The organism is Streptomyces sp. R-74717, from assembly GCF_047305335.1.
In the GTDB taxonomy this organism is placed as follows: Bacteria; Actinomycetota; Actinomycetes; order Streptomycetales; family Streptomycetaceae; genus Streptomyces; species Streptomyces atratus.
In genome coordinates this window covers 10,009,088-10,119,652 of sequence record NZ_CP102361.1, presented here as the reverse complement: position 1 = coordinate 10,119,652, position 110,565 = coordinate 10,009,088, and the positions used below count along the sequence as shown (strand labels likewise).

100 protein-coding genes and 16 pseudogenes (1 of these 116 running past the window's edge) are annotated in these 110,565 nt (G+C 67.5%); 61 read left to right on the top strand and 55 right to left on the bottom strand.

All coding sequences use genetic code 11. The features are described from left to right. Nucleotides 1-303, bottom strand: a 303-nt coding sequence (locus tag NRF20_RS46305; RefSeq protein ID WP_413754497.1) for an NAD(P)H-binding protein, incomplete at its 3' end; no start/stop codon positions are given. Then, nucleotides 300-926: a ScbR family autoregulator-binding transcription factor gene (locus NRF20_RS46300; RefSeq protein ID WP_413751794.1), complete on the bottom strand. Its 627-nt coding sequence runs from the start codon at nt 924-926 to the stop codon at nt 300-302. The genes NRF20_RS46300 and NRF20_RS46305, both read right to left, overlap by 4 nt. A gap of 107 nt (nt 927-1,033) precedes the next feature. Between NRF20_RS46300 and NRF20_RS46295 the strand changes: the two genes are divergently transcribed. Both NRF20_RS46295 and NRF20_RS46290 read left to right on the top strand, forming a co-directional pair. Beyond that, nucleotides 1,034-1,969, top strand: a complete 936-nt coding sequence (locus NRF20_RS46295; protein WP_413751795.1) for a ScbA/BarX family gamma-butyrolactone biosynthesis protein — start codon at nt 1,034-1,036, stop codon at nt 1,967-1,969. A gap of 1,479 nt (nt 1,970-3,448) precedes the next feature. After that, nucleotides 3,449-4,039: a hypothetical protein gene (locus NRF20_RS46290; RefSeq protein ID WP_398633584.1), complete on the top strand. Its 591-nt coding sequence runs from the start codon at nt 3,449-3,451 to the stop codon at nt 4,037-4,039. A gap of 240 nt (nt 4,040-4,279) precedes the next feature. On the opposite strand, the gene NRF20_RS46285 is transcribed toward NRF20_RS46290, so the two are convergent. The 3 genes from NRF20_RS46285 to NRF20_RS46275 are packed head-to-tail and all read right to left on the bottom strand — an operon-like array spanning nt 4,280 to nt 6,704. Further along, the gene (locus NRF20_RS46285) at nt 4,280-5,056 is read right to left on the bottom strand and encodes an ABC transporter permease (RefSeq protein WP_398633583.1); all 777 of its coding nucleotides are present in this window, start codon (nt 5,054-5,056) and stop codon (nt 4,280-4,282) included. Next, entirely contained in the window at nt 5,053-6,006 is a 954-nt protein-coding gene (locus tag NRF20_RS46280; protein WP_398633582.1) for an ATP-binding cassette domain-containing protein, read from the bottom strand. Before NRF20_RS46280 ends, NRF20_RS46285 begins: the two co-directional genes overlap by 4 nt. A 29-nt stretch (nt 6,007-6,035) precedes the next feature. Then, nucleotides 6,036-6,704 (bottom strand): DUF4097 family beta strand repeat-containing protein, encoded by a 669-nt coding sequence (locus tag NRF20_RS46275; protein ID WP_413754504.1) that lies wholly within the window; start codon nt 6,702-6,704, stop codon nt 6,036-6,038. Between the two features lie 263 nt (nt 6,705-6,967). Here NRF20_RS46275 and NRF20_RS46270 point away from each other — a divergent pair, with 263 nt between their 5' ends. Beyond that, the gene (locus NRF20_RS46270) at nt 6,968-7,702 is read left to right on the top strand and encodes a helix-turn-helix domain-containing protein (protein ID WP_413751796.1); all 735 of its coding nucleotides are present in this window, start codon (nt 6,968-6,970) and stop codon (nt 7,700-7,702) included. 162 nt (nt 7,703-7,864) lie between these two features. Here NRF20_RS46270 and NRF20_RS46265 read toward each other — a convergent pair whose 3' ends face one another. Further along, complete coding sequence (locus tag NRF20_RS46265; protein ID WP_398633579.1) at nt 7,865-8,500, bottom strand: Fic family protein; 636 nt, start codon at nt 8,498-8,500, stop codon at nt 7,865-7,867. Then, nucleotides 8,490-9,296, bottom strand: coding sequence for a hypothetical protein (locus tag NRF20_RS46260; protein ID WP_413751797.1), 807 nt, complete (start codon nt 9,294-9,296; stop codon nt 8,490-8,492). Before NRF20_RS46260 ends, NRF20_RS46265 begins: the two co-directional genes overlap by 11 nt. Before the next feature lie 52 nt (nt 9,297-9,348). On the opposite strand from NRF20_RS46260, the pseudogene NRF20_RS46255 reads away from it, so the two are divergent. The 3 genes and pseudogenes from NRF20_RS46255 to NRF20_RS46245 all read left to right on the top strand — a co-directional run. After that, nucleotides 9,349-9,561 (top strand): annotated as a pseudogene (locus NRF20_RS46255) (ABC transporter permease); the annotation flags it as partial. 4 nt (nt 9,562-9,565) lie between these two features. Then, a complete protein-coding gene (locus NRF20_RS46250; RefSeq protein WP_398633577.1) occupies nt 9,566-9,940 on the top strand; it encodes a hypothetical protein in 375 nt (124 codons plus the stop codon). Nucleotides 9,941-10,147: 207 nt separating this feature from the next. Continuing rightward, the gene (locus NRF20_RS46245; RefSeq protein ID WP_413754496.1) at nt 10,148-10,744 is read left to right on the top strand and encodes a ferredoxin; all 597 of its coding nucleotides are present in this window, start codon (nt 10,148-10,150) and stop codon (nt 10,742-10,744) included. On the opposite strand, the gene NRF20_RS46240 is transcribed toward NRF20_RS46245, so the two are convergent. Further along, nucleotides 10,677-11,894 carry an IS110 family transposase gene (locus tag NRF20_RS46240; protein ID WP_413754495.1) on the bottom strand — a complete coding sequence of 406 codons (1,218 nt, stop codon included), beginning with the start codon at nt 11,892-11,894 and terminating at the stop codon, nt 10,677-10,679. The genes NRF20_RS46245 and NRF20_RS46240 overlap by 68 nt on opposite strands. 477 nt (nt 11,895-12,371) lie before the next feature. Between NRF20_RS46240 and NRF20_RS46235 the strand changes: the two genes are divergently transcribed. Continuing rightward, on the top strand, nt 12,372-13,001 hold the full coding sequence (locus tag NRF20_RS46235) for a class I SAM-dependent methyltransferase (RefSeq protein ID WP_413754494.1): 630 nt from the start codon (nt 12,372-12,374) through the stop codon (nt 12,999-13,001). Between the two features lie 117 nt (nt 13,002-13,118). Here NRF20_RS46235 and NRF20_RS46230 read toward each other — a convergent pair whose 3' ends face one another. Beyond that, nucleotides 13,119-13,838 carry an IS6 family transposase gene (locus NRF20_RS46230; protein WP_413754493.1) on the bottom strand — a complete coding sequence of 240 codons (720 nt, stop codon included), beginning with the start codon at nt 13,836-13,838 and terminating at the stop codon, nt 13,119-13,121. A 292-nt stretch (nt 13,839-14,130) separates the two neighbouring features. On the opposite strand from NRF20_RS46230, the pseudogene NRF20_RS46225 reads away from it, so the two are divergent. Further along, a pseudogene (locus NRF20_RS46225) lies at nt 14,131-14,715 on the top strand (alpha/beta fold hydrolase); the annotation flags it as partial. Between the two features lie 58 nt (nt 14,716-14,773). Here NRF20_RS46225 and NRF20_RS46220 read toward each other — a convergent pair. From NRF20_RS46220 to NRF20_RS46205, 4 genes and pseudogenes are all read right to left on the bottom strand, one after another. Beyond that, complete coding sequence (locus tag NRF20_RS46220; RefSeq protein ID WP_413754492.1) at nt 14,774-16,438, bottom strand: ADP-ribosyltransferase domain-containing protein; 1,665 nt, start codon at nt 16,436-16,438, stop codon at nt 14,774-14,776. A 124-nt stretch (nt 16,439-16,562) separates the two neighbouring features. Beyond that, nucleotides 16,563-17,231: a macro domain-containing protein gene (locus tag NRF20_RS46215; protein WP_413754491.1), complete on the bottom strand. Its 669-nt coding sequence runs from the start codon at nt 17,229-17,231 to the stop codon at nt 16,563-16,565. A gap of 669 nt (nt 17,232-17,900) precedes the next feature. Next, nucleotides 17,901-18,455, bottom strand: a complete 555-nt coding sequence (locus tag NRF20_RS46210; protein ID WP_398633573.1) for a hypothetical protein — start codon at nt 18,453-18,455, stop codon at nt 17,901-17,903. A 49-nt stretch (nt 18,456-18,504) separates the two neighbouring features. Beyond that, nucleotides 18,505-19,754: pseudogene (locus NRF20_RS46205) on the bottom strand (IS256 family transposase). Nucleotides 19,755-20,340: 586 nt separating this feature from the next. Here NRF20_RS46205 and NRF20_RS46200 point away from each other — a divergent pair. The 4 genes from NRF20_RS46200 to NRF20_RS46185 all read left to right on the top strand — a co-directional run bounded on the left by NRF20_RS46200 (nt 20,341) and on the right by NRF20_RS46185 (nt 23,436). Continuing rightward, nucleotides 20,341-20,754 (top strand): hypothetical protein, encoded by a 414-nt coding sequence (locus tag NRF20_RS46200; RefSeq protein ID WP_398635323.1) that lies wholly within the window; start codon nt 20,341-20,343, stop codon nt 20,752-20,754. Nucleotides 20,755-20,802: 48 nt separating this feature from the next. Continuing rightward, complete coding sequence (locus NRF20_RS46195) at nt 20,803-22,542, top strand: DegT/DnrJ/EryC1/StrS family aminotransferase (protein ID WP_413754490.1); 1,740 nt, start codon at nt 20,803-20,805, stop codon at nt 22,540-22,542. 214 nt (nt 22,543-22,756) lie between these two features. Continuing rightward, nucleotides 22,757-23,107 carry a hypothetical protein gene (locus NRF20_RS46190; RefSeq protein WP_398635321.1) on the top strand — a complete coding sequence of 117 codons (351 nt, stop codon included), beginning with the start codon at nt 22,757-22,759 and terminating at the stop codon, nt 23,105-23,107. Nucleotides 23,108-23,109: 2 nt separating this feature from the next. After that, nucleotides 23,110-23,436: a DUF6233 domain-containing protein gene (locus NRF20_RS46185; RefSeq protein WP_413754489.1), complete on the top strand. Its 327-nt coding sequence runs from the start codon at nt 23,110-23,112 to the stop codon at nt 23,434-23,436. 459 nt (nt 23,437-23,895) lie between these two features. Here the strand turns inward: NRF20_RS46185 and NRF20_RS46180 are convergent, their stop codons facing one another. Both NRF20_RS46180 and NRF20_RS46175 read right to left on the bottom strand, forming a co-directional pair. After that, nucleotides 23,896-25,344 carry a hypothetical protein gene (locus NRF20_RS46180; RefSeq protein WP_413754488.1) on the bottom strand — a complete coding sequence of 483 codons (1,449 nt, stop codon included), beginning with the start codon at nt 25,342-25,344 and terminating at the stop codon, nt 23,896-23,898. A 33-nt stretch (nt 25,345-25,377) separates the two neighbouring features. Next, nucleotides 25,378-26,630 (bottom strand): IS3 family transposase gene (locus tag NRF20_RS46175; RefSeq protein ID WP_413754315.1). Its coding sequence is split into 2 segments (ribosomal slippage): nt 25,378-26,348 and nt 26,348-26,630, totalling 1,254 coding nucleotides; the frame shifts between segments, so codons are not numbered across the junction. Between the two features lie 85 nt (nt 26,631-26,715). On the opposite strand from NRF20_RS46175, the gene NRF20_RS46170 reads away from it, so the two are divergent. The 7 genes from NRF20_RS46170 to NRF20_RS46140 all read left to right on the top strand — a co-directional run bounded on the left by NRF20_RS46170 (nt 26,716) and on the right by NRF20_RS46140 (nt 33,471). Next, on the top strand, nt 26,716-26,931 hold the full coding sequence (locus tag NRF20_RS46170) for a transposase (protein WP_413754487.1): 216 nt from the start codon (nt 26,716-26,718) through the stop codon (nt 26,929-26,931). Nucleotides 26,932-27,351: 420 nt separating this feature from the next. Next, entirely contained in the window at nt 27,352-27,918 is a 567-nt protein-coding gene (locus NRF20_RS46165; RefSeq protein ID WP_398635395.1) for a dihydrofolate reductase family protein, read from the top strand. Nucleotides 27,919-28,288: 370 nt separating this feature from the next. Next, the gene (locus NRF20_RS46160) at nt 28,289-29,746 is read left to right on the top strand and encodes an IS701 family transposase (protein WP_413754486.1); all 1,458 of its coding nucleotides are present in this window, start codon (nt 28,289-28,291) and stop codon (nt 29,744-29,746) included. A gap of 111 nt (nt 29,747-29,857) precedes the next feature. Then, complete coding sequence (locus NRF20_RS46155) at nt 29,858-30,895, top strand: IS630 family transposase (protein ID WP_413754309.1); 1,038 nt, start codon at nt 29,858-29,860, stop codon at nt 30,893-30,895. Between the two features lie 461 nt (nt 30,896-31,356). Next, nucleotides 31,357-31,869: a hypothetical protein gene (locus NRF20_RS46150; protein WP_398635330.1), complete on the top strand. Its 513-nt coding sequence runs from the start codon at nt 31,357-31,359 to the stop codon at nt 31,867-31,869. Continuing rightward, nucleotides 31,866-32,264, top strand: coding sequence for a DUF6262 family protein (locus NRF20_RS46145; protein ID WP_398635329.1), 399 nt, complete (start codon nt 31,866-31,868; stop codon nt 32,262-32,264). Before NRF20_RS46150 ends, NRF20_RS46145 begins: the two co-directional genes overlap by 4 nt. Before the next feature lie 367 nt (nt 32,265-32,631). Further along, on the top strand, nt 32,632-33,471 hold the full coding sequence (locus NRF20_RS46140; RefSeq protein WP_398635331.1) for an endonuclease/exonuclease/phosphatase family protein: 840 nt from the start codon (nt 32,632-32,634) through the stop codon (nt 33,469-33,471). Between the two features lie 120 nt (nt 33,472-33,591). On the opposite strand, the gene NRF20_RS46135 is transcribed toward NRF20_RS46140, so the two are convergent. Beyond that, entirely contained in the window at nt 33,592-34,470 is an 879-nt protein-coding gene (locus NRF20_RS46135; RefSeq protein ID WP_413754485.1) for an NAD-dependent epimerase/dehydratase family protein, read from the bottom strand. Nucleotides 34,471-34,522: 52 nt separating this feature from the next. Here NRF20_RS46135 and NRF20_RS46130 point away from each other — a divergent pair, with 52 nt between their 5' ends. The 3 genes and pseudogenes from NRF20_RS46130 to NRF20_RS46120 all read left to right on the top strand — a co-directional run. Continuing rightward, complete coding sequence (locus tag NRF20_RS46130; protein WP_413754484.1) at nt 34,523-34,672, top strand: hypothetical protein; 150 nt, start codon at nt 34,523-34,525, stop codon at nt 34,670-34,672. Nucleotides 34,673-34,909: 237 nt separating this feature from the next. Continuing rightward, nucleotides 34,910-35,467 carry a competence protein CoiA family protein gene (locus NRF20_RS46125; RefSeq protein ID WP_398635404.1) on the top strand — a complete coding sequence of 186 codons (558 nt, stop codon included), beginning with the start codon at nt 34,910-34,912 and terminating at the stop codon, nt 35,465-35,467. A 231-nt stretch (nt 35,468-35,698) separates the two neighbouring features. Next, a pseudogene (locus tag NRF20_RS46120) lies at nt 35,699-35,839 on the top strand (IS5/IS1182 family transposase); the annotation flags it as partial. Between the two features lie 216 nt (nt 35,840-36,055). On the opposite strand, the gene NRF20_RS46115 reads toward NRF20_RS46120, so the two are convergent. After that, a complete protein-coding gene (locus NRF20_RS46115) occupies nt 36,056-37,297 on the bottom strand; it encodes an IS4 family transposase (RefSeq protein WP_413754530.1) in 1,242 nt (413 codons plus the stop codon). Nucleotides 37,298-37,486: 189 nt separating this feature from the next. Here NRF20_RS46115 and NRF20_RS46110 point away from each other — a divergent pair, with 189 nt between their 5' ends. The 4 genes from NRF20_RS46110 to NRF20_RS46095 are packed head-to-tail and all read left to right on the top strand — an operon-like array spanning nt 37,487 to nt 43,208. Next, nucleotides 37,487-38,977: a Dyp-type peroxidase gene (locus tag NRF20_RS46110; RefSeq protein ID WP_413754483.1), complete on the top strand. Its 1,491-nt coding sequence runs from the start codon at nt 37,487-37,489 to the stop codon at nt 38,975-38,977. A 16-nt stretch (nt 38,978-38,993) separates the two neighbouring features. Continuing rightward, nucleotides 38,994-41,105, top strand: a complete 2,112-nt coding sequence (locus tag NRF20_RS46105; protein WP_413754482.1) for a flavin monoamine oxidase family protein — start codon at nt 38,994-38,996, stop codon at nt 41,103-41,105. Beyond that, on the top strand, nt 41,102-42,946 hold the full coding sequence (locus tag NRF20_RS46100; RefSeq protein ID WP_398634402.1) for an alpha-keto acid decarboxylase family protein: 1,845 nt from the start codon (nt 41,102-41,104) through the stop codon (nt 42,944-42,946). The genes NRF20_RS46105 and NRF20_RS46100 overlap by 4 nt, the downstream gene beginning before the upstream one ends. Nucleotides 42,947-42,989: 43 nt before the next feature. After that, nucleotides 42,990-43,208, top strand: a complete 219-nt coding sequence (locus NRF20_RS46095; protein ID WP_266365938.1) for a hypothetical protein — start codon at nt 42,990-42,992, stop codon at nt 43,206-43,208. A 129-nt stretch (nt 43,209-43,337) separates the two neighbouring features. Here NRF20_RS46095 and NRF20_RS46090 read toward each other — a convergent pair whose 3' ends face one another. From NRF20_RS46090 to NRF20_RS46080, 3 genes are all read right to left on the bottom strand, one after another. Continuing rightward, on the bottom strand, nt 43,338-43,613 hold the full coding sequence (locus NRF20_RS46090; protein WP_398634403.1) for a hypothetical protein: 276 nt from the start codon (nt 43,611-43,613) through the stop codon (nt 43,338-43,340). Between the two features lie 129 nt (nt 43,614-43,742). Next, nucleotides 43,743-44,276: a kinase gene (locus tag NRF20_RS46085; protein WP_413754702.1), complete on the bottom strand. Its 534-nt coding sequence runs from the start codon at nt 44,274-44,276 to the stop codon at nt 43,743-43,745. Between the two features lie 115 nt (nt 44,277-44,391). Further along, nucleotides 44,392-44,679, bottom strand: coding sequence for a hypothetical protein (locus tag NRF20_RS46080; RefSeq protein ID WP_398634404.1), 288 nt, complete (start codon nt 44,677-44,679; stop codon nt 44,392-44,394). A 442-nt stretch (nt 44,680-45,121) separates the two neighbouring features. On the opposite strand from NRF20_RS46080, the pseudogene NRF20_RS46075 reads away from it, so the two are divergent. The 4 genes and pseudogenes from NRF20_RS46075 (at nt 45,122) to NRF20_RS46060 (ending at nt 48,028) form a co-directional block, all read left to right on the top strand. Continuing rightward, nucleotides 45,122-45,661: pseudogene (locus NRF20_RS46075) on the top strand (winged helix-turn-helix domain-containing protein). Between the two features lie 36 nt (nt 45,662-45,697). Next, nucleotides 45,698-46,189, top strand: a pseudogene (locus tag NRF20_RS46070) (ISAzo13 family transposase); the annotation flags it as partial. 790 nt (nt 46,190-46,979) lie between these two features. Beyond that, the gene (locus tag NRF20_RS46065; protein WP_398634405.1) at nt 46,980-47,762 is read left to right on the top strand and encodes a hypothetical protein; all 783 of its coding nucleotides are present in this window, start codon (nt 46,980-46,982) and stop codon (nt 47,760-47,762) included. A gap of 110 nt (nt 47,763-47,872) precedes the next feature. Continuing rightward, nucleotides 47,873-48,028, top strand: a complete 156-nt coding sequence (locus NRF20_RS46060; RefSeq protein ID WP_413754481.1) for a hypothetical protein — start codon at nt 47,873-47,875, stop codon at nt 48,026-48,028. A 35-nt stretch (nt 48,029-48,063) separates the two neighbouring features. On the opposite strand, the gene NRF20_RS46055 is transcribed toward NRF20_RS46060, so the two are convergent. Together NRF20_RS46055 and NRF20_RS46050 are read right to left on the bottom strand one after the other, a co-directional pair. After that, complete coding sequence (locus NRF20_RS46055) at nt 48,064-48,876, bottom strand: hypothetical protein (RefSeq protein ID WP_398634406.1); 813 nt, start codon at nt 48,874-48,876, stop codon at nt 48,064-48,066. A 407-nt stretch (nt 48,877-49,283) separates the two neighbouring features. Continuing rightward, nucleotides 49,284-49,844, bottom strand: a complete 561-nt coding sequence (locus NRF20_RS46050) for a recombinase family protein (RefSeq protein ID WP_398634407.1) — start codon at nt 49,842-49,844, stop codon at nt 49,284-49,286. A gap of 232 nt (nt 49,845-50,076) precedes the next feature. Here NRF20_RS46050 and NRF20_RS46045 point away from each other — a divergent pair, with 232 nt between their 5' ends. Together NRF20_RS46045 and NRF20_RS46040 are read left to right on the top strand one after the other, a co-directional pair. Beyond that, nucleotides 50,077-50,742 carry an ArsR/SmtB family transcription factor gene (locus NRF20_RS46045; protein ID WP_398634408.1) on the top strand — a complete coding sequence of 222 codons (666 nt, stop codon included), beginning with the start codon at nt 50,077-50,079 and terminating at the stop codon, nt 50,740-50,742. After that, on the top strand, nt 50,739-52,076 hold the full coding sequence (locus tag NRF20_RS46040) for an MFS transporter (protein WP_398634409.1): 1,338 nt from the start codon (nt 50,739-50,741) through the stop codon (nt 52,074-52,076). The genes NRF20_RS46045 and NRF20_RS46040 overlap by 4 nt, the downstream gene beginning before the upstream one ends. Before the next feature lie 72 nt (nt 52,077-52,148). On the opposite strand, the gene NRF20_RS46035 is transcribed toward NRF20_RS46040, so the two are convergent. Genes NRF20_RS46035 through NRF20_RS46020 form a run of 4 tightly spaced genes read right to left on the bottom strand, consistent with a single transcriptional unit; the run spans nt 52,149 to nt 55,176 of the window. Further along, nucleotides 52,149-53,270 carry a transposase gene (locus NRF20_RS46035; RefSeq protein WP_413754480.1) on the bottom strand — a complete coding sequence of 374 codons (1,122 nt, stop codon included), beginning with the start codon at nt 53,268-53,270 and terminating at the stop codon, nt 52,149-52,151. A gap of 48 nt (nt 53,271-53,318) precedes the next feature. Further along, on the bottom strand, nt 53,319-54,056 hold the full coding sequence (locus tag NRF20_RS46030; protein WP_398634411.1) for a hypothetical protein: 738 nt from the start codon (nt 54,054-54,056) through the stop codon (nt 53,319-53,321). After that, complete coding sequence (locus NRF20_RS46025) at nt 54,041-54,730, bottom strand: hypothetical protein (protein WP_413754479.1); 690 nt, start codon at nt 54,728-54,730, stop codon at nt 54,041-54,043. The genes NRF20_RS46030 and NRF20_RS46025 overlap by 16 nt, the downstream gene beginning before the upstream one ends. Beyond that, entirely contained in the window at nt 54,694-55,176 is a 483-nt protein-coding gene (locus tag NRF20_RS46020) for a DUF4158 domain-containing protein (protein ID WP_398634413.1), read from the bottom strand. The genes NRF20_RS46025 and NRF20_RS46020 overlap by 37 nt, the downstream gene beginning before the upstream one ends. 200 nt (nt 55,177-55,376) lie before the next feature. Here NRF20_RS46020 and NRF20_RS46015 point away from each other — a divergent pair, with 200 nt between their 5' ends. Further along, nucleotides 55,377-55,634 carry a transposase gene (locus NRF20_RS46015; protein ID WP_398634414.1) on the top strand — a complete coding sequence of 86 codons (258 nt, stop codon included), beginning with the start codon at nt 55,377-55,379 and terminating at the stop codon, nt 55,632-55,634. 180 nt (nt 55,635-55,814) lie between these two features. Here NRF20_RS46015 and NRF20_RS46010 read toward each other — a convergent pair whose 3' ends face one another. Then, nucleotides 55,815-56,708 (bottom strand): NADP-dependent oxidoreductase, encoded by an 894-nt coding sequence (locus tag NRF20_RS46010; protein WP_398634415.1) that lies wholly within the window; start codon nt 56,706-56,708, stop codon nt 55,815-55,817. Between the two features lie 69 nt (nt 56,709-56,777). On the opposite strand from NRF20_RS46010, the gene NRF20_RS46005 reads away from it, so the two are divergent. Beyond that, entirely contained in the window at nt 56,778-57,365 is a 588-nt protein-coding gene (locus tag NRF20_RS46005) for a TetR/AcrR family transcriptional regulator (protein ID WP_398634416.1), read from the top strand. 191 nt (nt 57,366-57,556) lie between these two features. On the opposite strand, the gene NRF20_RS46000 is transcribed toward NRF20_RS46005, so the two are convergent. The 4 genes and pseudogenes from NRF20_RS46000 to NRF20_RS45985 all read right to left on the bottom strand — a co-directional run. Continuing rightward, nucleotides 57,557-58,615 carry an IS630 family transposase gene (locus NRF20_RS46000; protein WP_413754502.1) on the bottom strand — a complete coding sequence of 353 codons (1,059 nt, stop codon included), beginning with the start codon at nt 58,613-58,615 and terminating at the stop codon, nt 57,557-57,559. Between the two features lie 407 nt (nt 58,616-59,022). Beyond that, nucleotides 59,023-59,600, bottom strand: a pseudogene (locus NRF20_RS45995) (Tn3 family transposase). A 109-nt stretch (nt 59,601-59,709) separates the two neighbouring features. After that, nucleotides 59,710-60,162: pseudogene (locus tag NRF20_RS45990) on the bottom strand (Tn3 family transposase); the annotation flags it as partial. A 1,033-nt stretch (nt 60,163-61,195) separates the two neighbouring features. Further along, a pseudogene (locus NRF20_RS45985) lies at nt 61,196-61,591 on the bottom strand (DUF4158 domain-containing protein); the annotation flags it as partial. Nucleotides 61,592-61,736: 145 nt separating this feature from the next. Here NRF20_RS45985 and NRF20_RS45980 point away from each other — a divergent pair. Next, nucleotides 61,737-62,051, top strand: a pseudogene (locus NRF20_RS45980) (transposase); the annotation flags it as partial. A gap of 334 nt (nt 62,052-62,385) precedes the next feature. On the opposite strand, the gene NRF20_RS45975 reads toward NRF20_RS45980, so the two are convergent. Continuing rightward, entirely contained in the window at nt 62,386-63,030 is a 645-nt protein-coding gene (locus tag NRF20_RS45975) for an SMI1/KNR4 family protein (protein WP_398634417.1), read from the bottom strand. A gap of 280 nt (nt 63,031-63,310) precedes the next feature. Beyond that, nucleotides 63,311-64,741, bottom strand: coding sequence for a group II intron reverse transcriptase/maturase (ltrA, locus tag NRF20_RS45970; RefSeq protein ID WP_413754478.1), 1,431 nt, complete (start codon nt 64,739-64,741; stop codon nt 63,311-63,313). A gap of 859 nt (nt 64,742-65,600) precedes the next feature. On the opposite strand from ltrA (NRF20_RS45970), the pseudogene NRF20_RS45965 reads away from it, so the two are divergent. Beyond that, nucleotides 65,601-66,172, top strand: a pseudogene (locus tag NRF20_RS45965) (exonuclease domain-containing protein). Between the two features lie 285 nt (nt 66,173-66,457). On the opposite strand, the gene ltrA (NRF20_RS45960) reads toward NRF20_RS45965, so the two are convergent. Continuing rightward, nucleotides 66,458-67,723 carry a group II intron reverse transcriptase/maturase gene (gene ltrA, locus NRF20_RS45960; RefSeq protein ID WP_413754477.1) on the bottom strand — a complete coding sequence of 422 codons (1,266 nt, stop codon included), beginning with the start codon at nt 67,721-67,723 and terminating at the stop codon, nt 66,458-66,460. 714 nt (nt 67,724-68,437) lie between these two features. Here ltrA (NRF20_RS45960) and NRF20_RS45955 point away from each other — a divergent pair. Both NRF20_RS45955 and NRF20_RS45950 read left to right on the top strand, forming a co-directional pair. Then, the gene (locus tag NRF20_RS45955) at nt 68,438-69,244 is read left to right on the top strand and encodes a transposase family protein (protein ID WP_398634419.1); all 807 of its coding nucleotides are present in this window, start codon (nt 68,438-68,440) and stop codon (nt 69,242-69,244) included. Nucleotides 69,245-69,369: 125 nt separating this feature from the next. Further along, nucleotides 69,370-69,813 carry a glycosyltransferase gene (locus NRF20_RS45950; protein ID WP_413754476.1) on the top strand — a complete coding sequence of 148 codons (444 nt, stop codon included), beginning with the start codon at nt 69,370-69,372 and terminating at the stop codon, nt 69,811-69,813. A 94-nt stretch (nt 69,814-69,907) separates the two neighbouring features. On the opposite strand, the gene NRF20_RS45945 is transcribed toward NRF20_RS45950, so the two are convergent. Then, on the bottom strand, nt 69,908-70,462 hold the full coding sequence (locus NRF20_RS45945) for a hypothetical protein (RefSeq protein ID WP_413754475.1): 555 nt from the start codon (nt 70,460-70,462) through the stop codon (nt 69,908-69,910). Nucleotides 70,463-71,369: 907 nt separating this feature from the next. Between NRF20_RS45945 and NRF20_RS45940 the strand changes: the two genes are divergently transcribed. After that, entirely contained in the window at nt 71,370-72,209 is an 840-nt protein-coding gene (locus tag NRF20_RS45940; protein ID WP_413754386.1) for an IS5 family transposase, read from the top strand. Nucleotides 72,210-73,073: 864 nt separating this feature from the next. On the opposite strand, the gene NRF20_RS45935 is transcribed toward NRF20_RS45940, so the two are convergent. Next, nucleotides 73,074-73,304: a hypothetical protein gene (locus NRF20_RS45935; protein ID WP_413754474.1), complete on the bottom strand. Its 231-nt coding sequence runs from the start codon at nt 73,302-73,304 to the stop codon at nt 73,074-73,076. 36 nt (nt 73,305-73,340) lie between these two features. Further along, nucleotides 73,341-74,264 (bottom strand): site-specific integrase, encoded by a 924-nt coding sequence (locus NRF20_RS45930; RefSeq protein WP_413754473.1) that lies wholly within the window; start codon nt 74,262-74,264, stop codon nt 73,341-73,343. Nucleotides 74,265-74,497: 233 nt separating this feature from the next. Here NRF20_RS45930 and NRF20_RS45925 point away from each other — a divergent pair, with 233 nt between their 5' ends. Together NRF20_RS45925 and NRF20_RS45920 are read left to right on the top strand one after the other, a co-directional pair. Next, nucleotides 74,498-74,623 (top strand): hypothetical protein, encoded by a 126-nt coding sequence (locus NRF20_RS45925; RefSeq protein WP_398635259.1) that lies wholly within the window; start codon nt 74,498-74,500, stop codon nt 74,621-74,623. A 116-nt stretch (nt 74,624-74,739) separates the two neighbouring features. Beyond that, a complete protein-coding gene (locus NRF20_RS45920) occupies nt 74,740-75,981 on the top strand; it encodes a hypothetical protein (protein ID WP_413754701.1) in 1,242 nt (413 codons plus the stop codon). A gap of 69 nt (nt 75,982-76,050) precedes the next feature. Here the strand turns inward: NRF20_RS45920 and NRF20_RS45915 are convergent, their stop codons facing one another. Both NRF20_RS45915 and NRF20_RS45910 read right to left on the bottom strand, forming a co-directional pair. Further along, the gene (locus NRF20_RS45915) at nt 76,051-76,323 is read right to left on the bottom strand and encodes a DUF6225 family protein (protein ID WP_398635260.1); all 273 of its coding nucleotides are present in this window, start codon (nt 76,321-76,323) and stop codon (nt 76,051-76,053) included. A 157-nt stretch (nt 76,324-76,480) separates the two neighbouring features. Continuing rightward, on the bottom strand, nt 76,481-76,912 hold the full coding sequence (locus tag NRF20_RS45910) for a DUF6083 domain-containing protein (protein ID WP_398635261.1): 432 nt from the start codon (nt 76,910-76,912) through the stop codon (nt 76,481-76,483). A gap of 258 nt (nt 76,913-77,170) precedes the next feature. On the opposite strand from NRF20_RS45910, the gene NRF20_RS45905 reads away from it, so the two are divergent. The 5 genes from NRF20_RS45905 (at nt 77,171) to NRF20_RS45885 (ending at nt 82,597) form a co-directional block, all read left to right on the top strand. Next, a complete protein-coding gene (locus NRF20_RS45905; protein ID WP_398635262.1) occupies nt 77,171-77,383 on the top strand; it encodes an effector-associated constant component EACC1 in 213 nt (70 codons plus the stop codon). A 2-nt stretch (nt 77,384-77,385) separates the two neighbouring features. Next, nucleotides 77,386-78,360: a caspase, EACC1-associated type gene (locus NRF20_RS45900; RefSeq protein ID WP_413754471.1), complete on the top strand. Its 975-nt coding sequence runs from the start codon at nt 77,386-77,388 to the stop codon at nt 78,358-78,360. Then, a complete protein-coding gene (locus NRF20_RS45895) occupies nt 78,284-80,101 on the top strand; it encodes a hypothetical protein (protein ID WP_413754470.1) in 1,818 nt (605 codons plus the stop codon). The genes NRF20_RS45900 and NRF20_RS45895 overlap by 77 nt, the downstream gene beginning before the upstream one ends. 139 nt (nt 80,102-80,240) lie before the next feature. Next, entirely contained in the window at nt 80,241-81,299 is a 1,059-nt protein-coding gene (locus tag NRF20_RS45890) for an IS630 family transposase (RefSeq protein ID WP_413754502.1), read from the top strand. A 56-nt stretch (nt 81,300-81,355) separates the two neighbouring features. After that, nucleotides 81,356-82,597 carry an IS4 family transposase gene (locus tag NRF20_RS45885; protein ID WP_413754530.1) on the top strand — a complete coding sequence of 414 codons (1,242 nt, stop codon included), beginning with the start codon at nt 81,356-81,358 and terminating at the stop codon, nt 82,595-82,597. Nucleotides 82,598-82,897: 300 nt separating this feature from the next. Here NRF20_RS45885 and ltrA (NRF20_RS45880) read toward each other — a convergent pair whose 3' ends face one another. Next, complete coding sequence (gene ltrA / locus NRF20_RS45880) at nt 82,898-84,262, bottom strand: group II intron reverse transcriptase/maturase (RefSeq protein ID WP_413751803.1); 1,365 nt, start codon at nt 84,260-84,262, stop codon at nt 82,898-82,900. A 700-nt stretch (nt 84,263-84,962) separates the two neighbouring features. Then, nucleotides 84,963-85,352 (bottom strand): hypothetical protein, encoded by a 390-nt coding sequence (locus NRF20_RS45875; protein WP_360948763.1) that lies wholly within the window; start codon nt 85,350-85,352, stop codon nt 84,963-84,965. Nucleotides 85,353-85,422: 70 nt separating this feature from the next. Here NRF20_RS45875 and NRF20_RS45870 point away from each other — a divergent pair, with 70 nt between their 5' ends. Together NRF20_RS45870 and NRF20_RS45865 are read left to right on the top strand one after the other, a co-directional pair. Continuing rightward, on the top strand, nt 85,423-86,337 hold the full coding sequence (locus NRF20_RS45870; RefSeq protein ID WP_398635387.1) for an IS982 family transposase: 915 nt from the start codon (nt 85,423-85,425) through the stop codon (nt 86,335-86,337). Between the two features lie 66 nt (nt 86,338-86,403). Beyond that, nucleotides 86,404-87,642 carry an IS4 family transposase gene (locus NRF20_RS45865; RefSeq protein ID WP_413754469.1) on the top strand — a complete coding sequence of 413 codons (1,239 nt, stop codon included), beginning with the start codon at nt 86,404-86,406 and terminating at the stop codon, nt 87,640-87,642. A gap of 397 nt (nt 87,643-88,039) precedes the next feature. On the opposite strand, the gene NRF20_RS45860 is transcribed toward NRF20_RS45865, so the two are convergent. Then, nucleotides 88,040-89,281, bottom strand: a complete 1,242-nt coding sequence (locus NRF20_RS45860; RefSeq protein ID WP_413754680.1) for an IS4 family transposase — start codon at nt 89,279-89,281, stop codon at nt 88,040-88,042. Between the two features lie 68 nt (nt 89,282-89,349). Next, nucleotides 89,350-89,502 (bottom strand): annotated as a pseudogene (locus NRF20_RS45855) (IS5/IS1182 family transposase); the annotation flags it as partial. A 50-nt stretch (nt 89,503-89,552) separates the two neighbouring features. Here NRF20_RS45855 and NRF20_RS45850 point away from each other — a divergent pair. Then, nucleotides 89,553-90,805, top strand: a protein-coding gene (locus tag NRF20_RS45850; protein WP_413754353.1) for an IS3 family transposase whose coding sequence is annotated in 2 segments (ribosomal slippage) — nt 89,553-89,835 and nt 89,835-90,805 — 1,254 coding nt in all. Because the reading frame shifts where the segments join, the coding sequence is not laid out codon by codon here. A 547-nt stretch (nt 90,806-91,352) separates the two neighbouring features. Here the strand turns inward: NRF20_RS45850 and NRF20_RS45845 are convergent. Further along, nucleotides 91,353-92,612 carry a vanadium-dependent haloperoxidase gene (locus tag NRF20_RS45845; RefSeq protein WP_398635231.1) on the bottom strand — a complete coding sequence of 420 codons (1,260 nt, stop codon included), beginning with the start codon at nt 92,610-92,612 and terminating at the stop codon, nt 91,353-91,355. A gap of 460 nt (nt 92,613-93,072) precedes the next feature. Further along, nucleotides 93,073-93,768, bottom strand: a complete 696-nt coding sequence (locus tag NRF20_RS45840) for a hypothetical protein (RefSeq protein WP_413754468.1) — start codon at nt 93,766-93,768, stop codon at nt 93,073-93,075. A gap of 97 nt (nt 93,769-93,865) precedes the next feature. Here NRF20_RS45840 and NRF20_RS45835 point away from each other — a divergent pair, with 97 nt between their 5' ends. Then, nucleotides 93,866-94,177 carry a hypothetical protein gene (locus NRF20_RS45835; RefSeq protein WP_413754467.1) on the top strand — a complete coding sequence of 104 codons (312 nt, stop codon included), beginning with the start codon at nt 93,866-93,868 and terminating at the stop codon, nt 94,175-94,177. Nucleotides 94,178-94,288: 111 nt separating this feature from the next. Here the strand turns inward: NRF20_RS45835 and NRF20_RS45830 are convergent. Then, nucleotides 94,289-94,510: pseudogene (locus NRF20_RS45830) on the bottom strand (transposase); the annotation flags it as partial. 63 nt (nt 94,511-94,573) lie between these two features. Between NRF20_RS45830 and NRF20_RS45825 the strand changes: the two are divergent. From NRF20_RS45825 to NRF20_RS45805, 5 genes are all read left to right on the top strand, one after another. Next, nucleotides 94,574-96,214: an IS4 family transposase gene (locus tag NRF20_RS45825; protein ID WP_413754466.1), complete on the top strand. Its 1,641-nt coding sequence runs from the start codon at nt 94,574-94,576 to the stop codon at nt 96,212-96,214. Between the two features lie 642 nt (nt 96,215-96,856). Further along, a complete protein-coding gene (locus NRF20_RS45820) occupies nt 96,857-97,366 on the top strand; it encodes a sigma-70 family RNA polymerase sigma factor (RefSeq protein ID WP_398634453.1) in 510 nt (169 codons plus the stop codon). Then, nucleotides 97,363-98,055 carry an anti-sigma factor family protein gene (locus tag NRF20_RS45815; protein WP_413754464.1) on the top strand — a complete coding sequence of 231 codons (693 nt, stop codon included), beginning with the start codon at nt 97,363-97,365 and terminating at the stop codon, nt 98,053-98,055. The genes NRF20_RS45820 and NRF20_RS45815 overlap by 4 nt, the downstream gene beginning before the upstream one ends. Before the next feature lie 210 nt (nt 98,056-98,265). Further along, complete coding sequence (locus NRF20_RS45810; protein WP_398634455.1) at nt 98,266-98,757, top strand: hypothetical protein; 492 nt, start codon at nt 98,266-98,268, stop codon at nt 98,755-98,757. Nucleotides 98,758-98,826: 69 nt separating this feature from the next. Continuing rightward, the gene (locus tag NRF20_RS45805) at nt 98,827-99,228 is read left to right on the top strand and encodes a hypothetical protein (protein ID WP_413754463.1); all 402 of its coding nucleotides are present in this window, start codon (nt 98,827-98,829) and stop codon (nt 99,226-99,228) included. A gap of 7 nt (nt 99,229-99,235) precedes the next feature. Here the strand turns inward: NRF20_RS45805 and NRF20_RS45800 are convergent, their stop codons facing one another. The 4 genes and pseudogenes from NRF20_RS45800 to NRF20_RS45785 form a co-directional block, all read right to left on the bottom strand. Continuing rightward, a complete protein-coding gene (locus NRF20_RS45800; protein WP_413754700.1) occupies nt 99,236-99,601 on the bottom strand; it encodes a S1 RNA-binding domain-containing protein in 366 nt (121 codons plus the stop codon). 175 nt (nt 99,602-99,776) lie between these two features. After that, a pseudogene (locus NRF20_RS45795) lies at nt 99,777-99,911 on the bottom strand (IS5/IS1182 family transposase); the annotation flags it as partial. Between the two features lie 38 nt (nt 99,912-99,949). Then, entirely contained in the window at nt 99,950-100,660 is a 711-nt protein-coding gene (locus NRF20_RS45790) for a class I SAM-dependent methyltransferase (protein WP_413754461.1), read from the bottom strand. A 242-nt stretch (nt 100,661-100,902) separates the two neighbouring features. Continuing rightward, nucleotides 100,903-102,165 (bottom strand): IS701 family transposase, encoded by a 1,263-nt coding sequence (locus NRF20_RS45785; RefSeq protein ID WP_413752125.1) that lies wholly within the window; start codon nt 102,163-102,165, stop codon nt 100,903-100,905. Nucleotides 102,166-102,239: 74 nt separating this feature from the next. Here NRF20_RS45785 and NRF20_RS45780 point away from each other — a divergent pair, with 74 nt between their 5' ends. Continuing rightward, on the top strand, nt 102,240-102,524 hold the full coding sequence (locus tag NRF20_RS45780; protein WP_413754460.1) for a hypothetical protein: 285 nt from the start codon (nt 102,240-102,242) through the stop codon (nt 102,522-102,524). 49 nt (nt 102,525-102,573) lie between these two features. Here the strand turns inward: NRF20_RS45780 and NRF20_RS45775 are convergent, their stop codons facing one another. Further along, complete coding sequence (locus NRF20_RS45775) at nt 102,574-103,404, bottom strand: transposase family protein (RefSeq protein ID WP_413751748.1); 831 nt, start codon at nt 103,402-103,404, stop codon at nt 102,574-102,576. 78 nt (nt 103,405-103,482) lie between these two features. Next, on the bottom strand, nt 103,483-103,977 hold the full coding sequence (locus tag NRF20_RS45770) for a hypothetical protein (RefSeq protein ID WP_413754293.1): 495 nt from the start codon (nt 103,975-103,977) through the stop codon (nt 103,483-103,485). Nucleotides 103,978-104,175: 198 nt separating this feature from the next. Between NRF20_RS45770 and NRF20_RS45765 the strand changes: the two genes are divergently transcribed. Then, nucleotides 104,176-105,138, top strand: a complete 963-nt coding sequence (locus NRF20_RS45765) for a sensor histidine kinase (protein WP_413754459.1) — start codon at nt 104,176-104,178, stop codon at nt 105,136-105,138. Continuing rightward, on the top strand, nt 105,135-105,791 hold the full coding sequence (locus NRF20_RS45760; protein WP_398634460.1) for a response regulator: 657 nt from the start codon (nt 105,135-105,137) through the stop codon (nt 105,789-105,791). The genes NRF20_RS45765 and NRF20_RS45760 overlap by 4 nt, the downstream gene beginning before the upstream one ends. 355 nt (nt 105,792-106,146) lie before the next feature. On the opposite strand, the gene NRF20_RS45755 is transcribed toward NRF20_RS45760, so the two are convergent. Both NRF20_RS45755 and NRF20_RS45750 read right to left on the bottom strand, forming a co-directional pair. Continuing rightward, a complete protein-coding gene (locus NRF20_RS45755) occupies nt 106,147-106,623 on the bottom strand; it encodes a flavin reductase family protein (protein ID WP_398634461.1) in 477 nt (158 codons plus the stop codon). Between the two features lie 143 nt (nt 106,624-106,766). Then, nucleotides 106,767-107,265, bottom strand: a pseudogene (locus NRF20_RS45750) (transcriptional regulator); the annotation flags it as partial. Between the two features lie 120 nt (nt 107,266-107,385). On the opposite strand from NRF20_RS45750, the gene NRF20_RS45745 reads away from it, so the two are divergent. From NRF20_RS45745 to NRF20_RS45735, 3 genes and pseudogenes are all read left to right on the top strand, one after another. After that, complete coding sequence (locus NRF20_RS45745; RefSeq protein ID WP_398634479.1) at nt 107,386-107,847, top strand: cupin domain-containing protein; 462 nt, start codon at nt 107,386-107,388, stop codon at nt 107,845-107,847. Between the two features lie 505 nt (nt 107,848-108,352). Further along, a pseudogene (locus NRF20_RS45740) lies at nt 108,353-109,048 on the top strand (IS110 family transposase); the annotation flags it as partial. Nucleotides 109,049-109,068: 20 nt separating this feature from the next. After that, on the top strand, nt 109,069-109,290 hold the full coding sequence (locus NRF20_RS45735) for a hypothetical protein (protein WP_398634462.1): 222 nt from the start codon (nt 109,069-109,071) through the stop codon (nt 109,288-109,290). Nucleotides 109,291-109,583: 293 nt separating this feature from the next. Here the strand turns inward: NRF20_RS45735 and NRF20_RS45730 are convergent, their stop codons facing one another. Continuing rightward, a protein-coding gene (locus NRF20_RS45730) for an IS110 family transposase (RefSeq protein ID WP_413754458.1) crosses the window boundary here: on the bottom strand, nt 109,584-110,565 show its 3' portion. 233 nt of this gene lie beyond the right edge of the window; 982 of the gene's 1,215 nt are visible here — the last part of the coding sequence; the start codon falls outside the window, past its right edge; the stop codon is at nt 109,584-109,586.

Below are 110,565 nucleotides of genomic sequence, written 5' to 3'. Positions count from 1 at the left end.
ACGGCGGCGGTGCCCCGCAGGTTCGACCGCCGCGCACCGTTCGGCGTCCTTGCCGACGTACGACACGGCATGGACCAGGGCGTCGGCTCCCTCGAAGACGCCGGTCAATGACGTCGGATCGGTGAGGTCGGCCCGGACCTGCCCGACCGCTCCCCCGCCCGGCAGCACGACGTCCGCGCGGCGCACCAGGGCGCGCACCCGCACCGGGCGGCCGTCGGCCGCCACGCACCCGGCCAGCTGCCGCAGCACGGCGGCGCCGATGAAACCGGTGGCCCCGGTCAGCGCGACGGTCCACGGTCTCATTCGGACACCTCCGGCGCCCGGCCCGTGAGGTCCAGGCTTTCGACGACCTCGGGCGCGGCGACGGCCGGCAGGAAGTACGACCACAACTCCACGATGCGCCCGGTCAGATCCTTGCGGCCCGTGCTGATCTGGGACAGCAGCTGCGTTCCGGTGTAGGCCCCGACCAGGACCCGGGCGAACTGCGCGGGGTCGACGCCCTCACGCAGTTCACCGAGCGCCTGGGCGACCATGAGCTCTTCCTCGAAGTTGGTGATCCATAGCTGGTACGCGGCATCGTCCTGCAGACCGAAGGCGCCCTGTTCGACGGCCAGCTGCACACCCGCGCGAAACAGGACGTTGCGCTGCAGCTCCCGCGCCAGGGCGAGCGTGAGGTCGATCACGTGCTGCAGTCCGCTCGTTCCTCCCAACTCCGGTAGATCTGCGTCTTGTTCGGCCATCACGGCCCGGGCCAGGTCGTCCTTGGAGTCAAAGTGAAAGTAAAGAGCTCCCATAGTCGAACCAGCCCGCTTGACGATCTTGGTGGTGCTGGTTCCGGAGAATCCGTGCAGGTCAAACTCTTCCGCGGCGGCCCTGACGAGGGCCGCCCTCGTCTTTACCGCACGCTCCTGCTGTGGGCGTGTCATGAATCCTCCCTCGACAAAGAAACAGAGCGCTCTCTAGGTTATGCCCTGCCGGCTGCGGTGCCCACAGCCGTCCGACGTCAGTACGAGATCCTCAGAGAGGCCGTTCCGTGACTGTCACCACCGTTGAACCCGTTCGTCCCAGCTCCGCTCTCAAAGCGATCCCGCGTCAGTACGTACACAAGACCGCCCAGGCCGAAGTCCTGCTCTGCGGCTGGCAGAACAACGGGGAGGACTCCTTTCTCGCCCCTGCCCAGTGGCCCCGGTCCCACAGCTTCTACGCCCCTGCCCACGGCCTGCACGACCCGATGCTCTTCGCCGAGAGCGTCCGCCAGGCGATGCCCCTGGTCAGCCACGCCGGTTACGGGGCACCCATGGACCACCGCCAGATATGGGACCGCTTCCGCTGCACCATCTCCGCCGAAGCGCTGCGGCACGAGCGGCTGCCCGCCGACCTGGAGATGCACCTGACGTGTGCCGACATCGTCAAGCGCGCCGGACGCCTCGGCGGGATGGCACTGCGGGCCACGGCGGTCCGGGGCGGGCGTCGCATGGGGGTCGCCGAGACCCGGTTCACCAACCAGGCACCCGCCATCTACAGGCGCTTGCGCGGCCCGCGCTGCGACGCCGCCCGCGCCATGGCCGACGCCGTCCCGCTGCCGGCACCGCTCGCGCCCGACCAGGTCGGCCGGATCGACCCGCAGGACGTCGTCCTCGCCCCCGGGAACGCGGACCGGCACTGGCAGTTTCGCGTCGACGTGACACACCCCGTCCTGTTCGACCACCCGGTCGACCACATCCCCGGCATGCTGCTCCTGGAAGCGGCCCGTCAGGCGGCCCACTCCACGCTGCACCCCCGGCAGACCGTCATGACCAGCATCGACGCCACATTCACGCGATTCGTCGAATTCGACGCCCTGTGCTGGATCGAGGCGGAGCCGAACGCCGCCTCCACGCCCGGTCACGAGACCGTACGCATCACCGCCCGCCAGGGCGACCATGCACCGTTCACCGCGACAGTGACCTCACTGATCCTCTCGCGCTGACGCGTCGCAGGCACCGCACCCGCACGAAGCAGAGAGGCGGCGCCCACGCGCCTCCTCTTCCGTTCCGGGGAACCGACAGGAGTACCTCATGACCGGCGCCGTGCCGGTCCCCTCGACGAGGGCCTCCGTGCCCACCTCACTGTCCGACCGGGGCAACGCCCGGCTGTTCGCCCGGCTCCACCACCACCCCCTCCGGCATGCCGGAGGGGGTGGCCGGCTCCCGGAAGGGAGACCGCCCGAAGGCGGTCATCGACCCGCTACCCGGGGCTGCTCGACGCCATCCTTGAAGGGGCCCGGCTCAACGCCGAGTCCGACAGAACCGCCTCGTTCGCGCAGTGGCGCCCGCGAGGCCGCCCGGCCCTATTCCCACGGTCGGACGCGCCCGTGCGGCAGACCGTCTCGACCCTTCATGAGCAGCTTGAGGCAAAGGTTGCGCGCGGCGCTGCTGGAGCGGATTGACGTGGGCACTCCGGTGTTTCTTCCTTGCTTCGTGAGCAAGGCACCACCACTGGAGCACACGCCAGGACACCAGGCTAAACGCTACGGGCCAACCACTTGGCACCGCAGGTGCGGACCAGTGCCGTCTGAACGGTGGTAGCCACCGGTCTGCGGGATACGTAGGTATCGTCCGTTGCCAGCCGAGGAGGAGCGATTGTTCAGCAGTTCGCGTTCTGCGCGCGACCCAGCTGCAAGGCCTGGAACGCGGGCGCGGGGCAGCAGGCAGATCCATGACGTCGATGCCGAAGCGAGCCGCCAGGACGTCGCAGTGGTCGAGGCCCCACGAGGCACCCCAGGTCACAGGCCCTCATACCCCCCTTCCACCCTTCACAGACGTCTCACTACGTCTACGGGAGTACAGGTCAGAGCCTCGCACTGACCACAACATCAATGAGAACTCACAGGGAAACGCGCAGGTGAGCAGCATGGGTGCGGGCGCTGCATGCAGCAGCCGTGCTGCCGCCCTGCGAGCTGTGCTCGCGGCAAGCAGCAGGGCACCCGTGCAGCGAGCAGCAGTTGCCCGCCGCTGCCCCGGCCGGGCCGGCCTGCTGCACGAGCAGCAGCCGTGTGCCGTCTGGTTCGTGCGAATGCTGCGCTGCACGCGAGACCCACCGTGCGGCAGGACCAGGAGGACGAGCAGCAGCGCCGGGCAGTCGCCGGGTGCAGCGAGCAGCAGCGGCTGCAGGTTCAGGGCGATCGTCTCGCAGTAGCCCAGGGCTGTTGCCGCCACCCCGGGTTTGCCGTTGGCTGCGGACCGACAGGCCACGGCCAACATCGCCAGCATGTTCTGCAGCGGACTGTCCTCGCCGCCGGCGGCGGCTTCCTCGACCCGGGCAAGCAGCACGCGGCCGGCCTGGTCCAGGACGTCGGACCAGGCACCGTTGAGCGCCTGGGGGCCATGGATCCAGATGCTGGGTCCCCGTGGCAGCCGGTAACTTCAACCGCTGCTGGTTGATCGATGGGGGACACATGAAATGGGCCATGAGCGACGACTACGCCGCTCTCATCACGACCGTGATTCTGGCCGTTCTGCTGATCGGGACGGTCCAGCTGTACACGCTGATCAAGTCCTACGCGGATGCCATGCCCCAGGCTGACGACTCACATGCTGCTCTGCTCGAAAGGGTGGCACAGGCACTTCACGGCAACCGAGATCCGAGAGCTGAGGACCTGGCTGCGCTCGACCAGTACTTCACGGACCTGTTCGCGCGCGTGGTCGGGAGGAACCGAAGGTGGGGCACCTACCTTGCGAGCGCGGCGTGGGTTGCCATCTGCTGCGTGCTGGTGATCACCCAGATCAAGGTGCTCAAGTGGTCTGCAACACACACTCCCGCCCAGGACCCCCACCTGGCGAAGACGGCCTTCTACATTGCTTCTGGGGCCGTCGTAATCCTCGTATGCGAAGGCGTAGTCCGAGTAATCACTCAGGTGATCGCCAATGCCCGGCGGCACCGCGCCCGTGTCCGACAGTTCTCCGCTGATGACTTCCGGCGACTCAACGAGGCCGGGGAGCGCTACCGTCAGGCCCGGCAAGCAAACGCATCGGGGACCTTTGATCCCGACACCGCCTGAATCGCAGCGGGTTCCCAAGGTGCTGCACTTCGCTTCTCTGTCCAGGACCTGACCACCTTCGCCACCCACGCGGTAGCCGCTGACAGTGGCCAACTCAAGTGAGCAGGTAGGCGTCAATGGCCAGGGGTGCATCCACGTCGTTCGTGGACGCGAAAGGGGCGGCGCACGACCGACGCGGTGTCGGTGTACGCCGCCCTGGAGCGGTTCGGGTGGCGGGGGTGGCCCGCACTGTCATGGCGGTTACTTGGGGTCGCGGTTGAACTGTGCCTTGGACCAGCGGTAGCCGAGGATGGTCAGGCCCAGGCACCAGGCGAGGGCGATCCACCAGTTGTTGCCGATCTCGGTCCCGAGGAGAAGTCCGCGCAGGGTCTCGATGGCGGGGGTGAAGGGCTGGTACTCGGCGATCGGCTGGAACCAGCCCGGCATGCTGTTCAGGGGGACGAAGGCACTGGAGATGAGGGGCAGCAGGATCAGCGGCATGGCGTTGTTGCTGGCCGCCTCCGCGTTGGGGCTGCCCAGGCCCATGCCGACCGCGATCCAGGTGAAGGCCAGGGCGAAGAAAGCGAGCAGGCCGAAGGCTGCCAGCCATTCCAGGACGCTGGCATCGGTGGAGCGGAAGCCCATGGCCACACCGATGGCGCCGACGAGGATCACGCTGATGACGGTCTGCAGGACGCTGCCGACGACGTGGCCGAAGAGGATGGAGCTGCGGTGGATGGCCATGGTGCGGAAGCGGGCGATGATGCCTTCGTTCATGTCGGTGGAGACCGACACGGCGGTGCCGATGGTGGTGGAGCCGATGGTCATCAGCAGGATGCCCGGGACGATGTAGGCGATGTAGGCGGAGCGGCCCGCGCCCCCGCTCATGGTGTCGCCGAAGATGTAGACGAACAGCAGGAGCAGCATGACCGGGGTCAGCAGCAGGTTCAGGGTGAGCGAGGGATAGCGGCGGGCGTGCAGGAGGTTGCGGCGCAGCATCGTGGACGAGTCGCGCACGGCGAGGGAGAGGGAGCTCATCGGACAGTCTCCTTGGGCTGGGTGGGCACGGTGGTGGCGGTGAGGGCGAAGAAGACGTCGTCGAGGTCGGGGGTGTGCACGGTCAGTTCGTCGGCCTCGATACCGGCCGAGTCCAGCCAGTCGAGGATGGAGCGCAGCTCGCGCTGGCTGCCGTCGCTGGGGATCTGCAGCGACAGCGCCTCGTCGTTGCGGGTCGCCTCGTCGAGGGTGCCGGCTGCGTTCTGGTAGGCGGCGGGGTCGGTGAAGCGCAGGCGGACGTGTCCGCCGGGGATGAGCCGCTTCAGCTCCTCGGCCGTGCCCTCCGCGGCAGTCTTCCCGTTGTTCAGCACAGCGATCCGGTCCGCGAGTTCGTCGGCCTCGTCCAGGTACTGGGTGGTGAGGAAGACGGTGACGCCATCGGTGACCAGTTCGCGGATGATGCCCCACATGGTGTGCCGCGAGCGCGGGTCGAGGCCGGTGGTCGGCTCGTCCAGGAAGATGATCCGGGGGTTGCCGACGAGGGTCATGGCGATGTCGAGGCGGCGTTTCATGCCGCCGGAGTAGGTGGAGGCCGGCTTCTTCGCCGCCTCGACCAGGTCGAAGCGCTCCAGCAACTCGGCGGCCACCCGGCGGCCCTCGCTGCGGGAGAGGTGGTGCAGGTCGGCCATGAGGAGCATGTTCTCCTCGCCGGTGATCAGGCCGTCGACGGCGGAGAACTGCCCCGTGACACCGATCGCGGCACGTACGGCCTGCGGTTCGGCGGCCAAGTCGTGACCGCCGACGTGCAGGTCGCCGGCGTCGGCGGAGACGAGGGTGGACAGGATCTTCACGGCGGTGGTCTTGCCGGCGCCGTTCGGGCCGAGCAGCGCGAAGACCGTGCCTTCCGGGACGGTCAGGTCGATCCCGTCGAGGACGGTCTTGTCACCGTAGGACTTGCGCAACCCGTGCGCCGCGATAGCCAAGTCGGTCATGAGGAGAGCTCCTTCAAAGACTGCGAGGTTCAGAGGCTGCGGGCGGCGATGTCACCCTGGGAGGTGGTCGCCTTGATGGTCAGACCGGGCGTGCCGTCGCTGTTCTTCAGCGCGTTGTCGATCCGGCCGTGGCCGGTGCCGGCGTCCAGGGAGGCGGAGACGCCGCGAGCCGCACCGACGGTGATGTCGCCCTGCTGGGTGTTCAGCGTGAGCTGCCCGCGCACGGCCTCGGTGATGTTCACGTTGCCCCGCTGTGTGCTGATCTCGCCGGGACCGTTCAGGCGGCCGACCGCGATGTGGGCGTCGAGTCCGGTGAGGCGGGCGCTGGTGGCCTCATCCAGCTTGACCGAGCCGTAGCCGCCATCGAAGGCGACATCGCCGAACCGTCCCACGCCGCGGAACTCGGCGGCGGCCGCCTTGGCCTCGACACGGGAGCCGGCGGGCAGTTGGACGGTGACCTCGACGGATCCGGAGTTGCCAAGGATCCGGTTCTTCGCTTGCGAAGTCTGGATCCGCAGGACGCCGTCGGCGTAGGTGACTTCGGTCTGTTCGGCGGCCTTGACGTCGCGGCTCTTGGCGGCGTTGGCGGGCAGGACCTCGACGGTGGTGTCGGTGCGGTCGGCGGCGATGAACTGGATGCGTCCCGCGGGGATGTCAAGGACGGCCTGGACGGCGGCGGGGGTGTCGAACTTCTGCATCATGCTCTCCTTCTCCGGTATCGCGCGCCCCTTCGGCCCGCTCTTTCCGATAGAGGAAAAGCTACGTTGCATTCACAGATCTGACAACAGATTCGTTGCGTCAAAATCCCATCAGTGCAGGTAGATATGGAAAAGTTGATGCAATGACCTCGCACATAACGCAACGCCTCCACGTGTAGCGTGTTGCAATGAATTGAGAGTGAACGCTATAGTCGGCACCCCAGCCACCACAGGGCCACACCCAGGCCACGAAGGAGACCGCGATGCCGGGAGGCAGGCTCACCCAGCAAGAACGCCAGCAGATCGCACTGGGACTGGCCGACGGCCTCGCCTACGCCGAGATCGCCCGACGTCTGGACCGCCCCACCTCGACGATCACGCGCGAGGTGATGCGCAACGGCGGCCCCACCGCCTACCGCGCCGAAGTGGCCCACCGCGCCACCGAACACCGCGCCCACCGCCGCAGGAAGGCCGCACCCCGCGAGGCGCAGTCACCCCCGCAGCCCTACGGACGCGACGCCGAAGCCGTGCGCGAGTACGAGGAAGTGTTCACCACCGTCATCATGGCTTCCGGCGCACCCCTGATGATGTCCCGGGTGATGGCCTGCCTCACCCTCACCGACACCGGCAGCCTCACCGCAGCCGAACTCGCCCAGCACCTCCAGGTCAGCCCGGCGTCCATCTCCAAAGCAATCACGTTCCTCGAGAGCCAGGGAATGGTCCGCAGAGAACGCGACGAACGCCGCCGCGAGCGCTACATCGTCGACGACGACGTCTGGTACGAGGCGATGATGGCCAGCGCCCGCTCCACCGCCCAACTCGTCGAAACCTCACGGCAGGGCATCAGCATCCTCGGCCCCGACACCCCAGCCGGCGCCCGCCTCGAGAACATCGCCCGCTTCCTCGACTTCGTCTCCGAAAGCATCGCCCGCGCCGCAGAACAGGCCCGCGACATCCTCCACACGAAACCCGAAACAACCCCCGACACCACCACCTGAACCACGCTCGATCGCCAGCAGACAGCCACGTACACACCCCGTCGCACCACCCCGCCACCGGCCTACATCTTCGGAGATGTAACGAGTGTCGGCGTACACAGGAAAGTGCTCAGCCGTGTACAGCTGAATGCGCTCACCCGTCCGCGGTGGCGACGGCTTCTCTCAGTGCGCGGCTGTGGTTGCCCGCCGGTGGGTGGCACGGATCAGCACAGAGACCAAAACCGCGAGGTCAAGGGCACCGGCTGGGTCGTCCGCGTAGCGGGTGGTCTGCAGCGGCCCCACTTCGTCCAGGCGTACGCCCTCCGCCTCCAGGATGTGAGCCAGGGTCAGCAGCGCCAGGCGGGCGTTGCCGTCCGGGTAAGGGTGAAAGAAGGCGATGTCGAGGTACGCCCTGGCCGCGCGGGCGGCGAGGGGGACCGTCGGGTCGGCGCTCTGATACAGGCAGGCGGCGAAGTCCCGCCAGGTGTGCGGCGTCAGCCCGTAACGTTCCCGGCCGCCCTTGGCAAACGCCTCGCCCTGACGCAAGCGCACGTCGGGTACGCCGAGGACCAGCTTCTGCCAGTTGTCGAGCAGGGTCGGGGTGAGCGGTTCTCCCTGTCCGGCCGCGGCGCGGGAGAAGGCCATCGCGGCGAGCAGCCGGCCGGCGCGGTCCGGGTCGCGGTATCGCACCGGGCCGTCGAACCAACGGGCTAGTCCGTCGACGACCGGCCGCACAGGCAACGGGGCCGCCGTCGCAGCCGAGGACCAGTCGACCTCCTCCCTGACCTGACACCACACAGCCAGCGCATCATCGCTCACGGTAGAACCCACGACCCGTGAGGCGGACCGCCAGGTCCTCTCCCACCGCGTCGACCACCGTCAAGGCGGGCTCGACCCAGCTCTTGAACCGGCCGCCGATCGCTGCTTCGACTGCCTTCTCCGCCTCCTCCGGTCCTAGGCCAGTGGAGGACAGGAACCAGGTCAGCGTCGTGTCGCAGAGCCCGTACCAGGCCGACTCGGCGTGCGTGCGGTCCACGACCGTGGAAACCAAACGGGTCACCGCACGCTCCAGATGCCAGCTGCGGTCCCCGGCATCCGCGTCGGGCAACGGGGCAAGCCGCTCGAATCGCTCGGCCATGTCCTCCAGCCAGTCACGCCACTCCAGAAGAGCAGCCACGATTCGCGCGGCGGTCTCCTCCGCCTCTCCGACCGAGTGCGCGTCGCAGCACCAGGCGGCAACAGGTCCACCGTTATGGGTCGACCAGTCCCAACCGCAGGCCCAGCGGCCGTAGCGCGACGCCAGTAACGCGGTCACCTCGCGTATGAAGCGGAAGTTCTCCATCCGGTCGACATCGGCAGGAGGTGTCATCGGGGCGACCAGCGCCGTGAGCCGGGCCCCCTCGTCGTCGTCGTCCCATTCGAAGGCGTTCCGGCGAGGGTCAGCGGCGGACCACGGCAGCGACCAGGCTCGAAGTTCTTGGTGGATGGACGTGGCGTACCCCCAAAGTCGGACGTGGCAGAGCAACTGACCGATGATGCCGACGGAATCGAGACATGTCACCCGAATTCGCGAACCACCGACCTGTGCCTCCCGCCGCCCAACCGTCTTCGCCATGCCGAGCACGTTCACGTGTACCCGGCTGAGCACTTTGCCGAGTACCCCGGCAATGAGCGCGGGCATCGGCGACGGCGGCACGGACCGCTCCGACTACATTGCCTACCTCGTCCCGGGCTTGCTGCTGATGACCAGCGGCACCACCGTGATCGGAGCCCCGGCGTCCTTCTCCATGGACATGACCGAGGGACTCATTGCCCGCTTCCGCACGATGGCGCCACCCAGAAGCCATTCGCACGGTCAGGAAATCGGTGAGACTCTTCAGAGAGTTGACAGAGCACAACCCGAGGGTCCATGAACCCAATCTCGCAAATACGCTGGTGCTGTTGGCTCGGGTTGGCGATACCGGGTTGCCCTTCGCCTACGGCCCACTCCTCGCCGTCGCAGAGGCCACACTGCTGTATTGCAATCTCACCGCGCAATCACCCGATGCGTTCCGCTCACGCCTGATCGAGGCTGTCCAGATCCAGGTAGCGCCGCGCAGGAGGGTCGGACTGCTCGACGAAGCCATGGAGGCGATTTCCCGCGCGCAGGCGGTGGCGGGGCCAGACGTCGCAGCCGCCATTCTTGGCCTCTCTCCCAAGCGTGGCAACTCCGAGCCAGAGGACAGCACAGACTTGACGCACGGCCGACCCGGCCAGTAACGGGCTCACGTGATCTGACCAAGCCGCCCCCGTGACTGCGCAACGACGTCCCTTGCAGGATCCCGAAGAGCCTGCACAGAAGAACTTGACAGACATCCCATGAGCTGGAGAGTCAAACGGCGAGTGCGTGAGCCCAGGGGGGCCAGGCAGTCCCCTTCCCATCGGCAGCCCGTCGGCCAGCTCGAACGGATGCCCTAGTCTCGGCGGATGACGCTCTACTTCGACCCGGTGGCCATCCTTGGCAACGACCGCGATGCCTTTCGGGGCCGTTGGGAAGACCGACTGTGGCTCAACGTCCCCGGGCCCTTCTACGGCGGGGAGACCGACACCTGCTGGACGGGACGGCTTTCGGCACCCGCCCACGTCCTCTATGGAGGCGAGTACCTCAGCGAGTACGTCTATCGCCAGCCCGGAACGCCTGCGGACACGGCCCTGCTGGTCGAGGCGGCGGACAACGACCCGTTCCTCGGGTACGGCTGTGATGGCGACTCGCGATGGACACCGGAATCGGTCCGGGAGTGGTGGCGTAACCGCAGCCAGGTCGTGCAATACCTGTCCGATCAGCGGAGCAAATGGGATGAGAACGATGCCTGGTCAGGCCAGGGCATAGCCGCTGCCGTCCGCGACTTCGAGCTCTACATCGCCGGTGCCTGGCAACTGACCTGCGGATTTACCTCTACTGGCTGGAAGAGCGGCGGTCCCCCACACCCGTTGACCGCTTGCCCGAGCTGTAGCGTCACGCGGCGAGTGCGTGGGATCGCTGAGACCAAGCTGTCGCCTCGTCGTACGGTGTGCCGGTCTTGAGGCAGCCGTGCAGGATGCCGACGAGCCGGTTGGCGAGTTGGCGTAGGGCGGCGTTGAATTCGATGCCGCGGGCGCGCTGCTTCTCGTAGTAGGCCCTGGCTCCGGCGGAGATCCGAAGTGCGGAGAATGCCTGGGCGATCAGGGCGTCGATGAGCCGGTCGTTGCGGACGTGCCGGGCGGTCACGACCTTCTTTCTGCCGGAGGCGCGGGTGATCGGGCTGGTGCCTGCATAGTTCTTGCGGGCCTTGGCGCTGGCATAGCGGTGGGGGTCGTCGCCGAATTCTGCGAGGACCCGGGCGCTGAGTATCGGGCCCAGTCCGGGCTGGGACCGGATGATCTCGGCATTCGGGTGCCGGCCGAAAAAGTCCTCGACCTGCTCGTGCAGGAAGTTGACCTGCTCGTTCAAGGTGACGAGCAGCGCGACTAGAGCGCGCACTGAGCCGGCGTAAGCCGCGGTCACAGCGGCGGGCTGGCCCAGGTGCTTGGCGCGCAATACGGCCTGGATCTTGGTGGCCTTGTCGGCGATGTTGCGCCGGCGGGCGCGCTTGAGGACCGCACTGATCTGCGTGATCGTCAGCTTCGCCGCGGCAGTCGGATCAGGCGCTTTGGCCAGCAGTTCCAAGACGTCGGGGGCGTCAAGATCCTCGAACGCCTCCAGGGCGGCGGGGAAGTAGTCGAGCAGGGCATGCCGGAGCCGCTGCATGGTGCGGGTCCGCTCCCAGATCAGGGTCTTATGGATGCGCGTTACCACCTTGACCGCTTCAGCGTCGGCGGTGTCCCCGGAAACCGGGCGCAGCTGGTGGGAGTCGGTACGCACCATGTCGGCGAGCATGTGCGCGTCGGCCGCGTCACTCTTGGCCCCCGACACCGCCAAGCGTTCCCGGTACCGGGAGGCCTGCAGTGGGTTGACCGCGTACACCGTGTAGCCAGCGGCGATCAGTGCCTGCACCCACGGGCCTCGATCGGTCTCGATTCCGATCACGACCTCGGCCTTGCTGTCGGCGCCGAGCTCGGCGCCGATCATCGCGTGCAATCGCTCGATGCCCGCCACGCCTTCCGGCAGCCGGGCCTTGGACAGCCGGCGACCTGTGGCGTCCATCAGCTCGACGTCGTGGTGGTCCTGGGCCCAGTCGTCCCCAACGAACAGCAATTCGTCCTCCGTCATCGAACTCGATCGGCAGCAGCCCGCAGGAGAACCATCAGCGACCTAATAAGGCTGTGCTCACGCCGCAACCGGGCGGGCACGACATCCCATCAGCGATTTCGCTCCTGGCCGACCAGCAGGGGCACGATCTGTCAACAGGACTCGGTGTCCAGGGAACAAAGAGTGCTCACCTGCTGGCGGCTACCAGGCACCGAGTCTGCCGGTTGGAGCCTCGGTAGGTCTTATTAGGGAACTGTGCTCCTGCGAGCACTGCACGCTCATCTCCGCCTCGCCTGCAATGTCGTGGGTCGGGTTCCGCAGGGAGGAGCTGACCTGGACCGGCCCCGGAGGCGAGCCGACCTTGCTTCTCCGAACTACTGGGGGCGTCCCGTGATCAGGTGACGGGACGATCAGTCCTTAGGGGAAGGGCCGGTATGGGGCCGGAGAACGGCTGCGAACGGCGCGGGTGTTAGTTTCTTTCCCGTGTTGGAACACCAGGGCGAGACCAGGGCGGCCTACGACGGGGTCGTCGAGCTGTATGCGTCGATGTTCGCTAATCGGTTGGAGACGCAGCCGTTCGCACGGAACATGATCGGCACCTTCGCCGAGCTCGTACGTGGGACGGGAAACCTGCGGGCAGCCGACGTCGGGTGCGGGCCCGGACATCTGACGGCCATGCTGCACGACTTGGGGCTGGACGCCTTCGGGCTCGACCTCTCCCCGGCCATGGTCGACCACGCCCGGCAGGCCCATCCGGCGCTGCGGTTCGACGAAGCACAAATGGAGGCCCTGCCGGTCGAGGACGGCGCGCTCGGCGGAGTGCTGGCCCACTACTCGATGATCCATACTCCGCCCGGGGAAATGCCCGCGCTGCTCGCCGAGCAGGTGCGTGTCCTGGCACCAGGGGGCCTGCTCCTGGTGTCGCTCTTCGGGACCGAGGGACCGGAGCCGGTCCGCTTCGATCACAAGGTGACGCCCGCCTATAGCTGGCCGGCGGAGCGGCTCGCCGAGTTGCTGACCGGGGCCGGACTCGTCACGGTTGCTCGGTTGCTCCACGACCCGGCCTCCGAACGGGGCTTCCTCGACGCCCACTTGCTGGGCCGCCGCCCCTAGAGCGTGCCCTGCGGCCTGGGACGCAGTGGTGTAAATCATCCGCGGGCACTGTCACGTTGCTGGGTGGGTGTCTGACGGTGTGACAGGGTGTGGTGCGGTCGGGTTCCGGCTGTGTGCTCAGGGTGTGGTGGGCAGGCCGGTGGCGCCGGTGATCTGCTCCCAGATGGTGAAGCGGACGGTCATTTCGGCGCGGTAGTCGGGTGCGGCCATGAGGTGGCGGCGGGGTCGGAAGTGGGGTGAGATGCCGCTGAACGCGGACAGGAAGCGTTGTGCTCCGCCGGCGGAGCGGAAGCCTTTCATCGCGTGTTCACGCTGTCTGGTGGGCTGGTGACTGTTCTCGGCCCGGTTGTTCAGGCCCTTGTGGGAGCGGTGCTCGACGGAGGGCATGACCTCGCGGTGAGCGGCACCGTAGGAGCGAAGCCTGTCCGTGACGACCACCCGCGGAACCGCACCGGTCTTCTTCGTCAGCCTGCGGAAGAAGCGCCTGGCCGCGGCCTTGTCCCGCTTCCCCTGGACGAGGATGTCGAGCACGTTGCCGTCCTGGTCGACGGCCCGCCACAGGTACTTCCGCTCGCCGTTGATCTCGATGAAGACCTCGTCCAGATGCCATTTGTCCCCGGGCCGGGGCCGCCGGCGGCGCAGTCCGTCGGCGTACGCCTGGCCGAACTTCACACACCACCGGCGGACCGTCTCGTACGAGACGGTGACACCACGTCGGGGCATCAGCTCCTCCACCTCACGGAAACTGAACGGAAAGCGGAAGTACAGCCACACGCAGTGCGAGATGACCTCGACCGGGTACCGGTGCCCCTTATACGACGGCAAAGCGCTCACCACGGACGATCCCCCTCCAGCATGATCAACTTCGAGGACCCTCCCACGCCGCCCGCCAACGTGACAGTGCCTGGCGCCGCGCCGCTCGCGCGCGACCCGCAGCCGGGGACCCATGGCCGCCAGCGTGTCGGCTATGCCATCGTTCGTCGGCGGCGCAGCGCTCTCTTCCGGCCGTGCCGCCTCCACCACCCTGTCCTGCAAGTTTGCCAGGTTGGCAAGACTGATCGCGTCGGGCAACCGCCGCGCCGCGTGATCGGTGGGTAACCGCGGCCGCCCGTGAACCCGAGGAGAAGCCATGCACCAGCCCGCGCCGTCCATTGACTTGCGCCACCGCACCATCGAGGCTCCCGCCGGACGCCTGCACCTGGTCGAGCAGGGCACCGGACCGCTGGTCCTGCTCGTCCACGGCTTCCCCGAGTCCTGGTACTCCTGGCGCCGCCAGCTCCCGGCCCTCGCGGCGGCGGGGTACCGGGCCGTCGCGCTCGACGTGCGCGGCTACGGCCGCTCCTCCAAGCCGGCCGCGACTGACGCCTACCGGATGCTCGAACTGGTAGAGGACAACGTCGCCCTGGTGCGCGCCCTGGGCGAGGAGAGGGCGGTGGTCGTCGGGCACGACTGGGGCTCCAATGTCGCAGCCACCTCCGCCCTGCTCCACCCCGAGGTCTTCCGCGCCGTCGGACTGCTGAGCGTCCCCTACGCGCCACCCGGCGGCCCCCGCCCCACCGACGTCTTCGCGCAGATGGGCGGCGACCAGGAGTTCTACGTCTCATACTTCCAGGAGCCCGGCCGCGCCGAGTCCGAGATGGAGCCCGACGTCCGGGGCTGGCTCGCGGGCTTCTACGCGGCCCTGTCCGCCGACACCATGCCCGCCCAGGGCGACTCTTCCACGGCACGGCTCAGGCCCGCCACGGGGCGCTCGTATGCCCGGCCCGGGGACGTCACGACACCAGGCCGGCCCCCTCCAGCTCGGTCAGCCGCACGGTGCACAGACCCCCACGCTCGGCCTTCACCTCCGTCACCTTCAGCTGCGTCCCCGGCGCGAGGATGTACTCCTCCTCACCCGTGAACGCGGAGAACCGCCGGATCCCCACCGCCCGCGCGGGCGTCACCTCGAACAGCGTCCGCCGGCCACGCCCGCCGAGGAACGCGCGGGCCACACCCAGCTCGGACGTGCACGACGACACGCCCCACCACGTCACCGTCCGCCCCAGCGGGTACTGGGACCGCAGATCCAGCGCCACACCACGCCACAGCGGCCGTGTCTGCGCCGGCAACGCCTCCATCGCCGAGAACAGCAACCGCAGGTACGGCAGGTACGGCACCACGCGCTCGCGGTCCGACGAGCGCAGCACGGCGTTGATCTCGCGGTAGAAGCCCGACTCGCACGTGTACAAGTAGAGGGCCGAGATCGCGTCGGCCGACAAGGCGCCCACGGCCTCCCCGGACAGCGCGCCCGCGGACGCCGCCTCCGCGGCCTTCATCTCCCCGAAACGGCTCGACAGATCGATATGCCGATCCAGGCGCGCGAGCACCCGCGAGACCGGCTCGACGGCCTTCCGGAAGTCCATCAGCGGCGTGTCGAGCACCCCCGTGACGGGCGGCAGGACGAGGCCCTCGTCCTTGACGCTGGTGAGCCGCTCCAGATACAGCTGGTGCAACTCCATCGTGGACGCGATGAACGCCCCCATCCGCTGCGCGACACCACCGTCCTCCGGCCCGCCGGCCCCGCCCGTCCCCTGGTCCCAGCCCTTCCGCGGCAGCCAGTCGACCGGCTCGGCCCCCACCGCCGCCAGGGCGTCGTTCACCTGGGCGAAGTGGTCGCCCTCGCAGAACAGATCCCCCTGCGCGGCCGGATTGGCGTGGTCCAGGTGACGGACCTGCACCCCCGGGTACTTCTTCTCCAGCCGCTGGACGACCCTCTTCAGACTCCGGGCGTGCGCGCCCCACCAGGCGAACACCACCCCCCGGTCGTCCTCCTCCACCGCGTCCTGCTTCGCCCGGAGGATCTCCTCGACGATCTGCTCGGCCACGGGGCGCCAGAACGACGTGTGCCGATCGGTCGCCATCGCCCCGTCCGCGCTCGCCGTGAGGGACGCGTTCAGCAGCAGCACACCCTGGGTGAGCATCGCCTGGAACCACTCGGGCGGCTGAACCGTGTCCTCCTTCTTCAGCAGGGCGCGGACGTCGGCGATCGGGGTCTTCTTGACGATGCCGTACTTCCACATCGCGGCCGCCTTGATGAGGCAGCGGATGCTGACGACCCGGCCGAACTGGCTGTCCTTCCAGTCGTTGAAGGTGTTGTCGAACATTGCGATGCCGGTCGCGCTCTCCGCCCGCGGATAGGGGTTCTGTCCGAAGACGACCACCTTCCACTTCTCCGGCGGATGCGGCTTCAACGCCTGGAACGTCAGCTCGCGCACCGGAACGACCTCCGGGCTGCGCTTCGGGCCGATGAAGTCGGCGGCTCCCGGCTGCGCCTCGATCACCGGTCCGAGCAGCGGCAGCCACGGCTCGCCGCCACCGGTGAACAGGCCGGCCAGTCCCAGCGGTTCCCCGGCCGGGGAACCGGCATCGCCTGCGGCCGTCACGTCGATATCACTCACGAGGGTGGAACTCCCGATACTCGAACCGGCCGCCTCCACGGGCGCCCCGGCATGCTGAACAGATGCGGCAGGGTCGTCGCCGGTGTCCGCGCCCTGGGCGGCACCGGCCTGCGAGGTCTTCGGGTCAGTGACGAAAGGAAGGCCGTTGCGGCACGTTGATCCGGACCCGCCGTGCGGACCCCGCTCCCTCGATGTCGTCGAGCTGCCCCAGTACGGCGGCCCGCAACTCGTCGTAGTCCGCGAAACCGTGGTCGTGGAAGAGGGTGTAGCCCGTCCACATCAGGTTGGCGCACACCTTCGCGGGCACCTGCCCGGTCTGCGCACCCATCCCGACAAGGGCCACCGACCGGATGCTGCCCGGCTTCGCCCGGTTCTGTAGATGCACCGCCTGGAAAGCGGCCGCGCAGGCCAGGGCCACATTCATCGTGTCGCTGACGTTCTGCGACGACTGGCGCATGGTGGGCGTCGAGATCAGGTACCGGGGTACGTCCGCCCCGGACGGGACGCACACCGCGCTGCCCACCGGCAGCCGTCCGCCGAACCGGTCGCGGATCGCCCGCTGCACCCGCACCTGGATGCCCGCACCGAGGTACCGCTTGACGACGGCGTCGACCCCACCGTCCATCCGGCCACGCTCATTGGTGGGGGAAACCCAGGCGTCGGCGTCCACATCAAGAAGGGAACCCCGCCTGATCTCGACCTCCGGCGTGTCCGCGAACGCGGACCGCCAGGCCGTCACCACCTCGTCGTTGACGTCGACCAGGACGACGCTCAACGTATGCCTGACACCCACAAATTCACCCCTCTCACCCCGTGATCTCGAACAATCCCGAAGCTACCGCGCGCCACTGACAGCGCCGTTCGACAGCAGGTCCTCGCGCCGGAGCCGGAATCTCGGCAAACCGTCGCCGCGTCGGCCGGGCCCTGCCGACGGCCCGCATGCGCTATAGTTGATCTTGACAGTTCGCCGCAACTCGCCGTGACTGGCGCTGCGTTGGTGGTCCAAGGAAAGACGCCCCGCTTCCCGTGGGGAAATGCAGGTGCAAGGCCTGCCCAGCGCTCACTCACGAAGCCCTTCCCTCCACGAGGGAAGGGCTTCGTCATGTTCCCTTGATGCGATGTTCGGCAAGCGTCACCTGGACCCTGCCGCCTTCTTCGCCGCCAGGGCCCGCTCGCGATGGGGGATTTTCGCCTCCGCGGTCGAACCGTCGCTGTAGCGGACGGTGCAGCGCCCCCCAGGCTGGGCCGTGCACTGGGTGCACGACAGCTCGATCCAGGCTGACGCCGGGTCGGCCCCGGGGGGAGAGGTGCCTGCGCGGTGACGCGTCGCAGCTGGCTGCCGTGGAGGCTTCCGCCGCTTTGACCGCTCAGGCGTGGCGGTGGATCACATGATCCGTGAACCGGCTTGCCCCTGGTGCCCCGTGCGCGGCTGGAACAACGAGCAATAGTCAATACCTGTGGATCACGGCTGTCCGTTGAGGCCCAGTTTCCTCTTGCCGTAGGGGGAGAAGATCGACGCCCAGCCGGTCCAACCGGCGTGGACCTGGGCGATCTGGGAGGGCAGAGGCATGACGGGAAGCAGGTTTCTGCCCTTGGCCCAGTTGGCGAGGAGGCCCTCGGTGGTGTCCACGGCGGAGACGACCATGGTGACCTTCGCGTTGCCGTCGACCCAGGTGTCCCACAACGCCCACCCTTCGGGGCGTGCTTCCACTCCCAGTCGAGCACAGGCATGCGGGTAGGTCTCGTCGGTGCCGATAGGCATGGCCTCGGGGCGGATGAGGGCCACGGCGGCGAGGGGAACCTGTGGGCGCTCTGCCTCCTCCTCCAGGCACCCGTCCAGGGGGAAGTGGTAGTGCCGCAGCGTCCTTCCCAGGGCGCTGACACTGCGTTGGAGCGGCCCCTCACCTTCGGCGTCGCCGGCGTACCAATGCTTGCCGGCAGCTGCGGAGGTGACTGCCTTGGCGAGCCGTTCGATCTCCCGCAGATAGTCGAGTTCGGAGAGCTCTGGCCTGGTCATAGGGGCAGTGTCGCATCGCTGCACCAGATCTGTGCAGCTGTTTTTCGCGTCACGCGGCCTGCTCCTGGCGCTCGACCAGGACGCCGTTCTCGAACCGGGCCCCGGTGCGGACAAGGGGCACCAGGTGGGCACCGGTGATCGCGCGCCAGCGGGCCTGGGCGGACTCGACGAGCTTGAACACCATCGCCAGCGCCGCTGCTGCGCTGCCGGCGCCGCGGGTGACCTTGGTGCGGAGTTTGACGGTGGAGAACGTGGACTCGATCGGGTTGGTGGTTCGCAGGTGGATCCAGTGCTCGGCCGGGAAGTCGTAGAACGCCAGTAGTTCCTCCCGGTCGTCGGTGATCTTCGCGACGGCCTTGGGCCACTTGGTGCCATAGGTCTCCGCGAATGCCTCGATCGCCTTCTCGGCGTGGGTGCGGTCCTCGGCGTTGTAGATCTCCTGCATCGCCTTCGTTGCGCCAGGCTGCGCGGACTTCCGCAGGGCGTTGGTGACATTGCGGGCCTTGTGAACCCAGCACCTTTGATGCCGGGCGGCAGGGAAGACCTCGGCGAGTGCCTTCCACAGGCCCATCGCGCCGTCGGCGACGACCAGCTCGGGGTCGCGCATGCCGAGGCGGCGGCAGTCGCGCAGCAGGTCGGCCCATGACTCGGTGGACTCACGCAGCCCCTCCGCGAGGGTGATCAGCTCCTTTGTGCCGTCCAGCCGGACCCCGAGCAGGACCAGCACGCACGAGTGCGCCTGCCCGAGCCGGACCTTCGGATGGACGCCGTCGGCCCACACGTAGACGAAGTCGCGGTCCGACAGGTCCCGGCCTTGGAAGGCGGCGTGATCGTCCTGCCACTGCCGGGTCAGCCGGGTCACCGTCGCGGCCGATAACCCGGCCGTGCCGCCGAGGAACTGTTCCAAGGCGGGCACGAAGTCGCCGGACGACAGGCCGTGCAGATAGAGCAGCGGCAGCACCTCGGAGATCTTCGGCGACTTGCGGCACCACGGCGGCAGGATCTTCGAGGAGAATCGCTGCCGCTCGCCCGTGGCCTCGTCCACGCGGCGGTCGTTCACGCGTGGCGCGGTGACCTCGACGGGCCCGGCCGCAGTCACCACGGTGCGGGGCCGATGGTGGCCGTTGCGGACACCAGGCGTCGGCCGCTCTCGTCAGTCTCAGCCGCCAACTCGGCTATGTACTGGTTGACTTCCGCCTCCAGTGCGGCGGCGAGCATCCGGCGGGCGCCTTCGCGGACGATCTCGTCGATCAGGGAACCGGAGGGGGTGGAGCCGTCGTCGGTGACTACGCTGAGCACGGGCGTGCCTTCCCGACCCGCGCTGCGAACGCGGGCCTACTCGGTGACCATCACAGGATCATTCGGGAAGGTACGCCCTCTGCGTGCCTTCCCGGGCCGATCCACAAGTCCTGAGCATTGCTCCTGAACAACGCAGGCCCGTTCATCGGGTCGCCGCACATGGCGCAGATGACAAGACCGCGCTTCCTCGACGGCCGTGGTGCCGACTTCGGGTCATGTCCCCTGGTGTGGTGTAGCGGCGGGCAGCTGTTCTCTGCCCTGGGTGGTCAGCAACCTGTCGCGGTGCCCGTCGCGTCAAGTGGTGATGGCATGGACCGTCGCGTGCGCCGGGCCAGGAAGCGGTTCGCGAAGAAGGTGCTCCACGGACTGTTTGCGGCCCGACCGCGATCGGCCGCTGTGGTTGCGGCACTTCGCTGCCGTACCGCCTCACGCCTCGTGAAGAGTGGCCGCCGACGACCGAGACTTGAACATGTTCAAACTCCGTGCCAGGGTACCGCGTGGGTTCTTGAGTCCACCGGTCGCGCACGCGGCCTGCGGAGCCCGCTAGGGGTGGATTGCGTTGCGTTACTGTCGTACTGCGCTGATCTTGCTCGCCATGGCCCTTGCTCTCACGGCCTGCGGCAGGTTCACCGTCATGCCGCCGCCCGCCGGCGAACCGGTCGTGCTGAAACCAGCCGAACTTGCGACCACGTGGACCGATGCCGACGGCGGCACCCTCACGCTGAAGCCGGACGGGACGTTCATCGCCGATAAAGTCTGCATCGCCGTCGGCTGGTACGACGGTTTGACCTGGTCCGGAACAGGCACCTGGGAGCAAGGCTCCAACAAGAAGCAAAGCTTCGTCGGTGTGTCCTTCGACGCCGCTCACCCCGAAACGGGTGAGCGGGAGCCCGAGCCCTACGCCGCCTTGAGGCAAGGCAAGGTCCTGAAGCTCTGGGTCGCCGTCGGCGATCCGGACAACGATTATCCGAACTGCGTCCTGACCAGCCCGGCGAGTTGACCCGGCTGCCGCGCGGCCGGGTGACCTGCACATGGTCCGGCATCGCAAATGAGCGGTTCCAGTCGATCGTGTCCCCCTGCCGTGATGTGGGGGATCAGCCCTCGGCAGTGCCGGGGAGGGCCTCGGTGTCGGCAGTGGCGTAGACAGTGGCCATGCTCTCTTCGGAGAGGTAGCGGCGGGGGAAGGACCGCGGGCTGCTTCAGCTTCTATCCGACGAAGAACATGCAGTCGATCGAGGGCGGCCTGATCACCACCGCCGACCCGTCCCTGGCCCGCACGCTGCGACTGCTGCGCAACCAGGGCATGGAGCAGCGCTACCACCACCAGATCGTCGGCACTAACGGGAGGATGAGCGATGTCAGCGCCGCCATCGCCCGCAGCCAGCTCCGCAGACTCGCGGCCCTGACCGACCGCCGCCGCGCGAACGCCGCCCACCTCAGCAGACGCCTCACCGACCTGCCGGGGCTGGCCCTGCCCACCACAGCGGAGGGAGCCGGTCACGTCTGGCACCAGCACACCGTCCGCATAGGCCCCGGCCTCGGCGACCGCGACACCTTCGCCCACAACCTGCAGCGGGCAGGGATCGGCACCAGCGTCCACTACCCCATCCCGCTCACCCGCCTACGCCACCGTCATCGACCTCCCGCACACCGACGCCGCCGCCGACCAGGCGCTATCCCTGCCGGTCCACCCCGGGCTGACCACCACACAGATCGACGCCGTCGCCCAGACCGTGACCACACTGGCCCATGCCTCGGAGCGTGCCGCATGAACACCCCCACGCTGAAGGTCGGACTGATCGGACTGGGGCGAATGGGCCGCCACCACGCCCGGGTCCTGCGAACCCTGAACGGCACCGAACTGGTCGGCGCGCTCGACCCGCACGGCGACCGCTACCGCGCCGCCGACGGCATACCCGTTGTCACGGACCTGGACGCGCTGCTAAAGCTCGGCCTCGACTACGCGGTACTGGCCTGCCCCACGCTGCTGCACGAACCGCTGGGCACCGCCCTCGCCGCAGCCGGCGTCCCCACCCTCATCGAGAAACCGCTCGCGGGTGACCCCGACTCAGCCCGGCGGCTCGCCCAGGCATTCCACACCGCCGCAGTCCCGGCCGCCGTCGGATACATCGAACGCTTCAACCCCGCACTGATCGCACTACGCCAGCGGCTGGAAGCCGGCCAGCTCGGAGACGTGTTCTCGGTCGCCACCCGCTGCACCGGCCCCTACCCGGTACGGATCACCGACGTCGGCGTGATCCACGACCTGGCCACCCACGACCTCGACCTGACCGCATGGATCACCAACACCCGCTACACCTCGATCGCCGCCCGCACCGCCCACCGCAGCGGCCGGCCCCACGAAGACCTCCTCGCAGCCCTCGGCCAGCCGACCAACGGCACCATCACCCACCACCAGGTCAACTGGGTCTCCCCGCCCAAGGAACGGACCACCGTCGTCACCGGCGACCACGGCATCCCCGTCGCCGACACCCTCACCGCCGACCTCTCCTACTGGGCCAACGGCTCCACCCGCACCCAATGGGAGGCCCTCGCCGCATTCCGCGGCGTCACCGAAGGCGACGTCACCCGCTACGCGATACCCAAACAAGAACCCCCCGTCGCCGAGCACGAAGCCTTCCGCGACATGGTCCTCAGCCACAGCCACCGCAACGCGACCCTCCACGACGGCCTGCACGCCGTCCTCGCCGCCCACGCCTCCCTGCAAGCCTCCCGCAGCGGCGCCACTACAGCCGTCCCATCCCTCATCGACCTCGGCGCGGCTTGAGGCTTGATCGCCTTGCCCGCCACGAAGGTGCGGGAGATGCGGCGTACGGCAGCAACCTCCGGATGATGGCCTCGCCGACGGGGGTGCGGCGAGGCCGGGTCCGGTATGGCGGGGGCGGGCGGTTCTGGGCAGGATTTCGGGGGTGGGTGACCTGTTATGGGGTGGTTCGGCGTGTCATTCGCATCCGGTATTCGAACAGACGTAGCATTAGTGCGTGCCCAAGACCACCTCCTTCGATTTCCCCCAGGAATTGTGCGACGCCCAGATCTCCCTCCACGAGACCCGCGCCGCCTACGAGCAGTACGCAAAGACATTGCCTTGGTCGGCCGAGCCGATGCCCGGCTGGGAGGGCGAGAAGCAACTCCACTCCGAGTACCGGTCCGGCAAGGCAGACAGTCCGGGGTACACGGAGGAGCAGGCCGCTAAACTCGCCGATTTCCAGGCGCGGCTACTGGAGCTCAGCATCACCGTGTCCACGCACCCGTTCTGGGATTCCGTTGACGTCGGCGACCGTGTCGAGGCCCGTATGGCGCTCAAGCACGCCCATGAGCCGGCCGAGGCGTAGCCATGCCTGGCGGCGACATATCCGACCTGGACAAGAACCGGGCCTTGGTCGACTGGTTGCGCTACCAGCTGCGGCAGGCCGAGAACCGGGTCCGTGAGCCTGAGGTCAAGGAACTGCAGGAGCAGCGTGCCCGGGAGCGGGCGCGGGCTGAGCAGTCGTGGAAGATCCAGCCGAAGCGGTCGGGTGAGACGGCGATGCTGCACCGCGCGGGCTGCGCCTTGTACAGCGCCCAGCTTGGGTTCATCAACCGGCAGGAGGCGATCATCGCCCTGGACGAACCGGACATTGAGGCATGCCAGATTTGCAACCCGCAGACGGGGCTGACCTAAGCACTTTTCGACTTTCGGGCGCCGGTCTTCTTCGCCGCGGTCTTGTTCGTTGACGACGTTTCCTTGGCTGCGGTCTTTTTTGGCCGGGGCCTTCTTCGCGGTCGCCTTCTTGCGGGGCTTCATCTCGTGGATGGTGGCGTGCTCGCCCTCACCGCGGGATTCCTTGGCCTTCTTCACTGAGGCGTTCAGAGCGGCCATCAGGTCGATGACACCGCCGGGCGCTCCCCGCGCGGTGACGCGAACGTCGTCGTCCTGGCCCTGGGCTGGGGCGCGTTCATCTACGCCGGGATGGTCGCCCTGTACTTCCTCACGTCCTCGGGCAGGCACTCCAGCCAGCGACCGAGGGCGCTGCTTCTGCCGATGGCAGCAGCGAGGGGCCGGACATCGGCGAGGCGTGAGCCGCGCCTCGCGGGTGCGCGCCCCGGGCCCGAGCGGGGCCGGGGCGCGCAAAGAGGCGGTTCAGCGCGTGCGAGGCGGGGTCATGCGGGCGTGGAGCAGGGCGGCGCGGGTGAGTTCGGCGCCCTTCTTGTGTTCCTCGTTGAACAGGGCGGTCAGGCCCTTTGGGGCGTTCCAGTGCTCGTGCAGGTCGACGGTGGCGCCGAGGTCGTCCAGGAGCTGATCGACGACGGCCGCGGCCTCGCTGGCCCGGTCACCCCAGCCGTCGCCCCACCACAGGTGCTCGGTCGGCGTGCACGGCGCGGGATGGACATGGCCGTCGCTGGTGATGACCCACAAGGTGTGATGCAGCACGACCGAGGCGAGCTCCGGGCCGCCGGCCGGGAGGGACAGCGGCGCATAGAACCGCCACACCTGCTTGCCGTCGTCGCCGGGGGTGCGCAGGACAGGCATGTCGGTGAGCGGGCCGATGAAGAACGCCTCCGCCTTGTCGTCCTGGGCGAGGACGGCGTGGGCGGCGGTCGGGTCGCACATCGTCAGCCGCTGTGTCCACCGGTCGCTGATGGTGCCCGGCCGGACGGGGATCTCTGTGACGGCCCCGAAGGGCAGCAGGTTCGGCTCGCGGCCGACGGCGACCTCGAGCGCGGCGACGGCGTCGGGGTGGGTGTGCAGGGCGAGCTTGTGCCAGCCGGCCTTGAGGGCCTCGCGGTCCCCGTCGCACGGCAGCGGGTGGTGGCTGGTGTCAGGCACGGCACCGGCGACGACCTGGTTCGGTGTCTCGCTGTACCCGTCCTTACAGAAGATCTCGATCTCGTGGCTCGTGTGGTCGACCTGGTTGTTGCGGATGCTGTTGGCCATGTCCGTCGCGGCCACCCGCGAGGTGACGTCGAAGACGTCGTTGGCCGCGGCCCGGCACAGGATCTTCTCGTTGTCGTTGGCCGGGACTTCGACCACGGCCGCCTGGGCGTCGGGCTTCCACTCGCGGATCACACTCGGCAGGCGCAGCAGGTCGGGCCACCAGGGCAGCACCTGGCCGACGAGAGCCGCGACATCGCCCCAGCTGGCCTCGTACTCGATGCCCGGGTGCGCGGTGTCGGCCGCCACCAGCGCCGGCCCGTGGAAGCCCATGTCCCCGTACAGGGCGCAGACGGTGACGACGCCGTCCTTGTTGCCGTTACTGGTGATGGCGGAGGCGACGTCGGTGGCGGCCTTGGAGTCGCCGCAGTGCACGAGGCGGATGACACCGAGGTCGGTGTGCCAGTCCAGTGCCGGCCCCCGCACGGTGTCCTTGTATCCGAGCCAGCGGCCCGGAGCCGGGTCCTCGGGCAGCGGACGCAGCAGGACGGCGCCGCGGTGGGCGAACTCTGCCGTCCCGGCCGCCCAGGAGTAGACCTGAGTGCCGTCGAACACTTCCTGGGGTTCCTGCCGGTTGAACGGGCTGTACGGCTTTTCCTCCGGCGTCGGGAACTTGTCGTACTTCCGCGCCAGCCGCCACATCCCGAACGTGTTCATGCCCAGTGAACCGCCCCGGGTTCGATAGAGATCTCAGATTGTGGTTGTGACCTGGGGTTTCGTGAGTTCCGTGTAGTAGTTGGTTTCGTACTCGACGGGTGGGATGTGCCCTATCTCTCCGTGGAGCCGGCGATGGTTGTACCAGTCGGCCCACTCGGCGGTGGCGAGCTCGACCTGGGAGAGTGTCTTCCAGGGCCGCTGGGGTTTGATCAACTCGGTTTTGTACAGGCCGATCGCGCTCTCCATCAGGGCATTGTCGTAGGCATCGCCGACCGAGCCGATGGAGGCGGCAATGTCGGCGGCGTCCAGATGCTCGGCGAGCCTGAAACTCGTGTACTGCGACCCGGCGTCCGAGTGATGGATCAACTCACCTGGCTGTATGGGGTGTTGGTCGCGGTCACGTTGCCAGATGGCCATCTCCAGGGCGTCCAGGACGAAGACGGTCTCCTTCACGGTGGCGGCCGACCAGCCGACGATCCGGCGGGAGAAGGTATCCAAGACGAACGCGACATAGACGACGCCGGACCAGGTCTTGATGTGGGTGAAGTCCGCCACCCAGCACCGGTTCGGGGCCTGGGCGACGAAGTCACGGTCGAGGCGGTCCGGGGCCCGGTCGACCTGCCCGCCGGGGAGCGTGGTGATCACGCGTTTGCCGCGGATCGCGCCCTGGATGCCGAGTTCGCGCATGAGACGCTCGACGGTGCAGCGGGCTGCGGTATGCCCCTGCCGGTTCAGCTCGCGCCAGATCTTCCGGGCCCCGTAGACACGGTGGTTGGCGGTGTGGATCTGGCTGATCAGCTCCTTGAGCTCCGCGTCCCGCACTGAACGTGTTGACGGAGCGGCCTGTCGTTTCTTGTTGGCGTAGTAGGTTGAAGGGGCGATCTTGCAGTCGTGCTCGGTGAGCGTCCTGCAGATCGGCTCGACGCCGCCGAAGCGGTCCCGGTGCTCGTCGATGAACGCTACGAGCGTGTGTGTGGCCGGTCGAGCTCGGCCGCAAAGAAACTCGCCGCGGCCTTCAGGATCTCATTCGCCCGCTTGAGTTCGGCATTCTCCTTCTTCAACGCCTTGAGCTGAGCGGACTCCTCCGTCGTCGTCCCCGGCCGCGTGCCTGCGTCGATCTCGTGCTGCTTCAGCCAGTTCCGCAGTGTTTCGCGGGACCCGATACCGAGCTTCTCGGTCACCGCCTGCAGAGCGGCCGTCTCGTTCGGGTAGTCGTCGCGCACCTCGGCGACCATGCGCACCGCGCGGCGGCGGAGCTCAAGCGGGTAACGGGAAGGTCGTGCCATGACTCGATCCTTTCATGAAATCGAGTCTCCATTCGAGCCGGGGCGGTTCAGTGTGGGTCTCTGGCGTCGGCCGAGGCCGTGCACGGTGGTGCTGGACAACGCCTCCGCGCACCTGGACAAGGCGTTCAAGGGCCGCCGCGACCAGTTGGCGAAGATCGGGTTTGAGCTGCTCTACCTGCCGCCCCGCAGCCCCGGACTCAACGACATCGAAGGCATCTGGCGCTCGGCCAAGTACGAGGACTCCCCCACCGCGCCCACACCAGCATCGAAGCTATCGGCGCCGCCGTGGACCAGGCGCTGACCCGCCAACGAACCCGTATCCGAGGATCAGCAGCAAACTTCACCAGAGCCGCTTAGTCGATGGCCAGCCAGTCTCAGAATCGTGTCCGATAGGACTTCACTTGGACATCGCGCCTGAGATTAGGACACGAAATCTGAGACCCTACAGGGCGTGTAGGGTCTCGCCGCTCGTGACATGTCGATCTTGCGTGACCTGGGCGTTCTTGGCTGTCTCACGGCCTTGTCACCCATGATCAGTCTCAAATCCGTGGCATTTCCTCGCGAGGGCGAGGTCGAGATCAGGCGGCTTGTCCGAGTCGGCCGAGTACACCACGCTGAGCCCCGAGCACGAGGGCTACCGGCGAGCCCAGATCGCACACCGATGAGTTTCCCGCGCCGCGCTGGTCTATACGCCGGACACCCACGGACGGAAGGCTGAGCCATGCGGAAACTGATCTACGGCATGAACCTGACCCTGGACGGCTACATCGCCGCGGCCGGCGACGACATCGGCTGGAGCGGACCGCCGAGCGACGAACTGTTCCGGTGGTGGCTCGACCACGAGCAGGCGAGTGGCCTGTCGCTGTATGGGCGCAAGCTGTGGGAGACGATGAGCTCCTACTGGCCGACCGGCGACCAGCAGCCCAACGCCACCCCGGCGGAGATCGAGTTCGCGCGGAACTGGCGGGACACGCCGAAGGTGGTGTTCTCCTCGACGATCGACAAGGTCGACTGGAACACCCGCCTGGTCACCGGCGACGCGATCGCCGAGATCACCCGGCTCAAGGCCGAGGACGGCGGCCCAATGAACATCGGCGGCGCAACGCTCGCCGGGGCGGCCATGCGCGCCGGGCTGATCGACGAGTACGCGATCGCCGCCTATCCGGTCCTGGTGGGCAGCGGCACGCCGTTCTTCACCGCGCTGGACAGCTGGGTGAACCTGAAGCTGGTGGAGACGCGGACGTTTCCCGGCGGCGTGGTCCTGACCAGGTACGAGACGAGGCGCTGAGCAGCAGCACCCGCACGCTAGTCTCACGGTGATGTCGTATACGACATCGGTACGACACGGCCCGTGAGATTACGACATCAGCCGCGAGACCCTACAGGGCTCGTGTCGGAGGCGGCCTTCGTGACCAGCGACTTTGCCCGCAGTCTCACGTCGTGTCGGACGCTGGAGTCTCAGCTTCGTGTCGTCTTCTCGGCGGTCCGCATTGACCGGCTGTCCTGTCGCAGTGCATCTAACAGACAGCGGTCTGCTGACCTGCCGGGTTGCCACATCGCTTGAGAGCGATGGCCCTAGCGGTGGTTTGTTGACGGCGGGTCAGGGCCGTAGTAGGCCGGTAGCAGAGGAACGTCGCCTCGCCGCCTGGGGGCTTGTGATGACTCGCCGTCTGCCGTGTCCGCCCGCTCCGGGCCCGCTGGAAGCCTACGCCGCGCGCTTCGATGACCTGCTCTCGACGTTGGCACAGCGCCGCGGGTTCCGCGAGTACCTCGCGGGACTGCTGCTGCCGCGGGACCGGAACAAGACCCTGACCTGCCTGGCCGGCGCCGAACCCGTCGTCGGGGCCCAGCGCGCCTCGGTACAGCGGCTGCAGTTCTTCCTGTCCGAGTCGTCCTGGGACCACGAGCAGGTCAACGCCCGCCGACTGGAACTGCTGCTGACCGATCCCGCGACCGCCCCGCACCCAGGCGGGGTGCTGGTGATCGACGACTCGGGCGACCGCAAGGACGGCAAGGCGACCGCGCACATCGGCCGCCAGTGGCTGGGCCGGCTGGGCAAGACCGACAACGGCATCGTCACCGTGACTACCTGCTGGGCCGACGAGAACCTCTACTACCCGCTGCACGCCGTGCCCTACAGCCCCGCCCATCACTTCCCCAAGGGCAAGAGCGACCCCGGCTTCCGCACGAAGCTGCAGATCGCCGCAGAACTGGCCCGCACCGCGAAGGCTGCCGGGGTGGCCTTCCGCGCCGTGGCCGCCGACTGCGCCTACGGCGACCAGGACGGCTTCCGCAGACAACTCGCCTCGGCAGGACTGCCGTTCGTCATGGCTCTCAAACCGAGCCACGGTACCTGGGCCTACGGCAAGGATGCCTACACCCCCGTCCATGCCGCCCACGCCTTGACCTGGACGGACCCCGAGCACCCGGGTGACTGGACCTCCGTCGAGCGCACCTTCCGCGACGGACACACCGAGACCTGGTGGGCCGCCGACGCGACCCTTGGCTGGTGGGGACCCGACGGAAACGTCCGTCTCGTCGTGGCCACCACCGACCCGGCCACCCTTCCCCCGCAAGCCACCTGGTACCTGGCCACCGACCTGCCCCGCCCCGGCGGACCCCGCGAGGCCGACAGTTCCGAACCGGCCGCCGACCTGCATGAAGTCGTCCGGATCTACGGCATCCGACACTGGATCGAGCAGAGCTACAAGCAGATCAAGGACGAACTGGGATGGGCCGACTTCCAGGTCCGTTCCGATACCGCCATCCGCCGCCACCAGACCCTGGTGAACTGCGCGTTCTCGTTCTGCTGGGACACCTGGTTCGCTCAACCTCCGGACCGGGAGCCCGCCGTCGTCCCCACGGCCCCGCCGACTGTCACAGCGGTGGGGCCGGCTGAGAGGGGGCCCCAGCAGACCCCACCAGCCCCAACCGGCCAGCTGGCCTCAGGCAATCCGCGCCGTCCGGGCCTGGCTCGACCCCTGGACCACCCTCCAACGCTGCTGGCGAGCGTGGAGCAACGCACCCCCGCCACCCGAACTTCAAGCCCTGATCAACGCCGTCGGCGCAGGCCATCCACTCGATCTCTACTCCCCGGTCTAACAAACCACCGCTAGTGTCTCGTGATCCTGTTGGTGGAACCTGTGGTCGTTCTACTCGTTGAGCCCGGTATGGATCTCTGCTCTGAACAGATGTCTGATCTGCGGGAGTTGGCGAACTCTCGTCACGTGACGGCTGATCTGGCACTGCGTGCGCGGATCGTGCTGTGGTCCGGCGAGGGACGGCGGCGTAAGGAAATTGCCGAGTTGGCCGGAATGTCGCCGGTGGCGGTGGACCGGTGCAAGGCCCGTTATGCCGCCCGGGGGTTGGCCGGCTTGGAGGAGAGACGCCGCGGGGGCGGGCGTGATCAAGTGCCGCCGCAGACGCGGGGCCGCGTAATTGCGCTGACGAAGATGACCCCGCCGGCGGATTCGGGGCTGTCGCACTGGTCCACCCGGACGCTGGCCGATCACATGAAACGACGCGAGGGCATCTCGGTGTCCTGGCACTACGTTGCCCGTGTCTGGCGGGAGGAGAATCTCAAGCCGCACCGGAACGGCACCTTCAAGATTTCGAAGGACCCCGCGTTCGCGGACAAGGTCGCCGATGTCGTCGGCCTCTACCTGGCCCCGCCCGGCGGCGCGGTGGTGCTGTCCATCGACGAGAAGACGCAGATACAGGCGCTGGACCGGACCCAGCCGGTGCTGCCGGTCGCCTTCGGCGCGAGCGAGAAGCGCACCCACGACTACGTGCGGCACGGCACCACCAATCTGTTCGCCGCCCTCAATGTCCATACCGGTGAGGTGACCGGCGAGTGCAAGCCGAGTCGGAACGGGGCGAACTTCCTCGCCTTCTTGAAGAAGGCGACCAAGCCGCACGCCGGCAAAGAGATCCACGTTGTCCTGGACAACCTGTCCACCCACACCACGCCGGAGGTGAAGGCGTGGCTGGAGGAGAACCCGCACATCCACTTCCATTTCACTCCCGTCGGTTCCTCGTGGTTGAACCAGATCGAAATCTGGTTCGGGATCCTTACTCGGCAGTCCATTCGCCGCGGCACGTTCTCCAGCGTCAACGTCCTGGTCAAGCAGATCCGTGACTACATCAACTCCTGGAATGAGCACGCGAGTCCGTTCACCTGGACCACATCCGCCGAGGAGATCCTCGCGAAGGTCCGCTTCGTCCAGACCAACATGAAGAAACTCGTCAATAACAACTCAAACTGACACGATCAGGATCACGAGACACTAGTGCTGTCCCGTAAATGATCTCCGAATCGTTAGTTCAGAGAAGGCGCGCAGCACATCGTCTGGCGCCGCATCGGCACCCACGACATCCTCACCGGGCCGTAGAAAGAGCGGGGTTCGGCACGTCAGGCCTTGAGGGGCCCTCCTTGCATCGTGGCGAAGGTGGGTCGCTGGCGGCCGTGGAGGCGGGCAACGGTGCGCGAATGACGGGCACCCGCACTCGGTATAAGCCCATGTCAGAGGCCGTGTGTACGCTCACGCGGTGATCATTGACAGAACTGCGGGCGTGACACCCACCCGCTTCGCGGACCGACGTCTCCGCCAGGAAATCGGGGCGCTCATCGGAAAAGCCGACCGCGACAACTTGCTGCGCACCTTCCTATGGGTGAGTGAGTGCCAGATCGCTGAGGAGATCTGCACAGCGTGGAAGAAGCATCTGGGTGGGCGGTCCCGGATCGGACGTTCCAGGCAAGATTCTCTCCTCGCCCTCCACGGCCAAGGCCCTGAGCAGTGCAGAGGCACAGGCGATGGCGCTGGACTTGTCCCGGCGCAGTACCCCGACCGAGGGCGGATTCTGCACGTCCCAGCCCGTCGTCGAGGGTGCCGCCTGCCCCTGGAAGCTGAACTGCGAGGGCTGCGACCGGTTCGTCATGTCCGGCGCCGACTTGCTCTACTGGCGCCGCAAACGCGATCAATGGCGGTCCTTGGCCGAGCGGGCCCCCGACAACGCGACCGCCGACTACCTGCACGCGGAATTCGAACCCACTTCACAGGCGATCGACGGGCTGGAGCGGGCACTGGCCGGGCTGGGCCTGCTTGAAGAAGCACTCGCTCTCGATCTGCGCCGGCCTCAGGACTACTTCCAGCGCATCTGGTCCACGGCCTTCCGCACAACGGATCTCGCCGCCCTTGAGGCACCGGACGACGCCATGGCCAGCGAGGTACCAGCATGAACGCGTCGCCGGCACCTGCCCCGCGCACCGCCCAGGCCCTCCAGGCCCGCCGCGAGCGGACGGACTTCATGCTGAAACGCATCGAGGCTCTGGAGAGCATGCTCAAGTCCAGGACCCAGATCACGGTCGCTGCAGTCGCGCGCCGGGCCGACGTGTCCCGGACTTTTCTCTACGAGCACGCCGAAGCCCGCATCCTGATCAACAAGGCTGTCGCCAAGGCGGCCGGCCGCCGCATCGAAGGCCGGCGAGCAGAACAGGAGGCGCTGGAGGCGTCCTGGCAGGAGCGAGCTCTCAACGCGGAGGAGGGCCTCAAGGCCGCCCAGGACGAGGTCCTCGCCCAACGCCGTCAGCTCGGAGAGCTTCTCGGGCAGGTACGTGATCTGCGCTCGCCCTGAAACGAGCAGGACATCGTCCGGATCACCACGGACAACGCCAATCTCAAGCGCCAGGTCCGCGACCTGACCGGGGAGAGCCGTTCGCTGCAGGACCGGCTCAACGCCGCTCGCGACAACGCGCGCTTCGCCGACCGACGCATCGCCGAGCTGGAGGCCCAGCTCCTGGAGACGCAGGGCGTGGGGCACCAGAAATAGCCGCTCCGGCCCGCGTCGGCCTTGCTGGCGCGGGCCGCCAAAAGAACTTGTACGACTCGGAAGAACGCCAAGAGGAGAGGGACAGCACATGCAACTGTCGGTGGTAGTTCAGAACTTGGGGATGGGTGGCCTGCAGGACGGCGACGGCAACCCCCAGGATCGTTAGCCCCAGCTGGCCGAGCGGATCAACGGCGCTGCGGAACGCGTCGATGTCGCTCTGCTCTGCGAGATCCCGGAATGGCACCGCTACGGCCACAAGCAGCTCGCACGCGCCATGCACGACTTGGACCTTGACGCGGCGCCGCTCGCTCCCTCACGCAGCGGGATCGGCACCGCTCTGCTCTTCCGACGCGAAGTCCTGGGGAGGTGGGTCCGCCACAACTCCGACTTCGGCACCGAGGTCCTGCACGGGATCGCCGTGACCAGCTTCGACATCCCCGGGCTGCCCGCCCCGCTGAGTTTCATGCCGGTCCACTTCACGCCCATGTCCGCCGAGCAGGCCCTGATCGAAGCCAACTACGCGGCCACCCGCGGCTACAAGTACGGGCCCTTCGCTGTCCTGGGAGGTGACGTGAACTACGCGCCCTCCTCGTCCAGGAGTCCGCTCCCGGACTTCTCCGAGATGAGGCCGTACAACGTCGAGTCCCGAACGCTCCTGCCCGACGGCGACTTCGACCCGGGCGTCGCCCCTGAGCCCGATCGGCGGGTCACACGAAAGCTCGCGCAGAACGGGTACGTCGACGTGGCCTGGCACCTGTTCGAGCAGTCACACCGACAGGACACCCAGTTGCTCGCGCCAACCGGAACGGACGACCGGATCGACCAAGCATGGGTGTCCGGCCCACTCGCCGGAGCCGTCTCCGACTACCGACTGCTCGACGCACCGAAGGAAGCGAGCGACCACCACGGTCTGTGCGACATCACGCGAGTTCCCGAGACTCCTGCTGCGCTCCAGAGCCCCTGGCCTGGGGGCTTCTTCCTCGTTGGCATGCCCGGCCAGCTCGTGACGTAACGTCGGAATTCCTGAAGCCTTCTCGTTTCGTCCGACCGTTTTGCGGCCTGGTCGAAGTCGAGGAGGCTCATGCTGACGGCGCCGGCGGTGGGGAAGGACCTCAGCATGATTCTGGAGAACTCACGGGATGTCGCGATGGGCGGCGAAACCGGTCCGCCAGGTCGGCCACTCGGGCTGCCAACCCCGGCTGCGGGCAAGCGTGTTGAGGGCGCCGCGCTCCCACTCCTGCCGACCCGCCACCGGGCCGGGTGCGGGCAGGCCAAGGGCTTCGGCCAGGGCCGGAAGCCACTCGCGGGCGGGGGCGGGCTCATCGTCCACGATGTTGACCGGTCCGCTTGGCCAGTCGAGCGCGGCCAGCGCCGCGCCTGCCGCGTCGGCGACGTGGACGAAGGAGCTCACCGCATCGTTCGCCACGGTGCTCCCCAGGAAGGGCGCCGACCGTTCGCCCGCCAGGGCCGCCGCGACAGCGCCGCCCGGTGCGTACCAGGTGCCGGGCCCGTACAGCAGGCCGTAGCGCAGCAAGACCGCTGTCTCCAACTCGGCTGCCGTCTCCTCCAGGGCCCTGACGGCGGCCACCATCCGGGCTCGAGGTTGAGCAGCCGTGCTGTCGAGCGGTACCACCTCCTCGGCCGGGCCTTCGCCCGGCGCGTACGTCCAGGAAATCGACTGTGCGACGATCCGGCCGACCCCAGCCGCCTTCGCAGCCTCCACCAGGTTCCGGGTACCCTCGCGGCGCATTCGGCCGTTGGCGGCCCCGTCCGCGCCGGAGAGGTCGGTGAGCTGGTGGATCACTGCCTCCGGTGCTGCCGCGCAGACCGCGCGCCGCAGTCTGTCCGCGTCGAGCGCGTCCGCCTGGACTCCCGTCGCTCCGAGGCTTCTGATCCGCTCGATCCCGGCCAGGGTCCGTGAGGTCCCGGTGACCTCGTGCCCAGCCGCAACCAGCATCGGGACGAGCAGACTGCCGACAGCGCCGGTGGCGCCAGCGACGAAGACACGCATGAAGACTCCAGTCCCAGAGGGGGCGGCGGTGTGAGCTCAGCCTAGATCGGAATTGACCCAAGCCTCGGAGACCCTGACCCGCGGGCCCGACCCGCTCCACCTCGCCGAGGTGTTCGGGCTCGACGAGAAGACCGCGATGCGCTACGCGGACTCCGCACGCGCCCTGCTGGAGCAGACAGCCGAGGCAGACCCTGCGGGTTGACCGCGAACCCGCGGGTGCATCCCCAAGAATCGGGACACCGCACCCTCGGGTTCGCGTGAAGAACCTTCAGTTTCCGCGAACTCGCGGGCCTCGAGGCCCTGTTCTCGTATAGCTACGGCCAAGTGGCGCCTGTGGGAATCTTCCCTGGTCGACGGCCTGGTCAGCTGTCGCGGTGAACGGATGTCAGTGGCGTGCGGCACACTTCCGCTGTCCACACCCGACCAGAAGGGGGCAACCGTGGCGTTCCGCGCCGTACACGAGCAATGGGGAACAGTCTTCGCACACCTGCCGGATCTCGGCTGCGGGCGGGCGTGGGAGGACGTGTGGCGGGTGCGACCGGTCGCGCCGCTGGCGTGCGACGAGTGTCGGCACCCGCTGCGGGCGAAGGTCTCGCCGACCGGGCTGCGGTTCTTTGCCCACGCTCCGGGGGCCCCAGAATGCGCGGCAGCCGGGGAGTCGATGGCGCACCACCTGTTGAAGCTGGAGCTGGCGGCCGCCGCCCGCGCCGCCGGTGCGGACGCAGAGATGGAGGTACGCGGACCGGAGGGCACATGGCGGGCGGACGTGATGGCGAGCGATCCTGGCGGAGCCTGGCGGGTGGCACTGGAGGCGCAGCTGTCACCCATCACGGCCATGGACATCGAGGCCCGTACGGAACGGATGCTGGCGGACGACGTGACGTCGGTGTGGTTCAGCGACCGGCCGAGGCCGCCGTGGCTCGGACTCGTACCGTCCGACTGGTCGCGGGGGACGACGGCGGCCTGGTCGTCGCGGAGGGCTTGGCCAAGTTCGTAGCAGGCTGGTGGAAAGCGGGGCCGCAAGTCCCGGCGACGGAGTTCCTGCAATGGGTGTTCACCTGTCGCGTCGGCCCCCACGACCGGCAGCGGCCCACGTCCTATCCCCTGGAGCCCCGCCGCGTGGCCTGGACGGCCCCGCAGTACATCCGGGAAGAGTTCGAGTACCTGGTGAAGGCGGAGCAGCAGGAGGCGGAGCGAGCACGGCAGCGGCACCAGGAACCCCGAGGACTACAAGCAGCGGAACACTGTCGAACGCTGTATCAACCGCCTCAAGCAGTGGCGGGGCTTGGCCACACGATGCGACAAGCTCGCCATCGCTTACCAGGCTGCACTCCACCTCGCCGCCATCCTCATCTGGACCCGACGCTGACCAAAGAGACAGGGCCTAGGGGCAATACCGGTGATTTAGGTCTTTTTCCGGGAGGTCGGGGCTGGTTTGGTGGGTCCGACGAGGGTGATGACTGGGGTGTCCAGCCTGGGCTGGTTGTTGTGTTCGGTGCGTTTGAGGGCCCAGTTGGACATCTTGCGTTTGATGACACGGGGATTGGAGCGTAACCGCCTTGGTTCCAGGAGCCGTTGACCGATTTCAAGCAGAGTCTGTGCGAGGGCCCGCGTGAGTCGGGAGGGGGGAAAAACCCGCCTGGGCGGTGACCTGGCGGCGGACAACGCGCACGGCGCGCGTGAAAGAGATCCGGTCCGGATCGTGTCCCTCCTGTCGTGCGGCTCCGTGCATGAGGTCCCGCACGGCATGGTGAACGAGGAGGAACGCGAAGATCTCCTGCTCGGCCCCGGCCGGGTGCTGGGAGCGCAAGACCAGCCGTGGCCCGCCCAGGTGGGTCTTGATCTCGTCCAGCGTGGTCTCGATCTCCCAGCGTTCGGCGTAGAGCGCGGCAAGTTCCGCCGCCGGCGCAGTGTCCGGGTCGAGGAGGGTGGTGACCAGCCGGTAGACGGTGCCGTCCTTCCCGCGTGGGCCAAGGGTGTACTCGATGACGCGGACCCGGGCCGGGTCGGCCCGCCGGTTCCTGTCACGGGCGGCGACGATCTCCGACAGGTAGGAACCATCGGGCAGCGACTTCACCACAGGCAGCACCGCGTTGCTTTTGACCCGCCAGAGCAGGTCGGCGCCGGTTGCCGCGGCGGCCCGCCACAGGTCGAATCCGAGGAACCCGCGGTCGGCCATCAGCAGCATCCCCCCGGTCAACGAAGAGAACAGGCGCCCGGCCAGCACGGTCTCGTGCACCGCCAGCGGACCGACCTCGGCAGCAAAGACCGCATGAGTGCCGCACTCGACCAGAGCCGCAACCCTGGCCTGCGGATACGCACTCCTGCCCTGACCACGACCTGTCCCCGGACGCCCGAAAGACCCGGCATTCGCCACCGTGTCCGGCAGATCGAACGTCGTCCCGTCCACAGCAACCAACCGCAGCCCCCGAAACCACGCGCCACGCGACCCCGGGACCGCCACCGGCCGACACACCCGGGCGAACAACGCCTTCAACACCTCCGGCCCCAGCCGCAGCCGCGCCCGCCCAATCGCTCCGCTCGTAGGCACCCGCCACCCCTTTGCCCAGCGGCCCTGGCGCTCCAGACCCTGCGTGAGAAGACGCCCGACCTCCTCATACCCCTGCCCCGAAAACAGGCACATCGCCAGCACGAAATACACCACCACCCGAGCCGGAAGCAGCCGCTGGCGCTGCTCAACACGCCCGCACTCCGCCACCACCTCGTCCACCAGATCCGGCGTAAACGTGCGCGTTAACACTCCGAGAGCGATGCGATCCGAAAACCGCTCGCCCCCGACCGACTTCACCTGTCCCGGCCTTGGCACACTCAACACAACGAACCGACACCCTCAAAGTCACCGGTATTGGGCCTAGGGGATGGCCTCCGGTTGACAGAGCTCAGGGCGACATAGTTACTTAAAGTATCTTATTGATTACGTTCTGTGATCGATGGTGATCGTGCCGTCCCCCTACGAATCTGCCGCCGCCCTCCACCCCACGCGAGGAGCCCCACCGTGACCACGACCCCCACCCGTCCCACCGCCGTCCCGTCCATCGAGCAGCTGCCCCAGCCGGAGCTGCGCGGGTCCACCGACATCCAGGGCAACATCCTGGCCGCGTTCAACAAGGACTTCATGGACTTCCGCTACCTGCGCTTCCCGGACGCCGTCAAGGGCCGCGGCTGGCTCTCCGCGATCCTCAACACCGTCGCCACAACCAACGAGACGGAAGACTTCAACGAGCAGTTCTCGCTGGCCCGCCGGGCCTTCGGCCGCGACCCGTCGATCACCACCGTCCGCTGCGGGGTCTCCCTCACCTTCGAGGGCCTCGTGACGATCGCCAACAAACCCGATCAGATCAAGAAGGACCTCAGCACCTTCACGTCGTTCTGCGCGGGCGCGGCCGCACGGGCCAAGGACCTCGGGGACACTGGCGAGAGCGACCCCAAGACCTGGTTGTTCGGGGCCGGCACCGGCGACAAGGTCGTGCACGCGGTCCTCATCGTCGCCGCGGACACCGAGGCGCTGCTGAAGGAGAAGCTGAAGAACCTCGACACGGTCGAGCAGACCCACCAGATCACGCGCGTCCATGTGGACGAGGGCCGCACCCTGAAGGGCGATCTGAAGGGTCACGAGCACTTCGGCTACAAGGACGGCATCTCCCAGCCCGGCGTCAAGGACTTCCACCGCGAGGACGCCAGCCGCGAGGGCTTCCGCGACAACCACGCCGGGACCGAGCTGATCGAACCCGGCGAGTTCGTCTTCGGCTACAAGAGCGAACAGGGCGACCGGAAGGCGCCGGCGTGGATGAAGAACGGCTCCCTCCAAGTGGTGCGCCGCCTTCGCCAGGATGTCGCCGGCTGGAACAAGGCCGTGGTGGACGGCGCCAAGAACTTCACCGGCAACATGGACGCCAACCGGCTCGGTGCCTGTCTGGTCGGCCGGGCCAAGGACGGCACACCGCTCGCCCCGCCGTGCAGCGCCGTGACCGGCCTCGGCTCGGACCGGAACGACTTCGACTACGCGAACGACCCCGTCGGCCAGCACACCCCCTGGGCCGCGCACATCCGCCGTACCCATCCGCGTGCCTTCGCCGGAATCGTCGACAAGAAGCCGAAGAGCCACCGCCTGATGCGCCGCGGCATTCCGTACGGCCCTGAGTTCAAAGGCGGCCCGGACGACGGCAAGGACCGCGGGCTGATGTTCGTCTGCTACGGCACCTCGCTGGAAGAGCAGTTCGAACTGGTCCAGCAGCACTGGTCCAACGACGACGCGTTCACCCCCGGGGAAAGCCGGTCCGACCAGGTGGTCGCCAACGGCTTCGACAAGGTCACCGGCCTCGCCGGCAAGGCCTCGATCGAGCTCGCGGACGGCACCTTCGGCACGGTCGACATGAAGCGCTTCGTCCGCACCGCGGGCGCGCTCTACACCTTCACCCCCTCGATCAGCACGCTGCGGCTGCTCGCCGAGGGCGAGGACCTTCCCAACAAGTCAATCGGCTCCTGAGCGGCGAGGAGAGGCCATGAACGAGAGACCCACCGTCGAGGGCACGGCCAACGACCGCGCCCGCCAGCAGACCTGCTGGCAGCTGGCCCGCGAGCTGCTGCTGGTCGGTCCGGACGACAAGGACCTGAAGCTGTGCTACCTCGACACCCTGATCAAGGAGGGCATCCCGGAGACCGACGAGCCCAAGGACGTGCTGATCGTCGGCGCCGGGATCGCCGGTCTGGTTGCCGGGAAGCTACTCAAGGACGCCGGGCACAACGTCACCATCCTGGAGGCCAACGCCAACCGGGTCGGCGGGCGGATCAAGACCTTCCGCTCCACCGATGACGAGCAGGACGGCCCGTTCTACGACCCGGTGCAGTACGGGGAGGCCGGAGCGATGCGGCTGCCCAGCTTCCACCCGCTCACCCTGGCCCTGGTCGACAGACTCGGCCTGAAACGGCAGCTGTTCTGCAACGTCGACGTCGATCCCGGCACCGGCAACCAGAACACGCCCGTCCCGCCGGTGGTCTACGAGTCCTTCGAGGACGGCAAGGTCTGGAAGTACGGCGAGGACAGCCCGGACTTCCGCGAGCCGGTCAAGCGCTTCAACAGCTGGATCCGCACCAACCGGATTCAGGCCCGCCGCAGCGAGTACGCCGCCGACCCGAGCAGCGTCAACGAGGGCTTCCACCTCACCGGCGACGAGGTGCGGATCACAGCCGGCGAGATGGTCAACCAGGCGCTGGAGCCGGTCCGCGACTACTACTCGAGCATCGAGAACGGCAAGCGGGTGCGCAAGCCGTTCGCCGAGTGGCTGGACGGCTGGGCCCGGGTGATCCGCGACTTCGACGGCTACTCGATGGGCCGCTTCCTGCGCGAGTACGCGGGTTTCAGTGACGAGGCCATCGAGGCGATCGGCACGATCGAGAACATGACCTCGCGGCTGCACCTGTCCTTCTTCCATACCTTCCTGGGCCGCAGCGACATCAACCCGGACGCCACCTATTGGGAGATCGAGGGCGGCAGCTGGCAGCTGCCCTACGCCCTCGCCGATGAGCTCCAGGACGAACTCGAAATGGGCGAGCGGATGATCCGGATGGAGTACTGGGATCCGCGCCGCGACGGCGGGGCCGGCCAAGACGTCGGGCCGAACGGCCCCCAGGTCGCCGTCCACACCGTGCCCGAGGGCGACCCAGAGGCCGAACCCACGGTCTGGAAGGGTGACTTCGCGATCGTCACCGTCCCGTTCTCCGCGCTGCGGTTCGTCCAGGTCTCGCCCCCGTACTCGTACAAGAAGCGCCGGGCGATCATCGAGACACACTACGACCAGGCCACCAAGGTGCTGCTGGAGTTTTCCCGCCGGTGGTGGGAGTTCACCGAGGCGGACTGGAAAGACGAGCTCGACTCCATCGAGCCCGGCCTGTACGAGTACTACCAGCGGGCCGGCGAGGAGGACGCCGAGGCGGCCGCGCTGGCCGCGCACAACGGGCACCGGCCACCGCCCAATCTACCGAGGGTGCTGCTCGGCGCCCACCGGAGCGTGGACTCCAGCCGGATCAGCCAAGAGCAGTTGGAGGTCTTCCGGCACACCCCGCTGCGCCGGGCGAGCGTGCGCCCCGCCACCAACTGCTTCGGCGGCGGTTCGACCACCGACAACCCGAACCGCTTCATGTACTACCCCTCGCACCCGGTGCCCGACAGCGACGGCGGCGGCGTGGTGCTGGCGAGCTACAGCTGGTCGGATGACGCGGTGCGCTGGGACTCGATGGCCGACGCCGAGCGGTACGTGTACGCGCTGCGCAACCTCCAGTCGGTGCACGGCCGGCGGATCGAGGTGTTCTACACCGGCTATGGCCAGACCCAGAGCTGGCTGCGCGACCCGTACGCCTTCGGCGAGGCGGCGGTGTACACCCCGCACCAGATGACCAGCTTCCACCTCGACGTGGTCAAGCCGGAGGGCCCGGTGCACTTCGCCGGCGAGCACGTCTCGCTCAAGCACGCCTGGATCGAGGGCGCGGTGGAGACCGCCGTCCGCGCGGCGATCACCGTGCACGAGGCACCCACGCCACCACCCCGCGCCAAACCGGAGATCCGGCCCGAGGTGCGGACCGGACGCGCACGCAGAACGGAGATGATGAGCAGATGAGCGGCAACGACGAATGGACGGTGGGCCGTTACCTGGCCACGAGACTTGAGCAGTTGGGCATCCGGCACCTGTTCGGGGTGCCGGGCGACCACCTCGGCCCGTTCCTGACGATCATGCACGCCACCACCGGGGTCCGCTGGGTCGGCACCCCGACCGAGATCGGTGGCGGCTACGCCGCCGACGCCTACGCCCGGGTGCGGGCCGCCGACGCCGACCTCGCCAAGGGCGAGCAGGGCGTCGCCGCCGTCGCGGTCACCTACGGCGTGGGCGCATTCAGCCTGCTCAACCCGATCGGCGGCGCCTACGTCGAGTACGTGCCGGTGATCGCGATCAACGCGGCGCCGTCGTACGAGCAGTGGCTCAACTACCAGGCGGTCGGTCTGCTCACCTCGCACATGAGCCAGCGCCGGGAGAGCAATCTGGAGGTCTACCGGCAGGTCACGGTGGACGCGCAGGTGATCTCCAACCCCGGGCTCGCGCCCTCGCAGATCGACAGCGCGATCATCGCCGGCCTGACCGAGCGCAGGCCGGTCTACCTGGAGGTGATGGACGACCTCTGGAATGCCCCGTGCGCCGCCCCGCAGGGCGAACTGCGTGGTCAGGAACGGCCGTTCACCAAGAAGAACGAGGAAATGCTCGCCAAGGCGGTGGAGGCCTCGGTGAAGCTGGTCGAACGGCTCGGCACGCCGGTGCTGTGGGCGGGCGAGGAGATCGAGCGCAACCGGCTGGAGCGGGAGCTGGTCTCGCTGGTGCAGCTGACCGGCATCCCGTTCTGCACCACCGTCGGCGCGAAGTCCGTGGTCTCCGAGAACACCCCGGGCTTCACAGGCGTCTACAACGGCAAGGCGAGCCTGCCGGAGGTGCGCAAGGCATTCAAGGCCGCCGGGTGCCGGATCGGCCTGGGCACCTGGTCGACATCGAAGAACCTCGGCGGCGAGAAGTCGATCGGCGACGACTGGATCGTGGCCGCCCACGAGGGCGTCAGCGTCGGCGCGCAGTACTTCCCGGACGTCCAACTGGCGCGGTTCGTCCCGGCACTGCGGGACGCGCTGGGTGTCGCTTTCGGTAAGCGGGCGTTCGAAGCCGACCTCTTCGCGCTGGCACACGCCAAGGACCGGCAGGTCCCGGCGAGCACGAACGCCTTCCTGACCGGCCTGAGCAGCACGGACTACCCCGAGGAGCTCACATACGACGGGTTCTTCCAGCACATGAACGCCTTCCTGCTGAGCCAAGCGCAGGGCGACGGCCCGGAGGCCACCTCGCCGTTCACGGTGGTCTCGGACGCAGCGTTCGCACTGCTGGGCTCGATGAATCTACAGATGGCGGAGCGGGCGAGCTTCGTGGCGCAGAACAGCTGGCTGTCCATCGGCTACTCGGTCGGCGCGGCCACCGGGGTGGCGCTGGCCCGCCAGCAGCCGCTCAAGCGGCCGCTGGTGTTCGTCGGGGACGGATCGTTCCAGGAGATCTGCCAGGAGCTGTCCACGCACGTGCGCCACCACCTGCGGCCGGTGGTCTTCGTCCTGGACAACGAGGGCTTCTACGGTATCGAGCAGATGCTGGTCAGCCCCTGCTACTACAAGGAGAAGCCGTCCGACGGGGCCGACTTCTACAACGTGCTGCACCCGTGGCAGTACGAGAAGCTGGCAGAGGTCTTCGGCTCGGAGAAGGACCGGATGCACGGGCGGGAGCTCACCACCCACACCGAGCTGGAGTCACTGCTGCTCGACATCGCCGATCCGGGCAGTGACATCAACCACGCCCCGATCCTGGTCCGGGTCCGGCTCAACCGGCACGACTACCCGCGGGCACTCCAGTACAAGATCGACGAAAAGTGCAAATAGCCGCCGTACGGCGCACCGGCCCCGGTCCAAGGATCGGGGGCCGGTGCGCGCTGCGTCCGTGCTCAGCGAACTGATGGTCCGCACCCCCTGGCGCAGGACCGGCACCGCCCGCCGGCTCCACGACGAACCGCTCGCGGCCCGGCCCGAGTTCGCCAAGGCGAACAGCTCCCCGAGCGGCTCGACGCCGTCCGCCAAGACGACCTGCCCGGCCTCCGCACCCTCGCCGCGGGCCACGATCGCGACGTTGTCGTCGCCGGCCTGACCCTGCCCTGGAGTTAGGCGTCGTCAAGAGCCACGTCAACCGAATCAAGATGCTCAAACGCCAGATGTTCGGCCCAGCCGGCTTCGCCCTACTCCGTCAACGCGTCCTGCTCGACTCGTGAAGCACAGGTCAGACCACACGGTCAAGGAGCCCGAAGCCCTCCGGGAACAGTTCCAAGAACTCCCGCCGCACGAGGTCGGACTCCGCTTCGGCCATCGTCCAGAGCAGGTCGATCAATTCGCTCCGCTGGCCGCTCGACAACTTGCCGGCCAAGTGGGCGACACCCTCCCGGACCTTGACCGCGTCGTCCGGATCGATCTGCTCGTCTTCGCTGCCCTCGACGAACCACAAGGCGTCGACCAAGGCTTCGGTCAGGGCTTGGCTCAGAGTCGAGTACACGGACATCAAGGCGGGCTCCCAGCACGCCACGGCAGCAGAGCCCGGCCATCCCACCACACACCACCGACATCACACTCCGTCAGCCCTCCACGGAAAGTGAGCCAGAGCCCACTACTCGTGAATAAAGCCATCCTGTCAGTGCTCCAGCGCGGGAAGGTCGGCCAGGCCGGTGTCGAGCATGATTCGGTCGACCGTCTCGGTGAGGGTGCTGTCGGCCTCGATGACATTCTCGCTGTCGTCGGGCAGTAGGTCGAGTTCTCGGTACCAGTCCCGCAGCTGCGGCTCGCTGATCTCGTGCGCGATCGGTTTGGTGGCGTGGCGGGCGAGGGTCTGCTCGAACGGCACGTGCAGGTAGTAGCCGTGGGTCGGGCCACGGTGGTCGGCGCGCAACCGAGCGAGCATCTCACCGTAGTGGTCGGCGTACAGGATCCCTTCGACCACTACGTGGTACCCGGCGTCGAGGGCATAGCGAGCTGTCAGGTCGATCAGGCCAACGTTCGCCGCGCCGGGCCGGTCCCGCTCGCGCAGCACGACTCTGCGCAGGTTGCCCTGCTCCACCCAGGCCAGGCCGCGGCCGAAGCGGTCACGGATGCCGGCCGCGACGGACGACTTGCCCGAGGCGCTGTTCCCGCGCAGGACGACCAGTCTCGTGTTTTCGGTGCCCACCATCATCCAGCGGAGGCTACCGGCGACCACTGACACCGGGATTTCGGCGAAGGCATGCCACACATGGGGCGTCTCGGCTCATGTCGGCCCCGTACACTCCAACTTGGATTCCAGCGATTCAGTGGATATTCCGCCGCGCAACGCTCTTGAACGCCTCGAAAGTATCCCAGAATTTATGATAGGCACTATCAAAGTTCGGGTTGTATCGCATCCCCTCTTCAGTCATTTCCGCGAGGGCAAAGTACATATCCACGGAACCGCCCTCAAGGTCAGAGGCTGCCTGGGCCACGTCGTTCGGTCCTTCAATGAGCACAACTTGCAGCGCCTTCATCATCTCGTCGTGCAGTGCAGTATGGCGCTCATGGACGCGACGCAACGCCTCTTTGCGCTCATGGACGCCTTGCATGCTGAAAGCCGGAAGGACGCTCCTAAATTCTGCGCCTACAGCATGCGCCTTCTGTGTTAACTCAACATATATCGCTCACCTATCAGCCCGAGCCTGGGCCGCCTTCTGGGCGGCACGAGCGTGCTTTGCCTGAGTTACGGAAGCCCTCACACTCCCTTTCCCGCCGACCCAGCTCGCCAGAATTGAAGTAGCCCCCGTCAGCCCGGCAATGATTAAGCTGCCGCTATCCACGAAGCGGATCCCCCCACTGGCGATCTATAAGGTGTCGGGGCCATGATCACTCGCGCCCACAAAGCCGTTCCGCCGACCATACCGGGCAAAGCAGCGCGCAGTAGGCCCGCTCGCAAACTGGGCTGCTACCTGCAGCGCGCTACTGAACTTGATTGGGTGATGTCGGGCCGTTCGCCTGACATCGGCTGAGTCGGGTCGGTAGCTGTGGGGTGTGAGATACGCGCAGGGCGGCGGTTTGACCGATGCCAAGAGGGCTGCAAGAGAGCGGATCCGGCTGGAAGCGGTCGGTCGCTTCGAGAGCGGCGCGAAGAACCGGGAGATCGCGGCCGCGCTGCGGGTGAGCGAGCGGTCGGTGGAGCGCTGGCGCCGTCAGTGGCGTGAGCGGGGTGAAGAGGGTGTCCGGTCAAAGGGATCGCCAGGGCGTCCGAGGCTTTCGGCAGACCAAATTGCCGAACTGGAGCGGGAGTTGGAGCGCGGCCCGCTCGCCCATGGCTGGGCTGACAAGCGGTGGGCACTGGCCCGGGTGAAGACTCTGATCGGACGGTTGTTCCACGTCGGCTACACGGTGGAGGGGACATGGCGGCTGCTGAAACGCCATGGCTGGTCGTAGCAACAACCGGCCCGCCGGGCGATCGAACGTGACGACGGAGCTGTGGAGTTGTGGAAGAAGGAGGTGTGGCCGCAGGTAAAAGTACGGCGGCGGCCCGCGGGGCCTGGATCGTCTGTGAGGACGAGGCCAGCCAGTCGCTGAGGCCGCCACGCGCGAGGTCCTGAGGCCGCATCGGCCATGGCGGCCCTGCCGCTGACCCGGCACGCATTTCACGGCGACTGGAACTATGCCCTGCACCCGCAGCCACGCCCTGCCGTCCCGGCGGCCCGGGCTCCGCAGGAGCCGGCCCCGCAGTGGGATCAGGCCCTGCTGTCCGATCCCGCCCTGACCGGGATGTCCCGCCAACAACTGGACGCGCTCGCAGAACATTTGGCCCCTGACGACGATGCCCGGCGCGGCCGCCCGCCCCGGCTCACCTTCACCGAACAGGTCCTGGCTACCGTGCTCCATCTGCGGGTCGCCCTGGCCGCAGAACCTCTCGCCGTACTGTTCAGCAGCAGCCGGACCGCGATGCACCGCACCCTCCTGAAGAACAGGAAACTGATCGAGGCACACGGCATCGTCATCCCACCCGTGACGACACCACCCGTCGTCTTCGCGGCCCTCCAGGCCAGGGTCCTCGCCCAAACCAGCGAGCCCAGCAACAAGATCAAGACGACGTGTTTATGATCTGCAAGCCCTTAACTTCAAGCTAACGCAATGGCAGGCACACGGCATAGGGCGTGAGCGTATCACTACCGACGTTGGAGATGTTCTTCAACGCAACGGTCCAGGATGTGGCTCCAGCATTAGGTAGGCTCGCGTACACGAAGCTGTTGGGAATGTCGTCCTGGTTCACTCCGCCCCCCACAACCGTTGTGCCAACCGGGCAATTTACCGTAAGGCGAACCGTTTGCCCTGCGCTAAGAACGGTCTCCGGACCTGGCACCACTACTGCGGGGCTATGCGGGCCTCGACAGTAATAGCTGCCCTCGTCCCAGCCGCATTTGTCCCCGCTATGAGGCGCTCCAGTCGGGCCCAGAGCCACCCGGCTCATACCGGGATCCGACCTCTGGATCGCATCGGCGATGGCGTTGGTGGTCGGGAGGACGTTGAGAACTACAGCAAGTGTGCCCGCCGAAACCATGGTGAGGGCGTTCAACCGGGGCCTACGCATTGATCTTTGTTCCACCAGAAAATCCTTTCACCAGGAGTTGGGAGTGACCACACCACTAACAGAATGCGATGCACCACACTTCAATCACCTTGGTCACATCTCTATCGGAGGAGCGGCACTTCTCTGTCAGTGTCTATCAGTACCGAATCTCTACTAACCGCAGATGGCGCGTGTTGCACGAGAGCTCACCCAGGTGGCTGGGCCCCGGCGTGTATCCGGATCATCAGGTTCATAGCGATCACGTGATGCCGTAGAGCGCGAGGACGCAGGCGCTTTGGGGCCGGCTTCCTCGCATTTGCCGTGGTGCGGAAAGCGTGGATCACACCGCTTGTCCTGGACTCGACCAGCCTGCAGATCGCAGGCGGGGACGAGAAGACGCAGGCGCGGCAGGTACTCGCGACCGCCTTCGACGACCACTTCGAGATCGCGAACGTGCAGCTGCAGTCCGGGCAGAATGGCGCCTCCGACATGCTGTTGATCACCCTGGAGACAGGGTTCGCCGAACTGAGCTGGCCGGACAAGGAACAGCTCACGGTCAGTCTGGAAAGTTCAAGCAAGCCCGGTCCCGGCAGCTTCCCCGTGACAGGATCAGCGTCAGCCCCCAAGAACGCCGACGACGCGCTTCGGATAGCAAAGAGGTACGCGAAGGAACGGTTCCCGTGGGGACTGGAAGACTCTCATGTGAAGGCTTTCCCCGTCGGCGACGAGGCGGAGTTCGGCTGGATGGTCAGCTGGCGCAGCCGGATCGACGGAGTGCTCATGCCCATGCGTCTGGATGTACAGATCAACAGGGCAGGACGGGTCTCTCAGCTGCTCACCCGCCACGCAGAAGGTTCGGTGACTCTGCCCCCTCGCCGAGTGGACGAGAAGCAGGCCCTCGCCACGGCGTCCAAGTACTCGCGTGGAGCCGAGACGGGTCCGGGCAACCTCCTGGCGATCCGGCGCGAAGGCGAGTGGCGAGCACAATGGGCCGTATCTGTCCACGCCGGGGACGATGTGTACCCGGTGTATGTCGACGCCGAAACAGGCAAGGTGGACGAGAGGGCCTCTCCCACCCAGGGGCTGCCTTCGACTCCTCCCAGCTGAACAGCTCACGCCCCAGCGACTGTCAGGACGGCGGGGCCTCATGTCGCTCGTACGGATGGCGTGCACGGCGCCGGCGAACCCGGCCGGGCGACGGCCGCGTCAGGAGCAACATGAAGATCGACGCCCAGCACATCGACGAGCCCGACCTCGTCGTCCGCCGCCGACAAGGAAACCGCCCACGCCGTCATGGCCGAACTGGAGCAGCGGTGGGCCACCTCCGGCATCACCCCCGTACGACCGCGCTGGCGAGGACGGCACGGTCGTAGCGCAGTGGGACGCGGGATCTCCCACTCCCCCACTCCTAGTCCGGGGGCCGGTGCGCGGCCCGGGCGCCGGGGGTCGGCCGGGGAATGCCGGTCCGGGTCGGGCACGAAACGGTCAGCGGGCGCCGGGCGGGTACGAGGTCGGGCAGGGCCCACCGGGCGGTGCAGAGGCGGTAGGGCGACATCCGGCCGCGGAGCGTCTTCGGCTCGTTGATGTCCAGGCAGTACACGGCAATCGCGGCGTCCACGATCCGCTCGTCCAGGCCGGGATCGCGGCGGCGGCCGCGCAGGACGAGGGCGAGGGCGAGGTGACGGCGGGCTTCAGCGAGCAGGTGCCGGCGATGAAACCGGCCGCCGCCGTTCATCACGAACACCATCCCGGTCACGTCGACGGCCGCCAGCGCTATGTCGACCATCGCCACAACCCGGGATCGGATCGCTCGGGCTGCGGCGCGGGCGCGCTTGAGGAGCGACTCGATGACGTCGAGTGCCACCCCGGAGATGAGGATCGCGCTCGCCTTCCACCAGGCGCGCAGCCGCGCGAGCGGCCGGGCCTTCTGCTTCGGCGGGCGCGTCTTGAGGGCGGCGCCCCGGTTCAGCTTGGCACGGGCCCGCTCGGAGACCACGGGCAGGAACCGCGGCTTTCCCTCGCCATCGACGGCGGTGACGTACTCGTACTCCAACGCCTCCGGGCAGGCGGCGATCTGCTCCCCGCGCCGCGCGGTCCAGTCGATCAGCTCGTGCGGCACCCCGGCGACGTCCATCACCGGGCGGTGCACGGCACTCGCCGAGCTGGGCGTGGGGTGGGCCTGGCGGGCGCGGTGGCCGAGGCCGGTCCTCGAACCGGTCATCCGGAGTGCACCCGTCAGCTCTACGACGCCCGCAGAAGGCCGTCCAGCAGATCGCCAACCCGTACGCGGGCACGGCTGTACCGGATGGCGATGGTTTGTGTCAGTCGTATGCCGATTCCGGTCAGTTGGGTGCCGAAGGGCTGGGATACCTGGGACCAGGACGGCAGGCCGTGCTGTCCAGTACTCGGCGGAGAGGGGCCGCACATGCCGGGAAGCCGTGGCGAGCATCGGCAAGACGGTCCGATGGCCGTGTTCCCGCCGGCGTCGGGGCGGGCGGCGGCGATGCCCCGGCTGCTGGACCTCGACGGGCGTGGAGAGCTGACGGCCGCGCATGTACGCCTGGTGGCAAGGGCGTTAGGGAAGTCGGAGCGGACAGTGTGGCGTTGGCTGGCCGCTGCCCGGGAGGATCACCGCCTCGCCCGGGTGGAGTCGTCCCATTTCACGGTCACCACGGAAGTCCGGCGGCTGCTGGCGCTGTGGGGCGGTAACGCCTCCCGGGTCCACGCCGAGCTGGTGCAGCGGGCGGCCGACGATCCGGACGCGCCCGCGGTGCCGTCGCTCTCCACGTTGCACCGGGCGATCCGCCGGGACCTGACCCGCGGTGAGCGGGCCGGTCTCAAGAGCGGGGAAGCGGCGCGGCGCGCGCATGACGTCTTCGGGCAGCGGCCGGCGACGCACCGCAACTCGGTGTGGGAGGGCGACCACAGCCGGTCCAGCGACGGGACGATGAGGGTGTCGCCCTCGCGGAGGAAGTCGAGGGCCTTCCACAGCTCCTCGCGCTCGGCGTTCTTGCCGGACTTCTTGTCGGCGAAGATCCGGATGCACCCTGCTTCGGTGAGCGCGTGGACCTGCCGGTTGAGCAACTGTCCCTTGGTGGACACGCGTGCGTATCCCACAAGGCCACCGGTCCGTACGGCCGGAACGGGGGCGAGGAGATCGGCGGTGTCGTCGTCCTGGGGTGGCTGCACCCACCAGATCGTACAGAAAACGGTGCTCTTCAAGTTCTTGAGCACATCGACTTTCTGACACCGTTTTATGGGCATGATCCGGTGCCGATCCGGCCGCGAGCCCTCGCTTACCGATCCTGCCCATCAATCGGTCGATAAATGAGCAGCGGCACCTCGCAAGCGACCTGAACCGCAAAGGGTTCTTCGCGAAGACCTCTTTGCGAAGAACCCTTTGCGGACTACCGTGTGTCGCATGGCTGATGCAGTGGAGAGGCCGGATGGCCTGAACGTTGAAGAGGACTCGGTTGTCCTGGATGCCAAGGGGCTGCGTGCCCTGGCGCATCCGGTGCGCGTGCAGTTGGTCGGGCTGCTGCGGAAGTACGGCCCGTCGACGGCCACCCGCCTCGCGGAGCGGCTGGGCGTGAATTCCGGTACGGCCAGCTACCACCTCCGACAGCTCGGCGCGGCTGGTTTCGTCGAGGAGGACACCGAACGCGGCAACGCGCGAGAGCGCTGGTGGCGGTCGGTGCACCGGACTACCTGGTTCAACGATCCGGAGCTGGCCGAGCGGGAGCCCGAGGCCGCACTGGCCTACCAGCAGTCCGTCGCCGCCATCTACACCCTGCACACGCAGCAGACCCTGAACGAGCTTCAGACGATGCCCCGCGCATGGCGGAACACCTTCGACATGAGCGACTGGGCCTTGCGGCTCACGCCCGAGGAAGCCGCCACCCTGTACCGGGAGTTGACGGAAGTCATCGCGCGCTACCGGCGAGACGCGCCGGAAACGGCGGCAAGTGCCCCCGAGGGAGCCGAACGGGTCGCCGTGATCACGCAGATCCTGCCCGAACTGGATGCGCCTGCCGCGTCGTCGCTCCCTTCCCGCCCTCAGGAAGAGGAAGGAAGCCCGACGTCATGACCGACGACGCCTCGGAGGCCGGCGGCATACCCGGCAAGAGGTCCTTACGGCCGCTGGGCGGGGTGCTGGCGGCCATGGCCGTGTCGCTGACCGGCACGCGGATCTCCGTTGTGGCACTGCCCTGGTTCGTCCTCGTCACAACCGGCAGCGCCACCCAGACCGGACTGGTCGCCTTCTGCGAGATGACTCCCTACGTGGTGGTCAAGGCGTTCACCGGACCGCTGGTGGACCGGATCGGCCCGCGGGCCGTTTCCTGGACCACCGATCTGGCCAGCGCGACCGCCGCCGCCGCGGTTCCCCTGCTCCACGCCCTGGACCTGCTCTCCTTTCCCCTTCTGCTGGTTCTGGTCGCGCTGATCGGCGCGGCCCGGGGACCCGGCGACCTGGCCAAGGAAGTGATGGTCCCGGAGGCGGCCGAGCGCAGCCGGGTGCCGCTGGAGCGGGCCACCGGTCTATCCGGCGTGATCGAGCGGCTCGCCTCTACCGTCGGCCTGGCGATCGGCGGATCCCTGGTGGCGCTGCTCGGTCCCCTGACGGGGCTCGCCGTCAACGCGGGCTGCTTCGCCCTCGGATCGGTGATCATCAAACTCGCGCTGCCTCGCGGCATGGGGCACGCGGCCGAGGAAGCCCCCTCGCCAGCCGGGGAGACGGGACCGGGCTACTGGCGGCGGTTCGGCGAGGGCTTCACCTTCCTGCGCGGCGAGCCGCTGCTGCTCACCGTCATCGTCATGGTCGGCATCACCAACCTGCTGGACGCGGCGTTCACCTCGGTGCTCGTACCCGTCTGGGCCAGGGAGTTCGGCAACGGGCCGACCGCGATCGGCCTGATGGGCAGCGTAATGGGGGCCGCAGCGGTCGGCGGGAGCCTGATCGCCGCGGTGGTCGCCCACCGGCTGCGGCGGCGGGTGGTGGTTCTCACCGGGTTCCTGCTGGCCGGGGCACCGAGGTTCCTGATCCTCGCCTTCGATGCCCCATTGGGGGTGGTACTGGCCGTCTTCGCGGTCAGCGGATTCGGCGCCGGCTTCGTCAACCCAGTACTGGGGGCCGTCCTCGTCGAGCGGGTCCCGCGCCGGATGCTGGGCCGGGTCAACGCGCTCGGTGACTCGCTGGCCTGGGCCGGTATCCCTCTCGGCGGGCTGCTCGCCGGGGCCGCGGTGACCGCTGTCGGACTCGTGCCGGTGCTGCTCACCTGCGGCGCCGCGTACTTCCTCACCACGAATCTGGCTGGACTGCGGCCGGAATGGCGCGAGATAGACCGTACGCGTGGGCGGGGCGTCCTGAAACCGCATTCCAAGGAAGATGCCTCACACGGCAGTGCGAATGTAGCGACATGACGTTTACGGGAGGGAGGTGGACCATCTGGCTTCCTTCTCCCTCCCACCGCTCCTTCTGACCTCGCCCACGCTTCACGCACGCTCAGATGACTGCTGGTCGGCGTCTTCCGTAGGAACTCGGGGACCCGGAAGTTTGACCGCATCAAGGTCGAGGCGGGTGTCCATGTCGAGGTTGACCTCCCCGTACGGACGCACGTGCGACCAGAACAGCGGGGTCAGGCCACGCCGATCGGCAGGCGTGAGGAGGCTGTCCCACTCCGGTTCGGCCAGGATGCCCTGGAGCATGAGGGTGTTCACGTAGACCAGGGCCGATTGCAGGATGCGCAGGCACAGAACGAACATCTCCTGCTCGTCGCGCCTATTCGAGGCGATCTCTCCGCCCTTGCCGTAGGCGATCACGGAGTTGGCGCCGTTGGAGGACTCCATGACGTTCAGGCCCTCCTCGATCTCCCGCTGGAGGTCCCGTAGCCGCAGGTAACGGACCACGAAGATGGTCTTCTGGGCGCGGCCAACCTCCAGCATCGCCGCGTAGGTGGGGTGGGAGGCGCTGCAGGTGAAGCGCCGCAGGATCGCCTCGGTGGACGCGGTGCGGGTACGGATCGCCGTGACGTACTTGATCATCTGGTCGTACTGCTGGGCGATGAGCCCCCAGCGGATCGGGCGGGTCAGTGCCGGGGTCAGCTGCGGGTAGGCGTCCGGTTCGCCGGCCACCAGCCGGTACAGCTTGACCTTGTTGATCCGCTTGATCCTGGGCAGGAGGTCGAAGTTCAGCAGTCTCGTGATGCCGAACCCGATTTCCGACTGGCCATGCGAGTCCGTGTAGTTCGCTTCCACGTCCATGGTGGTGCCGTGTCGCATGGCGCCCTCGATCACCGCGGCGACCTCGGACGCGGTGCAGTTAATCAGCTGGGAGTGAATGGCCAGGGACTTCTTCTCCACATGCCAGTAGATGAGCACCCCGCGGCCGCCGTAGCGCGAGTGCCACTCGGTGAACAGGTTCTGGTCGTAGGCGCGCACGTGGGTGGAGTCGGAGGCGACTGCGGTCGAGCCCTGGCCCCACAGCTCGGTGCTGCGGGCGGAGAAGGTGGCATTCGCGTTCTGGATGGCGATGGCGCGGGCGGCGTCGGCGGACAGATACCGGCGCCGCACGTACCGCAGTTCGTCCTCGGTGTGGCCGTGGCTGCCGGATGACACGGCCTTGATCCCGGTGTTCGTGCCGTACGCGTAGATGACCAGCAGCAGTCACTCGGCCAGTACCTCCGGCGAGAGGCTGCCGCCGCCGGAGACGGAGGTGACCGCGTCCAGGCAGCCGGTGCGCAGCACCGCTTCCTTCAGCATGTCGACGAGCGGCACGACGCCCCAACGGCGCTGTATCTCGGTCTTGATCCTGCGCAGGTTGCGCGGCTCGGGCTGGGCCTCGGCCGCCGTGAGCCGGATCGCCCCGGACTTCCGCTCGGCGATGTCCAGCCAGGACAGCTTCGGCATCCGGTCGTTCAGCAGGGTCAGCTCGGTGGTCATCTGCTCGCGCAGCTCGTCGACGAACACCGCGGCGTCCAGCGGTTTACGCAGCTCCCGGTAGTTATCCTCCCGCCGGGCCTCGAAGTCCTGCGGCAGGTCCTCATCCGGGTTGCGCCACTTGTCGGCGCCGACCACCCAGATCTCCTTGCACTTGAGCTGATCGCGCAGGGCCTGGAAGGCCACGACCTCGTAGACCATGCGCGCCACCCGGCGCCGGCCCCGCTTGTCGGCGCGGTGCACGACCTCCGCCCAGTCCCCACCCATCGCCTTGTGCACCGGGACCGTCTCGCCCAGCGGGTAGTACGTCGTGTTCCCCGCGTTCGCATACCTCGCCACCAGCGCCAGGGCCTCGATCACCGGCCGGTGAGCATGGTTGGAGGAACGGAACTCCAGCACGTCCAGCAGCCTGATCAGCCCGCGCCGGTAGTGGTTGGTGTAGGACGCCTTCAGCGTCGTCTGCACCGTCCGACGGTAGACCGGCCCGCGGGTCTTGAACTCGTGCACCAGCTCCCGCAGCGTCGCCTCGCCCCGGACACCGCCGGGAACACGACCTGGCGGACCGTCCCCTCCGGGGCGCCGAGCGACGCCTCGGCGAGCTTGAAGAGGATGTTCTCCTTGCCCGATACCTTCTTGAACGCGTTGATGAGCTGCTCGGTGACCTTCCTCTCCGCCCGCGCCCCGATCCGGTGCACCGTGGAGATCAGCAGCTCCACCAGCGTGTCGGTGATCTCCCGTTCCCGCTCGTGCAGCAGAGCGGCCAGCAAGCTCACCCGCGGCAGTACCGGGTGCGTCCGCAGGTGGGACGGCGATTCCACCGCGTCCCGCGCCCGCCAGGCGGCTACGACCTTCGGCGCGACGTCGATGAACAGATCCGGTGGCAGGCCGATCGCCCGCAACGCCAGGAGCTTGTCGATCTCGGTGAGCATCGTCTCCAGGCTCACGTTGCCCGGCGCTTCCCTGATCTTCGCCAGTACCGGCGGCGCGTCCTCGCCCTCCGTACCGCCGCCCGCGGGTCCGGCGTCGTCCTGGTCGGCGCCGGCCACCAGAGCCACGATCCGCTCGATGCTCTCCACGGTCAGCCGGGAGGAGATCAGGGCCGTCAGCGACTCCGCGGCCGCCCGCAGAGCGGCCCCCACGATGCGGTCGCACCGGCAGGCGGCTCAATGCTCTCCTCGCGACAGCGGGCCAACAGTTCCACCCGGACCTGCTCAGGCCTGCGTTCCTTGTCCGCGATGTGCTCGGCCAGATACGCCGTCAGCTTCTCCGCGTCCGCGACGCTGCACTCACGGAAACCGAGGTGCTCCCGGATCTGCGCGCGGTGGTACTCGACCGTACGGCCCGTCCAGTCATAGAAACCCAGCTCCGAGGCGGGAACCTGCATCTGCCGAGCGACGAACTCCACGGCCTCACCAGGCAGCTCAGCCCGGCCCCGGGGAAACCGGCCGTACTGCGTATAGAACTTCAGCAGCACGGCGAAGCCCAGTCGCGTCGCACCGCGCTTGCCAGACACGAGCGCCTGCTCGTCCTTCAGCAACGTCCAGTGCTCGACGAGTTCATCCAGGTCCAGCGGAGTACGGGCCACGATCGCCGATCGTCCTCGCAGAGCTTCACCCGCCGCAGCCGTACGGCCTCGGACTCACCCACACGAGTGACGCCCTCGCAAGATCACCGCCGTTTGCGGCTGGTGACGATCCTGCTGGCTTATTCCGTGCCCGGCGGGTCTGGCGGCTCGTTGGTCAGAACAGCAGTGGCCGTCTTGGCGTTCCCGGTCGCGGGTGGGGTGTGGAATGTCGATGCGACGAGCGGTGGCGAGCCAAGTACGGAACCCGCGCGGGTATCGAGGGAACCATCCACCAGGCCGTCGCGGTCACCGGGATAAGACGTGCCCGCTATCTCGGTCTCCAGAAGACCCGCCTGGAGCACGTCTTCTCCGCCGTTGCACTCAACCTCATTCGCCTCGATGCCTGGTGGAACGGCCACCCGCTCGACCGCACCCGCGTCAGCTACCTGGCCCGCCTCGACCTCTCCCTCACCGCGTGACCGAGTAAGCCAGCAGGATCGGTGACACGGTTCTTACCGGCACCCCATGCTGTGAGCACCAGCTCGAAGACCTACAGCCATCCCTGCCCGGCGGACTCGGCGACGGGCAGCGCGCTCACCACCGCCACTCGCCACCGCCAAGGTCAGCTTGCCGGGCCGTGCAACTGTGCAGGAACCGGCTCAGACGACCACAACCCGGCGCCCGCGTGTGTGACCGGCCTGGCTGTCGATGTGCGCGGCCGCGGCCTTGGCGAGCGTGTACGACCTCTCGACCGGGATGTGGAGCTTTCCCCGCGAGATGAGGGCGGCGGCCTCGGCGAGCGCATCCGGCACGCTCCCGGCCACACCGGAGAACCGGACACCGAGCTCCGGCGCATCGAGATCGGCGATGGAGATCACCTGCTGCGGGTCCCCGGTCAGCTCAACGAGCTCGCGGATCACGCCCGAGCCGGCCAGATCGAGGGCTGCGTCGACATGGCCGAGCTGCCGCACCCGCTCGACCCAGCCCTCGCCGTACGTGGTGGCGAGGGCACCCAGGCCCCGGAGATAGTCCTGGTTCGCGGCCCCGGCGGTGCCGATCACCGTGATGCCGCGGTCGTGGGCGATCTGCAGCACTGCCGATCCGACTCCCCCGGACGCACCGCTGACCAGCAGCGTCTGTCCAGGCTGCACACCGACCTCGCGGATGATGCGCAGCGCGGTCTCCACCACGGAGGGGTATCCGGCGGCCTCTTCGAACGTCAGCCCCTCGGGCATACGGGCCCAGGCCGACAGCACGGCGAACTCGGCATAGGTGCTGGAGCCTTCGCCGAACACGTGGTCGCCGACCTCGACACCTTCGACGCTCTCGCCGACCTCGTCCACCACCCCGGCGGCGTCCAGTCCGACTCCAGCGGGCAACTCGATCGGATGGGCCTTCAGGATCTGGCCTTCACGGACCCTCCAGTCGACGGGGTTCACGCCCGCCGCCCGCACGGCGATGCGTACCTGGCCAGGGCCCGCGTGGGGCTCCTCGGCATCTATGAGGTGCAGAACGTCCGGACCGCCGAACTCGGCGAAGCTCACTTTCTTCATGCGGCGACCGTATCACTAACGGTTAGCATTTTGGAGCTGTTCCGGCTTCGCACTTGATAGTGTTAGCGCATGACCGTGCCGTCCGGGCGCCGTGAGCGTAAGAAAGCCGCGACCCGCCAGAAGATCGCTGACACCGCCCTGCGGCTCTTCCTGGAACGCGGGTACGACGCGGTGGGTATCCGTGAAGTGGCCGCTGAGGCCGACGTGGCCGTCACCACACTCTTCTCCCACTTCGCCTCCAAAGAGGCCTTGGTCTTCGAGCAGGACGAAGACTTCGAGCAACGCCTCACGCAGGCGGTCACCGGCCGGGCGCCGCACGAGCCGCTCATCCCCGCGCTGCGCAGCGAGATCCAGGCCCTGGTGCGACATTGCACGGCGGACAGCGCCGCCCCGATCTGGCGCATGATCGACGAATCACCCGCCCTGCGGAAGTACGAGGAGTCGATGAGGCTGCGCCACGCGGAGACGCTGGCAACGGCCATAGCCGCCGATCCCGAACTGTCGCAGACCGCAACGGCGAGCCGGACGATCGCAAGGTTCGTGATCGACGCCTATTCGCTGGCCCGTGAAGCGGCCGAACCGGAGGCCGCGGTGGACGAGATCTTTTGGATGATCGAGGCAGCCTGGGAGGCCACCTGCCCTTCTCGACGTACGTGAGGAACTGTTCCTCCAGGTAGGACAGGTGCCGGGGCGAGCTGAGACAAGTCGCCGAACGCTGGGATTCAACTTCCATCCGCTCGAGCAACTGGTTCACGTTGTCCCGGGTGAGGAGCTTCAGCTTGCCGTCGGGACGGTCTTGACTTCCGAGACACCGCGGTCGGCGCGCTTGGCCGTGGACTAGTGGCTTGTCACGCAGCCTTCGCCGGGTATTCGGTCCAGGATCTGATCGGTGAGTCGGGTGCGAAGGCCGTCTTCGGCTCGGCGTTGGCGTTGTGCCAGCGGACGTAGGAGGCGATGGCGGCGTTCTGCTCGTCGTGGCTGCGGTGGTCGGTGCCGTTGAGTGCGAAGTAGCGCAGGGCCGCAAACTCGGACTCGATCCAGTTCAGCCAGGACCCGTAGGTCGGCAGGAAGACCAGCTCGACGTCGTTGTCAGCGGCCCAGGTCCGCACCTCGGCGTGCTTGTGCGGGGAGAAGTTGTCCAGCACCACGTACAGCTTCTCCCCGGGCCAGCGGGCTCGCAGGGCCTTGAGGAGGCCGAGGAACTCGCGCCACCGCTTGCGCTTTCGGATGCGGTAGTACAGCTTGCCGGTGGCCAGATCGAGGGCGGCGAGCATGTGCATCACGCCGCCGTAGCGGTTGTAGGTGGCTCGCAGCCTGCGCGGACGCCTCACCGGGCCCCACGCCTTGCCCTTGCGGGGCATCAGGTTCAGCGGTCCGAACTCGTCGACGCATATCACCCGTCCGTCGGCAGGCGGGGTGTCGTACAGCTCCAGGATGCGGTGCATCTTGGCGATGAACTCCGGGTCGGTGGACGCCTTCCACGTGGTGGTGGTCTTCCAGGAAATCTTGCCGGCGCGAAGGATCCGGCGCAGGGTCTCCCTGCTGATGGCCGCTGTCACCTTCTGCTTGATGAGGTGGTCGGCGAGCTTGCTCAGGCTCCAGGTGGAGAACGCGGTGATCTTCCAGTCGGCGGGGGACGTCCGGGCGATCAGGCAGATGTGCTCGCGCACCTTGTCACTGATCGTCCTTGGGCGTCCCCCGCTCCATTTTGGGTCCAGCGCATCCAGCCCCTGCTCGTTGAAGGCGTGGATGACGTCACGTACGTAGTCCTCGCTGACCTGCATCAGCACGGTGATGTCCTTGACCGTCTGGCCCTGGGCGGACATCAGCACCACGATCGCCCGGCGGAGTTTCACCGGGTCCTTCGCGGTCCGGCTGATCCGCTGCAGCTTCCGGCCCTCCTCCATGCTCACCGGCCGGACGAACACACTCGGTCGACGTCCCACAACCACCTCCAAGATCAGTCTTGGAGACAGTCTGCTGGGTCACGAGCAACAGGTCGATTACCCGCCGAAGGCTGCGTGACAAGCCACTAGCTCCGACGGCAATCCGTTGCGCTCCGCTCAGCCTTGGAAAGCTGCTCTCCGCTGGCGCCTGCTCCTCGAACGGGCCAGGTCCACCACGGCCTGCCCGTCCTCGGCGATGTCAACGAGGTCCCACGGGTCCAGCCCATCAGGCCAGTTCCACGCGTCCATCGCATGCCGGAACGGGTGTGCCCGGCGGCGTACAGGTGCAGGACGTCATGGCCGACCCCGGCCTCGTCGACGTAGGCGCGGGGGCGCTGAACAGACACAGGCCCGGCTTCTGGGATGGCTCACGGCGTCGTCTCCGCCGCGGGTTGCACGGTGGTGTCCGCAGGTGTACGAGGTCGAGGAACGGTGACCGGCATGCCGAGGTCGAGCCGCTTGTCCATCTCCAGCCGGAACGCGCCATACGGGTTGATGTTCGACCAGAACAGCGCGGTCAGGCCGCGCCGGTCCTCGTCGCTCAGCTTCTTTGCCCAGGCCAGTTCGGCCAGGACCTGCTGCACTAGCAGGGTGTTGACGTGGACGAGCGCGGACTGGAGTAGGTGGAGCGCAAGCATCGAGGTCTCGGCGTGCTCCTTGTCCGGACCGGTCAGGGCGCCGTCCTTGCCGTAGTGGAGCAGGTGTTGGCGCTGTTCCAGTTCTCCACGACCTGGAGTCCGCCGTGGATTTCGCGCCGCAGACCGGGGCTTGCCAGGTAGTCGCACGCGAAGACCGTGCGGACCGCGCGGCCGAGTTCTTCGAGGGCCTGGTAGGTGGGGTGCTTGGGGCCGCCGCGGGTGAAGCGCCGCAGCACCTGCTCGGCCTCCGCAGTGCCGAGCCGGAGCGCGGTGGCGTACTTGACCATCTGGTCGTACTGCTGCTCGATCAGCTCCCAGCGGATCGGCCGCGTCAGCGAGGCACCGAGCGTAGACCAGCCGGGCGGCGTCGTCAGGGCGGTACAGGCGGATGCTGCCGATGTTCTTCAGCCTCGGCAGTAGACGGAAGTTGAGCAGCTCGGTAAACGCGAACCCGACGACGCTCGCGCCGTGCGTGTCGACGTAGTTGGACTCAATCTCGGCATCCGTGCAGTGCCGCAGCAGGCCCTCGATCATCGCCGCGACCTCGGACGACGAACAGCTCTTGAGCTGGGAGTAGATGCAGACGTTCTTCCGCTCGACGTGCCGGTCGATCATCACGCCGTTGCCACCGTAGCGGGCGTGGTACTCGGTCATGAAGTTCGAGGACCAGGACCCGAACTTCTTGGAGTCCGACGCGCACGCGTTTCCCCGGCCCCACCATGCGGTGTCGCGGGCGGCGAAGGTGGCGTTCACCAGCTTCGTCACGGCGGCCCGCAGGTTGTCGACGGTGACGAAGTGCCGGCGCACGTGCCGCAGCGCGGCCTCGCTCTCGCCATGCTCGCCAGTCGCCACGATCGCCCGGATGCCCATGTTCGTACCCAGCGCGAAGAGGACCAGCACGCCGATAGATCTCGCGGCGGCGGACCGCGTCCCGCAGCGCGACCAGGACGCACAGCTCGTACGGGATGCGCTCGACCTTGCCCTTGTCGTCGACGACTGCCTCGCGCCAGTCCTTGCGCACCACGCCGTCCATCGGCACGGCGTCCGTGGCGTCGTAGAAGCGGGTCTTGCCGTCGACGTCGGCGTACTTCTTCAGCAGCTTCATGGCGTCCATCACCGGCCGGTAGGCGGTGTTGTTGCACTTGAAGCCCAGCGTGTTCAGCAGCGGCGGCATCTGCCGGTAGTACGAGCTGTAGGAGGAGCGCAGCGTGGTGCGGACCTTGGCCTTGAAGACCTTCTCGTTTGCGTTCGCCTCGGCGACCGGCTCGCGGAGCGTCTTCTCCCCGACCACCGGGAACAGGGCCCGGCGTACAACTTCGTCGGGCTCGTCGACGGCGGCCGTCGCCAGCTTGAAGAGGATGCCCTCCTTGCCGCGGACCTTCTTCAACTCGGCGGTGAGCTGCTTCTCCACCCGCAGCTCGGCACGGGCGTTGATCTTGTGGACCAGGGCGACCAGCAGGCCGACCAGGGCGTCGGTGATCTCCGCCTGCCGCGAGGAGCACAGCGCGGCAAGCAGGGTGACCCGTACGTCCTGTGCCGTGTCGCGGAAGTCCGAGGGGTACATCTTGATCGCCCGTGCCCGCCACGCGGCCACCAGCTTCTCCGAACAGTCCGCGAACAGCCCGTCGGGCAGTCCCAGCTTGCGCACGTCATTGAGCTTGGTGATCTCCGTCAGTAGGGAGTCCAGGCCGACCGCGCCCGGGTCGCGCTTGAGCGCGGCCAGCAGGGCAGTGCCCGCCTCGTTGTCCTCGGCCACCAGGGACAGTAGCCGGGCCGTGCCCGCCTCGCCCAGGCGACCGATGGTGCGGGCGCAGAACGTCTTCTCCCACTTGCCCCGCGCCGCGACGAGTACCTTCTCGGCCCGGGTTGGGCCCGGCGGCTCGATCTTCCGGGCTCGGCACTCCACCAGCAGGGCCTCGCGCTGCCGGTCCCCCACCAGCTCGACCGGACAGACCTCCACGGCCAGCCACTCAGCCAGCACCTTCTCATCCGCGACCGTCGACGGTCGAAACCTCAGGGCCTCCCGGATCTGCTTGCGGTGGTACTCGACAGTCCGGCCGACCAGCGTGTACTTCGCGAAGTCGGTGGCCGGGACCTTCACCAGATCGGCGACGTACTCCACCGCGGCCGGCGGGACCTCTTCCAGCGCATCGGGGAACCGGCCCTCAAGCTCGAAGAACTTCAGCAACAGGCTGAACCCGAGCCGGGTCGCCCCGCTCTTGTTCGCCACTAGGTCCCAGTCGCCGTCTACCAGCGTCCAGTTCGCCAACAGCTCCTCTGGCGACCACTCTTGCCGCACGCCCGCCCCTTTGGCCTCGATCACTCGATCACTCGATCACTCGATCACTCGATCAGACCAACGACGGTGCCCAGGACAGGGAAACGGGGCACGCCCAGCTGTCCGTGACCTACTTTGCGGCTGGTGTCTGAGTTAGGACACCGGGGCCGATCACGGGGCCCAGTACACGAGCCATGCCTTCGCCGACGCCTGCCGCCGGGCCGGCGTCCGCCAGAGCATGAGCGCAGTGGGCAGCAGCGCGGACAACGCCGCCGCGGAATCGTTCAACGCGACCTTCAAAAAGGAGACGTTGAAGGGGCGAAAGGGCTGGTCGAGCGAGCGTGAGGCCCGACTCGACGCCTTCCGATGGCTGTCCCGCTACAACACCCGACGCCGGCATTCCCGGCTCGGCCAGCGATCCCCGATCGCTTACGAGAACACCTTCCACTCAACATCAACTACCCTGACCCGAACCGCATAGACGTGTTCAAGATCCGGGGTCAAGGCCCCCCGCGCTCAACCCGGTCGAGGGCCTGTGGACGCATATCAAGCGGAGCCTGGCCAACCTGGCCGCCCGCACCCTCAGCGAGCTGGAGACCCTGCTCCGCAGGCGACTCAAAGCACTGCAGTACCGGCACACCATCCTCGGCGGATTCCTCGCCGGGACCGGCCTCACTCTCGACAGACCGAACTGACCCAAATATGCCAAAGTCAGGTAAAGGGCAGTCCACAGACTGCCCGACTCACCAGAAGCTTACGGGGCCGTGATCACTCGCCCCGAAGCAGCTCCACCGACCTCACTATCCGCTGCTGTGTCATGACCGATGCAAAGTCCGGTCACTGCGCAGCGGTATGAAGTCCCAGTACAGCCTCTGCTCCTCGTCCACTACGGGCATGTAGTCGTTGAGGGGCTGGTTAGTCTCGAGAGACGTGGCGATCGTCTCCATGAGCACCGGCAGGGACGTCCACTTCTCGTGTGATCCACGCATAATGCCTTCCGTGGCCTCGGCTTCGTGGACGCGCCCCCGGTCGATCTCGGGACGGTGGTCCAGTACGAGGTAACCCCCGCCGACGTCCCGCGCGATGGGGATCAACTGCGGATGTCCGTACAGGACGTGGCTGGCCCCGATCTTCATGAAGTCGTAGTCCACCTCCTCTCCTTCCTCGTCCGCCGTACGCTTGTCGTAGAAGCGGGTGAAGAGTTGCCACTCATCCGCTATCTCGCGTGCACTCATCAGTCTGTAGAACCCTGGCAGCAGCGAGAATCGCTGGTCGAGGAGACCGTCGTGCCGCAACAGTGACATCGCCAAGGGCTTCAGCAGTGGCCGGCCGATGACGCGTTCGGCTGCGGCGATGTCCGCCGGATCCGCGGGCGGCGCCAGCGCGGCGTAGGACGCCGGGGCGTGCTCGGCCAGCCAGTTCTCGATTCGCGTCCACGACTCACTGATCGGTGCTGTCATGGCACGGCATCCTGCCACCTGGTGCTGACAACCTCCGGGGAACACCCAGACTGTGGCCGTGCTGTGACTGGGCGAGATAGCTGTCACCTGGGCGCGATACCTGTCACTGACGTTTTCTCAGCGAGATGTCTACGCGGAACAGTGTTGGTGAAGTCGGCCCGGGGCGCGGTTCCGATCTTTCGACCGGCCCGTTTCCCCGGAGCCGCTTCCCAAACCGGGCATGCGACTTGGCACCGCACCCGGCTCTCCACAAGCCCCGAGGGCTTCGTGGTGGTTGCTCTCATCCCGTGGCATCCCAAGGAGTGGGAATCGTCAGGCCCCGGTAGCGGTAGCGAGTGGTGCCTACCGTGATCGGGTTGAACAGCTCCCGGGTCTCCCCGGTCCACCATGATCCACGGCCGCAGTAGCGGCGGAAGATCTTCCTCCGACCCGTCTTGGGGTGCTTGCGCTGTACCCATCTCCACACCGTGTGCCACATGTAGTTGCGCAGGTAGGAGAAGGTCGCGAAAGACACCCCGGGCCGGAAGTAGGCGCACCAGCCCCGCACCGCCGGGTTGATCCGGGCGAGCAGGGCGTCGAGCGGCTGGTTCGTGCCGACCTCACGGCACAGTGTCTTGACCTTGGCCATGACGGCCCGCAGGGCCTTCTTGGCCGGGTAGGTGTAGACGTAGTACCGGTTGGTCCCTGGCTTTCGGTGGCGCTGGATGTGCCAGCCGAGGAAGTCCAGGCCCTGCTCGATGTGGGTGATCAGAGTCTTCTCCGGCGACTGGCGCAGGCCCATCGTGGTGAGGACTCCCGCGATCTCTTCGCGTAGCGTTTCGGCGTCTGCCTTGGTGCCGTGGACCATCAGGCACCAGTCGTCCGCGTACCGGACTAGCCGGTAGTTGGGGAGACCTCGGCGTCGACGCCTGCGGCGCTCGTTGAGATCAGTTCCGGCGCCTCCCGAGGCTTGGGCGATGTGCTCGTCCAGGACCGAGAGGGCGACGTTGCTGAGCAACGGCGAGAGGATCGAGCCCTGCGGGGTGCCGGTGTCGTTGTCCCGCAGCAGGCCGTCCTCGCTGAGGATGCCCGCTTTGAGGAACGCCTTCACCAGGGCCAGGACGCGTTTGTCCCCGACGCGTGCCCGCACCCGCTCCATGAGAGCGGTGTGTGAGATCTCGTCGAAGCAGGCTTTGATGTCGCCTTCCACGATCCACTCGTACTTCTTGGACGTGAGCAGACGCACCTCTGCCACCGCGTCGTGAGCCCGGCGGTTCGGGCGGAACCCGTAGGAACACGGGAGGAAATCCGCCTCGAAGATCGGCTCCAGCACCAGCTTCAAGGATGCCTGCACCACCCGGTCGGTGATCGTCGCGATCCCCAGTCGGCGGAGCTTGCCGCCCGCCTTGGGGATCATCCGTTCCCGCACCGGCCTGGGCTGGAAACTGCGGTCCTTGATCTGCGACCGCAGCGCGTCGAGGAACTCCTCGACTCCGACCCACAGCGCGATGGACGACGCCGTGCGTCCGTCCACCCCGGCCGTGCGTGCACCCTTGTTACCCCGCACCCGATCCCAGGCCACCAGCAGGAAGCCGGGATCGGCAACGAGATTGAACAGGTCGTCGAACCTGCGATGAGGATCATCACGAGCCCAACGGTGCAGCTTGGTCTGGATCTTCAGTACCTGGCGCTCCGCCTCATACAAGGCGCGCTCCAGCTCGTCGGTATTCACCGGCGACCCTCCCGACATTCCAGTACTTCGGCCACTGACTTGCTGGCCCCCTTTGCCCTGCGACCGGCTTTCCCGGTCTCCACGGCGGGTCGTTACTCCCGCGACTACTACGGGGCCTCCGCCCCATCCACGGCCATCAGTCGGCAACGGACCTGCCCACCGCCGAACTGGCTGTCCGGCGGCTCGGGCGACCGCGGATGGTTCCCACGTTCACCACACAATCGATCGGTCAGGGAGACGCCCAGCTCTACGCCGACAATCGCCACGCCTACGCCGCAGGCTTTCAACGTGGCCTCCCCACCGGAACAGGAAATCCGGCTTCGGAGTTGACCCACCCGTCCGAGGACAAGCAGGTCACGCGCTGCATACCGGCCCGTATCCACCAGGTTTGAGCCGGCTCAGTGCTTACGGAGCTTCAACCACTGGTTCGCTTTCGCTGCACCTTCTGACCTCGCTAGACGGGCCCGCACCATCCGGTGGTCCCGGCACGTCCCGCCGTTGTCGGGGCCGCTTGCCACCCTCCCCGGCGTTCCCCGGGTCAGGCTGCCCCCAGCTTCACCAGGCCGCTGCGACGACCCGGCGGTGGCGGCCTTTCACCTCCACTCGATTGCATAGCGCCTCGTGGCGCACTCCTGTCGCACTGAATCTGGCGGATTCTCACTCGGTCTCATCCGAGCTGTCGGATTCTCACCGCTTCGCGCGCCGAGCGGCGAACATCGCCTGGTTCGGGACCGGGCCCGCCCGACCGCGACGCCGCCCCGCACCCGCCGCCTGCCCGGGGGCGGCGGCACCGCCGCATCCTCACCGCAGCAGGAAAATCCAGGTGCCCCGGCCGCCACTCGTCCCTACGCTTCCCGCCATGGACAGCACCGGGGCCGAGCGCCTCCTGAACGTCGTGGATGTCGAAGCCACCTGCTGGGCCCGCGGCCAACCGCCGGGCGCGGTCAGCGAGATCATCGAGATCGGGCTGACCGTCGTCGACCTGGCCACCGCGGAGCGCCTCGCCCGGCATCGGATCCTGGTGCGTCCCGCCCGGTCCACGGTCAGCGAGTTCTGCACGGAGTTGACCGGCCTCACGCAACACGAGGTGGACGGAGGGGTCAGCTTCGCCGAGGCGTGTCGGCTGCTGGCGGCCGAACACCACGCCGGGTCCCGCCCGTGGGCCAGTGGGGCGACTACGACCGCAACCAGTTCACCCGGCAGTGCCAGGACACCCGGACGCCCTATCCCTTCGGCCGGCACCACACCAACGCCAAAGCGGCCTTCACCGAGGCATACGGCCTGCGCAAACGCCCTGGCATGACACAGGCCCTGGAGATCGCCGGGCGGCGGCTCGAAGGCCGTCACCACTGCGGCGAGGACGATGCCTGGAACATCGCCGCCCTCGTTCTCCACCTGTCTGAGCGGGGCGTCTGGCCGGATCCGTGCTGACCGCGCTGGGCATTCCTCTGCACGCGGAGGCTGGACAGCAGATTGGGGCCGGGCGCATCAAGACGGATCTCCGGGATTGGCTCTCAGCCCACGGCATATTCCGCGGAAGCCAGATTCACTGAGAATCCTGCGCCGAGTGTTCTCAGCCGACTTGGCAACCCCATAGCTGAGGACAAGATCCAAAGACAAGCTCACCGCCGAGTAGCCGAGGGGATTCTCACCCCTCGGCTCTCACAGAACCGTGCGTAACAGTCGCCCGTTACACGGCTCTTGTCGTTCTGATCGTCAGACCACCACCGCGCTCACCGTCACGGTGAGTCGCCAGTGCGCGAACATGCGGGGGTATCGCCGGGCGATCTCCTGCATCTTTGCGAGGGCCTTTCGTTTGGCCTTGAGCCGCTTGTACTTCTGGCGGATCCAGCGCACCAAGTAGGCGTTGATGCGCATCACGAAGGGATGCAGCTCCCACGGCCGGAAGCGGCCGTAGTAGTTGATCCAGCCCGCCACGACGGGGTTGATCCATCGGGCAAGGTCGTTGAAGGACAGGTCCGAGCGGGTGTGCAGCTGCCATGAGCGCACCTCCCGCCCCATCTTCTTCAGGGCGTCGCTGCTGACGGCCGGGTCGAACGACAGGAACAATCTGCCGTGCCGGGTCCGGTTGCGTCTGGCGCGGAAGGTGTACCCGAGGAACGTGAACGCGGTGTGCTCGAAGGAGCCGTGGCGTCTGCCGTCCTTGCAGTACACGATCCAGGTCTTGGCCGGGTGCAGGTGCAACCCGACCTCAGCCATCCTGTCCGAGAGCGCGGTCAGGACCTGGCGGGCCTGGCGCTCAGTGACGCAGTGCACCACTGCGTCGTCCGCATAGCGTTCGAACCAGACGGTCGGGAACTCCCGGGCCATCCAGGTGTCAAACGCGTAGTGCAGGAACAGGTTCGCCAGCACGGGAGAAACCGGGGCCCCTTGCGGGGTCCCGCGCTCCCGTTCCAGCAGGGTGCCGTCGGGCATCTTGAGCGGGGCGGCAAGCCACCTCCGGACATACAACATCACCCAAACGGCATCGGTGTGCGCCTCCACCGCCTTGACCAGCAGATCCCAGGGCACACTGTCGAAGAACTGGGAGATGTCGAACTCGACCACCCAGTCCCTTTTCCAACAGCGGTCCCGGCACTTCTCCACCGCATCCAAGGCGGACCGTCCGGGCCGGTATCCGAAGCTGTCCGGATGGAAAACAGAATCCACCCGTCGCATCAGATGCCGGGCCACCACGGTCTGCGCCACCCGATCGGCGACAGCGGGAATACCAAGCGTTCTCGTGCCGCGTCCCTGTGGCTTGGGAATGGCCACCGCGCGCACCGGAGGAGGAAAGTACGAGCCCGACGACATCCGGTTCCAGACCTTGTAGAGGTTGTTCCTCAGGTCCTTCTCAAAGTCGGCGATGCTCTGCCCATCCACCCCTGGGGCGCCCTTGTTCGCCCTGACTTCCTCCCACGCTTCTTTGATTTCCCACTTCGAAATCTCAAACGGCTTGGTCTGCGACTTCAACTGGTCCACCGAACTCCTCCCGGACGCACTCCGGTTGATGCGATCAACACAGTCACGAACGACCCGGCCCCTTCGCTCCACCCCCATTACAGAGGCTTCAGCACTACTACGAGCCGGTCCGCCGGCACGCCCCGCTTCGGTACTCGACCCCTCGCAGTGTCCGCTGCTTGGGGCACTCCCTCTCGCCGCCGTTACGCGGCGGGCGGTATCGGGGCTGCCTTCTCCTGTTCCATGCGGAAGCCGCAGACCGGACTCACGTCGCCTACACGCCGGACACCACCTGGCCAATAGACGGGCACCCGCCAGGCTCATCCCGGGGTCTGTCTCACACACCGGTTTTGATGTCGCCTGTCTGTCTTTCGACGCGTCAGCAGCGATTCACTTGCGTTCGTCTTTCCGGTCCCCACCTGACGTCTCTTACGACGCCTTCTCCTCATCGCTCACCACGACGGTCTTCAGCCAACGCAGCATGAGGTGGTTTGAAGCCTCCCCCCGCAGGGCGGCTCCGAAGGGCCACAAAACCTTCATCTTCCGCACAGCACCACTTATGGAAGCTTGCCTACAACCAACTCCATTTCATGTTCAGGACACAAGAGACAGGACAAGTGTGAACACCCCATGCATGAGCGGGCCGGAGGCGGCGTACCCGACTGCGGACAGACGTGAAGCCCCTGGTAGGACAGGTCTCACCACAAGATCGTCCGCAACACCAGAGGCTTCACGTTGGTCACCTATGTTGCCACGCTCGACGTCCCGCGCCATGTTGTGGAGTACCTGTCCCGCCTGCTGACCGCCCACCGACGACGCATCGGTACTCCGCGAGGCAGCCGAGCACTCGGTCCGTTTCATCAGGCCGTGCTGGTGCTGCGCTGGTTCCGCGAGCGCGGCTGCGTGCACTGTCTGGCCCGGGACGCCGGCGTCTCCCAGGCCACCGGCTACTACCTCCACGAAGGCATCGACGTCCTCGCCGACCAGGCCCCAGACCTCCACGAGGTCTGGGACCGCTGCCGGCGCGAGGGCATGACGCACGTGGTCCTGGACGGCACGCTGATCGAGTCCGACCGCGTCGCTGGGGTCCGGGAGAACGGCAACGACCTGGGGTTCAGCCAGAAACACAGGGCGTCCGGCGGGAACGTGCAGTTCCTGGCCGCCCCGGACGGCACCCCGCTGTGGGTCTCCGATGTCGAACCGTGCTCCACTCCCGACATCACCGCCGCACGCATCCACGCCCTTCCTGCTCTGTACAAGGCCGCGGCCGACGGACTGCCGACCCTGGCCGACAAGGGCTACATCGGGGCCGGTATCGACATTCTTGTCCCGGTCCGCCGCCCGAAGGGCCGGTCCGAGCAGGCCCTGCACGCGGACACGAGAACCACGAACAGCCTGATCAGAGGAATCCGTGCCCTCGGCGAACGCGCTGCCGCCGAGCTCAAACAGCGCTGGCGCACCCTGCAGTACGTCACCCTCAGCCCGAGCCGGATCGGCGACATCGCCCGCGCCGCCCTCGTCCTCAACGGAACCTGGAAATGATCACCGCTGAGAAAACGTCACTCACCGTGCTGTGCGGCATCGGCGCCGCAGTGGCGACCATACGGCGCGAACGCCCGGACGCCCTGTTCTCCAAGGGCAGCTAACGACTGCGCGCCCGCCTGGGCATGCCGACCCACAAGCCCGTCCTGCTCATCTTCTGTGGCAGCAGCGGGTCCCAGCGCGTCAACGCCGCCGTTCAGAGCCAGCTCTCACTGTTGCGCGAGCACTTCTCCATCGTCCACGTTCGCGGCAAGGGCAACCTCGATCCGGCACTGCAGGACATCCCCGGCTACTGGCAGATGGAGTACTTGCACGACGAGATGGCCGGCGCCCTGTGGCTGGCAGACCTGGTGATCGGCCGCGCCGGTGCCACGACCCTTGCCGAACTCGAAGCGCTCGGCAAGCGTGCGGTCCTAGTCCCACTGCCTGCCTCAGTCAGCCGGGGCGACCAGCTCGACAACCGACCTACGCACCGGACCTCAATCCGCAGGAGGGCATCTGGTCCCTGGTCAAACGCGACATCGGCAACCTCGCCGCCGCTGACCTGGGTCAGGTCACCCGCGCGGTGAAGCGCAAGCTCAAGATGCTTCAGTACCAGCCTGCGGTCATCGACGGCTGCCTGGCGGGCACTGGCCTGGTACTTGACCATGAGGGAGACGGTTGTCAGGAGCAGTCGGAGTGATAGGCGAAGGGTCTGTCGGGGCACCGCAGGCATTCGAAGAGGTAGATGCCGCCCATGTCGCCGATCATGAGCCCTGGTGGGCGCTGGATCCGTGTGCGTTCCTCGTAGGGCAGGTCCCAGATTGTGCCCGTGGCGGGGGTGTCCTCGATGGGTAGCCAGGTCCGCCAGCTCTCGCCGTCGAACTCGGAGGAGTTGATGGTGAGCAGGTGGTCCATGCGCTGGTTGCAGGTCGGGCACGTGGGCCAGAACGGGTCCTGCGTCCAGGTCGGGTAGCCACCGACCTTGATTCCGTCGGACACGGAGAGGTGCGACCAGTAGGACCAGCCGGTTTCCTCCTCCAATTGCTCAAACCTGTCCTCGAGTGCATCTGCGACGCCTTCGGGCAGATCCCAGTTCGGGTAGTCGGTGACGCGTTCCGGATGCAGGACGCATGGGTCCGGGAGGTAGTCATTGTGGGTGCCGGTAGGGCGGGGCGGGGCAACTGCTTCGACGTCGATCAGGGAACTGTCCCGCCAGAAGATCTCGGGGCGAGGCACGTAGCCATACTCGTGATCAAACGGACACCACAACACCTGCAGCAGATCCATTCCAGTAGGGAACGGCAGCTCAGGCACGTCGGCGGCGAAGAGTTGAAGGACTGGCACCAGCGGGATCGACCCCACTCCCGGCGGGGAGAGGGCCGTGCGTGGGTGGTCGTCGTCGCAGCGGGGCCACGGCTGCGCACGTGGCCACAGCAGCGGTCCGCCGAGTGAGCTTTCACGCGCGCTGGGGTTGCCGACACGCGGATGCAGTCGGACGGCATCCCGACGATGAACGATCACCTCGGGGAACAGAGCCTCGACGTCGAGAGGGCGCGGCGGAGTAGTGCGAGCCATCTGAAGTGCTCCTCATAGGCCGGGTTGAGTTCGCCACGGATGACCGCAGCGGCCTGCAGAGTAGCCCTGAAGGGGGCCCGGGCCTACCACGGGGTTATCCCATGTCTCGTCCGGAAGCCCCACTTGCTCAGACCGACATCACGCATTCAAGTTCAGTTGCGGACGGTCTTCGTAGCCAGGACGACTTTCCAAACAGTGATCACCTCGGCTGGCAGCCGAAGAGAGTCAACGCCCGGATGATGCCGCTCCAGATCATCCCAGAACCGAAGCGCCAGCGAGATCGTGAGCACCTGCAATGATGTGATGTCAAGGCCTACGGACCGATGGGAAAGATAGGCGACTAAGAGGGCGTTTAAGTACCTCTGTTCCGAAAAGCGGCTTCTATCGCTGCCTCAGTTCATAATGATTACAGCCGTTATGCGGGCTTCATCTCCCCTTGATGGGTGAACCTCGTAGTCCGTTTCGCGAACTTCTACTACCGGAAGTCCGTCTGGTTTGAAAATGCGACAGAACCGCCCGATGGTCAGCGGAACAATCCATTCCGCGCCATCCGTGAAGACGGTACAGCGTGAGCCAGCGCAAGCCGTACCCCAGCGACCTGTCCGACGCCCGGTGGGCCTTGATCGAGCCGACTCTGACGGCCTGGCGGAAAGCCCGGCTCGACCGCCGCCCAACCGGTCAGCCGGCGAAGGTCGAACTCCGCGATGTGTTCGACGCGATTCTCTACCTGAACCGCACCGGAATCCCCTGGAAATACCTCCCGCATGACTTTCCTGGCCACGGCACCGTCTACTTCTACTACGCCGCCTGGCGCGACGAGGGAATCTTCGCCCAGCTCAATTACGACCTCACCGCCCTGGCCCGCGTGAAGGAAGGCCGCAAGCCCGATCCGACGGCCTCCGTCATCGACACCCAGAGCATCAAAACCTCCACCAACGTGCCCGTGACCAGCCAGGGAACCGATGCCGCGAAGAAGATCGTGGGCCGGAAGCGAGGCATCCTCACCGACACGATCGGCCTGATCCTCGCCGTGACCGTCACCGCCGCCAGCCTCTCTGAAAACGCCCTGGGGATACGCCTCCTCGACCAGGCGAAAAACACCTACCCAACCATCGCCAAGAGCTGGGTCGACACCGGCTTCAAGAAGGCCGTCGTCGAACACGGCGCGAAGCTAGGAATCGATGTCGAAGTCGTCGACAAGAACCCCGGAACTCGCGGCTTTCACGTCCTGAAAAGGCGCTGGGTGGTGGAGCGGAGTATCGGTTGGATCATGATGCACCGACGCCTTGTCCGTGACTACGAGACCCTCTCCGTCAGCTCCGAAGCCATGATCCACCTCGCTTCGATCGACAACCTCGCCAAGCGCATAACGGACGAGACCACGCCAACCTGGCGAGGAACCTACTAGGGCATAAGGGGCAAGTCGCCCACTCTAAACGCCCTCTGAGAGATCGCGGACCGGACGGCACTGCAGCCCGTAGCGGTCCACAAAGGTCTGCCGGAGTGAGCTGCCCAGTGCGGTGCGAGATCCGGAACAGCGTGTGCGGTGCGTTCGCTGGAAAGAGGCCCAAGTCGCGCAGCCAGGTGTAGGCGAGCTCGATCCGCCGATTGCCTTTGCTCTGGTTCGTGCTGTGCCATAGCAGCAGGTCACCGACGACGATGTCCTCGATGGTGCCGCCCTGGCAAGCCATGATCTCCGCAATGGTCTTCAGCCCGGACGAACCATCAGCCGACGACAGATTGGTCGGCAGTGACGCTCTCAACCGGGCAAACCCCTCGGGGTCGCGCGTTGCCTCCAGAGCCGGCCGAAGATGCCGCGATCTCGATCCGATAAGGAACTCCGGGCCGGGTCTGACAGCATCCGCACAGAGCAGCGCCAGGACCCCGACCAGCAGCGTCTCACGCCGGGACACACGTGCTTCCGAGCGGGCCCACGTCGCGAAAAGCCCCCCTCCATCCTTGGGACGCGATCTGCTGGCCATGGGCCGGGCTCGCCTGCCAGCGCTGTTGCCAGGTCTCATCGGGAAAGGCCGCCAACCAATCCAGCAGGAGACGTGCACCGAACATCCGATTTGCCTGAGCGCTGCTGTCCGTAGCTCGCAATGGCGGACGAGCCAGCCACTCAAGGACTTCTCCACGCGAGACGGCCGTTGCGTCCACGTACTCGGCCTCTCCCGAGGTGGGAATCGGTCCATCAACGTGAGCGCTTCCGCGCCCACCAAACTCGTGTCCCGCGGGACGAAACTCGAGGCGACGAGTGTCGCAGCGCTGGTCATGACACGTCCCGGCCGAAGAGGATGGACAAGGAGTCGGGGTTATAGGACGGCTCGTCGACAGGCACGGGAGGCTCCTTGCGTCGCTGTTCCTGACGGGCATGGTGGGTAAGCGCGGCGGTGATGACGTCGTCCCTGGCGGGCCGGTTGTAGATGTCCAGGGTCGACAGGCGCTTGTGACCGAGGATCTTCTGCACGTAGACCGGCGGCATGTTCGGGTCGTCGAGCATCAGGAACGTCGCCGTGTGCCGCAGGTCGTGAAGGGTCTAGTTGGCTCCCAGGAGCTCGTTGGCACGGTTGAACATCATGCGGGCCGCGTCGTACTCCAGAGGCCGCCAAGGGTGCCGTAGTGTCCACCACAGTGGGTAGCGGCCGCCGCGAGGGACGCCCTTCTTCCAGGCGGCCTCTTGGCAGAGCCGCAGCCAGACGAACGCGTCCGGGGTGGCGGGCAGCTCCTGGTACTCGCGGCTGCCCTTGCGGACCACGCCGATGGTCTGCTCGCCGACGACCGTACCGCCCTGCTTGGCGGTGAGCAGTTCCTCGGCGCGGGCACCGGTGGCGACCCAGAAGGCCAGCAGGGCCCGGTCGCGGTGCGAGCGGAGGCCGGCGAAGACCTCGGTGTACTTCTCGTCGGGAATCCGCCGAGGGATCAGCTGAGGAACGGTCGGACGGTAGAGGCCCGTGCGCCGGTTCCGGTGCTTCTTCTCACCATCGCTCTGTGACCCGGGCCAAGCCGAGCGGCGTTCACGAACCAGCGGGAACGGGTTGACGAGCAGTGCCCCAACGTTGCCATCCAGGTGGAAGTCGTGGAACTGCCGCAGCACCGTCTCGCAGTGAGCACGGGTTCTCGGCGAGTACTTCGTCCCGACGGTGGGCTTGCCGGTCACCAGATTCGGTGTCCCCGGCGCCTGCCTGTCACCGCGAGGCGGTGGGATCTCGGAGAGAGCCTTGCTTCGGTGGCGCCAATGGACGCGTACCGGCTTGGGCGCCAGCTTCATCCACAGCATGAAGTCCCGGGCGTCCTCCCGGGTCGCGCGGTCCCACTGGATCCCGAGCACCCACAAGAACCGGAACCAGCGCAGCAGATCCATGCCGTACGAACGTGGCGTCAGCGGCGAGCTGTCCCTCGCCATCAGCTCCTTGAGGTACAGCACGGTGGGCTCGACCGGCTTCCCGACCGGATCCAGCACCCTGTACGGCTCCCAGGGGTCTCCCGTCTCCAGTAATCGGCCTAACTCGGGCAGGACGAAGCCCCTCAGGTCCCTTCCGGGACGGTGTTCATCAAGCACGTCGGGAAGCTAGCAGATACCCCAGCTGACCTGCGAGAACACATGAGTTAGTTCGGTCAACAGGCCCGACCCTGCACCGCGACTTCTGCCCGCGCGGTGGGACCCACCTCGTCTCCGTCGCAGACGACTCGGCAATGATCACGGTGACGATCTTCAGCCTCACCGAGCAGAGCAGCCTCGAGCCTGTCGAACACAGCTTCCGCCAAGTCGCTGTGCCGTGGATGACCATCACCCTCGCCACCGACCCGCTTCACCAATAGGGCCGCCCGGACCGTTCCCCCGGCGGGTTGTTGATGCCCACCTCCCGCTAGTCATCGGACAGAAGTTGACCGCTGGTTACATTCGCAAGCCGGGCAGCGGCTACGGTGCTCTTGTGATGATCAACGGGGAGGACACGGCATCCGGGACCGCACTGTTAATCGCGGCAGCCCCGGCCGGCAAGGGCTGTCTCATCGACGCAACCAGCGTCCTACCCACGCTCGCGGCGGTCCCGCCCAGCATCCTGACCGGCACGACAGCGGCCACCATCGTTGAACTCGCCGACCCGACCGACCCGCAGACCGTCCTCACCCGCATCCGCGCCGCGGCCGCCGCACCCGGCCCACTCTCCCTCTACATCACCGGACAACTCCACCTCGACCACAAGCAGCACCTGATCCACCTCGCACTCGCCCGGACCACGCCGACCACCCTGCGCTACACCGCATTGCCCTGGCACTGGCTGGCCAGCGAACTCAAACTGCGCCGACCGGGCACCACTACCGTCGTCACCGACATGGTCGCCACCCCAGACGCCTGGCAACAGCTCCGTACCGAGGGCCTCGCTCTCGGCTATGGAATCCGCGTATACGGCCGGATCACCCCGCCGCCGCCCCGCCGCCGAATCGCAGAACCGGCCTACCTGAAGGCCCTCGCCACCACCTGGCGCAGCGGCATCAACCCGCCGCTCGCCCAGTTCCACGAACAGGCCGCCGCCCAAGCCGGCCCCGACGACGCGCTGTTCCTGGCCGTCGACAACACAGCCGTCCCCTCCCCTGCGGCATCGGCTGTCGAGGTACCGAACCGGCCACACCAGGAGCCTGCACCTGCACCTGCTCCGATTTCGGAGAACCTCAGGGTGGCCGAAGAGGACCCGCTGCCTGCAATTTTTGCCGCCGCCCACGCGGGGCGGCACGGCGAGGCCGCGTCACTCGCAGCCATGTGGGAGGAGTGGGCTCTGCGTACCTACAGCGCGGGCTCCGTGCAGACCATCCACTGGCTGGAGGTCCGGGCCGACCTCGCTCGCATAGCCGACGATCCGGCGCGCAGCTGCGAGCTGTGGATGGCTGCCGCCGACGCTCGCCTCGCCCGGCAACAGCCCCCGGACGACCCCGCCGTAGAAGACGCCGTAGACCGCGCCCACCACCAGTGGCAGGAACTTCGCGACCTACAGCAGGCCCGGGAACTCGGCCCACCCCTGGTCTCATTGCGCCGCCACGTACCTGGCCGGCGCCCCGGAGCGGTCGAAGCCGTCCAGCGCCGACTGGAACTGCTGCACACCATCCCCCAGTGGGGGCCCGACGAGCGGCATCCTGACGAGAGACAGGGGCCGTCCTTCGCACGCCCGGGGCGAACATAGAGCAGGCCGCGACGCACGGGTTAATGGGCTGGATGCGGTGGGCGACAGCGGCCCGGTAGCGAACCCGAGTCAGTCCAGGCGGTCGTACGCACCAGGCTGCCAGTCGGCGAACAGCGTCAGCGCTTCTTCGGTCTCGATGCGTTCCGGCGTGGTGGCAGTGGCTGGCCACCAGTTCTCAACCCGATGAGCATCCACGAGCACGCCTTCGCGGTACCCGTCGAAATCACCGGAGTCCTCCGCCACACCGATATGGATCGGTGCGTCATCGGGAAGGTCCTTCAGCGCGTCGCGAAGCTGCGCCGCGTTCCAGATCTTCGGGGCGTGCTCATAGATGTCGGTCATGGGCACAGGCTGCCGGACTGGGTTGCCTTGGTGGTGGAGACACGGCTGCACCCCGGGCCAGAGCGCTGATCCGGGGTACAAGGGGTCGGGGTGAAGAACTGATCACCGGCGGTGAACCGAACCCGACCGCTGGACACCGTACCGGGCGGTCGCGCGGTCAACCCGTACTGGGGAGGTCCCAGTCGTCGGGGAGGTTGAACAGGCGCTGTGCCCGGCGGTTGTTCTCCTGCCGGAGCGCGGTCGTCCAGGGCCAGGGGTCTTCGGGTTGGAGGTAGGGGCAGACCATGCGGTGCGCGATCCGGCACCGGGCGCCTGGGAGTGGTTCGGCATCCCACAGGTTCATGGCGGCCCCGGCCGAGGTGATGATCCAGCGCCGACGCGGGGGCACGGTGTGGGCGGGGACGACGATCCGGGGTTCGAGGAGGACCCAGTGGCCTTCGTAGTGGGTGGCGTAGCGGTCTTGGCGGAGGCCACAGAACGGACAGTCGGGTGGGGCGGGCGGTCGTGGGGCGGTGGCGCCTTCGAGGAGGGCATGGAACGCGTTGTCGGTGTTGTCCGAGCCTGGTGTGGTGTCTCCGGTATCCCCCATGATGTTCAGGGTCCGGGCAGGCCGTCAGGGCGGGTAGGGCGCGATCCAGCCGTGCCGGGTGGGGAAAAACCGTTCGGGTGCGCTGCGAGGCGCCACACGGGGCATGCGGCGGCCCAGAGTTCGCAGCCCCGCGGGCCGGAACGACGAGGGCCTGGTCTCAGGCCGCGCTGATGCTGACGTTGCCCACTTCATCAAGCGCTCGCAGGACAAGCCGCAACTCAGTCACGTCCAGGACGTAATTGACATCCCGGAGCCTGGTTGCAGAGCAGACGCGGGAACCAGACCGTGACGATCACCCGGCCGGACGGTACCCAGGTCACGGTCACGTCCGAGCGGGTGCGCGGGCTGACGGCCGAGGGGACCGGCGGTCTCGCGCAGCGGGTGGCCGAGGCGCTCCAGCAGCCGCCGCAGCCCGACCCTCCCGCGAACGGGCGGGAAGACCGGCAGCCGGACACGGCGGAGCAGAACTGACCATGGGGGATCAACGGGGTGACTTAAGCGGCGCCAACTGCCATGCGATCGTGGTCGGTACGGGCCGGTACAGCAGCGGCGGCCGCGTGGCGCTGTCGGATCTGCCGGGCGCCGCACGCTCGGCTCGGGCCGTCGCCGCGGTACCGCGGGAGAACTGCGGCATGGACGGCAGGGTCACCGAGATCATCGGCCCGGAAGGGCCGACCGAGGTGCTCGCCGCCGTGCAGGCCGCCATCGACGCGTCCGAGGGCGGAGTCGTCCTCTTCTACTTCATCGGCCACGGTCTGGTCGGCCCCGGGCGGCAGTTGTACCTCGCCACGTCGGGCACTTCCTCGGCCGACGACACCGTCCACGCCGTCCCCTACGACCAGGTGGGCAAGCGGCTCGGCAAGGCCGCGGCGAGCACGGTGGTCGTCCTGGACTGCTGCTTCTCGGGCCTCGCGCAGGCCGCGCCGCAGGAGTCGTACCGCGAAGTCATCACCTCGGCCCGCCCCGAGGGCAGCTTTCTGCTGGCATCGGCGACGCACTACGCGGCCTCGTTCACGCCCGCAGGCGCGGAACACACGCTCTTCAGCGGGGAGTTGCTGCGGCTGCTGACGGAAGGCAATCCGGGCGGGCCGGCCTGGTTCTCCCTCCTCGATCTCTACCGCATACTCGACCACCGTTTCCAAGGCAGTGCCGCACGCCCGCACTCGGACGGTGTCGGCCGGGCCTCCGACCTGGTCCTCGCCCGCAACCCCGGCAGGCTCGTCCGTGACGCCTCGATGGGACCGGTGCCCGAGCAGGGTGGCGGCCCGTGTCCGTACCCCGGAATGCGGCCGTTCCTGCCGGAGCAGCACCAGCTCTTCTTCGGCCGCGAGGAGTTGACGCGCGGCCTGGTGAGCCGGGTACGCGGGGCCGGTGGTCCTGGTCGGCGCATCGGGGGCTGGCAAGTCCTCCCTGCTCAGGGCCGGACTCGTGGCCGGTCTGGAGGGTGAGGGCGTGCTGCTGGTGCCGGGGCCCGGCACGCGACCGTTCCGCACGCTCGTGGAGAGCTGGGCAACGGCGGTGGGGCGGCCGTTCGCCGAGGTGGAGAGCGAGCTGGGCACTGGACGGTTCGGTGGCGCCGGGCCGGGCGTGCTGGTAATCGACCAGCTGGAGGAGATCTTCACCCAGTGCCGGGACGTGGAGGAGCGTGAACTGTTCGTCCGCGCCCTGGCCGGGGCGGGCCCCGACGGCCCGCGTATCGTTCTCGGTCTGCGCGCCGACTTCTACGACCAAGGCCTGAACGACGCACGGCTCGCCCGGATCATCAGGTCCGGGCAGTTCACCGTCTCCGCCATGTCCGACGACGAACTGCGCGCGGCCGTCGAACAGCCCGCGGAACACGCCGGGCTGCGCCTGGAGGACGGGCTGTCCGACCACATCCTGCGCGAACTGCGCCAGGAGCGGGCCGCGGAGGGCAACGCGGTCGCGCTGCCGTTCCTCGCCCACGCCCTGCGGCAGACCTGGTCCGGGCGCCGCGGCACCACGCTGACCTTCGCCGCGTACCAGGCGGCGGGCGGGATCCGCACCTCCGTCGCCCGGACCGCCGACGAGGTCCACGACGCGCTCGGCGCCGACGACCGAACCCGACTGCGGGAACTGCTGTTGCGCATGGTCCTGGTGGTCGACGACGGCGGCCGTGCGGTGCGCCGCCGCGTCCCCGTGCGGGAACTCGACCGGGTCGCTGATCTACTCGGACGGCTGGCCGCGGCCCGGCTCGTCGTCGTCGACCAGGACGAGGCACAGCTGTGCCACGACTCCCTGCTCAACGCCTGGCCACAGCTGCGGGACTGGATCGCGGACGACCGGGCCGGGCTGCTCGCACGCCGAAGGCTCGGTGATGCGGCCGACGGCTGGCACGAGGCGGGACGTCCGGAGAGCGGCCTGTACCGGGGCGATCAGCTGGCGTCGGCGCGCACCCAGCTCGCCGGCAGCGGCGGCACCCTGCCCATGCGGCCCGTCGATCGGGACTTCCTCCGCGCGAGCGGTCGCGCGGAGCACCGCACGAGAAACCTGCGCCGGGCCGCGGTCTCCGTCGTGACCGTCCTGGCCCTGCTCGCCACGACGCTCGCCGTACTGGCGCGCGGTGCGCAACGGGACGCGGAAGGCCGCGCGACCGTCCTGCTGGCCGATCAGGTGGCAGCGCAGGCGGACGCCATGCGCGAACGCGATCCGCAGACCGCGCTGCGGCTCAGCCTGGCGGCCTACCGCGCGGCACGGACGCCCGCAACCCGGTCGAGCCTCTACGCGGCCTATCTGACGGAGACGCCGGTCGAGGTGTCGGCAGGGCACCGTGAGCCGGTGCTCAACCTGGCGTTCAGCAAGGACGGAGATGTGCTGGCGACCAGCCAGCGCCGCGGGCGGGTCCAGCTGTGGGACATCTCGCGCCGGAACGTGCCCGTGAAGGCGGGGACACTGAAGCTGAAGGGCAGCGCGGCCATCGCCTTCCACCCGCGCACCCGTCTGCTGGCGGCGCAGACGGCCTCGGAGCTCGCCCTGTGGGACGTCACCGACCCCCGGCGGCCCGAGAGGCTCGCCGCGCGGGGCGTCCCCGAAGGCACCACGTACACCCTGGGGTTCGCTCCGGACGGCCGGACGCTGGCGGCGGGGAGCGCCGAGGGGCGCCTGCGGCTGTGGGACGTGTCGAAGCCCTCGGCGCCGCTGCTGCGGACGGGCTCACTACAACCGACCTGACCAAGCCCTACTAGTGGCTTGTCACGCAGCCTTCGGCGGGTAATCGACCTGTTGCTCGTGACCCAGCAGACTGTCTCCAAGACTGATCTTGGAGGTGGTTGTGGGACGTCGACCGAGTGTGTTCGTCCGGCCTGTGAGCATGGAGGAGGGCCGGAAGCTGCAGCGGATCAGCCGGACCGCGAAGGACCCGGTGAAACTCCGCCGGGCGATCGTGGTGCTGATGTCCGCCCAGGGCCAGACGGTCAAGGACATCACCGTGCTGATGCAGGTCAGCGAGGACTACGTACGTGACGTCATCCACGCCTTCAACGAGCAGGGGCTGGATGCGCTGGACCCAAAATGGAGCGGGGGACGCCCAAGGACGATCAGTGACAAGGTGCGCGAGCACATCTGCCTGATCGCCCGGACGTCCCCCGCCGACTGGAAGATCACCGCGTTCTCCACCTGGAGCCTGAGCAAGCTCGCCGACCACCTCATCAAGCAGAAGGTGACAGCGGCCATCAGCAGGGAGACCCTGCGCCGGATCCTTCGCGCCGGCAAGATTTCCTGGAAGACCACCACCACGTGGAAGGCGTCCACCGACCCGGAGTTCATCGCCAAGATGCACCGCATCCTGGAGCTGTACGACACCCCGCCTGCCGACGGACGGGTGATATGCGTCGACGAGTTCGGACCGCTGAACCTGATGCCCCGCAAGGGCAAGGCGTGGGGCCCGGTGAGGCGTCCGCGCAGGCTGCGAGCCACCTACAACCGCTACGGCGGCGTGATGCACATGCTCGCCGCCCTCGATCTGGCCACCGGCAAGCTGTACTACCGCATCCGAAAGCGCAAGCGGTGGCGCGAGTTCCTCGGCCTCCTCAAGGCCCTGCGAGCCCGCTGGCCTGGGGAGAAGCTGTACGTGGTGCTGGACAACTTCTCCCCGCACAAGCACGCCGAGGTGCGGACCTGGGCCGCTGACAACGACGTCGAGCTGGTCTTCCTGCCGACCTACGGGTCCTGGCTGAACTGGATCGAGTCCGAGTTTGCGGCCCTGCGCTACTTCGCACTCAACGGCACCGACCACCGCAGCCACGACGAGCAGAACGCCGCCATCGCCTCCTACGTCCGCTGGCACAACGCCAACGCCGAGCCGAAGACGGCCTTCGCACCCGACTCACCGATCAGATCCTGGACCGAATACCCGGCGAAGGCTGCGTGACAAGCCACTAGATGCAATACCGGTGACTTTGAGGGTGTCGGTTCGTTGTGTTGAGTGTGCCAAGGCCGGGACAGGTGAAGTCGGTCGGGGGCGAGCGGTTTTCGGATCGCATCGCTCTCGGAGTGTTAACGCGCACGTTTACGCCGGATCTGGTGGACGAGGTGGTGGCGGAGTGCGGGCGTGTTGAGCAGCGCCAGCGGCTGCTTCCGGCTCGGGTGGTGGTGTATTTCGTGCTGGCGATGTGCCTGTTTTCGGGGCAGGGGTATGAGGAGGTCGGGCGTCTTCTCACGCAGGGTCTGGAGCGCCAGGGCCGCTGGGCAAAGGGGTGGCGGGTGCCTACGAGCGGAGCGATTGGGCGGGCGCGGCTGCGGCTGGGGCCGGAGGTGTTGAAGGCGTTGTTCGCCCGGGTGTGTCGGCCGGTGGCGGTCCCGGGGTCGCGTGGCGCGTGGTTTCGGGGGCTGCGGTTGGTTGCTGTGGACGGGACGACGTTCGATCTGCCGGACACGGTGGCGAATGCCGGGTCTTTCGGGCGTCCGGGGACAGGTCGTGGTCAGGGCAGGAGTGCGTATCCGCAGGCCAGGGTTGCGGCTCTGGTCGAGTGCGGCACTCATGCGGTCTTTGCTGCCGAGGTCGGTCCGCTGGCGGTGCACGAGACCGTGCTGGCCGGGCGCCTGTTCTCTTCGTTGACCGGGGGGATGCTGCTGATGGCCGACCGCGGGTTCCTCGGATTCGACCTGTGGCGGGCCGCCGCGGCAACCGGCGCCGACCTGCTCTGGCGGGTCAAAAGCAACGCGGTGCTGCCTGTGGTGAAGTCGCTGCCCGATGGTTCCTACCTGTCGGAGATCGTCGCCGCCCGTGACAGGAACCGGCGGGCCGACCCGGCCCGGGTCCGCGTCATCGAGTACACCCTTGGCCCACGCGGGAAGGACGGCACCGTCTACCGGCTGGTCACCACCCTCCTCGACCCGGACACTGCGCCGGCGGCGGAACTTGCCGCGCTCTACGCCGAACGCTGGGAGATCGAGACCACGCTGGACGAGATCAAGACCCACCTGGGCGGGCCACGGCTGGTCTTGCGCTCCCAGCACCCGGCCGGGGCCGAGCAGGAGATCTTCGCGTTCCTCCTCGTTCACCATGCCGTGCGGGACCTCATGCACGGAGCCGCACGACAGGAGGGACACGATCCGGACCGGATCTCTTTCACGCGCGCCGTGCGCGTTGTCCGCCGCCAGGTCACCGCCCAGGCGGGTTTTTCCCCCCTCCCGACTCACGCGGGCCCTCGCACAGACTCTGCTTGAAATCGGTCAACGGCTCCTGGAACCAAGGCGGTTACGCTCCAATCCCCGTGTCATCAAACGCAAGATGTCCAACTGGGCCCTCAAACGCACCGAACACAACAACCAGCCCAGGCTGGACACCCCAGTCATCACCCTCGTCGGACCCACCAAACCAGCCCCGACCTCCCGGAAAAAGACCTAAATCACCGGTATTGCTACTAGTAGGGTCGGGGACTGGCGCGGTGGCTTCCGCTCCGTTTCCAGCCCCCGCCGCTTCAAACCGTGCATGCGGTTCTCCCGCACACGGCTTTCCGACATCGTTCACCGCTGGGCATGCGCTGCCACCCCGCGTACGTTCCCGGTCAGACGGTAGACCCCGAGCCGGGTGGTCCACTCATAGGTGTAGTGGGTGGTCCAGTTCCGACCCTTGAGGCCGTGTTTTCGGCTGGCAAAGATCGCCAGCCGCTCGTGGACGTAGCCGTCGACCACGTTGAACTTCCGTCCGGAGTTCCCGTTGCGGAAGTACGCCGCCCAACCCCGCAGGACGGGGTTGAGGTCGGCCACCACGGCGGCCACCGGCCGTTCGGTCCGGGAACTGGAGGTAGCGGCACGGACCTTGTCCCGCAGCACCCCCAACGCCCTGGCCGAGGGCCAGCGTTGCAGGTAGAATCTGCCCCGCCGCTTCCACGACTCCACCTTGCGGTGATGGAAGCCGAGGAAATCGAAGCCCTGCCCGCCTTCACGAAGGCAGACGATGCCGGTCTTCTCGGGGTGCAACCGCATCCCGAGACCACCCAGCACATGCGCCGCCAGTTCACGCGCCTGCTCGGCGCGTTCCCTGGTCGGTGACAGGACCACGAAGTCATCGCAGTAGCGCACCAACTCCCCCAGCCTTCGCCCGTGTTCTCGCCATGCCTCGTCGAGGACATGCAGGGCGATATTGGCGAGCAAGGGGGAAATCGGTGAGCCCTGTGGGGTTCCCGCCCCGGTCGGGGAGGTAACCCCGCCCTCCAGCACTCCCATCCGCAACCACGCCCGGATCAGCTTCAGCACCGACCGGTCGACCACACGCCTCGCCAACTGAGCGACGAGTGCGTCATGATCAATCGTCCCGAAGCAGTCGCGGATATCGGCCTCCAACACCCACTCCCGCCCTTGGTTCGCAGCCACGCGCACTGCCTCGCACGCGTCGATCGCGGACCTCCTGGGCCGGAACCCATAGCTCGCGTCGGTGAACCCGGCCTCGAAGACAGGTTCGAGAACCAGCTTCGCGGCCGTCATCACCACCCGGTCCGCCACGGTGGGAATCGAGAGCGGCCGGAATTCTCCCGGCCGCCCCGGCTTGGGAATCTGGACCCGCCGCAGCACCGACGGACGATACGTATGCGTCCGCAACCGCTCCGACAGGTCCTTCAGGAACACCTCCACCCCGGCGGCGGCCACCGCGTCGACGGACACGCCGTCCACGCCCGGCGCGCCCCGGTTCGCACACACGACCGACCATGCCCGCCACAAGACGTCCATGCGGTGGACGTGGCAATACAGGGCATGGAACCGTCGTTCGGGTTCTTGCTCGGCACAGCGGTAGAGCGTCCACTGCAAGGCTCGGACCTTGTCCAGAGGCCGGCCGCCCGGTCCTGCGGGGCCTTCCTCCCGGCGGATGGATCTAGCCGTTTCGGCACTCATCCGGGCACCTCCCTGTTCGTGTCACGCATCGATGAAGCAGGGGCCCTTCGCTCCTGACGGGTTGTGTTGTCCCGCCGATCAGCACTACTACGACCCCCTCCGACTGCCTCTCGGCAGCCCGCCACTTCCCGGTTCGGCCGGTTATAGGCGGGCCACGCTCCCGGACCGCACATCCGGGGCCGAGTAGGCCCTCTCCAGTTCCCAGGACAACCTTCCGACCATTCCACGCTCCTTACGCCGGGAGGTTCTTCGGCACCCGCTCCAGGTTCCCGGACGCCTTCCATGGCCTTCGCCAGATCATCACGGGCTCGGCACCTCCTTGGCCCGCCCCGCAGGGCGAGCTGGAATTAACGACGCTGCAAGCTTCACTTCATGTTGCGGACTGGTCGGTCGCACGCCCCCGAAGGACGCATGTCACCCCACTTCGACGCCGCCCTCTCAAACGACGCCGGGAGTCAGCTACCGGGGACCCTGGCGTCTCCCGGGACCGGACTTGCACCGGCTGGCTGCCCTGAACTTGACGTCCGGTTACATCTGTTCACATCCCTTCTGGGTCGCGATGACGCCCGGACTGCTGGACGTACGATGATCAATTCCAAGGGATGCCTGCGGAGGGTGTGGGGTGGGCGGCGGCCGAAGCCACCGCGAGACGGTCAGGCGGCGGGCTGCCGGCCCTGGTTGTCGAGGTGGCAGCGGGCGGTCAGGCGTCAGGGTCGACTTCGGGGTGCGTGAACCGCACGGGCTTGCCCAGCGACCGGGCGTAGGCGATTTCGGCTCGGGTGCTGTCTCCGATGTAGTCGCCGACTACGAGCACCTCATCAGCGAGCCGGATCTTCGCCCGGTGCAGATCGTCGAGTCGAACCTTCAGCGCCTCGGCCTCGACAGGATCGGACCAAAGTTCGTGCGGCGACTTCATGTCACAGCCCGGTTTGACGACAATCTTTCCGGCTTTGGTCTCCCGCAGATCGGCCTCGCTCATCTCGGTCATGAAGCGGGTGGAGCCGCAGATCACGACGATACGCGGGAGGCTCAACAGCTTCTTCGCGTCGGCGAGCTTCTCCTCGGGGGTGAGCAGTTGCGGGTATGACACTGGTTCCTCCTGGTGGTGTGGTCCAAGGGGTGCCTGCGGAGACGAGAACGAGGGTGTCCAAGATCGTTTTGTGACGAACGACGTGGACACCCTCGCGACAGCACTCTATGCGACGACCGACGACATGCTGAAGGAGCATCCCGACCTGGCGCCGTGGCGCCCGCTGGTCGGCATTACGCCCCGCCTGAGCGATGCCGAACTGGTCACCCTCGCCACGATGCAGGCCATACTCGGCTACACCTCCGAGGCCAAATGGCTCCGCCATGCCCGTGCCCACCTGCGCCACCTCTTCCCCTACCTGCCCCAGCAGCCCGGCTACAACAAGCGGCTGCGCAAGGCCGCCGGTCTGATGCGAAGCGTCAACCGGATCCTGGCCACCACCACCTCGGTGTGGAGCGACGACGTATGGGTCGTGGACTCCACCCCGGTGGAATGCGGCCGCTCCCGCGAGACCGTCAAACGCTCCGACCTGGCAGGTTGGGCCGAATACGGCTACTGCGCCAGCCACAGTCGCTTCTTCTGGGGCCTGCGCCTGCACCTGGTCTGCACCCTTCAGGGCCTGCCCATCGCCTTCGCCCTGACCGGGGCCAAGGCCGACGAACGCGAGACCCTCCTTGACCTCCTGGCAGCCGAATGCGAGCTTCTGCGAGAGCGCCCCCGACAGACTCTCATCGGCGACAAGAAATACTTCGGCCGTGGTTTCGAACGCGAACTGTCCGAGCATGGAGTCCAGTTGCTGCGGCCTGCCCGTAAAGGTGAACGGGAACGGCCTGGCGCAGCCCTGTTCAAGCCGCTGCGACAGGTCATCGAATCGATCAACGAGACCTTCAAGGGACAGCTTGACCTCGAACGGCACCGAGGGCGCACACCCGGAGGTGTCATAGCCCGCGTCATGCAACGCATCCTCGCGCTGACCGCCGCGATCTGGCACAACGACGCCACCGGACAAACCGTCCTACGCTCACTGATCGCCTACGATCACTGACCCCTTGGAATAGATCATCTAGGGCCAATACCGGTGACTTTGCAGGTGCTGGCTCGTTGAGTTGGTGTGCCAAGGCCAGGACAGTTGAAGGCAGTTGAGAGTGATCGGTTTTCGGATCGCATCGCTCTGGGAGTGCTCACGCGTGCGTTTCCGCCGGAGCTGGTGGATGAGGTGGTGGCGGGGTGCGGACGCACGGAGGAACGTCGGCGCCTGCTTCCCGCACGGGTGGTGATGTATTTCGTGCTGGCGATGTGCCTGTTCTCGGGGCAGGGATATGAGGAGGTCGGACGGCTTCTCACCCAGGGCCTGGAACGGGAACGCCGCTGGTCGAAGACGTGGCGGGTGCCCACCAGCGGGGCGATCGGACGGGCCCGGCTCCGGCTGGGGGCGGAGCCAGTGAAGGCGTTGTTCGCCCGGGTCTGCCGACCCGTGGCGGTCCCGGCGACGATGGGAGCCTGGTTTCGGGGTCTGCGGTTGGTATCGGTGGACGGCACGACCTTCGACCTTCCCGATACGGAGGCGAACGCCGTCTTCTTCGGGCGGCCGGGAACGGGGCGTGGGCAGGGCAGGAGTGCCTATCCGCAGGCCAGGGCCGTGGCCCTGGTCGAGTGCGGTACCCATGCCGTGTTCGCCGCCGACGTCGCGCCGCTGGCGGTGCACGAGACGGTCCTGGCCCGCCGCCTGTTCCCCTCGCTGACCAGGGGAATGCTGCTCCTGGCCGATCGGGGCTTCCTCGGCTTCGACCTGTGGCAGGCCGCCGCGGCGACCGGCGCGGACCTGCTGTGGCGGGTCAGGAGCAACGCGGTCCTGCCCATGGTGACCGCGCTGCCCGATGGTTCGTACCTGTCGGAGATCGTCGCCGCCCGGGACAAGAACCGGCGAGCTGACCCGGCACCGGTCCGCGTGATCGAATACACCCTGGGCCCACGTGGAGAAGGCACCGTTTACCGGCTGGTCACCACGCTCCTGGACCCGGCCACCGCGCCGGCCAGGGAACTGGCCGCGCTCTATGCCGAGCGCTGGGAGATCGAGACCACCCTCGATGAGATCAAGACCCATCTGGGCGGACCCCGCTTCGTCCTGCGCTCCCAGCATCCGGCCGGGGTGGAGCAGGAGATCTTCGCGTTCCTCCTGGTGCATCACGCGCTGCGCGACCTCATGCACCAGGCGGCCCAGCTGGAGAGAGAGGACCCGGACCGGATGTCCTTCACCCGCACCTTGCGCGTCGTCCGCCGGCAGACCACCAGCCAGGCGGGGCTTTCCCCCCTCCCGGCTCACCAGGGCGCTGACGCAGACCCTGCATGAAATCACCGAACGTCTCCTGGAACCACGACGGTTACGGTCCAACCCGCGAGTGATCAACGCAAAATGTCCAACTGGGCACTCAAATGCACCGAACACAACAACCCGCCTCGCCCGGACACCCCCGTCGTCACCCTCGTCGAGCCCACCAAAACAGCCCCAACCCCCCGAGTGAAGCCCTAAAACACCGGTATTGCATCTAGGGCCAATACCGGTGATTTAGGTCTTTTTCCGGGAGGTCGGGGCTGGTTTGGTGGGTCCGACGAGGGTGATGACTGGGGTGTCCAGCCTGGGCTGGTTGTTGTGTTCGGTGCGTTTGAGGGCCCAGTTGGACATCTTGCGTTTGATGACACGGGGATTGGAGCGTAACCGCCTTGGTTCCAGGAGCCGTTGACCGATTTCAAGCAGAGTCTGTGCGAGGGCCCGCGTGAGTCGGGAGGGGGGAAAAACCCGCCTGGGCGGTGACCTGGCGGCGGACAACGCGCACGGCGCGCGTGAAAGAGATCCGGTCCGGATCGTGTCCCTCCTGTCGTGCGGCTCCGTGCATGAGGTCCCGCACGGCATGGTGAACGAGGAGGAACGCGAAGATCTCCTGCTCGGCCCCGGCCGGGTGCTGGGAGCGCAAGACCAGCCGTGGCCCGCCCAGGTGGGTCTTGATCTCGTCCAGCGTGGTCTCGATCTCCCAGCGTTCGGCGTAGAGCGCGGCAAGTTCCGCCGCCGGCGCAGTGTCCGGGTCGAGGAGGGTGGTGACCAGCCGGTAGACGGTGCCGTCCTTCCCGCGTGGGCCAAGGGTGTACTCGATGACGCGGACCCGGGCCGGGTCGGCCCGCCGGTTCTTGTCACGGGCGGCGACGATCTCCGACAGGTAGGAACCATCGGGCAGCGACTTCACCACAGGCAGCACCGCGTTGCTCTTGACCCGCCAGAGCAGGTCGGCGCCGGTTGCCGCGGCGGCCCGCCACAGGTCGAATCCGAGGAACCCGCGGTCGGCCATCAGCAGCATCCCCCCGGCCAACGACGAGAACAGGCGCCCGGCCAGCACGGTCTCGTGCACCGCCAGCGGACCGACCTCGGCAGCAAAGACCGCATGAGTGCCGCACTCGACCAGAGCCGCAACCCTGGCCTGCGGATACGCACTCCTGCCCTGACCACGACCCGTCCCCGGACGCCCGAAAGACCCGGCATTCGCCACCGTGTCCGGCAGATCGAACGTCGTCCCGTCCACAGCAACCAACCGCAGCCCCCGAAACCACGCGCCACGCGACCCCGGGACCGCCACCGGCCGACACACCCGGGCGAACAACGCCTTCAACACCTCCGGCCCCAGCCGCAGCCGCGCCCGCCCAATCGCTCCGCTCGTAGGCACCCGCCACCCCTTTGCCCAGCGGCCCTGGCGCTCCAGACCCTGCGTGAGAAGACGCCCGACCTCCTCATACCCCTGCCCCGAAAACAGGCACATCGCCAGCACGAAATACACCACCACCCGAGCCGGAAGCAGCCGCTGGCGCTGCTCAACACGCCCGCACTCCGCCACCACCTCGTCCACCAGATCCGGCGTAAACGTGCGCGTTAACACTCCGAGAGCGATGCGATCCGAAAACCGCTCGCCCCCGACCGACTTCACCTGTCCCGGCCTTGGCACACTCAACACAACGAACCGACACCCTCAAAGTCACCGGTATTGCATCTAGGGCGTGTATCGAGTCGTGATCACCGGATGGTCGGGGTGAGGTCTTTGATCCAGATCATCGAGGCGCGCAGGTGGAGGCCGGTAAGGTAGCTGTCCGGGGTCTTGTCGTATCGGGTGGCGATGCCACGCCAGGCCTTCAGCTTGTTGATCAGGCGCTCGACGGTGTTCCGCTCTGAACCGCCCCGGCTCGAATGGAGACTCGATTTCATGAAAGGATCGAGTCATGGCACGACCTTCCCGTTACCCGCTTGAGCTCCGCCGCCGCGCGGTGCGCATGGTCGCCGAGGTGCGCGACGACTACCCGAACGAGACGGCCGCTCTGCAGGCGGTGACCGAGAAGCTCGGTATCGGGTCCCGCGAAACACTGCGGAACTGGCTGAAGCAGCACGAGATCGACGCAGGCACGCGGCCGGGGACGACGACGGAGGAGTCCGCTCAGCTCAAGGCGTTGAAGAAGGAGAATGCCGAACTCAAGCGGGCGAATGAGATCCTGAAGGCCGCGGCGAGTTTCTTTGCGGCCGAGCTCGACCGGCCACACACACGCTCGTAGCGTTCATCGACGAGCACCGGGACCGCTTCGGCGGCGTCGAGCCGATCTGCAGGACGCTCACCGAGCACGACTGCAAGATCGCCCCTTCAACCTACTACGCCAACAAGAAACGACAGGCCGCTCCGTCAACACGTTCAGTGCGGGACGCGGAGCTCAAGGAGCTGATCAGCCAGATCCACACCGCCAACTACCGTGTCTACGGGGCCCGGAAGATCTGGCGCGAGCTGAACCGGCAGGGGCATACCGCAGCCCGCTGCACCGTCGAGCGTCTCATGCGCGAACTCGGCATCCAGGGCGCGATCCGCGGCAAACGCGTGATCACCACGCTCCCCGGCGGGCAGGTCGACCGGGCCCCGGACCGCCTCGACCGTGACTTCGTCGCCCAGGCCCCGAACCGGTGCTGGGTGGCGGACTTCACCCACATCAAGACCTGGTCCGGCGTCGTCTATGTCGCGTTCGTCTTGGATACCTTCTCCCGCCGGATCGTCGGCTGGTCGGCCGCCACCGTGAAGGAGACCGTCTTCGTCCTGGACGCCCTGGAGATGGCCATCTGGCAACGTGACCGCGACCAACACCCCATACAGCCAGGTGAGTTGATCCATCACTCGGACGCCGGGTCGCAGTACACGAGTTTCAGGCTCGCCGAGCATCTGGACGCCGCCGACATTGCCGCCTCCATCGGCTCGGTCGGCGATGCCTACGACAATGCCCTGATGGAGAGCGCGATCGGCCTGTACAAAACCGAGTTGATCAAACCCCAGCGGCCCTGGAAGACACTCTCCCAGGTCGAGCTCGCCACCGCCGAGTGGGCCGACTGGTACAACCATCGCCGGCTCCACGGAGAGATAGGGCACATCCCACCCGTCGAGTACGAAACCAACTACTACACGGAACTCACGAAACCCCAGGTCACAACCACAATCTGAGATCTCTATCGAACCCGGGGCGGTTCAGACAGCGGCGGGCCTGGGTGTGGGTTCTGTTTTGAGTGCGCCAAGAATGCGCAGGGCGGTAGGCAGCAGGTTCGCGCTGGTGGACGTGACTTCCGTGAGTGCGGCGGTGACGACGGCGGGAACGTCATCCGCGGCTTGACGGGTGCATCGCCGACGGCGTCCCTGGCGGGGGGGCCTGGACGAGTTCGGTCTGCTGGTGCCACCAGCGCGCTTCGCCCTGCTCTCCGAGGGCCAGGTGGTAAAAGTAGAGGCAACACGAGGAGGCAGGGTCACCTGCGCCGGCGGCGTACTGCCACCAGAAGCAGGCGTTCTCCTGCAACTCGGCGAGCTGCAGAATGCAGCCCAGCACCCGTGCCCCGGGCGGTTCGGGAAGATGCGGAGTGATGAAGTCGCCCAGGGCGGCCGGTCAGGAGCGGTTCACGGTGGACCCCGCCCAGCCTCTGGCCGGGCGGGGTCCGCGGGCGACTGGCAGCGGAGCAGGGGCTTGCGCACCAGTCGAGGCGGTGTTCGCCTGGCCGATTCAGTGCTCCTGGAACAGCGACTGGGCGTGGTTCAGGCCGTACCTGGCGACATCGGTACCCAGTTTGACCCCGGCCTCGTCCGCGAGTCGGGTGTGGATGCCCAGCCAGACCCGCGCATCCATGTTCTCCAGCGTGAGCTGGTGCCATGCGGTGTAGGTGCGGACGACGCCTGGTGCGGTGGCGCTGGTCAGGGTGAACGGGGCCGTGCGCGGTCCTACAAGGGCGGTGAGAACGGTTTCCGTCGCGCCTGCGTAGGTGTTGTGGCCGCTGGGGTAGTCCGGGTGCGCCGGGGTGGTGTGCAGTGGGGTCCATGACGGGTCGGCAGGGATCTCGCCGACGCCGGTTCGGATCGCGGTGACGGGGCGCCACAGCGGGTAGGTGTACTTGCTGTCGGAGGTGGCGATCTGGGTGTCCACCAGCGTGGTGTTGGCCAGGGCGACGAGTTCGGCCTGCTTGCGCAGCGGCTGGTGGGAGGTGGCGGCGAGCGCGACGCGAATCGGTTTGGTCCACAGGGCCGGCGAGGAGTCGAACCAGAAGTTGGCCGTGTCGGTCTGCCGCGCGGTGCGCGCGGTGCTGTTCAGCTCGCCGAAGTCTCGAACCTCCTTCAGGTCGGTCTGGTACCGCTTGGACGTCGGAGCGGGAGGCGCGGGCAGTCGGAACTGGCTGGCGCTTTTCAGCAGGAAGGGCCGGGCGAACCGGCTGCCGTTCTGGATGGCGGGGGCGAACGCGGGCGGGGTGGGTTGCCAGACGCCTGGCGCGGCCGGCGGCACGGTGAAGGGGGCGTTCACCGAGGCCGCATCGAGGCCGTCTCCCTCGCGGTCGTGCAGGACCTCCAGCGCCTGGCGTTCGCCGGCTGCGGCGCCCAAGGTCTCGGCCGGGCCGTCGGGGATCTGATCCACGGTCTGCTGCAGGGCGGCATCCAGCTCCGGGGCACGGGTCGGCACCAGCTCGACCAGGGCGCGGTGCACCGCGGCGGCCAGCGCCGCGTCCTGGTAGTCCCTACGGTCGACCCCAGACGGCACATGTTGCAGGGCCCGCGCCGCCGCGATCCAACTGATTGCCCAAGTACGGCTGTTGGTCACCGGAGGGAGTGATGAGCCAGCCGTCGCGATCGTGTCAGCTGTGGTGTCGTACCAGGAGAGCGCCACGGAGGTGCGACCGTGCCCAGGCGCAGGGGCGGCGACGCTCGACGCTGCGCCGGAGGCGACCAGCAGTGCCGTGGAGGCCGCCAGGGCCACACGGGTCTTCGGGGAGTTCATGGGAGTAGCTCCTCATGGTGGGGTGGGGGACCGGGTGTCGGCCCGTCCGTCTGGCAGTCATGTGCGACGAAACATAGAGAATTGAGGACCTTGTACTGGCCGCAGCAGGTTCCCGGACGAAGCCGTGGGGCCTTGGCCCGGGAACCTGCGGAGCACGGTGGCACGTCGGCCCGGACGCCCTGCCCGCGGCTAGGGATGCCACTGCGGGCAGGGGCGGCCTTCGGCGTGGCCGGGCGTGCGCCGGCAATGATGTATCCGGGGAGCCGGCGAGCAGAGGGAAGTGCCCAGGCGTGTCTGCAGCCGAGTGACGGGTGTCCGCAGGGGACCACGTACGGAGCAGCAGACGAAGACGGGCGAGACGGCATCGTCGTCGCTCCGTCTCATCAGCACCGGCACGCACTGCGGCGCACGCGCAGGCGTTCACCTGCCCAGCGGCGGCGCCCTCCTGATCTGGCGGGGATCAGGCGGGGTCGGCGTTGATGTGGAAGGGGACGGTGACGATGTTGGAGGCGACTCCCATCAGACCCAGGTCCTTGGCGTCGATCTTCCCATCACCGTTGAGGTCCTTCACGACGCCAGGTGCGTCGTTGTAGATGCCGTCGTGGTTGAGGTCGTCGACGACGGCCACGGTCAGGGTTGTGTCGACATTCTGCCCCGCGATGGGGGCGCCGACGATCCAGGTGTCCCACAGTTCGGTCTTGTGCGGGGTGCGGTTGGTGACACCGGAGAGGTTGAACAGGTTGGCCAGGTTGGTGCCGGGCCCGGAGAAGCCGGGGAGGGTGCTGTTGGTGGTGGAGTCCAGCACGACCAGTCCAGGGATCTTGTCGTCCTGGCCAGTGGAGAACGTGCCGGGGAAGGGGGCGATGTTGTTGTGCGCGGCCGGGCCGGTGAGCTGGAGCCCGTTGAAGCCGGTCTGGGCCAGGGTCTTGTCCCGGAAGGAGAGCTTCAGGTCCACGAACCAGCCCTTGCCCTCCACGCCCGCGTTGTCCCCGCGCTTGGGCGCGAAGACCTCCACCTTGACCGGGTGCGTTTTGGTGTCGGCGGACGTGTCCGGGCTCGAGGCGTTCGCGCTGGACAGCCCGGAGACCGCGGCGCCCAGGCCGAGGATCATGGCCGCACCCGCGCCGAGGGTCCAACCGAGCTTCTTCTTCCTCATGACTTGTTCTCCTGAGTGTTGGGAGGCTTGCGGTCATGTGTACGACCACCTGCGGCACCCGGTTCAGTCCGCAGGTCGACCAGTAATGCTTTGTTGGGTGGCGCAGAGCGGCGCAGGCGGTCGGCTGGTGCTCGCCGCCCGCCGTTCGCGGCGCAGGCGGTCACGCCGGGGGCTGGTCACGGTCGTGTTCCGGCGGTTCTTTGTCCGTATGGCTCCGGACGAGCTGGGCCGTTCACGCGATGAGCTGGAGGCGTTCGCGGCGGAGGTGTTCGCTCCCCTGCGGCGCTCGGACCAGCAGGGCAAGGGCGTGAGTTACCTGCGCGGTCTGCTGCTGGGCGGACGGCGCAAATCGATGCAGCCAATGGCGAGCGGCCGGGCATCGACCGCCAGTGCCTGCACCAGTTCATGACAGGTCAGGCTCCCGCAGGGCGACCCGGGCGACGGACTCAGCGTCGATCGGGTCGGATTTACCCCGCTCGCGGGCAGAGCGCCGAGTACCAGCCATAAGCCGGTCGTCGCGCTCGCCGGCATCGGCCTCGGCCTGGCGGATCCAGTCGGGCAGGGCATCGGGATGCGCGCCCAACTCGAGCGCCAGACGCTTGATCTGGAGCTTTGGCTCGATGGTGCTATACATCCGCACCGCACGCTCACGCAACTCCAGCGGATACTTGCAATGCCGCGTAGTTAGCCTGATGACGGGTCTGTCAAGCGGATCCGTGGGATTCGGGCAAGTGTTGATCACGAGGACGGGACCCCTGGTAGAGCGAGGAAGCCGACCAAGGTCTTCCTGCTCGAAGGGGTCCCGTTGTCCGACCAGTCTGCCACCACTCAGCTCACCCGCACGGTCATCGTTGCCGAGGGCCTCTATGCCCCCGGACACCTCGGGGAGTTGACCCAGCAGGTCCCCTTCGAGCTTGTCGACGACGTCCTGGAGCGGACCGGGACCACGCAGACGAGGCTGCGGATGCTGCCCTCACGGGTCGGCATCTACTTCGTGCTGGCCATGGCTCTGTTCCCGCGCCTTGGGTACATGCGGGTATGGGACAAACTCACGGCCGGACTGCAGCAGGTATGCCCATGCAGACCGTCGGAGAAGGCCCTGCGGGACATGCGCCGCCGACTGGGGCCGGCCCCACTGGAGCTGCTCTTCAACATTCTGGCCGGCCCGGTGGCCCGGCCAGAGACTCCCGGGGTGCGTTACCGACGCTGGCGGACGGTCGCCTTCGACGGCTGCAGTTCCGCCAAGGCCCCCGACCGGCCCCGCGTCTGCGGCTGGCTCGGCAAGATCAAGCACCGTTACGGTCAGGAGGGCTACCCCATGCTGAAACTCGTGGCCCTTTGCGAGACCGGCACCCGCGCTCTGCTCGGTGCCGCCTTCGGTCCCGTGGTGCCTGCGGAATCCGTCTACGCCGAGCAGCTGCTGCCGTTACTGGACGACACCATGCTGCTACTCAATGACCGGGGTTTTGATTCCGACGACTTCCTGGCCAAATGCGCCAGCACCAGGGCCCAGTTGCTAGTGCGTCTCAAAGGCACCCGCACTCCAGCCATATGGGCCGTCCTGCCCGACGGCTCCTACCTGACACGAATCCGCGGAGTACGCCTGCGCATCATCGACGCCCAGGTCACCGTCACGACCGATGACGGTATCCGAATCACCGGAAACTACCGCCTGGCGACGACCCTGCTGGACCACCGCCACCACCCGGCCGACGAGCTCGTCGCGCTCTACCATGAACGATGGGAGATCGAATCGGCTTTCTACTCCCTGCGCCACACACTCCTCGACGGTCTCGTCCTGCGCTCGCACGACCCCCGCGGCGTCCAGCAGGAAATCTGGGCTCAACTGGCGGCCTATCAGATCCTTCGTCGCACCATGGTCGAGGCTGCGGAGTCCGTGCCAGGGATCGATCCCGACCGCGCCTCCTTCACCGTTGCCCTCGAAGCAGCCCGGGAACAGGTCATCACCGCCCAAGGTGTACTGCCCGACCCGGCACGGCCCGCACTCATCGGCGTCATCGGCCGCACCGTGCTGGAGAACCTGCTGCCCAGACGCCGTCCGCGCATCGCACCACGCAGGGTCAAATGCCCGATCTCCCGCTACGCGACCCCTCGGGATGAAACACGCGGCCACCCCGCGGTCCGCATCACCGCCATCGAGGCCGCTGTGCACCATGCATCCGAACGCGCCCCCGAGGGGCGGCGGGACCGAACACTCCAGCTCATGCGCGCTGCCCCGGAGCATTCCTGGCGCGCCTGCGAGATCGCACGGGGCATCGGCTTGGACGATGCCCGAGGACTGCGTGCCGAACTCGGTCGCTGGGTCAACGAGGGCGTCCTTCAACGAACTGCCCGCGGTGTCTACGTCCTGGCCCGCGAATGGACCACGCCCGGCCTCCATCAACAAGCCAACCAACCGGTGTTGACACCTGCGGAATCGCCTTAACTACGCGGCATTGGGATACTTGTTGGGAGCAGCCATGGTCACAGTTCCTTTCACGAGAACCACCTGACCGGCTGTCGACTCCCTCCGCATCCAGGGGAAACCTCGGCCCGTTCCGCGGTGACAACGAGGGAGCAGCCCGCCGATCGCGTTCGAATCCTGGGCCCGTCACTATGCGCCGACCGGCCACAACCTGCCAGATTGCCGGATCCAGCAGCACAGGGTTGGATCGTCCGGCGTCCGTCAAGGCTGCGGGGACGAGGATGCCGTCCAGCGCGTCCGTGGTCTCAACGCCGGCCCCGTGTCAGCACACCCGTGCACACCCCTGCTACAAAGAGCGCCGACGGGCCTTCGCTCAAAAGGACGGCGAGAACCTGAGTTCGTCCGCTGCCTGCGGGTGAACTTGAACCCCCAGCTCGTCGTATACGTAGCCGCAAGGGCACACGATCAGTGCCTCAGGACATAAGAAACCGCATGTCGCAGCCGTCCTCGAAGACGGCGCGGACGGTGCGGTCATGTATGGAAGTGAGTCGGATGGATCGGATCTGGTTCCACGCCTCCCCGGGGCGCGGACTGTCCACCGCCTGCAGCCCGGGCCCGGCGATGCTTCAAGCGACCCCAGCCTGCGAGACGAGGACATCGAGCGTGACGCCGGACGAGCAGTTGATGACTGCGTTGTACACCGAGCACCACGATGTGCTGCTCTCCTTCGTGCGCAGGTACGTGCGCAGTCCTGAGCAGGCGGAGGACGTCGTGCAGGAGACGCTGCTGCGCGCGTGGCGCAGCATCGACAAGATCGAGCCACGCCACGTCACCATCCGTTCCTATCTCTTTACGATCGCCCGCAACGTGCTCACCGACGGCTGGCGCGCAGAGCAGCGGCGTCCAGAACCGCTCTACGACAACGAGGCACTCGCGGCTGTACCTTCTGCCGATGATGTGGAGGCGGCGCTGGAGGGGCACGTGATTACCGCAGCGTTGGAACGCTTGTCCAGCGAGCATCGTGACGTGATCCAGGCGCTGTACTTCGAGGGGCTGACCGTCGCCGAGTCCGCGTCACGGCTCACGATCCCGGAGGGAACGGTCAAGTCCCGCGCCTACTACGCCGTACGCAACCTGCGCGCAGCCTTTGAAGAAATGGGAGTTCTACGGTGAGCACCGACCACGATGACGTGCGCATGCTGATCGGCGCGTATGTGCTGGGCGGTCTCAGCGAGACCGACCGCCGCGTCCTGGAGTCCCACCTGCCCACGTGCCAGGAATGCCGTGACGAGCTCGCACACTCGGCCCCGCTCGCGGGACTGCTCCGCCGTGCCCCGGGCATGTCCGCGCCCCGTCCCCAGGCCACGCGCGAGGCCGACACCGACGCGGCGCCCCCGGCTTCGTCGGCCGGGCTCGACCACCTGCTGGAGCAGGTCCGCGCCGCCCATGTCGCACGCAGGCGGCGGGCTCGTCGGCAGTGGCTGGCATTGGCTGCGGCCCTGATCGTGGTTGCCGGGCTCGGACTGGGGTCGATGCTGCCGTTCCGGCACTCGACCGGCCCGGCCACGGCATTCACCTCAGCCGCCGGGTACTCCGTGTCCGGCCGTGCCACACTCACGGCCAAGCCCTGGGGCACTGCGGTGAGCGTCACCCTGGCCGACCTGCCCGCAGGAGCGCCAGGACCCTTCATCCTCCAGGTCTCCTCGATGGACGGCCGCAAGGAGCAGGCGGCCACCTGGGCGATCACCCCCAACGGCAGCGCCGCCGTCACGGGGGCGAGTGCCCTGCACCTTCCCGACATCCGATCCATCTCCGTGATGGACCATGCGGGACGCCTGGTCGCCACGACCCGACCACTCTGACCTGCCTCGACCACCATCCCGTGGACCGCTCCACTGCCGGGCCCACGGGGTGGTCCCCCCTGCCCTGACGCGGGGCGACACGCCACTGACCTGACGTCGTTGCCCTGCAGAGCAGTTGCCCCAGCACGTACGACTCGGGGCAACCGGGCGCGGCGCCGCGCTCAAGCCACCTCACCGCAATTCCTACTTCCTATTGAAAGGGTTACCCCGATGAAGATTCACACCCGCGTCGTATCTGCCGCGGCCATCATGCTCGCCGTCGCTGCCCTGGCAACCGCATGCTCCTCCGGCGGCGGCAGCACAACCACCGAGGCATCCGCACCGGCTTCGCCGGATGCCGCTGCAGGGGCGGTGAGCACGTCGTCGTCGCCGACGCTGGGCACCATCATCGTCAACGAGGCGGGCCGTACCCTGTACGCGTTCGACAAGGACACCACAAGTCCTGCGGTGTCGAACTGCTACGCGGACTGTGCCGCCAAGTGGCCGGCGGTCCCGGCCACCACCAACGTCAAGGGCATCGACCCCAGCCTGCTCGGCTCGGTCACGCGCAAGGACGGCACCAAGCAGCTCACCATAAAGAATCACCCGGTCTACCTCTTCGCGGGCGACCAAGCAGCCGGTGACACCAAGGGCCAGGCACTGAAGGGTGTCTGGTACGCCCTCACCCCCCAGGGAACCGAGATCAAGACGCCGAAGGCTTGATCGTCGGTCTTGGTGCGCGACTGGTGAGAGGCCGTCCGCCGTTGAACCCCGGCGCATGCGGGCGGCCTTGTGGTCGATCTTCTCCGTGATCACGTGCTGGATGCCGCGACGTCGCAGACAGGCCCGGCTCTTGCGGTTGCTGTACGCGTTGTCGGCGCCGACGCCGGCGGAAGTGCGCCGCGGACGACCGCATCCCTGGCGGGGGAAACGGAGCCCCCACTCGGCGCCGAGCCTCCCAGGACGTACCTGTTCACGTTCGGCGCTGCCCAGGGTTTGCCCGCGCTGGAACGCCACGCGGAGCGCGGCATCGCGGTCCGATTCACCTTCCGCTTCGGTCAGCACGGTCTCGGTGAGGATGTCGGCCGGCATTTCGTAGCGGCGCTCGGGAATGCTCACCGCAATGGCTTCGGCCACCGGCTCGTACACCTTGGGCTTGCACGCTTTGCGGCTCTTCAGCAGAGCGAAGCCTGAGGAGCTCCTACGGAGTTGATGGCCTCGGGCCCCTTACAGCTTTGCCGATTTCGGCTGGCCAAGTGGGCCTGTACCGGGCAACAAAATCGGCGAAGTCCTCACACAGGTACTGCGGATCAGACGGCTTCAGCCGTACCTGCGGGTGATCACTGTGCACCCACCAGACCTCGAAGTCGGTCACAGTCCCCTCGACAGGCCAGTCCTCGATTCGCCCACGAGGCAGAAGCACGACGTCGACGAACCCTTCGACACTGAGGCCAATGTCCACGAAGACACCGATCGCCCCGGGCTTGGGCACCCGGACGACCGTGCCCGTGAAGACCTGACCGAAGCGCAGCTCACCTTGAACTCGCTCCCACTCCGCCTCCGTCACCACTCACATAGCCTCGCACGAGCACCGACCCGGACAGGAGAGCCCGGTGCGAGGCTCAGCTCGCACCGGGCCCAACGTCTGAATTCGCCAACAGAGTCACAGGCAGCGGCCGTGGCGGCAGGCGCGCGGTTCTTCTCTATTCCTGACCGTGCGGAACGATGACCCTTTTCCAATCTCACGTTGACGCGTGGTGAGGGACGACAATGGCCTTCACGATGTCGGTGATCCGGTTGGTGCTGCAGCGGAGTTTCCGCAGCAGGCGCCAGCCCTTGAGGACTGCCATGGCCTGCTCGCCGAGGCAACGGATCTGCGTCCACTGTCACCCACCCGGTTAGGCACCGGAGTCCTTCAGGGGAGCGGATGAGGCGTCCCTGTGGGGGCGCGCAGGTGCCAGACGCGCGCCGGGGGGAGGTTGCCCCATACGGTGCGGCAGTCGGCGGCGTAGGTCTGCTGGAAGGTGTCGAGCACGTGGGTGACTCCGCTGTGCCGGGCCAGGCTCCGGGAGGTGCCCAGCAGTGCGCGGAGGCGGGCAGTGCCGCGGTAGCCGAAGTACGTCAGGTGGCCGCCGGGCTTGAGTGCGGTCAGGTAGCCCGTGAGCAGATCGGATACCTCGCGGGGGTGGAAGTTGGCGAACGGCAGCCCGGAGACGATCACGTCGTAGCGCGCCTGGGGGTCGAGCTCCGCCACCGGTCCTGCGATCAGTGCGATGCGTTCCCGGTGGACCGCCAGCCGGGGGTCGGCGCGCAGGTCCGCGGCGAGCAGGCGAGCGAAGCGGGGGTTGGCCTCGACAAGGTCCAGGGTGTCCTCGGGGCCGAGCAGGTCCGCCAGCGCTCGGGAGACCGCGCCGGTTCCGGCACCGACCTCCAGTACGGCGCGCGGCTGCCCGGTGCGGTGCGCCAGCGGCGCGGCGAGCGCCGCGGCGAGGTGACGGCCGCTTGGGGTTACCGCCCCGGTCGTACGGAAGGTCCGGAACGTCTCGGCGAAGAACAGCCGGCGGTCGGCGAGGCGTCGTGCCGGGGTCCGCCGGGCGGGGGAGGTACCTGTCGGGGAGAAGACCATGGCATGGACGCTAGGCAGCCGCGGGCGCATCGGAATCTTCCGATGTATGACGAAGACCCCCGACGAAAGCAGGGGGTCCCGATCGCCGTTCGCCGGGGTCCATAAGGCAGGCGTGTCCCTAGTAGGGCTTTGTTAGGTCCTGTGGTGTGGTTCTGGTGTCGGTGCGGATTGGCCGCATATCGAGCAGGCGCCGGTCCAGGTGGCCAGGAGGGCCTGAAGCGCGCGGAGGACCGCGTAGAGGGTCAGGCCGGCGCAGGCGCTTTTGGGTCGAGCCTGAGCATGGTGCAGAACGCCTGGGCGAGGGAGGCGAGGGTGACGTGGCGGTGCCAGCCGGGGAAGTTGCGGCCCTCGAAGTGGTCCAGGCCCAGACCGTCCTTGAGCTCGCGGTAGTCGTGTTCAACGCGCCAGCGGATCTTGGCGATGCGGACCAGTTCGCGCAGCGGGGTGTCGGCAGGCAGGGTGGAGAGCCAGTAGTCGGTGGGCTCGGCGGTGCCGGGCGGCCATTCGGCCAGCAGCCAGCACTCGGGCAGGGAGCCGTCGGCGGCTCGGCGGATCGTTCGGTTTGCGGGTCGGACCCGCAGCGCCAGGAACCGCGAGCGCATCTCGGCGCGGGGGTTGTGCTTCGTGGTCTTGCTGCCCTGGCGCCAGGTCACGGTTCGTGCCGACGATCGCCCTGTGTTCAGGGCGAGTTGGCGCAGAGTGCTGTGCTGGACGGGGTAGGCCGGTCCGGGCGGGCGGCCCTGGCCGCTGTAGCGCGGACGGTCGGGGACGGCGTCGCCCGGGTAGGCGGTGGTGGTGCCCTTAACCGCGACGGCGTAGGTCAGGTCGCGCTCGGTCAGGCCCTCGCGGAAGCCGGTCGCGTCGCCGTATCCGGCGTCGGCGACCACCGGCAGGTCAGGAAGTTCCCAGCCCTCGCGGACCTCGTCGAGCATGTCCAGGGCCAGGCGCCACTTCTCCTTGTGCCGCTCGCTGTCGGGGATGGCCGCCTTGGCGCGTCGGCGCTGGATTGCCCCGGTCAGCAGCGCATCGCCGGTGTTCTTCGTGTCGTCCCAGCTCTCGGGCAGGAACAGGCGCCAGTTGACCGCCGAGGAAGCGTGGTCGCTGACCAGATTGACGCTGACGCCGATCTGGCAGTTGCCGCGCTTTCCCAGCGCGCCGCAGTACATCCGCGCCACACCCGGTGAGTCGTAGCCGTCCTTGGGAAAGCCCACATCGTCGATCGCGTACGCCTCCGGCGAGATGTGAGCGGCAGCCCAACGAGCCATCCGCTCACGGACCTTGGCCCAGTCCCAGGTCGAGGAGGCCACGAACTGCTGGAGCTGCTGGTGGTCCACGCCCAGGCGCTCGGCCATCGGCTGCATCGACTTGCGCTTGCCGTCCAGCATCAGCCCGCGCAGGTACAGCTCGCCCTTGGCTCGCTGATCCCGCCGGGCCAGAGAACCGAGCATCTCCGCCGCGAACGCGTCCAAGCGTGTGCGGACCGTATCCATCTCCTCGGGTGTCACACCTGAAAGAACATCACAACCTATCTGGAGATGATCAATCGGGGTACCTAACAAAGCCCTACTAGGATGACGAGGTGAAATCCGAGCCGGGGCGCAACGTGCCGTTGTGGGTGGAGGTGCCGTCGGCGGTGCTGCTCGCCCTGCTGTCCACGCTGGAGGGCTTTCGGTCGGCCGGTGACACCCTGGCCGATCCGGCACCGTGGGTGGCGGCGACCGCCTCATTCGTGGTGCTCGCCCGCTACAGGTTTCCGCGGGCGGTGGCGGCCCTGGCGCTGGTCTCGGTCGGCCTGGGATCCGTGTTCCCATTGAGGAAATTTCATCCTGATTTCGCTGGTCACGGGCCTGGTGTGAGCTTGTAGTGGGGTACTCGTGCTGGCCAGGACATGATCGGCAGAGGGAGATCGTCTGTCACCTCTGCACTTCGCTGTTCGCCAGGACGAGTAGGGCCCGCAGGAGGGTGGTCGCGTGGCGGGTGTTCATACGGACCTTGCTGAGGAATCGCCAGGTCTTCAGGTTTGCGAAGCCGTGCTCGACGGCGGCGCGTTCACGGCTGAGCAGGCGGTTGGCCTCCTTCTCGGCGTCGGTGAGCCGGTGGTTGCGGGTGGCCTTGCGGCCGGTGATGATCACCGGGTTGTCAGGGTCGTCGTCCAGGCCGACGAAGCCGAGGTCGGCCAGGGCCCCGAGTTTGGCCTCGCGGAGATGCTCGGTGAGCTTGCTGTGGCGGGCGGTGGTGATCTCGCTGGACCGCCCGGGCTTGGCCGCGGAGATCCAGATCAGGTTGCCCTTCTCGTCGGTGAGCGCAAGAAACAGCAGGCCATGGGACTTGTGTTTCCCGCTGTAGTTCTTGCGGTTCTCTGTCCCGGTGCGGCGGCGGGTGCGCACGAGAGTGCCGTCCAGCAGGACGACCACCCCGCCATCGTCGGCGATCTTCTTCAGGGCCCGGTCCAGGCGCGGGGCGCGGGCAGAGAGCAGGCCGATCACTTCGATCACCCATCGGCGCACGGTCGAGGCGGAGACGTCGTTGCCGCCGGCCATGTCCAGAAGGCGCTGGTCATGACGGAGAACGGCGAGCACGATGATCGCTTGGGTTCCCGGGGTGACCTTGCGCCAGCGGGTGCCCAGCCTCTTGCGCTGCTTGCGTATCAGGTCGGCGACGAGGTCGATGGTCGACTTCGACACCGGAAGGCGAACCTGGTAGACAGCATCCTGAGAGCCCTCGGCGGGCTGGTTGTTCTTCACAAAACACGCCAACTCCCGCCGGGGGCCCTCGCGTTGTGGCAGGAATCGGCCACTTTGCGGCCGGATGCCGGGCTGGTGTCAGCGCGGTCCGTAGCGGCCTGACGGGGTGCGGTGCAGCCAGCCCCGGTCCGCGAGCCGCCTCAGCTTGCCCCTCATCGCCTCGGTCTGCGCGGGCAGCACGCCCAGCCCCAGCTTCTCGCACACCTCTCGGGTCTTGACCGGCCCGTCGGACGCACCCGCGACCACCTGCACAATCCGCTGATAGTCGGCGGGCAGCACCTCTTCGCTCATCCCCTCGACGCGGTGCGGCACGAGCAGCATCCCGCCGGCTCCCGACGCTTGCGTCGCCGGCGGATCCGGCTCCACCGGATCCGGCTCCACCGGATCGGGCTCCACCACCGGATCGTCCCGCCTGCCGCCGTCCGTCGCCTCGGCGTACTGGCCGAACACCACCTCCGCGGCCTCCAGCCGGGCCACCTCGACATCGATCTCGGCGAGCTCCTTACGCAGCCGCTCGGCGCGGTCGGCCAGCAGGACCCGCCGTTCCACCGTCCATGTCAGTACATCCACCATGAACTTCCCCTCCCCGGGCCGGATCTTCCTGCCGGACCCTACGAGGAGACAACCGCCCGTACGGCGACTTCCGCGAACGAGGCCCGTGGCAATCGATCACCTGCTACCGATCATGTTCCAGACCAGCCCGAGTACCCCGCCATCGACTCACGCCAGCCCCGTGACCTGCGAAATCAGGATGGAAATTGATCATTGTTGGTGACGCTCTATCACTTCGCCGCGCGCGGCAGGTTGCGAGCGGTGTGGGTGTGCCTGGGTATCGCTTTGGCCGCCGGGTTGCCGTGGCTGGCGGTTGCGTTGGCGCTGGGACGCCCCTTGTCCGGGGGACGGCTGAACACCTGGACCGGCGCGGGTGTCGGCAATGCCGTGCTGGTGGCTCTGGCCTTGGCCCTCGGTATGTGGGCGGGCAGTCGGCGCAGACTGCTGGGTGCACTGACTGACCAGGTGGAACAGCTGCAGGTGGAGCGTGAACTCCGTGCCGAACAGGCACGGTTGGCTGAGCGGGCACGGATCGCCCGCGAAATGCATGATGTGCTCGCACACCGGCTGAGCCTGCTGATGCTGCACGCCGGGGTACTTCAGCTACGTGCTGAGGGAATGTCACCGGCCGTCCTGGAGCGGTTGACCCTGCTGCGCAGCACGGCCGGACAGGCGTTGGACGATCTGCGCGAGGTGCTGGGGGCGCTGCGCTCCGACCGGCCCGCCGGGTCCGACGGGGCGCCCGCTGTCACGGCGCCGGCCCTGCCGGAGCTGGCGGAGCTGCTCACCGAGGCACGGGCCGCCGGCCAGGTGATCGAGTCGGTGGTGTCCGGTGATGTGGATAGCACGTCCACCAGCCATCGTCTGGCGGTGCACCGGCTCGTACGGGAGGCCCTGACCAATGCCCGCAGGCATGCCCGTGACGCGCCCGTGACGGTGAGCGTGCACTACGGACCGTCGGCCACCACGGTGGAAGTCGTCAACGGACCGGCCGGTCACGTCGGGGAGTTCACGGTATCCGGAGGTCCCGCGATGCCCGGTGGCTATGGCCTGATCGGTCTGGCGGAGCGAGTCGCGGCGCTGGGCGGTCACCTGCACACCGGTACCTGCGGGGGCGGTTGGCGGCTCTCCGCCCGGCTGCCCACCTCCTCACCCGTCCGTCCGCCGGCGTCCGCCTCGTGATCAATATTCTGGTGGTCGACGACGACGCCCTGGTGCGGCTCGGTCTCGTCGACCTGCTGTCCACCGACCCGGAACTGACCGTCGTCGCCGAGGCGGCGGACGGCCTTGCCGCCGTCGAACAGGCGAGCCGGCACCGGGTCGACATTGCCCTGGTCGATGTGCGGATGCCGCGGATGGACGGCATCGCCGCGACCCGCCGGCTGCGCGCGCTCCCGGACCCGCCGCGAGTGATCACCCTGACCACCTTCGACCTGGACGAGCACGTCTACGATGCGCTCGCCGCCGGCGCGGACGGCTTCCTGCTCAAGGACACCGAACCCCGCGAGATCATCCGCGCAGTCCATGTGGTGGCGGACGGCCAGGGCATGCTGCATCCGGCTGCCGCCCGTCGTCTGATCGACCGCTTCCACCGCACCGCCCGCCCCGAAGTGCTGGAAGCCCGCACCCGGGTCGAGGGTCTGACACCTCGTGAGAAGGACGTCCTGGCACGGCTCGCGCTGGGCGATTCCAACGCGGAGATCGCGGTGGCGCTGGGCATGCGCGAAAGTACCGTCAAGGCACACGTCAGCCGGATCCTCGGTGCGCTCGGCGCCGGCAACCGCGTCCAGGCCGCCCTGCTGGCCCGCGATGCAGGGCTGAGCGGCCACGACTGACCGGTTCGCCGCGGGGAGACCGTTTGCTTCCCCTTGGCTGACGCGGTCCCACTCCTACATGGACTGCTGGCCAGACGTCCGCGAAGCCTCCCTCCCGATGTCGACGTCCCCGGGATTCGGCCGGGGCGACGGCCAACCGAACCAGCACTTCCCCCGGGCCTGCCTGCGGTCACGGCACATGGGGGACCTCGAGCACCTCCGGGCCGCCGTAGCGCGAGCGCTTCACTGCTCGGGACACGGTCGACTCCTGTATCCCGGACAGGAATGGGGCCTACTGAGGGCTTCCGCCCCTTTTTACTTGTTATTCGTCAACAACCGATGGTGTCTTGTGTACCGCGTGTCGGTTTGCGCTCACCTACAGGAGGTACTGCCACTTGGTCATGCGGTCCTTCAGGTCTACGGTCTGCCCCTGTGTGAAGGTTCCGTCTCCGCGGTGGTGGAGCAGTTGCGGTTGCGGCTGCGAGGGGTCGGTCCACGCCCTGACGGCCTCCAGCAGGAAGAGGCTGGAGGGGGCCACGAGGCTGCTGTCGGCGACCCTGTACTCGATGTTGGCGAAGCATTCGGCCACGAGCGGTGCCTGGACCTCCTCACCGGCTACGGCGGTCAGGTCGAACTCCTCAAACTTGTCCACGCCGGCGCCCGAGCAGTTGCCGATGTCGATGTCGATGTCGATGTCGATGTCGACCACGGTAGCGGCTCGGTCCGCCGTCGGGACCGAGATGACGCACTCGCCGGTCTCAACCAGGGCCTGGTAGCTGTGGTTGCAGGGGCCGATGGTGCACGCGATCAGAGGCGGGTCGTGGCGCACCATCATGTTGAACCCGTTGGTCATCACGTTCGGGATTCCGCGGTGCCGGGTGGTGACCAGGATGACGGGGGCCGGATTCGATCAGATGGTGAACCTGGTCCAGGGAGTGGAGCTGAAGGTCCTTCGCGCTGATCATGTCTGCTCCTGGCACCGTGCGATCCGCGCGTCGGCGTCTCGGCCGACGCGCTGCCTGTCGATTCGAGTGTCCGCTCGGTGCCCAGCGAGCCCGGGTTGTGGCCGGAAACCCACTGGCCGGTGGCCCGGTCCTGCACGGCGCGGGTCGGCGGGCGCAGCGCGGTCATCAGCTCCAGCCCCGTGGTGGCCGTCGGGCCCCGCGGGGTGATGGCGCGCTGGGCGTAGATACCGAGGACGCGGGCGATGTCGGCCGGTTCCATGTCGGTGACGCCGGGCCAGGACCGGGCATCGAGCACGTCCCAGGACAGCACGGCGAGCTGCACGCACTGACGCTGCCTGGCCTGCGCCGGATGGTAAACGCGCGCCCACGGGTCGAACCCACGCTGCGTCAGCTTCCACTTCGCGCGCGATCTGCTTGACGACCGGGTGGTCCTCCTCCAGGCGCAGCGAGCGGCGCTGCTCGTGGCCCTCCAGGCGCTCCGGGAGTCCGAGTTTCACGGCCGCCTGCGCGGTGAGCACGATCAGCGGGTCTCGGATTCCCATGTGCCGGAAGCGTGCACTTTGCCGGAACAGCAAGAGTAATTGCCCGCTTCAGTACGGGAGTTGCAGTCTGGTTCCGGTCAAAGGCAATCGAATCCGAAAGGCTGCACAATGACTCCCCATGAAGGCGCCAGGCCCGCACCGGACTCTGATGACCGCGCGCCGATCAACAACCGCGTCCACCACGTTGCATCTGGCGAACTGGACGGCTATGCCGCTATCAGCGGAGGCACGGTCGGCTCGAAGAAGCTCTGGATGGGCCTGGTGGAGAACCCGCCGCTGAGCTCGACGGACAACCACCATCACGGCGATTCGGAGGCTGGTATCTACGTGGTCAGCGGTCACCCCGTGTTCGTCTACCACGATGGCACACAGGAAGTACGGCTCGCCGCCAACCCAGGCGATTTCTTCCTCGTCCCCCCGCTCGTCCCGCACCGAGAGGAGAACCCCGACCCGAATGAGCCCGCAGTCGTCGTGATCGCTCGGACCACCCAAGAGCCGATCAAGGTCTCCGTGCCCGGGCTGTATCAGCTCAAAGAGACAGACACACAGTCGAGCCGGTCGACGTCGTAGGGATCGAATCGGCGAGGTCAACCTCGGTTGGCAATGATCAAGCTCCGACCGCGTAGGAGACCCGCTGTCCTGTGCCATCGAACCCCGACCGATTGCCACCGAAGATTGACAGACGACGGTTTGTGTCATCGAAGAATGACCGTGCAGGTCAGCACGTCGAGAACGAGCCGGCGAGACGGTGGCCCGACGGCTCCGCGCTGGGGGCGAGTGCTGGTTCGCCGCATGAGATCTCCGCGCAGGGGCAGCTCGACCGTCCTGGCCTGGGCGGTCATTCTTCCCTACGTTCTTCCACGGGACTGGGCGAGCCCTTCGTATGGTTGGCCCACCCAGGGGCGTCGGGTGTGGCTTTCAAACTTCTGCCGCTTGTGGCTTCCATCGGTTGGCCGCCCGACGTCCCACGACGACTCGGCTGCCAATGAGGAATTGCGAATGATCGCTCCGTAGGTAATTGACAGCGAGGTCGTCCGTCGGGAGGCATCAGCAGCACACCGTACGGAGGCAACACATGGCCGCACTCTGGGCCGGCATCGACGCAGGCAAGACCCACCATCACTGCGTCGCGATCGACGAGGACGACCGTCGGCTGCTGTCGCGACGCGTCGCCAACGACGAACCCGTACTGCTCGAACTCCTCACCGACGTCATGGCCCTGGGCGACGAGGTCACCTGGGGAATCGACCTGGCCGACGGCGGAGCCGCCCTGACCATCGCGATACTCCTCAACCATGAACAGTCGGTGCACTACATCTCCGGCCGGGCCATCCACCGCGCCTCCGAGAGCTACCGCGGCGAAGGCAAGACCGACGCCGAGGACGCCGCCGTCCTAGCCGACCAGGTCCGCATCCGCCGCGACCTGCACCCCTTACGCGCCATCGACGAGACCGTAACCGATCTCAAGATCCTGACCGGCCGCCGCATGGACCTGGTCTCCGACCGCACCCGCACAGTCAACCGCCTCCGCAGTCAGCTCACAGGCATCTTTCCCGGCCTGGAGCGTGAGCTGGACCTCACCAACACCGGCCCCCTCACTCTGCTGACCGGCTACCAGACTCCGGCCGCCCTCCGCCGGATCGGCAGCAAACGGCTGGAGACCTGGCTCCGCAACCGCAAGGTCCGCAGGGCTGATCAGCTCGCCGAGACAGCTGTGCAGGCCGCCCACCGGCAGCACACCAGCCTGCTCGGGGAGAAGCTGACCGCCCAGAGGTCCACACGCTGCTGACCTTGGCCGGCCGCAGCACCACCGCCGCCTCGCGGGGCTTGGCGGAGCGGGGCGTCGATGCCCCGGCCGGGCCCTTCTACGCACTGGAGCATCCCGCCGGCTCGGACCCGGCGACGAAGGCAGACTGCGGATCGGCCTGGCCCCCTGCAGTAACGACGAGGACGGTCGACCGCCTGCTGGAGGCCCTGGCCGACTTCCTCGGCACCACGCCCGCCGTCGGCTGACCCGGCCACGCCCGTGGGCAACCGCTCCGTATCGGGCCGGTGCGGGCCCTCAGGACCCGCACGGGCCCCGCCCCCGAACTGCTGCCGGGACCGGCTCTCTGCGAAGGTTCAGACCGGCAGGATTCCGGTGCACGTTACAGGCGTCGGACTCTCGCCCGGTATTCCTGATGAGAAGCCGCCACGCGCCCTGGGCCGCAGCCAGCCCGACCTGGAACCACCGGCCTGTCCTCGGGGGGGTGCCTCTATATCCTTCGTCAAGGACGTGGTGCCGGGTGTGCGGGTTTTTGGGGTGGTTATGCGGCCAGGATGGCGGTGGGGGCTTTGGACTCGTAGAAGGTGCCGTCGCGGAGCATGGCGAACAGGACGCTGATGCGTTGGCGGGCGAGGCGGAGGAGTGCTTGGGTGTGGGTCTTGCCGCGGGCGCGCTGGCGGTCGTAGTAGGTGCGGGAGGCGGGGTCTGCGTTCATGCAGGCGAAGGCGGAGAGGAACATCGCGCGTTTGAGCTGCCGGTTTCCTCCTCGTGGTGCGTGTTCGCCCTGGATCGAGGTCCCGGACGACTTGGTTGTGGGGGCGAGGCCGGCGTAGGAGGCGAGGTGGGCTGCGCTGGGAAACCCGGTGCCGTCGCCGACCGTGACCAGCAGGACGGCGGCGGTCCTGACTCCGACTCCGGGCATCGAGGTCAGGACCGGGTGAAGAGGGTGGGCCTCCAACAGGGTGGTGATCTGGGCTTCGAGCGCTCTGCGCTGGTCGTGGACCGCTGCGAGCGAGGCGGCCAGGGACGGGATCACGATGTCGAGGGTGCCCGTGCCGGGAACGATGACGGTCTGTTCGTCGAGGGCGTCGAAGATGTCGTCGATCAGCCACTGTGCCATCCGCGGGGCCTTGGGCCGGATGAGTTCGACGAGTCTGCGGCGGCCGGCTTTCCTCAGGGCGGCCGGGGATCCGTATCGTTCGAGGAGCCAGGTGACGGCCCGGTGGTCCAGTCGTGGGCCCAGGACGCGCTCGAGGCTGGGGTGGAACTGGGTGAGCAGGCCGCGTATCCGGTTGCTGGTGCGGGTGGCTTCCGCGGCGAGGTCCTGGTCGAAGCCGGTCAGGACGGTGAGCTCGGCGGTGATCTCGTCGGTCAGCTCCAGCGAGCGCAGGGTGTGGGGCATCGTCCGGGCGGCGTCCGCGATCACCGCCGCGTCCTTCGCGTCGGTCTTCGCCTCGCCGGGATACAGATCGGCGATCCGCCGCATCGCGAGTCCGGGCAGGTAGGCGACCTGGCAGCCCGCG

What these genes read in the sequence shown, in the direction of transcription:
- NRF20_RS46290 (WP_398633584.1), top strand. Translation starts at nt 3,449, where the DNA reads ATGAGCGACGACTACGCCGCTCTCATCACGACCGTGATTCTGGCCGTT.
- NRF20_RS45790 (WP_413754461.1), bottom strand. Translation starts at nt 100,660, where the DNA reads ATGGTCTTCTCCCCGACAGGTACCTCCCCCGCCCGGCGGACCCCGGCA.
- NRF20_RS46270 (WP_413751796.1), top strand. Translation starts at nt 6,968, where the DNA reads ATGCCGGGAGGCAGGCTCACCCAGCAAGAACGCCAGCAGATCGCACTG.
- NRF20_RS45925 (WP_398635259.1), top strand. Translation starts at nt 74,498, where the DNA reads ATGATCACGGTGACGATCTTCAGCCTCACCGAGCAGAGCAGCCTCGAG.
- NRF20_RS45755 (WP_398634461.1), bottom strand. Translation starts at nt 106,623, where the DNA reads ATGACCAACGGGTTCAACATGATGGTGCGCCACGACCCGCCTCTGATC.
- ltrA (WP_413751803.1), bottom strand. Translation starts at nt 84,262, where the DNA reads ATGAGTGCCGAAACGGCTAGATCCATCCGCCGGGAGGAAGGCCCCGCA.
- NRF20_RS46055 (WP_398634406.1), bottom strand. Translation starts at nt 48,876, where the DNA reads ATGACCGGTTCGAGGACCGGCCTCGGCCACCGCGCCCGCCAGGCCCAC.
- NRF20_RS46145 (WP_398635329.1), top strand. Translation starts at nt 31,866, where the DNA reads ATGAACGCGTCGCCGGCACCTGCCCCGCGCACCGCCCAGGCCCTCCAG.
- NRF20_RS45950 (WP_413754476.1), top strand. Translation starts at nt 69,370, where the DNA reads ATGCCGACCCACAAGCCCGTCCTGCTCATCTTCTGTGGCAGCAGCGGG.
- NRF20_RS46245 (WP_413754496.1), top strand. Translation starts at nt 10,148, where the DNA reads ATGACGCTCTACTTCGACCCGGTGGCCATCCTTGGCAACGACCGCGAT.
- NRF20_RS46090 (WP_398634403.1), bottom strand. Translation starts at nt 43,613, where the DNA reads ATGTCCGTGTACTCGACTCTGAGCCAAGCCCTGACCGAAGCCTTGGTC.
- NRF20_RS45845 (WP_398635231.1), bottom strand. Translation starts at nt 92,612, where the DNA reads ATGAACTCCCCGAAGACCCGTGTGGCCCTGGCGGCCTCCACGGCACTG.
- NRF20_RS45910 (WP_398635261.1), bottom strand. Translation starts at nt 76,912, where the DNA reads ATGGGGGATACCGGAGACACCACACCAGGCTCGGACAACACCGACAAC.
- NRF20_RS45890 (WP_413754502.1), top strand. Translation starts at nt 80,241, where the DNA reads ATGGAGGAGGGCCGGAAGCTGCAGCGGATCAGCCGGACCGCGAAGGAC.
- NRF20_RS46195 (WP_413754490.1), top strand. Translation starts at nt 20,803, where the DNA reads ATGAGCGGTTCCAGTCGATCGTGTCCCCCTGCCGTGATGTGGGGGATC.
- NRF20_RS46285 (WP_398633583.1), bottom strand. Translation starts at nt 5,056, where the DNA reads ATGAGCTCCCTCTCCCTCGCCGTGCGCGACTCGTCCACGATGCTGCGC.
- NRF20_RS46045 (WP_398634408.1), top strand. Translation starts at nt 50,077, where the DNA reads ATGGCTGATGCAGTGGAGAGGCCGGATGGCCTGAACGTTGAAGAGGAC.
- NRF20_RS46185 (WP_413754489.1), top strand. Translation starts at nt 23,110, where the DNA reads ATGCCTGGCGGCGACATATCCGACCTGGACAAGAACCGGGCCTTGGTC.
- NRF20_RS45975 (WP_398634417.1), bottom strand. Translation starts at nt 63,030, where the DNA reads ATGACAGCACCGATCAGTGAGTCGTGGACGCGAATCGAGAACTGGCTG.
- NRF20_RS46260 (WP_413751797.1), bottom strand. Translation starts at nt 9,296, where the DNA reads ATGGCGAAGACGGTTGGGCGGCGGGAGGCACAGGTCGGTGGTTCGCGA.
- NRF20_RS45920 (WP_413754701.1), top strand. Translation starts at nt 74,740, where the DNA reads ATGATCAACGGGGAGGACACGGCATCCGGGACCGCACTGTTAATCGCG.
- NRF20_RS46105 (WP_413754482.1), top strand. Translation starts at nt 38,994, where the DNA reads ATGAACGAGAGACCCACCGTCGAGGGCACGGCCAACGACCGCGCCCGC.
- NRF20_RS45840 (WP_413754468.1), bottom strand. Translation starts at nt 93,768, where the DNA reads ATGAGGAAGAAGAAGCTCGGTTGGACCCTCGGCGCGGGTGCGGCCATG.
- NRF20_RS46040 (WP_398634409.1), top strand. Translation starts at nt 50,739, where the DNA reads ATGACCGACGACGCCTCGGAGGCCGGCGGCATACCCGGCAAGAGGTCC.
- NRF20_RS45915 (WP_398635260.1), bottom strand. Translation starts at nt 76,323, where the DNA reads ATGACCGACATCTATGAGCACGCCCCGAAGATCTGGAACGCGGCGCAG.
- NRF20_RS46180 (WP_413754488.1), bottom strand. Translation starts at nt 25,344, where the DNA reads ATGAACACGTTCGGGATGTGGCGGCTGGCGCGGAAGTACGACAAGTTC.
- NRF20_RS46080 (WP_398634404.1), bottom strand. Translation starts at nt 44,679, where the DNA reads ATGCAAGGCGTCCATGAGCGCAAAGAGGCGTTGCGTCGCGTCCATGAG.
- NRF20_RS46060 (WP_413754481.1), top strand. Translation starts at nt 47,873, where the DNA reads ATGAAGATCGACGCCCAGCACATCGACGAGCCCGACCTCGTCGTCCGC.
- NRF20_RS46210 (WP_398633573.1), bottom strand. Translation starts at nt 18,455, where the DNA reads ATGACCAGGCCAGAGCTCTCCGAACTCGACTATCTGCGGGAGATCGAA.
- NRF20_RS46005 (WP_398634416.1), top strand. Translation starts at nt 56,778, where the DNA reads ATGACCGTGCCGTCCGGGCGCCGTGAGCGTAAGAAAGCCGCGACCCGC.
- NRF20_RS46160 (WP_413754486.1), top strand. Translation starts at nt 28,289, where the DNA reads ATGACTCGCCGTCTGCCGTGTCCGCCCGCTCCGGGCCCGCTGGAAGCC.
- NRF20_RS45770 (WP_413754293.1), bottom strand. Translation starts at nt 103,977, where the DNA reads ATGGTGGATGTACTGACATGGACGGTGGAACGGCGGGTCCTGCTGGCC.
- NRF20_RS46165 (WP_398635395.1), top strand. Translation starts at nt 27,352, where the DNA reads ATGCGGAAACTGATCTACGGCATGAACCTGACCCTGGACGGCTACATC.
- NRF20_RS46300 (WP_413751794.1), bottom strand. Translation starts at nt 926, where the DNA reads ATGACACGCCCACAGCAGGAGCGTGCGGTAAAGACGAGGGCGGCCCTC.
- NRF20_RS46010 (WP_398634415.1), bottom strand. Translation starts at nt 56,708, where the DNA reads ATGAAGAAAGTGAGCTTCGCCGAGTTCGGCGGTCCGGACGTTCTGCAC.
- NRF20_RS46280 (WP_398633582.1), bottom strand. Translation starts at nt 6,006, where the DNA reads ATGACCGACTTGGCTATCGCGGCGCACGGGTTGCGCAAGTCCTACGGT.
- NRF20_RS45935 (WP_413754474.1), bottom strand. Translation starts at nt 73,304, where the DNA reads ATGCTCGACGACCCGAACATGCCGCCGGTCTACGTGCAGAAGATCCTC.
- NRF20_RS46275 (WP_413754504.1), bottom strand. Translation starts at nt 6,704, where the DNA reads ATGCAGAAGTTCGACACCCCCGCCGCCGTCCAGGCCGTCCTTGACATC.
- NRF20_RS45745 (WP_398634479.1), top strand. Translation starts at nt 107,386, where the DNA reads ATGACTCCCCATGAAGGCGCCAGGCCCGCACCGGACTCTGATGACCGC.
- NRF20_RS46085 (WP_413754702.1), bottom strand. Translation starts at nt 44,276, where the DNA reads ATGGTGGGCACCGAAAACACGAGACTGGTCGTCCTGCGCGGGAACAGC.
- NRF20_RS46100 (WP_398634402.1), top strand. Translation starts at nt 41,102, where the DNA reads ATGAGCGGCAACGACGAATGGACGGTGGGCCGTTACCTGGCCACGAGA.
- NRF20_RS46000 (WP_413754502.1), bottom strand. Translation starts at nt 58,615, where the DNA reads ATGGAGGAGGGCCGGAAGCTGCAGCGGATCAGCCGGACCGCGAAGGAC.
- NRF20_RS46135 (WP_413754485.1), bottom strand. Translation starts at nt 34,470, where the DNA reads ATGCGTGTCTTCGTCGCTGGCGCCACCGGCGCTGTCGGCAGTCTGCTC.
- NRF20_RS45900 (WP_413754471.1), top strand. Translation starts at nt 77,386, where the DNA reads ATGGGGGATCAACGGGGTGACTTAAGCGGCGCCAACTGCCATGCGATC.
- NRF20_RS45810 (WP_398634455.1), top strand. Translation starts at nt 98,266, where the DNA reads ATGAAGATTCACACCCGCGTCGTATCTGCCGCGGCCATCATGCTCGCC.